Below are 107581 nucleotides of genomic sequence, written 5' to 3'. Positions count from 1 at the left end.
GGCGTGGGAGGGCAACGTCGCAGAAGGCCAGTGGTTCTGGTTTGAGGGCAACTTCGGCGACTACGAGAAGAACAAGGTCGAGCGCCTCGGCGAGGAGGCTGCACGCCCGTCCCGCGTTACCCACCGTAAGCTCAGCCGCTAGGGCCTTTTAGTCCCTAGCGTTAAAGCACGAACTCCGGAAGGAACCTGGAATGTCCGCTCAGAATGTTGTGTCGGAGAAGACCAAGGACAACGTCCACGCGCTTACTGTGGGCGTGCGCTGGTCGGACTTTGACATGTACGGCCACATGATGAACGCCAACTTCATTGAGCTGGCGCAGGAAGCGCGCTTGGCTTTTGCCATGCACCACTTCTACGCTCGCGGCGTCAACATGGTGGCTTTCGTTCGCCACATCGAAGCGGACTATGTCCGCCCCATCAAGTGGGATGGACGCCATGGAACGGTGACGGTGGAAACCACGGTGGTGCGTCTCGGCACCACGTCTTTCACGACTCGCCAGACGATCAAGGATGCGCGGGGCCAAGTGGCCTGCGTCATTGATTGCGTGCAGGTCACCATTGACCCGGCTACTCAGATGCCGCGAGAGGTCTCTGAGCAGGAGCGCAACATTATCTTGGAGCACGCCGTCGTCGAGCTTGAGCAGCAGTAATGGAGAGCGAAACTCTGACACTGCGCAGCGGTGGGGTAGGGCTTCGCGCCCTCCTCTCCCGCGCGACGGGGCTGGATGCATCCGCAGCGGTGCGCCTGCGTCAGTACGACACCAACCAGGCTGAGGTCTTCGTGACCACGCCGTTCGACGTTGTCGTGGCGCGGCGTTGCGAGGGGACCGTGGGCCGCGACGGCGCCGTGGTATCGGCGCAGGCGCTTCTCGACGCCCTCCACACCGCCCCCGACTCCCTCGGCCACGAAGGAGGCGTGGAACTTGATTTGGGCCCAGCGCGCGACCCGTCCTGGCCGGGGGCCTTGCCGCCGGAACAGGGCTTTCGGGAAATTGACTCGCTGCCGGTCGACGTTGTCCGTGAACTCGCGGACAAGGGGCGCCAGCTGGCCCGCCAATTCTCCGGGCCGATGGGGCCTCCGAAGAGCCTGTTGAATCAGACGGTGCTCACCGTGAATGATGCGGAGACTCAGGTGGAGATTCCCATGCGGATGATCTTTGCCTGCACGAGCTTGGGTCTCATCCCGGGCTTTGCCGCCTCACTCGAGATCCCCCGCCACCTTCGCGTGGCGGGCAAGGGGCGGTGGGTGCGCCTCGACGCGCCCTATGGCAGCGTCTATCACTCGACGCGGCTGTCCTTGTTCTAAAAGTTCTAAAGCAATACGTACCCCGCCAGTGCGGCGCCTACAGCGACCGTCCACGGCGAGGCTTTGCATAAATAGCGCTACGGCTGCCACAGAGCGCTATGCCTACCTTGGATCTGATTGGGCTGAGGCGGCACACAAAAGGGGTGATCTGCGTTACCCTAAAGGGGTCGAATTCTATTTCTTCAGCAAAAGGAGATTGCTCGAAGCATGCGTATTGGCGTACCCAAAGAAATAATGAACAACGAAAACCGCGTCGCGCTGACCCCGAGCGCGGCGGACACGCTGATTAAAGACGGCCATGAGGTTCTGGTTGAGACCATGGCGGGGGAAGGTGCCTCCTTCCCTGACTCCGAGTATCAGGCCGCCGGCGCGACCATCGTGCCCACTGCTGCGGAGGCCTGGGCCGCGGAAATGGTGGTCAAGGTCAAGGAACCGTTGGAGTCCGAGTATGGCTATTTGCGCGAGGATCTGCTGCTGTTTACCTACCTGCACCTAGCCGCGGACCGCCCGTTGACGGAAGCCCTGATGAAGTCGGGTACGACGGCCGTAGCCTATGAAACCGTGTCTGACTCTCGCGGCACCCTGCCACTGCTGACCCCGATGTCCCAGGTGGCTGGTCGTCTTGCAGTAATCGAGGGCACGCATCATTTGCTGTCCACCGAAGGCGGGCGCGGGTTGCTGGTCTCCGGCGTACCAGGTACGCGGCCGGCTCGCGTCGTCGTCATCGGCGGTGGCCAGGTGGGGGCGTCGGCAGTCGCGATGGCGCATGGCCTGCGCGGCGAAGTGACGGTGTTGGACCTGGACCCGCACGTGCTGCAGCGCTTTGATGAGCAGTATCAAGGCAGCGTGCGCACCATCGTGTCGGATCCATCGGCACTGGAGGAAGAGCTGCTGGAGGCGGACCTGGTCATCGGCGCGGTGCTTGTTCCAGGTGCTGCGGCCCCGAAGTTGGTGCGCGAGGATGTGGTCAAGCGGATGAAGAAGGGCGCCGTGCTTGTCGACGTCGCCATTGACCAAGGCGGCTGCTTCGAGAACTCCCACAAGACCTCGCACGACGAGCCCACCTTTAAGGTGCACGACACCATCTTCTACTGCGTGGCTAACATGCCGGGCGCGGTGGCGAATACGTCTGCCCGGGCGCTGGGCTCTGCCACTCTGCCCTATATGCGCGCGCTGGCTGCTGATGGTTTCGATGGTGCGGTTGAGCGCTTCCCGGGCCTAGCTGATGGACTCATGACGCGTGGGGGAGAGCTGGTGTCCCAGCCAGTAAAGGACGCCTTCGGGCTTTAAGGGGCGCGGTTGATGAGCATCGCCGCCACTCGCTCCATGTGGTCCCAAATCATGGCGCGATAGGCCGGTGGGATGGTCTCTTCGTCGATCCGTGCCAAGGAGTTGCTCATGAGCTCGAGCCAGCGATCGTGGGCTGCCATGTCGATGGGGTAGGGCGCATGGCGCATGCGCAGGCGCGGGTGGCCGCGCTGTTCGGAGAAGAGCTGCGGGCCTCCCCAATACTGCACGAGGAACCAGGTCAGGCGCTGCTGTGCGCCCTCCCAGTCCTGCTGTGGGTACATCGGTCCGATGAGATCGTCTTCGCGCACCTGGGCGTAGAAACCGCCGACGAGTTTCTCAAAGGTCTCCATTCCACCGACGGCTTCGTACACGCTTGTTGGTTGCACGCCTAATCTTCCTTTCGCGTCAGGCTGGGTTCTTCCAGATCAAAGATAGCCATCCCGCGTGGGTAGGGCGTAGTGATCCCCTCTGAATGCATAGCGGTGAGGATCCTTGCCTGCATCGCTCGCTGCACGTCCCACTGCTTGCCCGGTAGCGTCTTGACGGAAACGCGGTAGGACATGTGGTCAACTTCCAGGCCGGACATGCCATTGACCGTCGGCGTGGCCAGGATAAAGTCCTTGATCTCGGAGTCACGGGCGGCGTCCTCTGCCGCGGAGGTGATGACGTCGACTGCGCGGGTGGGGTCGTTGCTCAGCGCAATCGGGACCTGGACGCGGGCTACGGAGTAGCGGTCGGAATGGTTGGCCACCTGCAAGATTTCGCCGTTGCGGACGTACCACAGTGCGCCATCGATATCGCGGACCGTGGTGATGCGCAGGGAAATGGACTCTACGTCGCCGAAGACACCGTTGCCGAGGTCGATGGTGTCACCGATGCCGTACTGATCCTCCATGAGCATGAAGATGCCGGACAGGAAGTCTTTGACCAGCGCCTGGGCGCCGAAACCAAGCGCGACACCAACCACGCCGGCCGAGGCCACGAGCGGGGCGACGTTGACGCCGAGCTTGTCCAAGATGGCCAGCGCTGCCCACACCCAGACAAAAATAGCCACCGCGGAGCGGCCGACGCCGGCGAGGGTCTGGATGCGGGAGGTGCGCCGTGCCTCCTGCGTCTGTTCGAGCACCTTATCGGTTGTTCGGTGAGCTTTGCGCGGGGAGAGCGGCGAGCTGAGCTTGCCCTTCTTGATGCTGTTGTCGGCCAGCTTCGTGATGAGTCGGCGCAGCAGCCAACTGCCGATGATGGCGACGACGAGGATGAGCGCGATGCCGATGGGTTTGTCGATGAGCCAGGACTGCATGTTTTCTGTTTGCCACCAGCGGGTGACCGCGTCGACAGCCCCGTCGCTCTGCACGGCGGAAGCTCTGAGGTATGTGGTTGATCTGGTCACGTGTGTCCTTTCTGCTATCGCTCACGACTGACGCCTACCGATGGTAGGGAAGAGAGTTGAATATAAAAAGCTAGCCTTTCTCACAACTGAACAGCTTGGTCTAGACTTGTGCCTCATGACTGACAACCGCACTCTTGGCTTTTCCTCCCGTTCCATCCATGCCGGTTACCAGCCGGATCCTTACATGGGATCCATCAATGTACCGATCTATGCCTCCACCACGTACCAACAAGATGGCCTCGCGCAGCTGCGCGGCGGCTATGAGTACGGGCGCGTGGCCAATCCCACCGTTCACTCTCTGGAGAAAACTCTCGCCGCGCTAGAGAACGCTGAATACGCCCGCTGTTTCGCCACGGGCATGGCGGCGGTGGATACCCTCATCCGCATCCTCGTGCGCCCGGGTGACCACGTCATCCTCGGCAACGATGCCTATGGCGGCATGTACCGTCTCCTGCACCATGATTACGGTGAGTGGGGAATCGAGCTGTCCATCGTCAATACCGCCGATACCGCGGCGGTGGAGGCGGCGTTGAAGGAGAACACCAAGCTGATCTGGTTGGAGACCCCGACCAATCCGGCGACGACGATCACGGATATCGCTGCGGTCGCTAAGGTGGTCAAGGCGACTGGCGACGCCCAGATTGTCGTCGACAACACCTTTGCCACGCCCCACCTGCAGAATCCTTTGGAGCTGGGCGCGGATCATGTCCTGCACTCCACCACGAAGTACCTGGGCGGCCACTCGGATGTGCTGGGCGGCGCGGTCGTGACCAACTCCGCGGAGATGGATGAGCGCCTGCTGTACTTCCAAGGCAACGTCGGTGCGGTGTCCTCGCCTTTCGACGCCTACCTCACCGCCCGCGGCATCAAGACCTTGGAAGTCCGCATGGATCGCCACTGTTCCAATGCGCAGGCTGTGGCTGAGTTCTTGGAGTCCCGCCCAGAGGTCAAGCAGGTTCTCTACCCGGGCCTGCCCTCGCACCCGGGCCACGAGCTGGCGAAGAAGCAGATGCGCGGCTTCGGCGGCATGATGTCCGTGCGCTTCCACAGCGAGGAGCATGCCCGCCAGATTTGCCTCAATACCAAGCTCATCTCGCTGGCGGAGTCCCTCGGCGGCGTGGAGTCCCTCATCGAGCACCCGCAGAACATGACACACATCTCCGCTGAGGGCTCCGAGCTCGTCCCGCCAGCAGACCTTGTGCGCATTTCCGTGGGTATCGAGTCCATTGATGACCTGCTCGCGGACTTGGAGCAGGCCCTCGACGCGCTCCATTAATACCATCGCAGCGTCGAGGGCTGCTGTGCACGCTAAGCGCCAAGGCAGTGTGGGCCTCGGCGCTTGCGCTGTGTGTGATTAGAGGGAAGTGAGCAGGGATCCGGCCGTGCGGTCGGTCTCCTGCAGCATGAGCGGATCCGTGCCCGGCATGGGGGAGATGGTGGTATCCGGCCACTGCGAATAGGTGGGGATGCCCACGATGTGCAGGCGCGGGTCCTCGGTGCCACCGGGGTTGACCGCGCGGCGGTTCCACGTCGTCTCCGGCGAGCCGGTGGCCTGGCCATGATCGACGAAGGCGCGCACGCGCCCATTGAGGGACACCGCGAGTGGATCGCCGGCGCGGCGGACATCGGGGGAGTGCATCCAGGCGTCGATAAGCCAGGTGGAGGAAGCCTCACCGTGCGCGGTGCGCAGCGAGAACTTCTCGCTGATCTCCAGCTGGGGGCGCTGGCCCAGGAAGGTGACGAGGCCGGCGTCGACAAGCGCGAGCAGCTGGCGAGTGCGGAAGAGCGGCGGACCCGACCCCACCATCTGTCCGAAAGCCATGAACTCCTTGTACGTGCTGGTGCGGGACTCCCACGTCATTCGGCCTTCCGAACCGGCGATGGAGGAGGGCTTGCGCGCTGCGGAAATGGCCCACAGCGCGGACTTCAGCGGGGAATCGGCGGCGGCGACAGCTTCGACGATATCCCGCGCCAAGCCTTCGGCGATGTACTCGGTGATCTCAGTGCCCTCGAAGTCCGCCAGCGGGTGCGCCCAGTGCGCAAGGTCGAGCGGCTCAGTCGAAACGCCGTCGAGCGCGACGCGCAGCTGGTCCGCCATGTCTGCCAGGTCGTCGGCATCCACCGCGGTGGCATCAATCGTGGCGAGGATATCCTCGAGCGGGCGCTGCAGGGCATTAGGGGATACACGGGCCTGGTTCTCGTAGTACTCGGCGTAAGCATCGCGCAGAATGTGTGGCAGTAGCTGCGTGCCAAAGTCAAACTCCGCCTCCGGATCAATCGCGGCGACCGCGGCGCGGAAGCGGGTCAGCGCAGCCTTCGGCGGCAGCGCGTGGTACTCCGACTTCGGGATATAGGGATAGCCGCGGCCGGAGGAAACGATGAAGTGCGGCTCCTCACCGTTCGGCTCGTAGCGCAGGCCGGAGCGGGTGGAGGGATCCTCCACGAACTCGCCGCCACGGTCGATGGTGAGCAGCGCCATGACATCGAAGAAGCCCATGCCCAGGCCGCGGACCAGGACCTTCTCGCCCGCAGGGACCTCAGATACCGGCTGCTCCACGGGGTTATCCGGGCGCACCCAGTGCAGGCCGGAATCCGCAGCCTCCGCCAGTGAGCGCTCGGATTCGCTCAGCGCAGGCACCTGCCAGCCATAGGCCAGGACGGTGGCGTCGGCGGTGACGGTAGTGCCGTCCGAAAGCTTGATGGCGTCCTGCTCACCGTGCTCCTCCACGGACAGCGCGCGGGCGCGGTGCTGGACGACGTCCACGCTCTCCGGCAGCTGAGCCAGCGCAACCTCGAAGACCCACTCCAGGTAGGCGCCGTAGAGCGCGCGGGAGGGGTTGGATTCCGGGCGGGTCTGCGCGAGCTCTTCGGCAAAAGAGGCAGCAAGCCCTTCGCGTGGCGGGTGGGAATCATAAAGCTCTAGTTTGGCGGGGGAGATGGAGGGGCGCTCGCCGCGCAGAAGCTGAATCCACTCGTAGAGGATGGGGCCTTCGAGTACCGGCGCGGTGGTCGTGGAGCCGGGCTCAGTAAATAGCGTGACCGCGCCAGCCAACGTGTTCATACACAGCGTGCGGGTCTGCTCGGTATCCCAAATGCGGCCAGCGCCCAGCGGGGCATCGTCGATGATGTGGAGTCGCAGGGGTGAATGAAGGGGGGTCGCGCGCAGATGGGCCGCAAGGCGCTCGACCAGCGAGATACCGCGCGGGCCGGCCCCGACGATGGCGATGGCGGGCATATAAATCAACCTCAAACTTTTAGACTGTGCTGTCTAGTGGAATAATACCGCTCAGTATGCGTTGTGTTAAATCCAGAGACACAGCACAAACCGACTACCGACTTTCTGAAAGCATTACCGTGAAAACTCTACGCGCACTCGCCGCCACCCTGGCAGCAGCCCTCGCCTTAGCGGGCTGCTCTGCCGCGGATCGGCCGGACGGGGAGGATAACGTCCTCACCTACCTCGAGCCGCAATTCTTCCGCACGCTCTATCCGCCGGCCGCCGGCTTTTACCCCAACGGTGGCGTGGTCAACCAGCTGACCGACCGCCTCCTTTATCAGGATCCCGAGACCCTGGAACTCTCGCCATGGATCGCCACGGAGATGCCCAAGGTCAACGCCGATGCCACGGAATACACGTTTACTATCCGCACCGACGTCACCTACTCCGATGGTTCTCCTTTGACCGCCGAGAACGTCGTGGCCAACTTCGACCTCTTCGGCCGCGGCGATAAATCCCGCACGCTGACCAGCTCCGAGCAGATCGCCAACTATGACCGCGGCGAAGTCGTGGACGAGGACACCGTGAAGTTCTACTTCACTCAGCCCTCCCCGGGCTTCCTCCAGGCCACCTCTGCTTATAACGCCGGGTTGCTCTCCGATTCCACGTTGGCTTTAGACAACGAGGGCTTCGGCCCCGGCAACGCGGTCAACGTTATTGGCTCCGGCCCCTTCGTGGTGGAATCGGAAGAAATCGGCACCGACCTCAAGCTCAAGACCCGCGAGGACTATGACTGGGCTCCGCCAGCGGTCAAGCACCAGGGCCGCGCGGACATCGACGGCGTCCACTACATCCTCGCCGCCGAAGAGTCCGTGCGCACCGGCGCTATCCTCTCCGGCCAGGCCGATATCGCCCGCCAGATCTCCGCCCCGCAGGAGTCGCTGCTGAAAGAACAAGGCGTTGACATCGTCTCGAGCGGTACCAACTCCATGAACAACCAATTCGCCTTCCGCTTCGACCACCCGCTGCTGCAAGATAAGCGCGTGCGCGAGGCCATCATCCACGGCGTGGACCGCGAGGAGATTCTCCGCGTTCTCTTCTCCGAGTCTTACCCACTGGCCACCTCGACGGTGGCCAAGACCGGCCTGGCCTACAAGGACCAGTCCGCCGCCTACACCTTCGACCCCGAGGAGTCCAAGCGGCTTCTCGACGAGGCCGGCTGGGAGGCCGGTCCCGATGGCATCCGCGTCAAGGACGGCCAGCGCCTCGTCTTGCGCACCAATACCGCCTTGCCGCAGCCGCGCTCCAAAGAGGTCATGACCATGGTGCAGGACCAGCTGGGTGAGCTGGGCATCGGCATCCGAGTCAATGCCGGCGACCAGGCCACGCAGAACGCCGATGCCAAGGACGTCGACAAGGTGCAGATCTACCACTCGATGGTGGGCCGAGCCGACTATGACGTCATCACCTCGCTCTACGGCATCAACAACCGTGATGCCTTCCTCAACCAGGACGCGGAGGGCAATCCCATCGACGAGCACCTGCAGGGGCTTCTCGACGCCGTCCTCGACACCCCCGACAAAGAAGGCCGCATCAAGGCCACGGAAGAAGTCCAGGACTACATCACCGAGCAGGCCTACGTGCTTCCGCTCTTCGAGGAGCCCGTGGTCTATGCCGTGCGACCGGGCATCACTGGCTTTAGCCCGGAATCGGTAGCCCGCCCGTGGTTCTACGAGGTCAGCATCGACGCCGCGTCGAATGAGGAGGAGAAATAAATGACAACCCGCCAAATTCTCAGCCGCATTGGGCAGGCCCTCCTCGTGCTGCTCATTACTTATACCGTGGCCTTCCTGCTACTTTCGGCGCTGCCGTCGGATGCCGTCCAGTCGCGCTTCGGCGACCCAGCCCTGGGCCTGTCCCAGGCGGAGATTGAGGCTATTCGGGAGGAGATGGGCGTCGACAAGCCGCTCGTGGTGCAGTACTTCACCTCCCTGGGCGGCTTCCTCACCGGGCACTTTGGCAATTCCACGCAGTCGGGCGCCCCGGTAGCCACGCTGCTTGCCGACGCCCTTCCCCACACCCTCATCCTCGCCGCCAGCGCCATCGGTCTCGCGCTCATTGTGGCCGTGCTTGTTGCCTTCTTGGCGACGCTACCGGGCCTCGGTGCCATCGGTTCCTTCTTCCGGGGCCTGCCTTCCTTCATGGTCTCGCTGCCGGGATTCTGGATCGCCATCCTGCTCATCCAGTTCTTTTCCTTCCAGCTGGGCTGGGTGCGTGTTATCGAACCCGGCAGCGTGGAGGGCCTCATCCTGCCCACCCTGACGCTGTCGGTGCCCATGGCCGCGCCGTTGATTCAGGTGTTGATTCGCTCCATTGATGAGACGCAGTCGCGGCCCTTCGTCCAGGCGGTGCGCTCTCGTGGTGCCTCGGAGTCCTGGATCTTCTGGCGCACCGTCCTGCGTAATTCGTTGCTGCCCACCTTGACCATGGCGGGCCTGCTCTTCGGCGAGCTCGTCGGTGGTGCCGTGGTTACCGAAACCGTCTTCGGCCGCACCGGCTTGGGCTACATGGTGGCCCAGGCCGTGGCTAACCGTGATACCCCGGTTCTGCTGGCGGTGGTTCTCATCGCCGCAACTTCCTACATCATCATTAACCTCGTCGTGGATCTGCTCTACCCGGTGCTGGACCCGCGCCTGCGTGCCAGCGCCTCGGAGCGTGCCGCTCGCCGCAGCACAGATTCCGCCACCACGTCGGCCGCTACTTCGGAAAGGACGGTGCGCTCATGAGCATGACGCACACCAAACCGCTGCGTTCTACACGGGCGCCGCGCCGCCACACCGCGAACCCGTGGCTCGCGCCGGGTTCCCTCATCGCCATTGTGATCCTCGCGATTGCCTTCCTGGCTGCGTTCTTCCCGAGCTTGTTCACCTCGGCTGACCCCTATGCGGGCACCGATGTGGCCCTGTTGCCGCCGGGGGAGTCCGGCCACCTTATGGGAACGGACGCGGTGGGCCGCGATCTCTACGCGCGCATCGTTTATGGTGCCCGCCAGTCGCTGCTCGGCGCGCTGATCGCCGTGGCCGTCGGCCTCGTCGTCGGCACGCTGATCGGTCTTCTCGCCGGCTCCCTGCGAGGAGCGGTGGATAGCGTTCTCATGCGCGTCGTCGACGTGCTGCTGTCCATCCCCGGCATCTTGTTGTCGCTGTCGATCATCATCGTGCTGGGCTTCGGCTCCGTGCAGGCGGCGGTGGCCGTCGGCGCGACCTCGGTGGCGACCTTCGCGCGCCTGGCCCGCTCCCAGGTGATCACCGTGGCCAGCTCGGACTACATCGAGGCCGCCTACGGTGCCGGCGCCACCCACGCCACGGTGCTTTTCCGCCATATCCTTCCTAATTCACTCACCCCTGTTATCGCCCTGGCCACCCTGCAATTCGGCACCGCCATCCTGCAGCTGTCCATCCTCGGATTCCTGGGCTACGGCGCCCCGCCGCCGACCCCGGAGTGGGGGCTTATCATCGCCGAGGGCCGCGACTTCATGGCCACCGCCTGGTGGCTCATCATCCTGCCCGGCATTGCGCTGGTCGCAGTGGTGATGTCCGCCAACCGCCTGTCCCAAAACTTCCCCGTGGAGGCCTAACATGTTTGTTACAAAGAATGCAGCGCAGCCCCTGCTGCGCGTGCGGGACCTCAACGTGTCCTATTCCACCGCAGGTGGTGACGTTTCCGCCGTGCAAGGCGTTAACCTCGAGGTTCGTCCAGGACAGATGACCGCCATCGTGGGCGAGTCTGGCTCCGGCAAGACCACCTCCGCTATGGCAGCCATCGGTTTGCTGCCCTCGAATGCCACTATCGGTGCCGGAACCATCACCTTCGATGGCCGCGATATCACCTCGCTGCGCCGCCGCGAGTGGCGTGAGCTGCGGGGGCGGCGCATCGGGCTTATCCCGCAGGACCCCAATAACTCCCTCAACCCGGTGCAGACCATCGGCGCCTCGGTGGAGGAGGGGCTGCGCATCCACAAGGTCGGCACCGCGGCCGAGCGCAAAGCTAAGGCACTGGAACTCCTGGAGCGCGTCGGCATCGATGACCCTGAGCGCCGCTATCACCAGTACCCGCACGAGCTGTCCGGCGGCATGAAGCAGCGCGTGCTCATTGCTGCCGCCGTGGCGCTGGAGCCTGACCTCATCATCGCGGACGAGCCAACCTCTGCGCTGGATGTCACCGTGCAAAAGATCATCCTCGATCTTCTCGATGACATGCGCGCGGAGCTCGGCATGGGCATCCTCTTCATTACCCACGACCTCGCCGTGGCCGGTGACCGCGCCGACCGCGTCGTGGTCATGGAATCCGGCCAGCTGCGCGAGGAGGGCTTGGCCGCCACGGTGCTGACGAACCCGTGCCACGACTACACCAAACGCCTGCTTGCCGACGCCCCCTCCCTCACCGTCGCCGACGCCGGCACATCCGCTCCACGCAGTACCGCCAAGCCTGACCCCCGCACACTCACCGACGCCGGCGCCAGCACAGCAACCACCGGCGCCGCTGCGAAGGCTGGTGCAACCGCTGAACGCGCTTCTTCTGTTTCCCACGGCGCGGCGACTGGCGAACCCTTGGTGCGCGTTGAAGGCCTGACCCAGCGCTTCGGTGATTTCACTGCGGTCGATGGCATCTCCTTCACCGTGGCCAAGGGCTCGACCCACGCCATCGTGGGCGAGTCCGGCTCCGGCAAGACCACGACGGGGCGCAGCATCGCCATGTTCAACACCCCGACATCGGGCAACATCACCGTGGGCGGGCGCGACATTGTGGGCCTGCGCGGTAAGGCCTTGCGCGAAGAGCGAAACAACATCCAGCTGGTCTACCAGAACCCTTATGGCTCGCTGGACCCCAAGCAGACGATTGGCCAGACGGTGGCGGAGCCGCTGCGGAATTTGAAGGGGGCGCGTGCCAGCGCGGCCAAGGAAAAGGCCAAGGAGTTCTTGGACCTGGTAGCTCTCAACCCGGATTATTATGACCGGCGTCCGCGCGAGCTCTCCGGCGGTCAGCGCCAACGCGTGGCCATCGCGCGCGCCATGATCGTGGAACCGGAGCTGGTCATCCTCGACGAGGCCGTTTCCGCCCTCGACGTCACCGTGCAGGCCCAGATCCTGCGGCTGCTTTCCCGGCTCCAGGAGGAGCTTGGCCTGACCTACATTTTCATCTCGCACGACCTGGCGGTGGTCAACCAGATCTCCGATACTGTCTCGGTGCTCTCGAAGGGCCAGCAGGTGGAATGCGGCCCCACGGCCGAGGTCTTTAGCAACCCACAGTCACCGTTTACCCGGAAGCTCATCGAGGCCATCCCCGGCTCGCGTTACCGCGCCGGCGACCTCAACCTGGGCCTGTAGCCTGGGGCCGGAAAAGAAAGGATTAGATCATGGCAGACATCATTAACCTAGTAGCGGGGGTCGAAGGGGACGTCGCTCAGCTGCGCGAGCGTCGGCCCGAAGCCAAGGAGAACGCGCAGGCCTCCTTCGCCGCGCTCCTCGAGCCTGCGGAGCCCGGTACGTTCAGCTATGCGGAGCGCTACGCCATCGCTACCTTTGTGGCGGGCGTGTACCAGGCGGCGCCTGCCGTCGACTTTTACTCCGACCTGCTGGCGGAGGAATCGGAGGAGCTCGCCGCCGAGATAACCCGCGCGGTGGAGCGCGGCATCACCACCGGCCCTTATATCGATGGCGGCTTCACGCTTTTCGACGGCTCCCCGCGCCTTGCCGCCGCCCTCGACTTCGCCCACCTGCTGGCCTTCCACCCTAAGGACGCTTCCCCGGCCGCGATTGGTCACCTGCAGGCGGCAGGCTGGTCCGACGATGACATCGTGACGCTGGCACAGCTCATCAGCTTCCTGTCTTTCCAGCTGCGCGTGGCGCACGGCCTCTCCGTGCTTGCCGGTACCGCGCAGCCCGCGCCCGTGACTGAGGCGCCGCGTCCCACCCAGACCCCGGAATGGGTGCCGGGGGAGGGGACGTTGGTGCCGGACGTCGCCAAGCCGCAGGGCTTTGTGGCGCACTCGCTGGGCTGGAAGCCGTGGGTGCCGCCGCAGCCGAAGGAGGAGTTCACGGATGCGCAGCGTGACGCGCTGATTAAGCCCGAGCGCATCGACATGGAGTATTTCCGTCTGCTGGCCCGCGACCCGGCAGCGCTCAAGGCGCGCACGCTCACGGACCTGGACATCTTCTACAACACCGACGGTGGATTGGGGCGCGCCGAACGTGAGCTGGCCGCCACGGTGGTCTCGCGCCTTAATGGCTGCGAGTACTGCGCATCGGTGCACCAGCAGCGCGCCAAGGAAGAGGGCGGTGACGCGGCAGCGGTTGACCGCCTGCTTGAGGAAGGCGTGGACGCTGACCTGGGCTCGGCGCAGTGGTCCGCCATCCGCGATGCCGCCCTGGTCCTGACCAAGTCGCCTTTTGACTTCGACGCCTCCCACGTTGAGCGCCTCGAGGCCGTGGGATTCGATACGCTGGCAATCATCGACGTCATCAACTCCTCCGCGTTCTTCAACTGGGCAAACCGCCTGATGCTGACGCTGGGGGAGCCCGATGTGCCGAAGCGCTTCCGCTAAATGAAGGAGGAATAATCATGGTGAAGACTGCTGTTGTGACCGGCGCAACCGGTGGAATGGGCGTGGAGATCATCAAGGACCTTGCCCGAGACCACCGCGTGTATGCCCTGGGGCGGCGCGCCGGGGAGCTGCCGGAGGCAGAAAACATCGTGCCGGTAGAAATCGACTTGCTGTCGCTTCTCGACGGCGCCGCGCTTCCCGCCGAGCTGGCTTCGCTGGAGCGCGTCGACGTGCTTGTGCACGCGGCGGCCCGGGCGGATAAGCGCTCTGTGGAAAGCGCTAGGCCAGAGGATTGGCGCGCGCAGATGGACCTCAACGTGCACGTGCCAGCCGAGCTGACCCGACTGCTGCTGCCTGCGCTGCGTGCGGCGGAGGGGCTTGCGGTGTTCATCAACTCCGGTGCCGGCATCCACTCCTACGGCGACAACGTTATTTACGCTGCCACGAAGCACGCGCTCTACGCGCTTGCCGACGGCCTCCGCCTCGGCGAGCTCGGCATCCGCGTTTCCACCGTCGCGCCGGGCCCGACGGATACCCCGATGTTGCAGGGACTGCAGGACTATAACCCGGAGCACGTCATCGCCCCTGTGGAGGTGGCGAAGGCTATTCGCGCCACCGTCGACGCTGGGCCGACGACGCAGCTGACAGAGGTCCGCGTGCGCCCGCGTATTGAGCTGAACCAGCGCAAGTAGGTGGCGAGTTTTCGCTCAAGATGCGAGAAACCCAGCACACGGTACAGTTATGAGACGTGTCCACCTCTCAACGCCGCCGCCCCGCCTACTTGGTGATCGCGGATTCGCTTAGGAGCAAGATCGAGTCCGGCGAGTTGAAGCCGGGCGACCGCTTTCCCACCGAGCGGGAATTGGTTCAGGAATACAAGGTCGCGCGCATGACGGTGCGCCACGCGCTCGATATCGTCCAGATTGAGGGCCTTATCGACCGCAAGCGCGGACGCACCGGCGGCACCTTCGTGCGTGCCACCCCGCCGACGCTGAGCCTGACGAGTGGGCGCAGTGCCCTTGACCAGTTGCGTGAGCATGGCCTCGATGTGGAGGTGCGGGTGCTGTCGTTGGTGTTTATTGAAGCCCCGGGGCATGTTGCCTCCACCTTCGGGATTGAGGAGGGGGATTCCGTGTGGGAATGCCGCACGGTGCAGGTATCGGCGGGCTCGCCCATCATGGCCTCCACGCTCCTTATCCCGCAGGCCTTGGCGCCGAGCCTCGCGGAAGAAGATATACAGAAGCCCCTGACCGAGCTGTTGACGGAGCTTGACCTGGCACCAGTGTTTAAGCGTGATTCTCTCGTGGCCGCCACCGCTCGCACGGAGGAACAAAAAGCACTGGGCGTGGGACGCAACCAGCCGGTCTTGCGCATTACGCGAACCATCAAGGCGGAAAGCGGCGTCGTGGCCGCTCAGTTGGAAGAGACCCTGCGCCCCGATGCGGTCACGGTGGAAGTTGTCATCGGCGAGGATCCCACGCCGACCCTCGACTAGAAACCCAGCGAGGGAACCGCCATAAGCTCTTTCCTGCCGAAAATGCGAATGCGTACGCCGGGAAACCCGCCACCCACCATCCGGTTGGCGGGTCTCGTTCTTTAAGGGCTTAAGGGTCTCGCTCTCCCGCTGCATTTTGTGGTGCATCAACCGTGGTCTGGGATCTCCGAATTCCCGCGTACCTTGTTGCGGTCCGCGGGTGGTGCTGTCTGAAGGATCGCCGATGTACCCGCGAAGCTTCCCTCGGTTGGTGGGTGGCGGTGTTGTTGCTGGCGGTGAGCCCTGTCCTTTCTGTCGTTGCTGCGTTTGCTGGTTGTGGGTGTTAGCTGGTGTCGGGTGGTGGGTCTGGTGGTTGGGCTGGCGCTGTGATTGGGGTTTGGGCCGGTGGTCCTTGGGCTGGTGCTGGGGCCTGTGTCTTTGTGGCTGTTTCCCGCTCAGCGTTGAGTCTGGCTAGTGCTTCTTGGTATTCCGGCATCGCGGTAATTGGTGCACCCCAGGGTGGGATGAAGCTGACCCCGGTGTTCAGCCGGTACATGTAGCCGCGCCCGGTAGGTCTTAAAGGGTCATCATCATTAATGCCGTTGTGGTAGGCACACAAGAAGGTCAGGTTGTTGATGTTGGTGTAGCCACCTGCCTGCCAGGGGATAAGGTGATGGACTTGGCAGTAATCAGCTGGTTTATTACACCCAGGACGTGAGCAGGTGTGGGATTCGGCGTGCAGGCTAAGGCGTTGGTTGAGGTTTGCTCCACGTGATAGTCGCCAGGTGTTGATGGGCCCGTCGAGGGGGTGGACGAGGGTGGCGTAGCCTATTTCGGCGAACTTGTGGGTTAAGAATTCTGCGCCTGTCATGCGCGCGCCGTTGGTGAGGTTGAGTTCGATGTCATCCCCGTCGCCGTTAATAATCTGGTCTAGCTCGTTGAGGGTGACGATGACTTGGGTGCGCACCGCGGGTTTAGAACCGCCTGACTCTTTGAAGAAGACGTCGTTGGCGGCTTGGAGTAGGTCGGTGTTGTTGGTGGATTCGAGTACGCCGCGCATGTTGGCAATCGTGGTGGCGTCATCGGTTATGGAGAGGGTGTTGGGGCCTTGTTCGCGGTAGGTGATGCGTACGCCTGGTTTGTGGGGTTGCCCGCAAATCGTGGACACGTAGTGGAGCTACCTAGTGGTTAGGCAGCTATTTCTTTTCTGCTGTTGATTGCGCCGGCGTGGTTCTCGAAGTCGACGGGGCTGACCATTCCGAGTGCAGAGTGCCGGCGCCGACGGTTGTAGACGACTTCAATCCAGTAGGCAACAGCCTTGCGTGCAGCATCACGGCTCGCCCAGCGCTTACGGTCGTAGAATTCAGTCTTTAGCGTCGACCAGAACGACTCAGCCATCGCGTTATCGAAGCACACACCAGTACGCCCCACAGACTGAGCAATGCCCAGTCTGCTGCAGACCTCCCAGAGCTTCTCACTGGTAAATTGCGTTCCGCGGTCAGCGTGAAACACCAGCCCATCAGGAACATCACCGCGCAGTGTATGCGCCATCCGCAGGGCCCGTTCGACCAAACTTGTGTCTTGCACGCTATCCATAGCCCAGCCCAATACCCTGCGGGAATGACCATCGCGGACCGCGCACAAATACAGCCAGCCCTCACCGGTGCGAAGGTAGGTAATATCCGACATCCACACCCGGTTGAGCTCACCAGTATCAAACATGCGCTTGACCAGGTCAGGAAGACTCGACTTACGCTTGGCTTGGATTGTAGTCACCGGGACAAAGGCACGCGGTGAAATCCCTTCAATGCCCATCATGCGCATCCGCTTCGCCACAGTCTTACGGTTAAGCGAAATGCGGTAGCGCTCGGCGAGCTCTGCGGTGATCCGCGGAGCACCATAAACCTCATCAGAGTCTTTCCAAATCTGATGAATCTTACGGTCAACATCATCGTAAAATGCTGCCCGATCATCCTTTCCGGATAGTCGTTTCTGCTGCACATGGGCCCATTTGTAGTATCCAGACCGAGATACTTTTAATAGTCGTGCCATGCGCTTGATGCTGTAGTTCGCCTTCTCCTGCTGCATTAGTTCGAACTTTTCTGCTCGCGTTGCTTCGCGGCGAAGAAGGCTGTCGCTTTTGACAAAAACTCGTTATCCATCTTGGCTTCCGCCAACTCACGGCGCAGACGAGCATTCTCAGCACGAAGATCAGCCTCACTCATCCCATCCGAGGCTCCTCGGCGTTCACGCTCTAGTTTGACCCACCGGCCTAAAAGCCCGGCGGAAACACCAATCTCTTTAGCCACATGGGCAATCGGGCGCTCTGACTCGATTACCAGGTTCGCGGCTTCACGCCGGTACTCAGGCGTGTACTTCTTGCGCTGTTGACTCACAATGAACATCCTCTCTTACGGACACAAGATCCGTACAAATAGGGTGTCCACTAAACGAGGGTAACCTCATTTGGCGGTTCTTTTACGCTTGAGTTCTTTCAGTCGTGCGGTGGCGACCTGGCGGATGCGGTGTGCGGGGGTGGCGGCGAGTTTTGCTCGGAGGTTCCAGGCATCCAGGGTCTTTTTCACCTTGGATGTGTAGGTTTCAATCAGTGTCAGGGTGCCCAGGCTGTGGCGTTGTTGAAGGGCTGCGGTGCGGGCTTTGCGTTGTTTACCCGTAAAGCGGGTCGGCCCGAAATACACCTGATGTAGGTGTGAAAGCTCGGCGGCATCGGAGGCATCTGCGCCGAGCGCGCGGAGCTCGTCGGGTGTGCCAGGTATATGTTCCACCAGCGCGATCCCCGAGTTGCGTAGGTGGATGTAGGTTTCGATATCCCCCATGGGCACAGAGACTAAAACAGGTCTATGTACCCCGCAACCAGAGGAGGAAAATGCCTGTTCAGGTGGTGTGGTGAACGTGCAGCAAGGGATAAGATGCTGGAACGGTGCGGGGTGAACGCAGACCCCATCGGCGCGCGGGGGCTGGCATGGTGAGGAGTGCGGTTTGGTCCTAGGCGCGCGTGGCGGGCGTGGAGTTGGAACGAGAAAAGCCCCTCAAGTGAGGGGCTAGACGCGTGTGCTAACCGCGGTCGACGGCGCGGTTGCGCAGGGCGCGGGCGAGGCGGTCACGCTGCTCGGTCACGGCGCGGCGCAGGCCGCCGGCCAGGTCGCGGGAGAGGAACTCGTCGGCGCGGTCGAGGGTCTCCTGGTTGATATCCCAGCGCGGGAACAACCCGGTCACCGTGGTCAGAGCAATCTCGTTGGACTGCGCGGACCAGATCTTTTCCGCTACGTCGAAGAACTCAGCACTCGGCAGCAGCTCGTCGGAGCCTACGAATGTCAGGCCCGCCAGCTTGGACTCCAAGTCTCGGTTGCCCAGCTCACCGGCCACGATCTCGTCCCACACCGCGCGCTTGTTGTCCTCGGTGTTCACGGCAGCCAACGCCTTAAGCGAGGCCTGGTAGCCCGTCGCGGTGTTATCACGGTTGAGCTCCTCAGCCACAGCCGTCATGGCGGCACCGGCGGCCTCGGGGCCGGTGACGTCGGCAAGCGAGCCATCAGCGATGAGCGCGGTGAGCGCCTTCCAGCGCAGGCCCGCATCCGAGGAGGACTCAAGGAGGTCCTGGAAGAAGGTGCGGGAGGCGTCGTGAAGCTTAACGCCCGCCAGCGCTTGGGTGAAGACGATGGAGCGCTCGGCGCTATCGGAGCGGGCGCCGTCAAGGAGGGCGCGAGCAAGCTGCGTATCCTCCTTTGCCCACTCTGGGTCGGCGTAGGTTGATTGGGCCGTTGCGGCCTGGGTGAGGATGCGCTCCAATACGGCGAGCTCGGTCTCCGCTGCCGCACCGCGGGCCACGAGCGCCACGAAATCGCGGGCGCGCATCGAGCCCGCGCGGGTCATCTCCCACGCGGTGGACCAGCACAAAGTGCGGGCCATGGGGTCCTCGAACTTGTCGACATTCTCCAACAGGAACTGCAAGGAACCCGCATCTAACTCGATGAGGCAGTAGGTGAGGTCATCGTCGTTAGGCAGCACGAAGTCGATATCCGCCAGCTGGCGACCGACAAGCTCCGGAATCTCGGTGGAGGCACCATCGATATCCATCTCGATGCGCTCGGTGCGCACCACCTTCTCACCCTGCAAGGCGTAGACGCCGACAGCGATGCGGTGCGTGCGCAGGGTATCGCCACGCTGGGTGAGATAAGCCTGGGTGATGGTACCGGACTCGTCTGTCGCCAACGCCACGCCCAGCGTGTTGACCCCCGTGGTCTTCAACCACTGCTGTGCCCAGAAGGACAGGTCACGCCCCGAAGCCTCCTCCAAGTGGCGCAGCAGATCCCCGAAGGTGGCATTCGACCACTGGTGTTCCTGGAAGTGGCGGCGCACGCCGGCGAAGAAGTTTTCGCGGCCCACATAAGCTTGCAGTTGCTTGAGCACCGACGCTCCCTTGGCGTAGGTGATGCCGTCGAAGTTCTGCTCCACGGTCTCAATGTCAGAAGCATCCGTGGAAATCGGGTGCGTCGTGGGCAGCTGATCCTGCTGGTAGGCCCAGGCTTTCTCCACGTTGGCAAAGGTCACCCACGCGGTGTCGTACTCGGTTTCCTCTGCTTGGGAAATCGCCGCCGACCAGGTGGCGAAGGACTCGTTGAGCCACAGGTCATCCCACCATTGCATGGTCACGAGGTCACCGAACCACATGTGGGCCAGCTCGTGCAGGATGGTATCCGCGCGGCGCTCGTAGTTGTAGTGCGAGGCTTGCGACGTAAAGACGTACTCGTCACGAATGGTCACGCAGCCGGCGTTCTCCATCGCGCCCGCGTTGAACTCCGGTACGAAAATCTGATCATATTTGCCAAAGGGGTAGGCAAAGCCGAAGTTGCGGTGGTAGAAATCGAAGCCCTGCTTGGTCTCCGTGAACAGGCGCTCGGCGTCGAGCGATTCCAGCAGGGAGGGGCGGCAGTAAATCCCCAGCGGGACCTCAACGGACTTAGCCGGTGAGCCCTCCGGGTGCTCCGTCAGCGTGCCTGTCCACGTATCCGTCACGCCCACATACGGGCCCGCGCACAAGGCAACCAGGTAGGTCGACAGCGGGTAGTCCACCGTCGCGCGCACGGTATTGCCCGAACGCGTGGTGGGGGAGTTCGTAATCACCGTCCAGTGCTCCGGAACCTCAAAAGCCAGCGAGTACGTCGCCTTCAGATCCGGCTGGTCAAAGCAGGCGAAGACGCGCTTGGCGTCGGCAGTCTCGAACTGGGTGTAGAGGTAGGCCTCGCCGTCGACCGGGTCCACAAAGCGGTGCAGGCCCTCGCCCGTGCGTGAATAGCGGATTTTCGCCACGACCTTCAGCTCATACTCTGCCACCTGCAGGCCAGACAGTGGGATGCCGTAGGTCGGGTCATAAGCACTGGTGGGCAGGGGAGCGCCGTTGAGGCGGACCTCGAGAAGCTCGTCGCCGCGCAAATCAATAAACGTAGAACCGGCCTTCTTAACTCGGAACTTCACCACCGTGGTGGAGGTGAAAAACTCCTCCCCGGTGAGGTCGAGGGCGACGTCGTAGTGGCTTACCTCCAGCATGCCGGAACGCTGCTGGGCTTCCTCGCGGGTGAGGTTAATCGAGGTCATAAGGTGCATCTCCTCTTTCTCTGTACCTAAAGTCTCTGCACCAGCGTAGTCACACGCCTAGGGTGGGGTGCCAAAGACTACACAAGCAAAGGAGATTTACCGTGGCTCAACAAGTGACGTTCTGGTTCGACTGCTCCTGCCCCTTCGCGTGGCTGACCTCGCGCTGGATTAAGGAAGTGGAGAAGGTTCGCGATATCGAGGTGACCTTCGAACCGATGTCCCTGTCCGTGCTCAACAAGGGCCGCGACCTGGATCCGGAGTACATGAAGATGATGGAGGCCAACTGGGGCCCTGCCCGCGTGGCGGCCAAGATTGCCGTGGAGGCCCCGGAGAAGGTTGATGCCTTCTACACCGCCATGGGCACCCGCATCCACACGGAGGGCCAGGGCGGTAAGAAGGGTTACGGTGCCTACGATGACATCATTAAGCAGGCGCTTGACGACGCCTCCCTCCCCTCCACCTTCGCCTCCGTGGCCAACACCGAAGAGATGGATGAGAAGCTCACCGAGTTTCACAACCGGGGCATTTCTGAGGTCGGCGATGAGGTCGGCACCCCGGTGGTGAAGTTCGGCGATACCGCTTTCTTCGGCCCGGTCATTACGCGCGTTCCCACCGGCGAGGAAGCCGGCGAGCTTTTCGACGCCTCCGTGCGCCTCGCCCAGTTCCCGTACTTCTTCGAACTCAAGCGCTCCCGCACCGAATCCCCGCAGGTTTAGTACGTGGGATGGCCCACAGGCCGGTAGGATGTGGGCCATGCGCGTTTATTTAGGAGCAGACCACGCAGGGTTCGAGACGAAGAACGTCATCGCCGAACACCTGAAGAAGCAGGGCCACGACGTCATTGACTGCGGTGCCCATGAGTACGACGCCGAGGATGACTACCCGGCATTTTGCATTGAAGCCGCGCTGCGGACCGTCAACGATCCGGGCTCGCTCGGCATCGTGCTGGGCGGTTCCGGCAACGGTGAGCAGATCGCCGCTAACAAGGTGAAGGGCGCGCGCTGCGCCCTGGCGTGGTCCCCGGAGACTGCACGCCTGGCCCGCGAGCACAACAACGCCCAGCTCATCGGCATCGGCGGCCGCATGCACTCCGAGGAGGAGGCGCTCGCCATCGTGGACGCCTTCCTTGATCAGGAATGGTCCCGTGCTGAGCGCCACCAGCGCCGCATCGACATTCTTGCCGAGTACGAGCGCACCAACATTCCGCCGGAGCTTCCGGAGGCTTAGTTCATATCCTTGGGGTGGGTGCCGCCGCGGCCCTCTTCCCCGAGGTCAAGATCAGTAATCGCAGCCATCTCGGATTCATCAAGCTCGAAGCCGAATACATCGAAGTTCTGCGCGATGCGCTCCGGGTTTTCGGACTTCGGGAATACGATGACGCCATTTTGCAGATGCCAGCGGATAATCACCTGGGCGGGGGAAACGCCGTATTTCTCGGCAGGCTCGGTGATTTCCGGCTGCTCGAAGAGATCTGTCTTGCCCTGGCCTAGTGGGCCCCAGGCTTCGATGTGCACCTGGTGGGCGCGGAAGGCATCGAGCTCGCGCCAGCGCTGCAGGTAGGGGTGCAGCTCCACCTGGTTGACCACGGGGGTTTCATCAGTCTGCGTTTCCAGCTGGTCCAGGTGCTCGAGCTCGAAGTTGGAAACACCAATGGACTTGGCCTTGCCGGCCTTCTTCAGCTCGATGAGCTGTTTCCACGCTTCGACGTAGTGGCCGTTATCTGGGCAGGGCCAGTGGATGAGGTAGAGGTCCACGTAATCAAGGCCCAGCTTCTCTAGGGACTCGTCGAGAGCTGCGGCCGCATCAGTCTGGCGGTCATTCCACAGCTTCGTGGTGATGAACAGCTCCTCGCGCGGGATGCCAGACTTAGCAATCGCGCGGCCCACGCCCTCCTCGTTGCCGTAGATCGCAGCGGTATCGATGTGGCGGTAGCCCACCTTGAGGGCTTCGAGGACCAGTTCCTCGGTCTTGTCGGGGTCTACCTTGAAGACGCCGTAGCCGAGCTGGGGGATGGTGTTGCCATCGTTGAGTTCAATATTGGGTACAGTCATGCGGCCCACTCTACGTAGGGGCGGCGCCTTCTGACAGAAAAGATGCATGGCCAGGCATGATGCGGCGGCAATCCGAGCGGTCATCCCCAGCGGGTGCGAAAACGACTAAAGCTGCACCGGCTACCTAAAAGAGGTGCTCAGTGCAGCCTTTCTTGGAGGGAATGACGGGAATCGAACCCGCGTCTTCAGCTTGGAAGTCTGAGTGTCGGGTTTTTCCTGTACCAGTACAGGGTGGGTTTCTGACTTAGTTCCAGCTACATCGATCTACCGCACTTGTACTAGCGTGTACTAGCCTGTATCGGAGGATAGCTACAAAATTAGCTACCAAGACCAGCTACCAACCGACTCAGGATGTTCGAATGCGACCAGTACGAGACCTCACCATGGGCTCCATATACCAGACCAAGGACGGCCGGTATCGCGCCGCTATCACCGTTGGCTACGACGGCAAGGGGCGCCAGGTGCGCCGCACTGTCTCCGCCAAGACGCAAGCGGAATGCGTGAGGCGTAGGAACGAGCTATTTATCAAGCTCAAAAAAGGACGTTCCACGCCCGAGGAAATCACGGTTGAAACCCACGTCACCCGCTGGCTTGAAACTACGGCGGCTGAAACTTTCTCCCCGAACAATTTGCGGAATCATAAGTCCTACGCCACCAAGTACATCATCCCAACGCTCGGCGAATACAAGCTCAGTGACGTCGGGGCGGACGAGGTGCGCGAGCTTGATAAAGCGGTGCGAGATGCCCACGTATCCAGCCGGACGGTGCAGATGGTGAGGTCCTCGCTGTCTGTTTGTATGGAGGATGCGGTGAAGCGTGGGCTCATCGAGCGGAACCCGTGTTCTCAGGTGCCTCGGCCTAGGGCGGTGTCGAAGAAGAGGACGTCGCTGACGGCGGATGAGGCGCGTCATCTTATAGTTCACTCGGCTCAAGTGGGGGACCCGTTCGCAACGCTCTGGGCGGCGTTTCTATTCCTTGGTCCCCGTAAGGGCGAACTACTGGGTTTGCAGCGCAACAAGGTGAACTTCTCCCCGGCTGGCTGCACAGCCGAGCTTGATAGGGCGCTGGTCGAGGTGTCCTGGGCGCATGGCGAGGGCTGCCGGTGCATCGATGGTGTGAGGCCGAGCAAGTGCCCCACCCGTGGCCTTGCTTTACCTCCTGGGTATGACTTCGAGCCCCTGTGGGGGAATCTGATTTTGGCGCCACCGAAGACCTCATCCTCGGTTCGTCTCGTACATGTTCCGGCTCCGCTGGATGCGATGCTCTGGCAGTATGTGCAGGCCGCACCTCCGAACAAGTGGGGGCTCATGTGGGTGTCCGAGCGCGGGCTACCGCTGCGCCCGAAGGTGGCGTTGGCTAGGTGGAAGTCTGCCCTGAAGGCGGCGGGGCTGCCTGTCGTTGACCTCCACACGGCTAGGCATACGGCGGCGTCTCTGCTGGCTGAGTGCGGGGTACCGCCTCAGGTGATTGGGGTCATCCTTGGTCAGTCCACTGTGGATACGACGCTTGGGTATGTGCATGTGGGGCGGGCGCAGGCTCAGGCCGCGCTAGCCCAGTACGCGGAGAGGCTAGCCCTGCCGACTTCCTACGGTCAGTCCCCTCAGGTAGGCGACGGCTTCCCGCTGTAGTGGAATGGGTAGGGCCTTGAGTAGCTGCGCCGCCTCGTCCTGTAGGTCTTCCGGGTTCTCCCGTTCCGGGGCGAGACCCGCCGCCTCGAGTACCTGGTTCACGGGGAGGTTGACGGCCTGGGCGGCTTTCGCTAGCGCTTCCGGGGTGGGTGTGATGGGGATCTTTTTGCCGTCTCGGATGTTGATTCCGGTCTCGAGTCGGCGCCACCAGGATTCTGATAGGCGGGATCGTCGGGCGGCTTCGGCCTTGGATAGGCCCTCGCGTTCGCGGGCGTGTTGGAGGAGTTGGCCAGCAGGCCACTGCTGGGGTGTGGTCATGGCTATGAGGTTATCAGTGGGTGTGTATTTAATTTTGCGCGGTACCGGATAGTACATTATAATACTGGGTAAGGGTTCAAAACGAGCCCAACTAGTACCGGACGGTACAGCCCTGCAAGGCAGAAAGGAATCACTATATGGCCTACAAAAACGATGGGCTATACAACCAGAAGGAGGCCTGCCAATACCTGGGAGGCATCTCACGGAACACGCTTTATCTACTCCGGAGGGACGGGCTACTCGCGGAGACCAAACTAGGGTGGCGAGTCTTTTTCAAGAAAGCCGACCTAGACCGCTGCATTGAGATGCAGGAGCTACTGAACGCAGCCTAAAACGTAAAAAGACCCCTCGGAGCTGCAACTCCATAAGTGAGGGGCCGCATCGGCAGAAAGGAATCTAAACACGATGCACACACATGATAACACCCCGACACCGGCGCTCGAAACCGCAGAGCGCGACCCGTACGAGAAGGTCCTACTCCAGGCCGTCGTGCTAAGGAAGCTCAACGGCATCCATAAGGAGTTCAAGGACAGCATCACCCGCGACATGAACCCGGGCGACAAGCGCACCGTGAAGAACGCCCAGGGCCTTGAGCTGGGCAGCGTATCGAAGTCCGCGCCCGGAATGAAAGCGGTCTGTACCGACAGTGCTGTGCTTCTCGCTATGGCTGAGGAGCAGGGCCGTGAAATTGTTGACGGGCTACCGTCGCCGTCTGATCCCCGCCATGAGGAAATTATTCGCCTCCTCATGGAGCTTGGGCGCACTGACCTACTTGAGTCCGCTGTCGTGAAGGAGGATGCGGACGAAATCGCCGCGAAAGTTCTCGAAGACTGGCAAATCAGCGGACATCTTCCTACCGGTTGGGAAATCAAGGAAGCCTCATCGCCACGGGTCGCTATCAATTCCAAGCGTTCTAACGCGGCGCGTGCAGCAATTGATCATCTTGTAAAAGAGGCGGGCACTGTCCTCGCACTCGAAGCAGGAGAGAAGTAAATCATGGGTGAGGAAATCTGGAAACCAGTAATCGGATTTGAGGGACTTTATGAAGTCTCTAGCCACGGAAAAATAAAGAGTCTGCAGCGCAAAGTACCGCATAAGTCCAGCGGAACCATCACAGTACGCGAGCGCATTCTGAAGCCTGGCGTGCGTAAGAGTGGGCACCTTTATGTGAATCTGCTAAAAGACTCGCATCCCCGAACTAAGCGCGTTCACGTAATCGTTGCCGAGGCATTTATAGGACCACGTTCTGCAGGCATGGAGGTATGCCACAACGACGGCAACCCAGCGAATAACCGCGTAGAGAACCTACGCTATGACACCCACGCTGAAAACATCCGCGACATTATTCGTCATGGCACGCACTTCCAGAGCAAGAAAACAACGTGCAAAAGAGGGCATCTGCTTACCGCGCCAAACCTGGTTCCGTCAATAGCCAAGAAAGGCTACAGGGACTGCCTGGCGTGCTCTCGTACTCGCGCTTATCTGATTAATCATCCGGGACTTGCAGATACAGCGCAAGAACTTTCAGATAGCTACTTCAACACAATCATGGAAAGGAAATAATCATGGAGTTCACAACCCGCCGACCATCTTGCAAGGCTTCATTCCCGTTGGTGCTTCTCGCCGGTGTCGAGGGCGCCGGTAAGACGTGGGCAGCTGTCGAGTCCACATCAATGAGCGCAGTTGACAAGGCATTTTTTATTGAAGTTGGAGAGTCTCAGGCGGATGCTTATGGCGCAGTCCCTGGTGCTGATTTTCTGATAGTTGAGCACGACGGAACCGTTGGGCAGATTCGTGGGGCTATCCACTGGGCTTCCCAGCAGGCCCCGGCTGAGGGTAAGCACAACCTCCTCATCATCGACTCGATGACCGAAATCTGGCAGCTGCTTCAGGACAACGGCCAGGAGGAAGCGAACCGCCGTGCTCGTAGCAAGGGCCGCAAGGTGCCGGAGGACGGTGTGCGGCTCAGCATGGACCTGTGGAATCAGATTAAGTCTACATGGAACGGCATCTTGCAGCAGTGCCGTCAGTTCCCCGGCCCGGTACTCATGACCTCCCGGCTCGAACTTGTGACGGCGATGGATGAGAAGGGCAACCCGACGCGGGATAAATTCTGGAAGGTGCAGGCGGAGAAGAATCTGCCGTTCAACTGCCAGGTTGTGGTTCAGGCGAGGGCTCCGCGCCAGTGGACGATGACGAAGATCGCTACCACGGTTCCCGAGCTTCAGCTCCAACCCGGTGCCGAGATGACGTTCAACGACTTCTCAGTTGCGAAGCTGCTGGACGGTATGGGGATTGGTGCCGACGCCGCCCCGAGCACGTTTGTGGAGACCCGCCCCGATGGGGAGTTCAGTGAGGAGAAGCAGGCCGCTAAGGCCGCCGAGGAGCAGGCGGAGGAGCGGAAGGCATACGTCTCTAAGCAGACTCAGGGGCTACTCCAGGCGGAGTCCTCCGGGGACGTGGATACCCTTCGCCGGGCGCTGCGCTACTACGAATCGAGGTCGGATCGTGAGCTCGTTGGCATGGCCCGCGACACGCTAGACCGCCTAGAGAAGGCCCAACGCATGGAGAAGGCGCAGGAGACCGTCGGGAACGTGCTGGACGGTGAGGTGGTCGAGCCGACCGCCGACGCCGCCTAACTACATTCCTCACTGCCCTAGGCCGGTGGGATTGCAGACCCCCGGCGGGTGACTGCGCCACCGGCCTAGCTATCTTTTCGTGCCCTGCGGCCCGGGCCATACAAGGGCCGCCCTACAATAATCCATGTACCCCACCTGTACGCGGCTGCAACCGTGAGCGGTGTGGGGGAGTAGCAGAAAGGAATCTTTGGGATGAAACGATCCCCTAGTAAAACGCAATGCTCCGTTGAATGGTGCGATCGCCCGTCAAGGGCGCGTTCGATGTGCACCAAGCACTACCAACAGGTGAAGTCATGGGGCGAGGTTCGCCCCGATAAAGAAAAGTTTTCGGTCTGCCAAGCCGACGGGTGTGAGCGGAAGCCGCGCTCGGGAGGTGCAAGCTACTGCGAGATGCACTACTACCGCCTTCGCCGTAACGGAACACTTAGCATCGTTGCTCCTCGCGTGCCAGACTCCGAATGCGTTGTAGGAGGCTGCGATAAAAAGGCTTTCACTACCGAAGGGCTATGTAGAAACCACAGTCTGGGCATGAAGCGAAATGGAGACTTAAAGAATCACGCTCGTGGGGAGCTGGCGTACAACTGGGTCAGTGAGAGCGAACTGGGGTATAAGAACGCCCACCGAAGGGTAAAAACCGCACGCGGAAGTGCGTCTAAGTACTCATGCGTTGATTGCGGGAGGAAAGCAAGGCACTGGTCTTATAACCACTGCGCGGAGCATGAACTTTCAGAAACCCATGAGAAGGGTGGGGTGGTCTCTTATAGCGCCAACATCTGGGACTATTCGCCCCGCTGCGTCTCCTGTCATAAGAAGTTTGATCTCAACATTATTGAGGCAAAGGGCGGTAAGTAGAGGTGGGCTACATCAAGCGTAAACCGCGCCGTGGCGGCAGAATGCCCCAAGAGGTCTATGAGACTACGATGTTCAAGCGCGCTCGTGGGCTTTGTGAAGCCGGGCTGCCGGGGTGTGAAAAGAACGCTACTGACTTCCATCATCGGCAGCGTCGGCAGCGTGGCAATGACACGGTTGTGAACTCGGCTGCATTGTGCCGCGCCTGCCACCATCACATCACGCACGTGTCCCCGGCAGAGGGTCGTGAGCGCGGCCTCATTGTTCATTCACATCATCCCGACCCGGGCAGTGTGCCGATGTGCGTTCGTGGACGCTGGTTCATGTTGCTGCCCGATGGCGGCATGGAGGCCACGGAGGCAAGGCCGTGACAATTCATCCAGACGTCCACTATGAGGGTGTGCGGTTCGCTAGTGTCCCGCACCAGCTTCTCGATGAGGTGGCCGATCCGGTCGCTATTGCCCTGTATGCGCACCTGATGAAGTTTGCTGACTGGTCTACAGGTCTTGCCCATCCGAAGCGTGAGACTCTGGCGAAGCTCATGGGCTACAAGACAACGAAGTCGGTTGATGCCGCTGTGAAGGTCCTCGCTAAGGCTGGGTGGCTGGAGGTGTTTCCGCGTTGGTCTCGGTGGAATGAGGAGACGAACGCGCTGGAGGTCATCTACGAGTCCCGCAAGGGATTCAATCAGACGTCGAACGGGTACAGGCTGTTTGACCGGCCACGACGTAGTGGTGGGGTGGGTACCCCAGAGGGACCCCACCCCCTACCCACTAGTGACCCCTCCCCATGCCCCCAGGGGTACACAAACAAAAACCATAAGAACGAGAACCATAGAACTAAAGATATTGATCATCCTGCGGATGATCGCTTCGATGAGTTCTGGGGCACGGTTCCGCGAAAAGTTGGTAAGGGGGCGGCGCGTAAGGCGTGGGCGAAAGCGGTGAAGAAAGCGGACCCTCAGGTCATCATTGAGGGGATGCGCCGGTATCGGGATGACCCGAACCGCGAGGATGAGTTCACCGCTCATCCTTCGTCGTGGCTGAATGCGGAGAGGTGGGATGATGATCCGCTTCCGGCTAGGGGAGGTGGGCAGAAGGCCCCGAGCTTCCTTGACTTCGCCCCATCTAGCTCTACACCCCGTAATCCGTCCTTTAACGCCCCGTACGGCGGCGAACTGCCTAGTTCTACATATTCACCCCTGCCGCCCGGTATTGAGCCGCCTACGGGGCCGCAGGCACTATTTGAGGAGTATCCAGAATGAGCACACCACAGCAGCGCGAGTTAGCCGCCTACGTCCTCGAGTATGGGAAGCGCCTGGCCCCGGATCGGTTTCCGCAGCCGTCGGCTGAGGTGGTGGACGCGTGGGGAGATGTTCTAGCCACGGTGTCCCTGCCTCCGCAGGTGTGGCCGGATGCGGTGAAGCTGTGGGCGCTGGAGCTTGCCGGGCCACGTATGGTGACGCCGCGTGACCTTAAGCAGGCGGCGTTTGCGGTGCGTGACCGGTGGGAGTCCGATCCGGTTCGGAAGCGTCAGCTGGATGCTCACCGTGAGCGGTTGCGTAAGGAGCGTGACGCGCAGTTGGCGGCGGGGACTTTCGGTGAGCTTCGGGGCTATAAGCCGTTGGAGGTTGGTCACGCCGGGGAGGTTGATACGGCGGGTATTGTGGAGCGTATAAAGCGCGGTTTACGAGGGAGGACGGGCAATTCATAGCACTCAATTTTACTTTTTGTAAACTATGATCTATACTTAAACACGTAAGCAAGAACAGCCCCTGCAAGGGCAAGCAGAAAGGAAAAAATGAACTCCACCGACTACTACGTCGCCTACAACATCACCAACGAATCCGACCTCGACATGGTGACCGTGGGAGGCCAGCCCAAGTACCACCTTGGCGGAAACTCCTTCATGTGCCGCATCGCAATCATCGAGGGCTACACCAAGGCCGAGAAGGAAACCTTTGAGCGCATCATCAGCATCAGCGAGAACGGCGCGGAGGTCGAGGTTTACGACTGGACACCAGCTAACTGCGACATGTACGCGAAGGTGAACAGCTAACCACCAGTACGGGAGGGGCACGCATTCACCCTAGTCACGCGCACTACATGAACCCCTGCAAGGGTTACGAGAAAGGAATCACAATGGACCTCGTTGAAGTCACCCACGAATACATCGCCAGCGTTAAAGTCACTACCCAAACGTATGACCTGTACCGTGACGTCTTCATCTACGACAACGGCGAACAGCGACCCTGCTACACGCTTCGCAGCCCGAAGGATGAATCCAAGTACTGGGCGGGGCGTAACCTCACCAGCACCGATAACTCCGCCGCAGGAACCTACATGTTCGCCACCGTCATGGGACCCCCAATTAAGAGACAGGGCAACATCGTGAAGTTCTTCATCGCGGGCGACATGATCGAGCGAGTCAAATAACAGGCCTTGGAGGGGAGCGCATTCCACGAATCACGCTCACGCCAAGCCCCTGCAAGGGTACATAGAAAGGAATCACAATGAGCGTCACAACGAGCTCCGTATATAGCCATAACGGGCTTGCCTACGAAATGCGAGTCACTGAGACCGGAAAGCGCCCACAAGATAAAGACGTCGAGATCGAGTACCTCGGGGATGATAAGGCCTCCCCGTTCAGCCTATCCGCCTACTGGAACGGCGTTAAGGAAGTTTGGGATGTGAAGGTGGAGTTTCTTCCACGTATCGCCCGTGACTCTCTGAACCTCCGTTCATATGTTGAGGATGTTCAGCTCGGAGTGGAGATGGTTACTGAGTTCCGGGAAATCCTGAACGCTGGGTAAGGCCCGGGGCGTGAGCGTGATGGGGATGACGTTCACGCCACCGACCACCCCACCTAATCAGAAATAATGCCGCCTGCAAGCGGCTGACAGAAAGGAATCAGCGCATGTCATCGCGCACCCTAGATTTAATCTTCATTGACCTTGCTTTATTGATCACCATCGTGTGGGCCCCGGTAGTGGCCGGGGTTCAGGCCGGGCGGAGTTTTCACTGGTCTATCGGCATCGCCGTGGCCGTCCTTCTTTCGGCTATCTCTGTCGCATTCTGGTACCGCTTTGCCACCTCCCCGGCGTCTCTGCCGGGACAGGACTGGGAGGGGGAAGAATGAGCCTCCCATACCCGCGCTACGACGAGCCCCACGACGACTACACCGAAGTCGAAGCCGTCGCCACCCTCGCCCACCCCGACGGCACCACCACCCGCCACGGCCTCATCATGAACGCCCCCGTCTATGACGAGCGCCCTGACCTGCTGGAGGCCTGGGATAACGAGGACTACGAGCCGGTCAACTTTGACGAGTTTGCCCAAGCTATGCGCAGCGCGGAGGAGCTTGTAGACCTCGATATTTGGGACGGCGTCACACCCGAGTTTGACCAGCTCTACCGCCCCTCCGCGCTCACCCTGGCTATGAGAAAGGCAAGCTAATGGCCAACCCATTCTCCTGCATCGCCAACGACACCGCCCGCTATTTCACCCACCAGGGCATCAGCTGTATGACGCAGCTGGGGCCATTCACCATCAACGGATACATCGAACTACCCGAAAACCACCCGTGGCTTGATTTCCCTGACACGCTTGAGGTGCACCCCGACATCGAAGTTCACGGAGGAATCACCTACCACGAAGGCCGCGTAATCGGCTTCGACACCAACCACCTTGGGGATGGACAGCACCCCGACGCCCCAAACGCGTACCCCTCCCACTTCACCGGCCATACCTGGACATGGGAGGAAGTCGAGGCGGAAACCCGCCGCCTAGCAGAACAAGCAAAGGATACACACACCATGACCCAACCAACCCGCCAAGAAATCATCACCGCGCACGAAGCGCTAGAAACGCTAACCGATACTTGTATTCATAGCAGCGAGCAGGCGGAAGAATTGCAGGAATTGGTACTCCGCGCCCTGCCACCGAAGCCACAACCCACAATGGCCGAGGAGGAATGGGACGACGATAAGCACTACCTCGCAGAGGCGGAGCACGTGAGCTGGGGCAAAATGGTCATGATTTACCACGATAGATTTGGGTCTATCCGCTGCGCAGTCAAAGGCGAGGTATACATTGCAGCCCGCGAAGACCTCACCCCGACTGGCAAGCGCTACACCCTCACAGAGGTGCAGGATGACTGACCTGAGCACCGCTAATCTGAAGCGCCTACTCGCTGAGGCTACGCCCGGCCCGTGGCGCGCCGAAGTTGGCGCGGCAGGCGTTCCCGAGGGGTGGGACGAGCACTGGCTAGCACTCCACATGGGCCATAACAGCATGTATGACGTGGGGCGCGAGCCGCCAGCGGAAGAGGAATATGCGAACTTCAAGCTCGCCGCCCTCGCCCCACAACTCGCGCAGGAAGTCCTACGGATGCGTGAGGAATTGCGGGAACTCCGAGACCAGCTCAAAAAGAGAAGCGAGCACTACGGAAAAGTGGAACTATCAACAGACCCGCTCGACGGCATACAGCTTGAGGACAACTACGCGGAAGACGAAATTAGCCGCATCCTAGGAGACCACGATGGATAAAGACAAGCTTCACCGCTCCCTAGCGCACATCGCCGCTGGAGCCGACAAAATGGCCCAAGCCGCGCACATCATTACTCACGGCATGAAAAACGGGGACAGCCCCGCACGTATCGCAAGGCATCTGGCCGACTACGGGCTACTCACCCCAGGCCCGCCGGAGCCGTGCATCTACCCGGATACGGGGGAGCATGAATGGCACATGGACGACGGCTACGTCTCCGTGGAGGGCGGCATTATTCATGTCATCCATGATGAGACGAATGATGACAATGAGCCGGACGCATTGATGCCCGATTGGGCTGAACTCCGCTTCTCCACCACCACCAAGGGGCGTGAGACTGCCTACGCAATCCTCGCCGCCTGCAACCACAAGGACGCACAAGATGAGTAAGCACAGCAGAGCCGCCAAAGCAATCAAATTCGGCATCAAACGCGGCTACGCCCCAGACCAAATCGCCACCCTGCTAGACAAATTCGGGCTACTAGCTGAAGACCTACTCGAACCGTCATTCGTCGTCAAAGGGGTCGAGCATGAATACCCCGTATGGGATGCCACGCACAGATTCACGGTGGAGGCACAATCCGGCAGCAGCGACGTCAAAATACGGTGCTACTACGACCCTGGCGAGTCGCTCACCCTCGCGCAAGCCCGCACCATACGCCAAGCACTCCACGCCGCAGAAAACTACGCAGAGAATCAGGAATAAGCATGACCAATTTTGACCAAGCCCTCCATATACTCGAAGCCGCCCGACGGCCCGGAGACCTACGCATCCACCCCACAGATGCGGTAGAAGCACTCGCCAACGCGGGGCTACTCATGCCAGAAGAAAAACCGGCAGTGAACTGGTATAATGGCAACAATAAGCCAGCCCCCGCAGGTGCTACCAACACCACGCGAGGGCCTAACCCAAAATCACGATAGGAGCGTGAAAAGGGCTATGCTCCAGCATACCTATACCCAACCCGAAGAATGGCGACCGATCCCCGGATACGAGGGCCTGTATGAAGTTTCAGATACCGGGAAAGTCAAACGAATACCGGCAATTGTTGATACCGTTCGTGGCCCGCGCCCAATTCCTGGAAGAACACTAGTTCCTTACACTAACCGCGACGGCTACGAAAAGGTTTCACTTTCCAAAGACGGAAATAAAAAGAGCTTTTTTGTTCATCAGTTAGTTCTACGTGCTTTTGTTAGGAATGAAAAAGTAGGAGAGGTTTGCTGCCACAATGATGGCAACCCGTCTCACAATCATTTATCAAATCTTCGGTGGGACACATACGCCGGAAATATTGCAGATGAAATCAAGCACGGCACCCATGTTGAAGCCAGGAAAACAAGTTGCCCTGTGGGCCACCCACTTAGCGGACGAAATCTAGACCCTGGCCAATTAAACAGGCACGGCAAGCGTCGTTGCTTAGCCTGCCAGCGTGCGCATGGGGCCATTCAAGGACGTAAACAGTACAAGGTTATTTTCAAGCAACTGGCCGACTTGAAGTACCAAGACATCATTAACGGCACGAAAACGAAGATCTATCTTGCAGATCTACTCGCAGCAGCCCAATACGCAAAGGAGGAAGCATGACCATTAAAGGATTCAGGATTAACAACAAGGGGCACGCAGCCCTGATAGCGATGCGGGAAAACAATAAGCAGGATGAAGAAGTCCCCGCGCATTACCGCATAGCTAATGAACTCGCTGAGGCGGGGCTACTGGCAGAGGATTTGCCTAAGCCGTCTAGGGGCATGGGCTCAGGCGGCGCAGTCTGGTACCTACCCGGGCCGATAGGCGACATTCGCCGCATGAGGGAGCACATCGTCATCTTCGGCCACGACTGCCAAGAAAAGTCCTTCCGCCTAGTCCTCAACGAAGCAGAGGCAGACACCATTGGACGGACGATACTCGCAGCATCCAAGCACAAGGAGGGGGAGGAATGACACCGGAAGACGCACGCTACTGGCTAGGGGACGGTACACGCCCACCAATCATCCCGCCTTACATCGCGCAGCAGGCATTGGAGACCATCGCCGCGATGGACTACCAAGAAGTGGACTACCGGCCACCCCGCTTCTACACCGTGGACGAACCCACAGAAAAAGGCCCAGACCTAGGAGGCCACGCAACCCGCGCACGCAGACTCACAGGCCCATGGGAGAAAGCATGAGGCCCCACAAGATCCGTGTCAGCCCACGCGGCGTCACCCTCGACGGTATCCCACTTATACACAGTGACGAAGCCCCAAGAGTCGAAACCCTCAGCCCTAACCTCCACCGCGTGCACCTCGCTGTCTACGCGGACAGTGTTCAACTCGACGGCGACAGCCACCAACTCCCCGAAGCTACACCCATCTACGACCGCATCAAGGGACAAGCATGACTACTCTCGCAGACCTCACACCCGAAGAAAGAGCACAGTGCCGAGGAATGTGGTGTGACTTCCCGGACCCCGACGAGCGCACCAACCTCGCAATCTACGTAGGCGACAGCCCAAACCATAAAGGATTCTGTGAGCTAATCCACGAAGGCCAGCTAGGCACCCTCACCATCCCCGAGAACCTCACCCCACGCCTAGACCTCCCTAGAGCCTGGGCACCAGACGGACAGCCGGTTCCCGGCGAGTGGGAGGACGGTCATGTGTTTGTTTCCTACGATGATCCAGACCCCTGGATTCTCAAGGACGCGGTAAGCATCGAGGGACTGTCAGAGGGTGGCATGAGCTACTACGATGCTCCGCCTAACGGTATTGAGGTGAAGCTAGATAAGTTTGGTGAGGGTGAGGGCAAAGCCCGCCGCTGGGTAGGGGAATGGGAGCAAGCATGAGCCGGTGGAGAATCTTCAAAGCGTATTACGAATGGCACGTGTACGAATACGGGCGGGAGCGCTATGAATCCTTCCCCACCTGGCGCGAGGCCATGGACTACGCCGACCGTTATTCCCGGCTAGCCCCGGACATCACCATTGAAGACCCAAGCGGCGCATTCTGTGACCTCACCGCCACCAACAAGCGAGAGTATATTCACCTCAAATCAGGCGGCGACACCTTTAACCTCGCACCACACGAATGGAAACCACTAGCGGGCTTCCTGCTAGACGTGGCCAACCTAGTGGAGGAAGCATGAGCGCGGCGTAGCTACCCCTAGATACGATAGAGACATGATGACCGATGACGAACTCGCCGCACTTCAGGGGCGGTACCTAAAGGATGCGAAAAAGGCACACCGGGAGGTGGAGGACTTGAAGGACGCCATGCGCGCTGCTAAGACCAAGAGATCTAACGCTGTTCGTCGGGCAAGTGCCGCCGGTGTGCCAATGGGAAAAATGGCTGAGCAACTCGGTGTTTCTAAGCCCATGCTGTCCCTTATTGCTAAAGGTGAACGATGAGAGAAAAGGACAAATCAATGCGTAAAATTTTGACCGTGGCCTGCGCCGCCCCGCTACTCCTATCGGGATGCGGCGGTGGGGCTGAGGACACCCCAACGCCCACCAGTGAGCAGGTAACGGCCACCGAGGCAGCCCCGGGCAAGACGGCCCCGGAGACATTCGAATCGGCTATCCAGGTACTGAACTACCTACAGGGCCAGAATGTGACATGCGCGAATACCGACAGCATCGAGCAGGGGTTGACCTGTGAGACGTCTGGCGTCTCGTACATCGTGAACACCGACCCGACCGGCAAGCTTGTGCAGGCAATGGTTGGCGCCGCCGAGCAGGTTGATAATACGGCCCTAATCTACGGCGATCACTGGTACATCTCCTGCGCCGGAGTATCAGCGCCGACGGCTTGCGCCTCGGCGGGAGCATCCCTCACGGGCTACGAAAAAGCAGGATTCTAGAAACTTCCCCTAAAGCGGCGGCTGCAACCGTCGCGGGGCTGACCGCCCCAAAAAATCAGAAAGGATACACCCATGACCATTCAAGACGTCACGATCGTCGGAAATATCAGCACCGACGTAGAGCTCCGATACACCCCGCAGGGCACCCCGGTGGCCCAGTTCAGTGTCGCGGTAAATGAGCGCCGCCTCAACCGTGAGACGAACCAATGGGAGGACGGAGACACCACGTTCTACCGCGTGAGCGCATGGAAGCAGCTAGGGGAACATGCCGCCGAAACTCTCGCTAAGGGCATGGAGGTTATCGTGAAGGGCAAGTTCACAGCCCGTAATTACACGACCAGGGAGGGTGTCGAGCGTACCGCGCTGGAGGTGACCGTGAACCCGGGCAAGGGGGCGCTTGGCCCGTCGTTGATGTGGATGGTGGGCAGCATGTCGAAGGCTCAGCAGGGCGGTGGGCAGCAGGCGCCGCAGCAGGACCCGTGGAATAGCGCCCCACAGGGCGGCTTCAGCGGTGGGAGCTCGGAGCCACCGTTCTGATAGGTGGCCTGCGAATACGTCCACAGTGGGGGCGGGTGTCGCCCCTATGTTCTAATATGGCCTTCGTTAGCCGCCGAGAGTGAGGAGACGCCATGCCGCCTACCGTTATTGAGTCCGCTAGTGGCACTGTCCGTGTGGAGTCGTTTACTGACACGACGCCAGGTGACGAGTACGCCGCTGTATCGCTGGAAGTCGCGGGTGTTCAGGTTGATTTGAGTGCCGAGCAGGCGGAGGTACTGGCGCGAGGTTTGTGGGCTCATCGGGGGCATCTTTCCGCCGCCCCCATCTAGTCTTATGGTGTCTTATTGCGTCCCGCGAGATGCGGGGTATTGGCACACAAGATCGAACGGTGAACAATAGCCCACGACACAAGAATCCCACCAGCACCACTAGGGAACGTCGTGAAGCCAGCCTGCACCAACACCAAGAACCGAGCATTCATCAACCCCGCCAGAGCACCGCACAACAGCATCGAGGCAGCGCTCAAAATGTGCCACGCCTGCCCACTCCTCAAGCACTGCGCCTCCGATGCCCTCACCTCAGGCACAAGCCTAAGCGAGGACTTGAGGGCACCCGCCGCCGACGTCATACAGGCAGGCGTCGTCTGCCACGGCGACCTAGACACCGCCTACAAGCTCGCCGCCATCGCCCAGGTTGAAGTCCCCGCCTACCTTATCGAGACGACGCGCCGCGACAATATCGGCGCCCGACGCCCCGACAGGTGCCGAAACTGCAACCGCCCGATGATCAAGTGGAACCGGCATGAGGAGCAGCCGGAAGGCTACCAAATGCACTATGCCCGGGGCTTCTGTACCGCCTGCCGCTCCGCCTACGCCCAGTGGAAGAAAGAGAACCCCACAGAGCAGCGGGGGCTGAGGAAGCCGATAGACCGCAAGCGCCACTCCGCACCGCCCCGCAAGCGAGGGGCCGTAACTATCCAGCCAACCTTATTTGAGATTCCAGCATGACAACACCGTTCCTCATGTCCTACCCGGACGATCCAAAGCACCTCGCGACTATCGAGCTCCCGTGGGAGAAGCCGCCCCTGAGTCTGAATGATTCCGCCCCGGCATCGAGAGGTGCCGTGTGGGGCCGCGCCGCGAAGAAGCGAGAGATTCAGCAGGCCGTTCATCTCTTGGCCCGTAACGTGCGGATGCCGGAGGGCATGCACTATCTGATTGTCCAGCTGCACTATCGGCCCCGCGATAATAGGGGCCGGGATACGGATAATGTGGCGGCGTCTGGGAAGCCGATTTATGACGCGCTGTCGAGGGGGTCTAAGCAGATTCCCGGCTTGGGGCTGGTGCCGGATGACTTGCCGAAGTTTATGGGTAAGCCAGAGCCGGTCATTTGGTCCGCCGCGAAGGGGTTGCGCGGCCGTATGTGGATGGATTTGTGGGTGTGCGAGAGCGCCCCTGAGCCTTACGTTAGGGCAGGCTAGAAGTCTCAATTTTACATTCCGTAAACTGTCATATATACTTAAACACGTAAGCAAGAACAGCCCCTGCAAGGGCAAGCAGAAAGGAAAAGAAAATGACCACCTACGCCCGCCGCGACGACGCTATCACCCGCGAAATCATTGAGCCGCTCGGTGAGTACGCCGCAGAACACAACATCGACGCCATCGCCGACGAACTGATCATCTGCGACGGCACCGGCCTCGACCCGGTGTACTACATCAACCCGGACGCCGACTTCTGGAACATCGTCGCAAACAACGCCCTATAATCGCCGCCCCCTAACCGCGCCTGCAAGCGCGACACAATCACCACAAGAAAGGAATCGCAATGACGGACCCATACCTCGCTATAAAGGGCCTAACCGCACTCGCAGAATCGCTAGGATTCAGCATCACCCCATCGAGCACCGGCCCATACATCTACACCGGACTAGATACATTCCTCAAGCTGGACACCGAAATCAACGAGGGTTGGGGTTCCGATGAGGAATACAACACCTACTACTTCGATCTAGACAACCCACAGGAGATAGGAGACTGCGCGGCGCTCCTCACCCGCCTAGCTGAGCACCAGCCCGAAACCGTATAAGCGCCTGCAAGCGTCGCAGAAAGGAATCCACAATGTTCAAGCGCAAGGGCCGTCACTGGCCACACAACATCCCCAACTCACGTCACGCACGGATGCTCATTGCTGAGCACCAATCCGGGATGAAAGGTGGCGCGGGGAAGTGACCCACAAAATCACCTACAGGGTGCAGCGCTGGGGCCGAGAAGATGACACGTGGTCATGGTTCGGCACCAGCGAGCACGCCACCCCCAACGGGGCAGTAAAGGAAATGCGCCGGATGGAAACACTATTCCCCCGTGCCGTGTTCAGAGTCGTTGAGCGGCACGTACAGGAGGTGATTTACCGTGTTCCGGCAGAGAACGGGTAGGACCACGGTGTTCTGTGAAGTAGGCGGGGGCGTTCGGGAGGTTGGCACCTACAGGTCCAAATGGGCCGCGAACTTCCGTGTTCGCATCCTCTCCGAGGCCGGTATTGAGGCGTGGACGAAACCGGAAATGAGACTCCTATTTAACGAGGTGAGCTACTAATGCGGGGCGACGCCTACCACTGGGCTGAAGACGCTAAATGTAGATCCCTACACCCGGACATCTTCGACCTTCAGGGCGATAAAAGGCCCCTTGAGGCTAAACGATCAATGGCGCGCAGACTCTGCGAGGGCTGCCCTGTTATTGCGGAGTGCGCCGAGGATGTTCTACGGCATGATTCTTTTGGTCTTGTTCGCGCAGGGCTATGGACCACCGGCTGGATGTGTGGCGGCCCTGCGAACCCCGGGGGCAAGCGAGGGGCTTTAGTGAAAGAGCTCCAATTTATCGCCGCCACCGGTCGGCTTCCAGAGCTCGAGGAGGCGATCTGAACCGAGTGGGACGAGAGCCGAGTTTGAAAACTATTCCCCCTATCTAAGGAGATCTTGTGAGCAAAATCATTGATATTCTCTCCACCGCCTACACCCCGGATGGTGGTCTGGCTGACCCGAATCATCCTGTGTACGCCTTGCTGTGGCTATTGAAGGTGTTCGCATGACCGTGCTTTGTACCCGGACCACTACCATCATGCCACCGTACAAGCCCCTCGTGGGGGAGGTGCAGCGCGTCAAGGTGGACGGCACCGTAGAATCCTGCACCCAAGCACGCCGCGACCGGCCAGAACCCCCAGAACTTCAATTCGAGGAACCGGAACCGGGACTCTTCCGCCGCTGCCACCAGTTCTACAAGCGCGACCACTATGGCGAACCGATTCAGCCGAAACCTATGTGGGATGTCCTCGACCTCTGGTACGAGGAATCGTAAAGAACACCTTATAACCCTTATTAGACGCCAGTTTAGATAGATGCCCTACCAGCGGATGACAGCGGCAGACCTACCCCGATACAAGGTTTGCCGCATCGTCCTCAACCCAGATTCTTATGACCCGCGCCTTGTGCCTGACCGTCTGGTCTACGCCGCCCAAGAAGGTGACCACGTGTCCGGCGCAACCCGTGACGGGCGCTTCGCCCTCCCAGCCGCCGCACCAGTCCTTATTGACCCCGAATCCTAGGAACCAATGAACGTCAACTATTCACTCGATACTCATGCTTACCCGCCGCGCCGCGCCTACACCGACGACGCTGGTACAGACCTGGCGCTGAATCACCCGGCGGTAATCCCAGCAGGCCAGCACCGCCTCTGCCACACAGGAGTGCACGTAGCAATCCCCAAGGGGCATGTGGGCATGATGTTCGTGCGCAGCTCAACGGGGATTAAGAAACACCTCGTGTTGAGCAATGGCACCGGCATCATCGACGCGGGCTACACCGGGGAAATCGTGCTCTCGTTGCACAACACCGGCAGGCACATGCAAACCATCCCCGAAGGCCACTACATCGCACAGTTGGTCATCCTCCCCATCCCGGAGGTTCGACTCAACCAGGTCCCGCAGCTTTCTGCCACTGAGCGCGGTTCTGACGGTATTGGTTCCACTGATAGCACTGCGTAGATGCCTCAATTTTACAAACAGTAAACTCTCGTATATACTGGGGTATGTAAGCAAGAAAGGCTCCTGCAAGAGCCCGCAGAAAGGAATCACAATGAACCCCCAGACCACCACCCTCACCGTAAACGGCTGGACCATCACCGTCACCGGCAATAAGAACATGCACTTCGTGAACATCGAGCAGCGCGACGATATTGCCGCGAACATCACCTGGGAAGACGACCAGGCCAAGGTCACCCCTAGGATCCTCTCCTCCATGACCGTAGATGAAGCAAATGACTACGCCGTCCAAATCAGCATCGCGGCGGACGTAGCCCTGAAGATTACGGGGCAGGTCAAGGAGATCGTGCGGAAGTTCCCGGCGTAAGCCACAACGGCCCGACTGGCGGACATCAAGGTTCGAGTCCTTGACGGGCACTAGCGCCACCTGCAAGCGGCGCACACCACCACGCAGAAAGGAACCACCATGAGCATCGAGCAACGCCTCAACGAAGAGGTACAGGTGTACCGCCTCGGCGACGGACTCAGCTTCACCCCCACCGGCAAGCACCCGACCGGCGTACTAATCGGCGTCTTCTACCACGAGGGGGACCAAATCGGTAGGGGATGCCTAAAGGTTAACGGCGACCAGTACGACGCACTGCTTGGGGGCTGCTAATGGCTATCAAAAAATCACCCCTCTGGCACTCACGTGAAGAGTTCAGGGGACTACTCGCGGACCATGAGACGCTCAATTATCTGCGTTCGGCTGAGCACATGAAGCTGGAAATCTGTACGCTTCACCTGCCGCCGCACTTGAAGCGTCGGGTGTGCGACGCGGCCGATCAGTGGGGGATAGCGCGAAACGGGATGCTCATTGAAATCATCCTGGGCTATCTCTCCTCCGACACTCAGTACACGCCGGAGAACCGTGTCGTGGCGAACACCCGGACCGCTGAGCAAACAAGCTTCCGGCTACCGTCACCGGCGATTGATCACATGCGCTGGCTTGCCGACGCCCGGGGGATAACGATCTCTCAGCTCACGGCGGACATGATTGTCGAGTACTTCAACAACGCCGAGACCGAGGACGACGCGGCATGAGGTACGACGTCTGGTTCAACTTCAACCACCCGCAGGTCGCCGAAATCAGGGCGCTAGACGGCGACACGCTGAAGACAGTGGACTGGTTCTATATCCCCGCTGGTTGTCTCGTAGATAGCCCGTCTAGCCCGGGGGATTGGCATACCCTACGCACGTGGGAGCTGAGGTGGCTGTTTAAGAGTTACGGCTGGCGGCTTATATCCGAGGGGGATTCTGTGTGGGCCGAGAAACTTTAGCGGGTTTCCGCTGACCGCCGGGGGAGCCTCCCTAGCCTGCGTAGGCATGACGGAAAAGGACACAGCGAACATCGGCACCCCACAACGCGTGCCACTAACAGACCTCAACCTATATCACAAGAATCCAAGGGTGGGCGACACCCAGGCAATCAAAGGAAGCATCGTAGCTAACGGCATCTTCCGGCCCGTAGTCGTCAACAAGGGAACCTACACCGACAAGCCGAACGAAATTCTAGCCGGTAATCACACGGCGAAAGCAATTCGTGAGCTTGCCGAGGAACACCCCGACGATGCGCGTTGGCAGCATGTAGATGTGTGGATGGTGGACGTTGATAGTGAACGCGCCGCCCGCATCGTTCTGGCGGACAACCGCACCGCAGACCTCGGCTCATACGACAACGAGGAGCTACTCGGTCTTCTCGAAACCGTGGACTACGACCTCGACGGTACGGGCTACGATTACGGAGACGTAGACGACCTCCGATCCCTTGTGGAGGAAAACGGTGAGGCGCCCGGCAGCGCGGGGCTACTCGACGAGCCGGACACCGACACCTACCGGGAAACATACGCCGTCACCGTCGTGTGCTCCGACGCCGAGGAACAAGAGAAGGTGTTTAACCGCCTAACCGGGGAGGGCTACGACTGCAAGGTGGTGACCGTCTAAGTGCCTATCGAAATCACCGTGAACAATAGGTGCGCCGACTCAAACACATACCGAGCAAACCGCGTTAAGTCGATGTTTAACGCTACAAGTGAGCAGGCTACACACTTCTCCCTTGACGCCACCCTCGGCGTCGAGGAGGACGGGGACTGGCAAATCGGCGTCGTCGTCGGGCCGTCCGGCTCCGGGAAAACCTCAATCGGAAGGCAGCTCTTCGGCGGCGGCCACATCTACGAGCCCAGCGGGTGGGAGCACGATAAGCCCATCGTCGACTGTATCGCCCCCGGCGGGGACTTCGACGCGGTAACCGGGGCGCTCTCCCAGGCCGGGCTTGGCGACGTGCCCGCGTGGCTACGCCCCTATCACGTCCTCTCAAACGGGCAGAAGTTCCGGGCCGACCTCGCGAAGATACTGGCCGAGCGTCCGGACCGGGTGATTATCGACGAGTTCTCCTCCGTCGTTGACCGGCAGATCGCCAGGGTCGGGGCGGGGGCGTTCGCCAAGGGCTGGCGGCGTGGGCCGGGTAAGGCCGTACTACTTTCCTGCCACTACGACGTCCTGGATTGGCTGGAGCCCGACTGGGTATTTGATACGGCAACGGGCGAGTTCCGTGGACGGGAGGGGGTTCAACACTTTAAAAGGCCAAGGATCGACGTGGAGATCCGGATGGGCGGGTGGGAGCTATGGCCGCTTTTTAAGCCGCATCACTACCTAGACTCCGGCCCTATGCCAATGGCGAAGTGCTACGCCGGTTTCGTAGATGGCGAGCCGGTAGTACACCTCGGCGTGGGAACACGGAACGTACCCGTGAGGCGTAACGGCAGACGCCTACAGGCGGTTGAGGCCCGCGCCTGCCGCATGGTCACGATGCCCGAGTGGCAGGGGGCCGGGGTGGGTACACGGTTCCTCAACACGGTTTGCCAGATTCAGCTCGACGGTAACGGGGTACTCCCGGGCCGCAAAATGACAACGGTGTTCCACACCTCCCACCCGGCGCTCTGCGGGTACCTCCGGCACTCCGGGAAGTGGCGACAGGTGTCCAGCATGACCTCCGGCGTAAACAAGGGAAGGTCGGAGACCTCAATGGCCGCAACCTCCAGCCGGGGTAGAAAACTTGGATACGGCGGCCACCTCCGCGCCGTCCAAGGCTTCCGCTACTACGGCGACAACTACAAGAAAGGCACCCCATAAATGGCAAAAATCTACCTCGCCGGTTCAGGCGCATTCGGCGCGGCCTGCGCCCAGGCCCTCACCAACGCCGGGCACACACTCCTCGGCATCGCCGCCCCCGAAGAAGGACGCGGCGGGCGGGGCGAAGCCCTCACCAACTGGGCCATGAGCCGCCACCTACCCCGCACCTCCAACGCCCTACTACGGGCCGACGACATCCCCGACGGCACGGACCTCATCCTCACCGCCCACTCCCACGCCTTCGTAGGCAGAAAAACCCGCGCCCGCGCCCCCTACGCCCTCGGCTACCACCCCAGCCTCCTACCCCTCCACAGGGGCCGCGCCGCCGTCGAGTGGACCGCCCGCATGAACGAGCGCGTCACCGGGGGCACTATCTACCACCTCACCGACAACGTAGACGGCGGCCCAATCGCCGCCCAGCGCCATGTAATCCTCCCGCCCCACCTCACCGCCTCCGAAATCTGGCGCGAATACCTATTCCCCCTCGGGGTAGAGATGGTGGTCGACACCGCCGACGCCGTAGACGCCGGGAACGTCCCCTACCAACCACAGGACGAAAGGAAGGCAACATGGGAGCCGTCCCTAGACTCAAAGCCCCTCTACCGGCCCGAGCTACTGGAGCTACCGTGACCGCCGAGGCTAACGACCCCTGGGACCCGCAACCGGCGATAGCCGCCATGCAGGAGGCGTTTGACGGAGCCGCCACAAACCTGAGCCTACCCCGCTCAACCGTAGCCCCCGGCTGACCGCCCCCCATAGTGTCCGACACTCAGCATCATGGAAGCAAAGGACACCACGGGGCACCTCGAACACCTCCCCATCGAGCAGCTCCGCAACTACAGCCGGAACCCACGCAAGGGCAGTATCCCGGCGATTAAAAACAGTCTCAAGAGCCACGGGCAGTTTAAGCCACTCCTTGTGAACACCGGCACGCAAACCGGGGAGGAGTGGGCCGTGCTCGCTGGGAATCACACGCTCGCCGCGATGCGCGAGCTGAACGCGGAGGCCCAGGAAGAGGGCCTAGACCAGCCACACCTCATGGTGCCCTGCTACATCATCGACGTTGACGCCACCCAAGCCGCTGAGATCGTCCTCGTGGACAACAAAACATCCGACGAGGCCACCTACAACGACGAGGCCCTACTCGACCTCCTTGACTGGCTCCCAGACCTCGACGCCACCGGCTACACGCAGGAAGACCTCACCGCCCTAGAGGACGCCCTCAACCCCGCAGAGGAACCGCCCCAGGAGGACGTGACGAACCCCTACGAGGACTTCATCACCGTACGGCTACAACTTCCCCCGCACCTTGCACGGCAATGGCTCACGCACACCACCGCTTTCGACAGCGATGAGGAAGCTCTCGAGTACCTCCTCGACCACAACGGGCAGGAGGCGGGCTAGTGAACATCATCGTCACCTACGTCCAGACTGGGGTCGTAACCGTCTGGGAGGAGGAACGCTGGGACGCCCTCACCGCAACAATCGGGGAGGCGGGAGAGCTCAACATCATAGACAAGAACGGCGACACCACCCGCACCTACGCCCCCGGCGTGTGGAAAACCATCGACTACCGAGACGCCCCATGAGCCACACCGACACCACATGGCTATGCGTGAGCAAGCAAGGGGACCGCTTCAACCACAGGAAGATGGTGATCCTCTCCGAACACGCAACCCTCGGCCAGGCAAGAGGAACCGCACCAATCCACACCATGAGTGGCATCCCGGACGTCCGCATCGTCCGCCGCCAAACCACCTACACCGCCATGCACTACGCCGAGGAGAAAGAAGGCTAAACCGACCGCGACACCCCGCCCGGCACACTCAGCCATGATGGAACAGCTGCAACTCATACAAGCCCCATACATGCGGGAATGCCACGCCCTCGGAGACTGGGCACACCACGCCGACAAAGCAATCAAACAACTAGCCGCCACCGGCCAGCCCTTCACCGCCGACGATGTACGCGCCCTCATACCCGACGGACTCACCCCAGCACACAACAACGCCTGGGGCGGCCTCTTCTCCGCCTGGAGAACCAACGGGACCATCACCCCCATCGGATACAGGCAATCAACCCACGGGCCACGACACGGCGGGATACAACGCATCTGGAAAGGAACCCACAAGAACCAGTAGCACCCAAGCATCATCTGACCCCATGAACTACTGATAATAAGCTAAATAGGAGACACCAATGGCTAAACGAGGCATGACCCCTAAACGCGCCGAACGCGCCGCCAAAGTCGTCACACTGCACGACGGCGGAGCCACCTTCGAGGTCATCGCAAAGCAGCTCGGAATTAGCTACACGCAGGCTAGGAACGACTACGAGCGAGCCATGGAGGATGCCCGGCCAGACCAGGCTCGGCACGTCTTCGCTAAACTCACCAGGCGTCTCAACCGCCTACACGCCGCCTACTGGAAACGAGCACTGGATGGGGACATTAAGGCCGCCCGCCTTATCCTCGACATTAATAAGCAACTCGCCCAACTATGGGGGCTGGAGGGCGCCGTGAAGCTCGACATTGAGGTTACAGGCGGTGATGAGTTCGCCTCGGCTATCACAAGCTTCCGGGCAAGTATCGAGGCTATGGGTGCGACGCTAGACGATGAGTAACGAGGGTTTCCGTTTCTCGCGGGGGCAGGTCACCGCTATCGCACACTCAACCCACGCCCTCAATATCTGGTACGGCTCCGTGTCATCCGGTAAGACACTCGCCTGGCTATTCATGATGCTCGGAGAGATAAAGCAGGCCGGTAAGTCCGGCAGTATCGTCATCTGCGGAAAATCACTTGACGCGATCTACCAGAACGTGTTCATGCCCCTGCAGACGGAGCCTATCTTTGCGACCGCCGCCCCCTTCATCCACTACGTGAGGCGCAACCCGACGGCTACCATCTTCGGCCGCGAGGTTCAGGTCATCGGGGTGAACGACCAGGGGGCTGAGGGCAGGATTCGAGGCGGCACCTACCAGCTCCTCTTTTATGACGAGTTGACTCTTTGCCCGGAAAACGTGTGGGAAATGCTCTGGTCACGCATGCGCGCCACGGGCAACCCAAACCCCCCTCGAGTGTTCGCCACCACCAACCCGGCAACACCGGCCCACTACCTCAAGACGAACTTTATCGACAAGCCGGGCGAGACCGACACCTACGCCCGCCTGTTCACAATGGACGATAACCCAGGCCTCACCGAGGAGTACAAGGAGCGCATGAAGGCGTCCTATACGGGTATCTTCTACCGCCGCATGATTCGGGGCGAGTGGGCCGCTGCCGAGGGCGCGGTGTATGAATCATGGGACCCGGACACCATGGTGAAAGGCCGGGCCGTGGGGACTGTGCTGGCTGTCGGAATTGACTACGGAACCAATCACCCTTCGGCTGGGTACGCGCTCACCGTGACCGAGGACGGGCTACAGGTAACACACGAGTGGTCGCCTCAAACAACGGGCCTAGGGGGCCGTACACGCCTCACAGACGGAGAACTAGCGGACTCCCTACAAGAGTGGCTGAGCACCCTACCGAACCAGCCTAAGGGTCTATATATCGACCCTGCCGCCGCCTCATTCCATGAGGAGCTCCGCCGCCGAAAAGTCAGGACTACTAAGGCTGATAACAGCGTTGTTGATGGTATCCGGCAGGTTGACTCGCTACTCACCAGCGGGGCACTCACCATCGCCCAGGACTGCAAGAGACTCATTGAGGAGATACCCGGCTACAGGTGGGACGCCTCAGCGGCAGAACGCGGCAAGGACGCCCCGGTAAAGGAACTAGACGACCACTGCCTGGTCGGCAGCACAATGATCGCCACCCCAACCGGCCCACAACGCTTAGACACCCTCAACGTCGGTGACCTCGTGGCCACGCCCCTGGGCGTGTTCCCAATTGCTGCGCACGAGATGACCAACCCGGCTGCACACACCATCACGCTTCATCTATCAGACGGCAGAAGCATCACCGGCACCCCGAACCACCCCATGCTCGTTAACGGCCAGTGGGTGCAACTTGGGGACATTCAGAAAGGACAAGCACTAACCTCATGGCACGCTCCGAAACCATCACCTACAAAGGAATCCGATTCCGCCGCTACCCAGATTCGCCAGTGCCCGCACACCGCAAATACTTCGTGCCCGGCGTTGGGGACAAACAACGCGGAGTCGATTACCTTCACCGCGAAATCTGGCGCGACCACCACAACCGAGAAGAAATCCCGGAAGGCTATCACGTCCACCACATCAACCATGACACCTTGGACAACCGGCCTGAGAATCTTCAACTCGTTAGCGCTTCGGAGCACTCTCGCTACCATGCGGGCATCAACCAGTCTGATCCGGAGTGGGCAGGCAGCAACCAGCAGCATCTTGCCCGTATCCGTGAACTTACAAAGGAATGGCACGCCAGCAGCGAAGGGCACGAGTGGCACTCCCGGCACTGGGCTAACTCACTCGGCAAGTGTCTCGTTGAGCGTCAATACACGTGTGAACACTGCGGTACCTGCTTCACGGTCGCAGCAACTAATAGAATCGCCCGATTCTGTAGCAACTCTTGCAAGTCCGCTTGGCGACGCGCATCCGGTGTCGATAATGAGCAACGAACCTGCGCCTACTGCGGTGAAGAGTTCACAACCAGTAAGTATTCCCGAGCTGCGTGCTGTTCCCGTGCGTGTGCTGGAGGTTACCGAAGAAGAAAGAACCGAGCCGGTGTATAACCTCACCGTTGCCGGGGCACACACTTACCTCGCCGAGGGCTTGGTCACCCACAACTGCGACGCCATGCGGTACGCCGTGTACTCGTCCCGCCACTTGTGGGGGCGTCACGTTGAGAAGCTGAGGGCCCAGCTGACCGCACCCCAGACGGCCGCATAGTCATAGCCGTGCAAGGGCGTTGTGTCGTTCGCATTCTCGGGCACGTAAGCCACCCCGCGCCAGCCAATCGTCGGCCGCCATAGGGTCGGATAGGCCACTATCCGCGCTCGTTCCCCAACGGCTAGGCTGCGCGCTCCGTCGCCAACTTCGGCGGTTGACGGGGGCTGCGCCCTTGCACCACCCCGGCAGACGTAGCCAAGGAGGAACACCCATGCCAATGCCCGCCCCAAACACGCCGTGGCCACCCGAGGAATACGCCCCGGCACTTGAGGCAATCCGCCGTGACGATGCGCTAATCTCCGGCGATACAGACGTCATTAATGAGCGTCGGGCTAGGCAGAATGGCAGGCCATACACCCACCGCACCCAGTTCAACGGCGGTGTGGTCGGTGCAGCATCCCGCGCTTTCCTTGGCAAACCACAGCGCAGCACCCCCGAAGCGTCTCACCTTGTGACGCATCATTTGCCCATTGCTGACGAGCTCACCACCGCCCTAGCTGACTACATGGCAGGCAAACCACCGCAGGCAAAACTCTCCGCCGAGGATGAGGGCAACATGGAGGCAGCCGAGGCCCTAGACCGTCTCGTATCCTCAGACCGCTTCGCCTCCGACTGGTGGGGCGCGGTCTACAGAGCCGGGTCACACGGCTGGGTATATGGCCGCGTGGTATGGAATCAATCAGTGGACCCGCACCCATGGATTGAGTGGGTTGACGCGGATAACGGCATGGCCGAGTTTGAGAACGGGCGCCAGATAGCGATCCTATTCTGGGACACCTACCAGCACGACGATGACTATTTCCGCCTCCTCCAGCGGCACACGCCGGGCCAGATTGAATACCAGTTGTTCAAGGGGTCAGACAGTAGTCTCGGCCACCCGGTGCCCTATGACGAGATACCGGAAGCCGCGTATCTCATGGAGCTTGAGGGCCTACGGGAGGGGACTATTCTCCCAACCGGCTCGGGGCTCATTACCGCCGACATGCTGGACAACTACAGGCCACGCCACGCCTGGCGGCAGAAGAAACTACTGCGCTACTACCACACGTCGGATGTGGCGCGTGCAGCGGGAATCTTCGAGAACATCGACCATAATTGGTCACAACTTCAACACGAGGTTGAGGCAGCACGCGGGCGTCTCTTTGTCTCCGAGGAACTCCTAGAGAGTGACGGGCCGGGGCAGGGCTCGTACCTCGATTGGTTCCGCGACGTGTACAAGGCGTCAATGTCCGCCAGCGTTGAAGCGAAGCCAACCTTCGAGCAGATCCAATTCGACATGCGTGTGGAGCAATACCTCACTCTCATCGACTCCGGTATCCGTAAGGCTGTATCCGCGCTGGGCCTATCTCCCTTCACCGTAGACATGGACGCTCAGGCAACTGGTGAGATGACGGCAACGGAGACACGGGCCCGCACCCGACGCACCCGCGCCACCGCCGACACGAAGGGCCGCCACGAGCGCGCCCACCTCTCTCACATCCTCACCGCCTATCTCCACATGGACGCGTTGCTGAACGGCTACACGCCACCAACCAAACCCGTGGTCGTGTCCCTCCCGGACCAGATAGAGGTCTCCGAGCAAGAGCTGACCGGCAGTGTCACCACCGTGTACACGAGCGGGCTCATGTCTATCCGCGCCGCCCTCACAAAGCTGCACCCCGAGTGGACGCCGGAGGAGGTCGAGGCTGAGGAGCTCAGAATCAAGCAGGACCAGGCCGCCGCCATGCCGCAGGACCCGCTTCTTGGGCTGGGTGAGGATATGGCCCCACTATCCGATAGTGAGTAGCCCATGGCGGACAGTAAAGACAGGCAGGCTGCCCGCCTTGTGCGCCTCTATGAGGACGCGGAAATACTGATCCTTCGTGAGCTCTCGGCAGCTATTAAGCACGGCACCTATGAGGATGTTAACCGGCTCCTCTACCGCGACGCTGAGGTTCGGAAGCTCTTAGAGCGGGCCCGTCGTATCCTTACCGCCGCTGGGGCTAAGACCACCAGCATGGTCGAGGAGTTGGCCGTGGCGGAGTTTAAGGCCGCGATGCTCGGAGTCCTAGAAGATGTGGGGCGCAGTGCTGAGGCGATACCCACCGTGGCCGCCCTGTCAGCCGTACAGGTAGCGGCCACCGGCGCCTCGCAGGCGATAGCGTCCACACATCTCAGGGTCGTCCGTGAAGTCTCCGACGTGTACCGCAGTATCACCGCCCAGACGGTACAGTCCTCGATTATTGCCGGGGCTGACCATAGGGCAGCAATGAGGCACGCCCTCAACCAATACGCCGACAGGGGCATCACCGCATTTGTGGATAGGGCCGGGCGTAAATGGGCGCTTGACTCCTACGTGGACATGTCCGTAAGGACGATGAGGAATCAGGCCACCCAGGAGGGGCACCTATCCGGTTATGAGCAGGCCGGTGTGGAGCTGGTGCGCGCTTCGTGGCACACGGCCTCGGCGCCGCAGTGCTACCCGTTCCAGAATCAACTTTTGGCGATCTCGGGCGGGGCAGGGGTACGTGAGATGGTAGACCCGGCGACGGGGGAGCAGGTGACGGTGCATGTCAAGGACACGCTGAGGGGTGCAATCAGCAAGGGATATCACCACCCCAACGCAATCCTCGGAGGAGAGCAGACTATCGACACCTTCGCCGGAACCGTAGGCGCATCAAAGGGCACCTACTTCGGCCCAGCGTTCACGATTCGCACCGCGAAGGGACACAAGGCGACCGTCTCCCCTGAACACCCGATACTTACCAGCAGAGGGTGGCGTACTGCCGAGAGCATCCGCGTAGGCGATCATCTTTTCAACACCGTCGAGAGTGACCGGACGGTACCCGTTATCGGAGGTGAGCCGAAGCTCGAAGAGATGCCAGCCACTGTTGAGGATGAATTTGCTTCGCTCAAACGCTATGGCACGAGCACTAGCGCTACTACCTCCGGATACCACTTCAATGACGACAGGCAGTTTCTCAAGGGTGAAGTCGACGTTGTAATGGCCGATGACTGTTTGCTGCCTGTACCCGACACCAAGATCGTTAAGGAAACCGGCGAAGTGCGTTTCGTTTGGCCCGATATGGGTAGGGGCGAAGCAGTTGGTCATAGCGGTCTTCATTCGCTGCTCCATGGAGTTGCTACTCCGGTAGGAGGGGCCTTGCCTCAAGGTGATGCCTTCCTTCTTGAGGCGTCGCCTAATGGTGGTGCCGCTAACCCCAAGCTGGGAGCCAATCTGCTCGCAGCTGAGGCCGGTTTCGTACAGGTCGATAACTTCGGGGATGTTGATGTTGCGCCGGGCCTTGATGGGCGGGAGACCGGCAGCCTTGAGGCGCTTTCCTACCGTCGACCTGGAGACTCCGAACATCCGTCCGATGTCTGTGCAGCTGTGCCCGGCGTTGTGGAGTCGGACGAGGTGGTTAGTGTCGAGAAATTCATATTTAGGGGCCATGCGTACGACTTCCAAACCGAACTAGGTTTCTATGCTTTGAATGGAATTGTAGTACACAACTGTCGGCACCGCGATACCGCCTACACCCCGGGCGACCCAACACCACAGGTCCCGATGGATAGCCCCGCTGAGAACAAACGTAAGTACAAGGCGACACAACAGCAGCGGTACATGGAGCGGCAACTCCGCCGCTGGAAACGCCGCGAGGCCGTAGCTCTCTCCCCACTTGACCGGGACACTGCCCGCGCCAAAACGAAAGGGTGGAACCGGCGCATCCGGGAGCACGTCAATAACCACGAGCACCTCACCCGATGGTCGCACCGCGAACGACCGAGAAGCTGACCGCACACACAACACCCGCATCATCTGGGGCAGTGGCAGACCAGGAGTTACCACAAACCAAGACAATGAAGGGACACCCATATGTCAGACACCACCGCCTCCGTCGCCGACGAGCAGAACACTGAGAACACCACCCAGCAGCCGGGGCAGGAGGAAGGCCAGGAGCCCACCAGCCCGCAGCACAACGAGGAGGGCGATGACCGTATCTCCCAACTCAACGCTGAGGCCGCGAAGTGGCGCACGAAGTTCCGCGAGCAGGAAAAGGCGACCGCCGAGTTCGAGAAACGCCAGCAGGAGATCGAGCAGCAGTTCGAGTCCTACAAGCAGAACCTGGCTAAGGTCATGGGCCTCGCGGAGGAGGAAGACGTCGAGGACCTCGGCAAGAAGTACCAGGAGCAGGCTAAGGCCGCCGATGAGCGGTACAACCAGCTGCGTCAGCGGGTAGCGCTCAGCGAAGCGGTACAGAAGGCTAAGGCCGACCCGGATCTGACTGTCCCCTTCATTAAGGGCGGTGAAGCATTCGCAGCCCTTGACCCGTCCGCCGATGACTACGAAGCCCAGGTGGCTGAGCTCGTCTCGGAGACGGTGGCAGCAACCCCGAAGCTGCGCGCCCAGGTGGCGCCCGCATCTTCCGGTAACGCTCCGACACCATCCGAAAACAGTGGCTCCCGCAAGCTCACCGTAGAGGACCTGGACAACATGTCCCCTGAGGAAATCTACGAGGCGCGTAAGGCCGGGAAGCTAAACCACCTATTCTAAGGAGATACGCGTATGTCTGTCGCATCCTTTATCCCTAAGCTCTGGGCACCGGAACTCATCGTTCCGTTCCAGAAGTCCAGCATCTACACCCAGCCGGGCATCGCTGACACCAAGTACCAGCCAATGCTCCAGAACAGTGGCGACACCGTGGAGATTAACTCCATCGGCAACGCCACCATCAAGAACCACGACCGTACCAAGGACCTTGAGTACGACGACCTGACCACGACCTCTGTGAAGCTGGTCATGGACCAGGAGAAGTACTACGGTTTCCGCGTCTCCGACGTTGACCGTGTGCAGGCGGCCGGTGACTTCGCCTCCGCCGCTACCAACCAGCACGGCTCCGAAATGGCCGACGAGATTGATAAGGCTGTCGCAAAGGCATTGAAGGAGGGTGCTAGCAACAAGCTGCCGAACCAGACGGTGTTTGACGGCTCCGACTTCTACCGCCCCGGAAAGGGCCAGATCACCGCGTGGGACGTTGTTCGCAAGCTCGCCACCGAGCTGAACAAGGTGTCCGCACCCACCGCCCAGCGCTGGATCGTGGTCGGTCCTAACTTCGGCTCCGCCCTTCTTGCGGACCGTCGCGTCACCCAGGCGCATGCAGCGGGTACTGACATTGTGGCCCGTAATGGCCTCATCTCGTCTATCCCGCAGCTTGGTCTGAACGTGTACCAGTCCAACAACGCCCCGGTCACCGCAGGCCGCGAGGGCATTGTGGCGGGTGTTCCTGGTGCCCTGGCGTTCGCTACCCAGCTCCGTGAGCTGGAGGCGTTCCGTGACCCGGATCGCTTCGGCGATATTATCCGTGGCCTTCAGGTCTTCGGCGCGAAGGTAGTCAACCCGAAGGGTCTGGTCTACGTCGAGACCGACGTGGCTCAGGGCGCCCTCGGCTCCGCTGCACCCGCCGACGCGGCCTAGCAGCTAGTGCCCTACCTACGGTTGCCACCGGCACGGCGACCTAGGGCGGGCGCTACATAGGGCGGTCTACCCATCCTCTAGATAGGTGCTAGAGGGGTGTTGGGTAGCCCGCCCTTTTCCATACCTACAACACAATGATGTTTCCCCTTTTGGAGGTGGGGAGCGGTGAACATTGAAATGAACTACATTGACCGGACGGAGCTTATTGCTGACGCTATTCCCGGCACCTATGACGGTTTAGACGATGCTCAGCTAGACAGTCTCATTACCCGGGCATCGATGCTGATGCGCCGCTACACTAAATCCGCTGTCTACGCGGTAGACGAGTACGGGATGCCGACAAGTGACCGTATTCGGTCGGCATTCCGTGACGCCACGAGTGCCCAGGTACTTGCTTGGGTTGAGGCCGGGGTTGTGGGGGAGTTGTCGACCGGCGGCGCCAATGTGGAGGCATCCGTGGCCTCCTCATCTAACAACGGCTCGTCGGTGTCTTTCGATAACAGCGTATCTACCGCAGCCCGTACCCGTCTTCTCGCCGGGGAGCCGTCCGAGGGCGCGCTCCTCATCCTGGAGGACGCCGGTCTTATTGGTGTCCAGCCATGGATTCGGGTGTAGAGGCGATGCGTAGCAACACGAGCGAGACCCTGGCGCGCCTCTGGTTTAGGCATGAGGTGAAGCTCCAGGGTGAGGAGATACGAACCGCTAGGGGCGTCACATACGGGCCGGAGCGCACCGTCATGGCGTCTATCAACATGCAGTCCCGCGTGGTGCAGTCCGGCGTAGGGCGTGGGGAGGAGGTCACCGTGGCCGGTACCCTCAACTGGGATGTGGAGGGGCCACTCCCAGCTATCGGCTCCACGGTGACGATACCGTCAGAGTTCGGGGCGAAACCGCAGCGGAAAGTCGTCACAGCCCGCAGAGCCTACACCGGAACCGGGTTAACACCGGACCATGTGGAGGTGACTATCCTATGAGCCTTCGACTCAACACCGAGCAGGTCAAGCAGCGGGTGAAACAGGGCGCGGTACAAGGCGTGTCGGAGGCGGCGCGTGTCGTTGAGGCCACCTCCGTCGACCTCACCCCGCTGGGCGAGACAGGAAACCTACGCCAGTCCGCACAAGCAGTGCCCGGCACGGATACAGGCGGCAAGGTTGAGGGCGTTGTTCGCTACGACGGCCTGCCCTACATCCGCCGCCAGCATGAGGAGACCACCTGGAACCACCCGCGTGCGGGCCAGGCCAAGTACCTGGAGACGGCGCGGGCCCAGAACGCCGAGAGAGTGGCCCAAATTATTCGGAATCATGTTAAGGGGATGATCTAGGTGCCCGAGTACAACACGCAGAGCGAACCACGCCCCGCCACCCATGAGGACTTCGCCGACCACCTCGCCGCCTACCTCCACGCCCAGGGTGTGTGCGCGGACCCTACAGGAAACCAGGAAGACGGGGACACCCCGGCCGTGTTCATCGGGAGGATGCTAGACCAACCGGACCGCGCCCTCTGCATCTTCAACGTGAGCATCGGGAACGACTGGTCCGACAGCAACCCGACAGCCCGGTTCAGTCTCGCATTCCGTGGCGCATCCGAGGACCAGCTGACCCCAGCTAGGGACGCAGCCCGCGCCATGAATGCCCTGCATGACCTCACCGATATTCAGCTGACCGCGCAGCAGGGCGTCCTAGTCTGCCGACGGGTCTTAAATGATCCACCAGTGCCGGATTCAAACATTCGCTGGCATAGCATCGACACCTACGAGGCAGTGCTGGCAGTCCCATCAACTCCCTAGGAGACCATCATGGCAATTGCTAAGTACGCGACGGCCCCGAACTCGTGCGAGCTGAATAAGCAGCTCAACCGTGGCTGGGCATTGCAGGTTAAGCCGGTAGGCGCCGACCCGGCAGAATACAAGTTCGTGCGAGGCGTCACCAGCCTCGGCGTCAACATCGAGACCAACACCGTCGACGCTTCCGATATTGACTCTAACGGCTGGGCGTCCGAGGAAAAGACCTCTCGTTCCCTCACTATTTCGGTTGAGGGCCAGTTTGCCCGCAAGGGTGACCTTGACCTCCTCACCGAGGACCAGCAGCTGCTGAAGGTGACCGGTGAGGAGCTCGGCTCGGACGGCAAGGTTGACTTCCGCACCTGGCGCACCGACATTGACGAGGGCTGGGAGGGTACGGCGACTAACTCGTTCACCTCCGGTTCCGGTGGCGCGAACGACCTCCGCACCTTCACCTCCGATCTCAAGTCTTCCTGTGAGCCGACCCGTATTCACTCCGTGAAGAAGGGCGAGGAGAAGAAGGAATCTACCCCGATTGATGAAGACGAGCTGCTGAAGATTATTCGCCCGAAGGGTGCAGCAGCAGCCGAGTCTGGAAACCCGGGCGGTGTGCCTGGCGCTTCTGACCAGTAGCCAGAGCGGCAGCCTAAACCCCAATTCTCCCCGCCCCAGTGGCGGGTGAGCGAACCCCCGCGTTGCTTTGTCCTTTCCTGCGCGGGGGTTTCGTCATGCCGTAACTGACCGCGTATGCGGACCGTTCATAATCCAGGGTGTTGAAACACAAGCGCATAGGAAAGGACATGCGATGACCGACTTCGGGCAACTACAGGAGCACCTCGACTCCAACGACGTAAAGTTCACGCTGAACGGCAAGGAGTACACGGTGGACCCCACCGCGCAGGACGTACTCAAGTTTCACGTACACCTGAACTCGAGCACCGAGAAAACGGCGGCGGGGCAGGGCCTCGCCACCTTCGAGCGCGTCGCACACCTCGTCGGGTCGAAGTTCGATACCGAGACCGGCAAGATTACCGGGGGCCTCCTCGGCCAGCTAATGAAGGACGGCGCCACCTTCCCACAGCTCAACCACATCGTGGAAACCATTCACATCAAGTACACGAGCGGCGACGACCTGGCTAAGGCGTACTTTGAAACCGGGTCGGTAAAAAAAGCACTCGAGAAGTTGAACAACGACTCCCAGGAGAACCAGGAGACGGGCCAGACGAGTGGCGAGACCAGTGGGGACGACTAAGACGTGACCCCGATGGGTGGGCCTACGCCCCGGACAGTGACCTCTGGTACGACCCCTACGCGGGGGCATACTCGGAGAACGATCCGGGAGGCGGGCCGCCAGACCTCTTCATCCTTGAGACATACGGCGAGTACGTACGTGAGTGGTGGGCGGAGAAGATTCAAGAACGGCCCGACGTGGATATGTCTAAACTGACATGGCCCTCCATGCTCTCCCGCTGGGACGACATAGAAACCGACTTTCATCACTTCTACCAGATAGACCTTGGTGACGGTGTGCTAGCTGACCGCCGCTGGCGGTGGTTCAGAATACGGCTAATCAGGCTACTGGGCGAGGATACAGCCATCGCCCGTGGCCTTGGATTACGCAAAACACCCAGCTTGAAGGAGTAGCGTATGGCCGCCCTGGACCTTGGCGATCTTGGTTTCAAAATCACGGTTGAGACCGGCGAGTTTGACCGTGCTATGGGCCGTGTTGAGCAGGCCGCCAGGAAGGTAGACAAGCAGCTCGACAATACCGGCAAGAAGAAGCTTTCCGTCAAGGCCGACGGCGGGCAGCTCGATAAACTCCAGTCCTCGGCTAGGGACGCGGCTGGTGCGCTTGACCAGGTAGGCAGCAAGCGTGTGGCCCCCAGTGTGGAGACCGGGGGCTTGGGGCAGGTGAAGACAGCGGCGGCTGAGGCTGCCGGGAGCATGGGGGAGCTGAACTCCCACGCCGGTGAAACCGGCTCCGTGTTCTCCGGTGCGGCTGGCGGTATCGCCAAGTTTGTTGGCGCGGCTGTAAGCCTTGGTTCTATTGCCACGGCGGCTAAGGCTGTGGCGTCTGCCGGTATGGACTTCCAGTCCCAGATGAACACCCTATCCGCTGTTTCTGGGGCGACTGGCGCGCAGCTGGCGGCGGTTGGCACCAAGGCCCGAGAGTTGGGCACCGATGCCTCCCTGACAGCCACCTCGGCCTCTGACGCGGCGGCAGCCATGACTGAGCTGGCTAAGGGTGGCTTCACCGTTGAGCAGTCGATGACGGCGGCGAAGGGCACCCTTCAGCTGGCGGCTGCGGCGCAGGTTGAGGCGGCAGACGCGGCGACTATCCAATCCCAAGCGCTGCAGGCGTTCAACCTTGGGGCTGACGAGGCGGCTCGGGTGTCCGACATTCTGGCCGGTGCGGCTAATGCTTCCTCGGCTGAGATGACTGGTATCGCGCAAGGCCTTCAGCAGGCCGGTACCGTGGCCAACCAGTTTGGCCTGACTATTGACGACACCGCCACGTCCCTAGCGATGCTGGCTAACGCCGGTATTCAAGGCTCCGACGCCGGTACTCTGCTGAAGTCTGCGATGCTGGCGCTGACGGACCAGGGTAAACCGGCACAGGCGGCGATTGAGGAGCTGGGCCTTACGGTGTACGACGCCAACGGCAAGTTTGTTGGCATGTCTGACCTCCTGGGGCAACTCAAATCTGCCTCGGAGTCGATGACGGAGGAGCAGTACCAGGCGGCCACCGCCGTGCTGTTCGGCTCGGATGCTATGCGCCTTGCCGGTGTCGCTGCGGTGCAAGGCTCTGAGGGCTTCGACACGCTCAAGGAAGCCGTCACCAGGCAGGGGCAGGCCGCTGAGGTCGCCGCAGCACAGACACAGGGCTTGCCGGGCGTGTGGGAGCGCGTGCAGAACACCATGGAGGACCTCTCCCTCGGCGTGTTCGACCAGGTGGATGACCAGCTGGTGCGCATGGGCAACGGCGCGGTAGACGCCCTTGACGCCGCCGCCCCCAAGATTGAGGCGTTCGCCTCCAGTATGGCGGGCCTGGCCGGTACCTCGATGGACGGCTTGGGCAAGACGGTGGAGCTGTGGGGCAAGCTGCCCGGCCCGGTGAAGGACACCGCCGTCGCCCTTGGTGCGGTGAATATGGCGATGAAGCTTCTTCGCACCGAGCGGGGCGCAAACGCGGTAACCAAGCTGGCTGAGTCCTTCGCTAACACCAAGTCAAGCCTTAAAATCTTTGGCTCCTCCATGTCGGAGGCCTACGGCTACATGCGGCAAGCCAACCCCGAGATGAGCCGCGCCGGTGCCGCCATGCGCGTCCTCGGCGGGCAGGGCGGCGTAGCTGCCGCTGGCATGTCTAAGCTCAAGGCTGCCGGTATGGGCGTGATGGACATGTTCGGCGGGCCGTGGGGCATTGCCCTGGCAGCCGCGACGGCTGTCATAACTGACGTTATCGCCTTCAACCGGAGGGCCTCGCAGGCGCAGGAAGACTACAAGGACGCCACACGGTCGGCGGCTGAAGCGCAGGAACGGCTCAATAGTGCCCTCGCAGGCACCCACGCCCCATTCACCAAGGAACAGTTCGAAGACGCCAAGCTGGTGGCTGAGGGCTACACCGCCAGCATCCGCATGAACGGTGAAACCATGGCAGGCTGGCGCGGTGAAGCCATTAAGGCCGTTGATGTGGCCGGGTTACTCGGCTCAAGCCAGAGCAAGGCGTGGCAGGAGACCATTAAGCAGGCCGAGATTATGGGTGAGGCCAGCCTCCTCACCGGCGACGCTCTGAAGGCCCAGGGTAAGGATTGGGAAGACCTGGGCGAGATTGTGGCCCGGGGCGGCCAGGAATACAAAGACGTTATCGCGCAGCTCAATAGTGTCGAGGGGCACTGGTGGAATGACCAGGGTGAAGCCGCCCAGAAGGCTGTGGCAGACCTTGAGTCTGCACGCCACGAGTACGAAATGGCTATTGATGCGGCGCGTAGTGCCGACCCCGCCTTCCAGGCCATTGGCGAGTCCATTGGTGTGCTGGCGGACGAGGCGGCCTCGGCTGAGGATAAGCTTTCCGCTCTGAAGCGCATCATGGATGAAATGTCTGGTGGCGCGTTGAGTAAGGACCAGGCGCAGGCCGCCCTTGTGGGGGATATTGAGCAGCAGGCTGAGCAGGTTGAGGCCCTTGCCAAGGCTGTGGCCGAGGTTGGGCCGATTGAGCTTGACCCCGACGGCACGATTGACGCCACTACCAGCTCCGGCGCGAAGGCTGTATCCATGATTACTGAGCTTGGTGACAGTATGGCGGAGGCCGCTGTGGCTGGGGTTGATGTGGATGAAATCTTTGCCTTGCAGGCCGACAACATGGAGGGGCTACGCAACGCCCTAGGCCTGACCGAGGAGCAGTTCCAGAACCTGATGCAGTCCTACGGCATCACCCGTGAAGTCCTCGCCCTCCCGCTTGAAATGAAGGGCGCGGACACGGTTGAGCAGCAGATAGCCAAGCTGGAGACCGGGCTGGCCGGATTGAAGGAAGGCAACTCCGTTGAGATTGCCCCGCCAGACCCCGCTGTGGTGCTTGCCCTCGAGGACATGGGCTACAAGATTGAGCACCTACCCAACGGCAACATCGAGATCACTTCTACCGCTGATGTGAACATCGAGGAGCTGGACGATCTTCACTCCAAGGTGGACGAGATTGACGGGCTGCACGCCAAGGCCACAGCCGAGCTGGATACGACCGAGTTCGGACTGAATGCCGAGCAGGCCCGCGCCATTGGTGAGGAGCTGGACGGGCTGGACGTATCCCCCGAAGCCGACCTGATTATTGAGAAGCTCCTCCAGGGCAAGGATGTATCCGTTGGTGAGCTGAACATGCTGAGCCAGGAGAAGGCTGTGCCCACCGCCGACCTTGAGAAGTCCCTGCTTGATGCTGGTGTGTCGGATGCTTTGGTGAAGACCGCGAACCTTGGGGAGCAGCGCCCCACCCCGAAGTCGGATATGGATAATTCGTCGTTCATGGCGAAGGCCCGCGCCATGATGGACATGATTGGTATGCTCACCCGCCCGATGACCACCACGGTAACCTTCGTGGGTAGGAAGGTTGGCCAGTGGCTGAGCCGTGAGCACGGCGGGCAGATACCAGCCCTAGCGATTGGTGGAAACACTGGCTACAGGCTGCCCGGCACCGGTCCTGGCACCAACATTGTGGACGGCTTCATGGGCGTCACAGATGACGGATTCCCCATTGCCCGCGTCAACCGCAACGAGTGGGTGATTAACGACAAGTCCAGCGAGAAGTTCAACGGCACCCTCGCGGCGATTAACGCCAACGACCCCCGTGGCATTATGGCCAACCTGGCGCATGAACTCCCCGCCCTTGAGACGGGCGGGCGCACCAAGTCGGAAGAAGTCAAAAGCATCCTTGCCCCGTACAACAACGGGCCCTATGTGATGGGCGGATTCAGCCCTTCGTCGTTTGACTGCTCGGGTGCAGTGTCCGCAGGCGTGAACACCTACCTTGGGCTTGACCCGTTCGACTCCCGCATGTCCACCGTCAATGAGGGCGCATGGCTGGCTGCCAAGGGCTTCAAGTCCGGTCGCGGCAACGGCAACGAGCTTGTGGTGGGCTGGTATGACTACGGCGGCGGCGCCAATGGCCACACCGCCATGATGCTGCCGGATGGAACGTTTATTGAGTCGGGTGGCAACACCGGGCAGGGTATGACGATTGGCGGTGCTGCCGGGCCTTTGGATGGGCGCGGCTTCACCAACTTCATGTACCTGCCCGGCTCCGATAAGGACAGCGGCAATGGGATGACTGGCGACCTTGGGGAGACTGACGGCTACGGCACCGACATTGGGGACATTGCCGATGTTGCCGGTGGTGGTGCCCGCGCTCGGGCCTCCTGGAAGAACGTTTCGGCACCCGAGGCGGGTAAAACTTTCCACGCTCCAGGCCTTGCCTCCAACCGTGTTACAGCCACCGTTGGCGGCTCCTTGGGGGCTGCTAATAGGGCGCAAGCCCGCCAGTACGCCGACCAGTACGGCGTGCCGCAGTCAATGGTGGATCAAGCGTTCGGCTTTGCTAACCCGTTCGTTGGACAGAATAGCTACAGGCAGACCCTTGGCGAGCCTGCAACCAAGCAGATTCTCGGCATCGCCAAGCAGCTGGAAGGTGCTTTGGGTAAGGGCGGTATCGCCGCGCAGGTTGAGGCCGCCCTGAACGCCAAGACACCCAACTGGGATGTGTGGCTGAGGGTCAACGAAGACACCTTGGCCGCCTTCAACGAGCTTGGGGAGGCGCAGACCAACCGCAAGAACGCCTCCATGGAAATCACCGAGGCGGAGGAGAAGCTGGCGGAGCTTCGTAAGAACGCCTCCAAGTCGGATAAGGATGCGACCGAGAAGCTTGCAGAGGCCTACAAGAACCTGGAGAAGGCCAAGAGTAAGGAACTCACTAAGTCCTACACGGCGGCGAAGCGTGCCGACGATATTGAGAAGGCGGAGAAGAAGATCCGCGACCTCAAGGAGAAGGCCGACGAGAATGATGTGAAGTCGGCGCAGCGTATCGCTGAGGCGGAGCAGGATCTTGTTGAGGCGCGCCAGGCCGAGAAGGAAGCCATCGCTGAGGTCAATGACGCCCAGATTCGGTACAACGCTGCCCTGACTGTAGCGCCGATTAAGGCCGCCGCCTCCCTTGCGGATACCTTGGCTGAGGGTATGGGTCGTGTGGCGGACACCATGGGCCTCATGGCGGAGAACATGGACCGGGCTAACAAGGTGGCAGATGAGCGCCTTGAGGCTGAGCTGGCGGATGTTCAGGCCAAGCGTGGCGCTGTGGACGCGGCGCAGGCGTTGCGTGAGCTGGAGCGGCAGAATCAGCAGGCCCGCCATGATGATGTGCTAGCGCAGCAGCAGGCCGAGTATGACCTTGCTATGGCCCGCCACGAGCACGCCCAGAACGCCGGGAGTGCTGAGATTGACCTTGCGGGGCTTAGGCAGAAGGGCATTCTCGACGTGGCGCAGAGGGCTACCGATGCTGACCGTGTAGCTATGCTCTCTGCTTCTAGTGTGGCGGTGGCGGAGATGAATCTTGACGCTAGCCGCGCCGCTTCGGCTGAGGCGGAGTTCAACCGCAAGGTTGCGGTGGAGGAAGCTACCGCAGACCTGAACTATTCGCAGGAGATAGCCAAGCTCACCTCGGAGCGGCTTTCCGTCGCCACGATGAAGCTCGCCCAATCAGCGGCTGAGGCCGCCGGTGTGCTGGGTAACTCTGCTAGCGCTTTGGCTAAGGAGCAGGAAGGCAAGCAAAAGCAGGCCAAGGGCGCGGCTGGCATTCTTGGCGGTATTGCCCAGCTTGGTGCAGCGTTGGCGATGACCGTTGCCACGGGCGGCGCAGCACTCCCGGCAGCGTTGGCGTTGGGTGTTAGGGGTCTTGGTAGCTTGACGAAGGGTGCCACCAGTGTGGCTGAGGGCCGCGCCCAGGAGAAGGCTTACAAGGAGCAGGCAAAGAAGGAATACGACTCCCTATCGAAGGACGATAAACGACGGGTTGATACCGCTCGTGGCGGCCTTGCCGCTGGTGTGGTCGCTGGTGCCCTTGTGGGTGCTGCCGGTGGCTCCGGTGATGATGTGGCGGGAATGTTTGACGCCACCAGCGGACTGTTCAACTTGCCCCTGTACAAGAAGCAGATGACAGCCAAGTATGGGGCCGAGGCTGCCGAACTGTTGGCGGCGAAGGCGGAGGCTGACATTAACCGCCGCCGGAAGAAGCTGGAGCTTGACAAGGCCCGCCGCGACCTTAACCGGGTGAACACGATTAACCCGCGCAAGAATGAGCTGGCGGAAATGGCCCAGACCCTGAAGCAGCAGCTGGCGGAGCTTCAACAGGAGAACTCCCAGCTGGCCGGTGTTAACAACAGGCTGGACACCAACAACAGCCTGCTGGATGACAAGAAACGCTCTGTGCTTATGACGCTCGGCGGCTCCGGCTGGGGCCAAGACCTTGAGGCCGGTATGCGCGCCGCCGCCTCAGCAGGCGGGTTTGGTGGCGTGACCCGCGACGAGGTGGGGGAGTGGTCATCCCTCAATGTTGAGCAGGGCTGGCGCAACCTGGATAAGATGCGCGCCTTGGTGGAGCCAACCCTGGCACCGAAGGACACCGCCGCTGATGCTGCCGCCGCCAACGGCCTCATAGAGGGGCTGCCGGAGACTGCGGTGGGAGGGCGGTACGCCCGCCAGCTTGCAGACAGTGTTGTGGAGGGCGCGCAGCAGGCCGCCCAGCGCTCAGCCCAGGCCGGGATGGAGGCCAACCGCCGCCGCGCCTACGAGGACGCGGCCCAGGCCGTCCTCACCCAGATTGGCGGCGCCGGGGATACGACCCGTATTGATACGCAGTTCACGGGCGCGGTGACCGTGAACGCCAAGCTGGAGGACAAGGTGCTTAGTGGCCTGTCCTCGATGGTGAAGAATAGATAGGGAGACAGGCTGTGAGTATTGCTTGGGATAAAAAGTTTCGTATCACCCTGTGGGGTGTAGACGGGGAGCCTTTGGCGCTTAGCCGTCCGCGTAGGAAGCGCGAAGGCGTCTTCCTGGACGATGTACCGGACGGGCTTTCTGGCATGGCGAAGAAGCACCTTTGGGATGGGGCGTCGGGGGTGTGGCGGGGTACAAGCGTTACGCAGAATACTCTCCGTCTGGGCCTTGTTGTGCGCGGCCGTAATGTGCGTGGCGATGTTAACCGTCTCCTGTCCTCCCTAGGGGATGGGAGTGAGGCTGTTGGGTTGTCTATTACCTCGGCGGAGTGGGGGCATAGGTGGTACCGGGCGCGGACTCAGGATGTTTCAAAAATTGAGTGGTTCCAGTCTCCGGGCGGGGCGAAGGTCGCGAAGCTTAGCGTAATCCTGGAGTTCTCCGGAGATACGACACGCAGGTTTAGGGAGCGTCTGGAGCTTGGGCCGGGGGACCTGTACGGTCTTATCCCTATACTTATAGACGGGGATACGGACATTTGGCCTTCATTCCGTATCTCGGGGAGATATAAAAGCGCCAGGCTGAGGCTGACCGCTAAAGATACTTGGCAAGAATTACCCTATCGTGCTGCTGGGTGGGCTATTGACTCCCACCCCGAGCGGCGGTACGTCACTAACCTTTCTGGTGAGCCGGACTTTAGCGCTGTTGTCCCGTTCTGGCCTAACCCGGTTCATCCGGTGGATGGTATCGGCCAGGTGGAGGTTGACGTGGTAAGCCCGGGTAGTGACTTTAAATGTGTTATCGAGTGGATACCGGAGTTTAGCCGAGCATGGTAGTCAAGCACACCCCCCGCCATGAAGTCATCGACGCCCGCGTCTGGGATGTGTCAATGTCCCAGTGGTGGAGCCTCGCCCCTTGGGAGGAGATTAACCTCCAGTGGCGTGAGGATTGGGGCGTGGACACAGGTGAGATTCGCCTTGCGGAAGACCACCCGAGGGCTTCCCGGCTACGCGCCGCCCGCCATGTGCCAGTACCAGTCACCTTCGAGGTGAATGGTGTGCGCTGGGACGGCTACGTGGAGTCCACCGAGACGGGGCAGGAGGCAGATGGCACCCGATACCTGCGGGTGACGGTTCAGTCAGAGACGAAGCACTTTCACCGCATGTTGGGGCGCGGCCCTGTGGCGTCGGCGGCGGATGGTTCCTCAGATGTGGAGGAGGGACCGTTGGGGGAGGTAACCCATAAGCTTATTGCGCGTGGCGCGGTGCGCACCGGGCTTCCAACCTATGTGCTGATTGACCACGCGGGGGACCCGGTGCAGGTGGAGGTGCGCACCGAGGATTACGTGGCCGGTCTTTTGGAGGAGCCGCTGGCCGGGTCTGATTCTTTTGTGCAGGTGCGTAAGCTGCTGCCCGGTGAGGCTATTCCCGGGGTCGGTACGGCCCTCCACTATGAGGGGCCGATGGAACGCGATTGGGCTAAGGCCCAACTTGGGAAGGGGGTGTGGCCGATGGCGTCAATAAACCCCCGCGTATACGGTGCCGCCGTGCCGCTGGATGTTCCCCCTATGCCGGATAACTCTTGGGCCGGTAGGGGCCAGGTGGGGGATGGCGCCCTACTAGCCGAGCCGATGGACGGTATCTGCTGGGTGCCGTTCGAGACGGTAGTGGAGCGCCCTGTCGGCTACTACGCCGAGGTTGACCCGGCCGGCGTGCACGTGATTAGCCGCGACCGGATTAGTGTTGCCCCTGGGGCGCAGGCCGGACGCCCGCATTTCGTGACCCACTGGGCGGCGGGAACTTTCAAGGAAACCCCCGCCCTTAAGGCATCTATTTCCGACGGCCTGGTGAGAACTACCCAGGGTGAGGCTATAGGTAGTGTCGCGGAGGCACTAGGGAAGATAGGTAAGGGTGAGGCCTACGCCTGGAAAGATGGAGCGGGCTGGGTGCTGGCCACCCCGGAGGAGTTCCGGGCCGATAATAAGCGCTACGCGCCAACGGAGTACGGGCAGCCCCAAACGCCGGGCGTTTTGGTGTGGCAGCACGCAGGCCGGGATAGGCGTGGAGTCGTGTTTTCCTCCGCGCCCGGTGGTGGGCTGAAGCGGTGGGCCACTACGGAAACCGCACCCGATGGGGCGATGCTCATTGGTGGCGGCCAGTTGGACGCGCAAACTATTGCCGCCCTAGAGTCGGGTGTGCTTAAACCGCAGGGGACTGTGACCTCGGCGGAGGGCGATAAGGCTAAGGCGTTGCTGCCTTCCTCGGCTACGATGCCGGGGGCGGTGGAGCGCCTGGACGTGGACGTTCAGCCCCACGCCACGATTGACGGGACCGATGTGTCCTTCAGTAGGGCCGGGGGGCGGGTGAATATTGAGGCGGCCGGGCCTTTCTTCCTGCGGGAGAAATACATGAGTCTTTCCTCCACAGGGGGTACGAACCCTACCGCTGATATTGCCCGCGAGTGGGCGGCTTCCCAGGGTACAACTAGCATGAGCCTCACCCCAGGGCACCACCAAAGTGTAGTGTTCGGGGATGATATGCGCCGCCCCGATGGGCGTGTAGTACCGGGCTGGAAGCCGGGCGACCGTATCAGCTTTGTGGACGGTAACACCCGCGTCTCCGAGGTGATTATGGGCTATACGCTGAAAGCGTCCTCCACAGAGGAGCTGACTGTGGAGCCTATTCTTGGCAGGCGCGATAATGGCATTATGAGCCGGTTTAAGTCGTTGGTGTCCGACTCTGAGAGGTCTAGCCGTAAGGCTTTACTTGCCCCCGCTAGGAAGGTCCCCAAGCAGGCTGTGCAGGACATTGTGGATAAGTCGACGGGGGAGCTAACCCGCAGCTTCGAGGCATCCTATAGGGCTTACAGTGCCTCGCTAATGGAGCTGGGAGATACGTGGCGTCAAGAGCTTAAAAACGGATTGAGCGCGGAGCAGCAGGCCCGTGTGGAGGCACTACGTAACGAGCAACAGGCCCGTGAAAGGGCGGGCACAGACCTACGCGGACAGCTGGAGGCTAAGCTCAACTCGGCTAGCGCACAACTGTCTGGCCAGATAGCCTCTGAGCGGCAGTCCCGGCAGTCTGGTATTAGTGCCGAGGCTGAGGCGCGTAAGAATGCCCTGTCTTCGGAGGAAGCGGCGCGTAAGGCTGCTATTGCGGCTGAGGCACAGGCCCGCGCTTTGGGCGATTCTAACGAGGCTCGGGCACGCCAAAAGGCAATCAGCGACCTGTCCACCTCGTTCACGACGGAGCTGGAAACCTACGGGCGTCTCGTGAAGGAGGCCAAGGAGTACGTCGACCCGGCGACCGCCGCCGTGGTTGCTTTCTGGTCTGAGGAGAATCAGAACAACTTCAACAAGGCTGTGCAGCTCACCCTGGCCGCCCAATCTGCCTACAACGACGTAAACAACATCAAATGGGTATCGCAGGATGCGTGGAATGAGCAGCAGCAGAAAATCAACGACGCCGCCGCTAAATTCCAAGCGCAGCAGCTGGAAATCAATGATCAGAATGAGGCGTTCCGCAAGCTTACAGAGGAGCTTGACGCCCAGCAGACTGAGCAAATCGTTCAGCTTATTGCGGTGCAGAAGCAAATCGCGGATGAGTCTCGGGGCCGTATTCGGGAGATCATGGCGACCCCGGCAGGCACGTCAGACCCACGTATCCCCGTGGAGAAACGAAACGATGGGGAACCGGGGTGGCAAATCACGCTCACCGATATGGTGGGCGGGAGCGTATTTAACGTGCAGTGGCATGCTAGCACCGGCACGGCTCCGTCTGGCGCTACTGAAATCAAGCAGACTTATAGTATCGTCCGCACGCTTGATTCAAACTTAAGCTCGTACAACCTTACGTCAACTCCTAACCATGCTTTTGTTTTCGCCCGGTGGGCTTCCGTCTCGAAACGGCAGGTCACGGTTGATAAATCTGCTGACAGCAGCGCCATACCGCGTAGAACCTGGCAGAGCATAATGACTTACCCCGCCCCGACCAAGGTTGCCCGCCAAGCTACCTTGAGGCTGAAAGTCACATGGGCGGCATCTACCTATGACGACATGTACGGCATCCGTATTCGTGCAGGCGATAGGACGCTCCGCCAGTACATGATGACGAAGTTGGGGCCGCTGACTTTCCTCGGCAATGGCGAGAAGTGGATGTCCACGACGGTGTCTAACCAGGTGTTGCAGCCTGGGGAGACTATCAGCGCCGAGGTTTACACGTCGGCTCTTACGGATGGTGCTCGGCGTATGAAGAGCGCGGAGCTTACCGGTACCTGGATTGAGGAGGTCTAGGCGCTCCGCCTTCCTAATTCCGACCGCATTCACCCCTCCCTCACACTGCCCTCATGAGCACAATTAAAGCGGCGGAGGTGACGGGGTGCAGGAAGAATTCAGCGCTAAGGTAACCGCGAGGTTTGTTGACGATGACGATATCGTCCGCACCGGTAGGGCGATGATTGAGCTGGATGGGGTAAATATGCTCCACCTGCCAATCCCTACCGGGTACGACGGGGATATTGAGGGGTTGTTTAACTCCGCGGCGGATAAGCTTTCGGTGGCTAAGCGGGCTGAGGAGGCGGCTATTAGGTCGGCGTCGGCTGCTAGGGCTGATGCGGATAGGGTCGCGAAGGTGGCGGAGTCTACCTCGTGGGAGGGAGACCGGCTGACGGTTGGGGGTAAGACGTCGCCCTCGTTGAGGGGTCCTAAGGGTAATCCGGGGCCTAAGGGTGACACGGGGCCTAAGGGTGACTCCGGCCCTGCCGGTCCTGCTGGTATTACGGTGGTGGCTAGCTCCGCTGAGGCGGCTAGGCTACCTATCGGCACTTTGTACGCTATACGTGCCGCTGGTGTGCCCGGCGGGGTTCCGCCGAATCCGTCGCCTAACCCCGGCGGGGGTATACCATCGGCGCCTGAGCCGCTCCCGACCGATATTACGATTGTGGGCGTTGCTTCTGGTAACTCTTCCGGCGTGTCGTCTATTGTGCCGAAGATTTCCGGTGCGAAGCCGGGCGACAAGATCATTATTGCGATTAACTCGCAGGGTAAGTCTGGTATGTCTATGACACCCCCGGCTGGGTTTACGCAGCCCGTTAACGGCTACTGGGTAGGTACACAGCAATCCTGGATTATTGAGGGTGACTACACGACTGATTTGACTGTGAAGTCTGCTCTTCCTGCTGATGTTGGCTGGGCTGCTATTGCGGTTCGTGGGGCGTCTACGGTGACTGCTGGTGCGGTGGCTGACCGTACGCAGGGTGGCACACCTACTACGGTTACTGCCCCGGCTGCGCCCGCTGTGGCCGGTGACCTCATTTTGGGCTTTGCTTTTGAGCGTACAACTGCGCAGGAAACCGCTGGTCAGATTAGTATTTCCCCCGGCTGGGAGAAGATTCACGTCACCGAGCAGGATGCGAACCCGCAGACCGTTGTGGTGGCGAAGGGCGGGCCTGGCGACATGCTAGTCACCTACCCGAACCCCCAGGCGTCGAACGGGTCTGGCGTACAGGTGGTGTGCCGTGCTTAAGGTCATGATGCGTACCCCGGGCGGGGACCGTGAGATGCAATTATGGCGGCGTACCCAGGGCGGGGATATTCCCATGGTGTTGGGTCAGGTAGGCGACGACTCGCAGGGCGATACACCTAACCCTAACCCTGTGGCGGAGCCTGGTGTTAAGGGCTTCCTAAAGACCCGCCCGTTTTACATGGCGCACCGCTTCGGCGGCACCGAATACCCAGAGATGACCAAGGTAGGCCTACAAGCGTCGATTGATGCCGGGTTCCGCTGCTACGAGTTCTCCACCTACCGCACCAAGGACGGCGTGTACATCGGCTCGCATGACTGGACTACGAAGCGCACTACCGGCGTAAAGCACGAAATCTGGAACACCGACTGGGCCACTATCAAAACCTTAAAGCAGGAGACCGGGCCGTTTATGCGGCTAGAAGAGGTCGTAGAGATGATGCCGGAGGGGACGGTGCTGGCCCTGGACCACAAGACCACCTCGGCGGGCATTAACACGAACCCGGACGACCTAGCCTCGGAGGAAGCGCTCTTTAAGAAGCTAGAGGAGCTTTTCGACGACCCTACTGAGCGTGTCATCTGGAAGCTTTTCTCTGGCTCTGATAGCGCCGAGCGCGCCAAAGCTAGGGGCTACACCGTCATGTGCATGGTGTACGAGAACGAGCTAGACGCAGCGGACCTGTCACGCTGGGACATCCTCGGCCTGGAATGGAACGCCACACAGGCAGGCTGGGACCGGCTGAAAGCGGCAGGTAAGCCGACGATTGCGCACATCATCACCTCCGCGTCGCAGGCCCGGGTGGCCCTTGATAAAGGGGCGGATGGGTTGATGTCATCAGTGCCGAGCACCGTACACCCATAAAGAAACCGACCGCGCCCCACGGGGCGCTAAATTTTTGCCCAAAGGAGGGATCCATGGATTGGATGAACGTCGAGCCGGATAAATACAACCTGCTCAGAAAGCACTACACACCAGGCAGGGGCGGGGCGAAAATCGAGTTCGTTACTCTGCACCACATGGCCATGATTGGCGACATTGACGACTGCGTAAGAGTCTGGCAAGACCGGGCCGCTAGTGCCCACTACGCCATCTCCCCAACCGGGATGATTGGCCAAGCCGTCAACGATTCCGACACCGCATGGTCGAACGCGAACTTGTACTCAAACCAGCGCTCCATCAGTATCGAGCACTCTAATAGTGGTGGACCTGACCAGGATTGGCCTATCAGTGAAGCCACCCGCGAGGCAGGCGCGCACCTAGTAGCCGCTCTGTGTCGCTACTACAAACTAGGCAGGCCCGTGTCCGGTAAGAACGTCAGGTTCCACAGTGCGGAGTCTGGTGGTTCCACCGCGTGCCCGTATCACCTACGCCCCGGCCATAAGTACCACGATGCGTATATTCGTCGCGCTCAGCACTGGTACGACCAAATGACCGGCAAGACTACACCAAAGCAACCGGCCAAGAACACTGGAGGGAGTAGCGTCACCATGAACGCTGTAGAACAAGTAAACGCGCACACCCGCGCATTCATTAGTGGGTTTTTCACCCCACAGTTTGATGCGATTCAGGAAATCTGGCGGCAATTGCGTGGCCCGTCGGGTAAGGGTTGGCCTCAATTAGGGCAGGATAGCCAAGGCCGCAACCTCACCCCGGTTGATGCACTTGCAGCAATCCGCTGCCAGCTCGCGCAGATTCAGGCAGACCTAGACGAATTGAAGCGGAGGAAGAAGTAAATGGGAAAGCATTACAAGAACCCAATCTTCACGACGGTGGGGGAGCAGGTTGCGGAGGCCGTTGCCGCTGAGCTGGTGGCGCAGCCGTGGTGGCTACGCTACAAAGGCACCATCATGCTCGTGCTGCAAGCACTGGCGTGGGTGGCGGGTGTTGCCCCCGTGTACTTGGCGGACGCCCCGGAATGGACGGCACTTCTCGTAGGTGGTATCGGTTTCTTCGTCACCACACTCGTCAACCGCCTCACCGTCGATGGTGTCACCCCGTCCATGGCGCCGCGATTGGCGGAGCAGGCGGAGGCCACCCAAGCGGAGCAGGCACCGCCCACCCTGCCGGTGTACACAGGGCCGACCACAGCGGCGGAGTAGCCGTGACCCGCACCCTACGGCTTATTATCGCCGCGCTCGCCTTCCAAGAGGCGTCACGCGGCCTCGACTACCTCTTCGGTGACAGCAGGCCCGGCACCGGTGTCTTCGAGATAGACAGTATTGGCCCCGCCTTCGCCTGGGGGCTGGCGTGTGTCGTCGCCGCCCTGGTCATCACGGCGGGGCTGGTCACCAAGCGGGATAACGTCGTGCGCTCGGGCGCAATGCTGTCGGCGGCTATCTACATCGCCTTCGCCCTCATGGTCGTGGACAACGTCTACGCGGACGACACGATAGACGACTGGCGCTATCTCACCCTGTACCTCAGTGCCGCGTTCATCTGGGGAGTCATCGCCTGGGCCTTAACCGTCCGCATGGCAGTCGCTAAAAACCGGAAGGAGCATAGTGCAGATTGACGAAATACTCACATTCCTATCCGGCTCCAAGAACCCGTTGGGTTTCTTCCTCTCCATCGCGATTATCCTCGCCTTCGTGAGTGGCCTATTCTCCAAGGCAGCAGAGAATTACGGCGGCATCATAGGCGCAGCCTCCAAGGCGCTCACCAGGCACAAGCAGGCCGCAATCGCCGCCGATGAGGCCAGTGATGCGCGCCGTCTTGACCGTATGGAGGAGACGATTCAGCGCCTCGACGAGGAGGTGGGGGAGCTACGCGCCAAGGACAAGTCGCACCACGAGTACCAGCTTTATGTTGCTGGGTACTGGCGCAAGCTCCAATTCTGGGCCGTGGAGCGTGACATTACCCTCCCGCCGCCGCCGATGATGACGTACCCAGAGTGGAAGCTTTCGACGTATCCCGGCGCTGACTAGGCTTGTGAAAGCCTTTGAATTTTGACCCTCACCCCACGCGGGTGGGGTCATTTTCTGCGTTTTAGGCATTAAAAAATCCCCGCTAACGCGGGGAATAAGAGCAATCTGCATGACGTGTTGAGCATCAGCAACGGCTCACCCCTGCTAACACAGGGAAATAGAGCTACAGTGCGATGTATTGAACATCGACAACGGCTCACCCCCGCAAATGCGGGGAGCACACATGAGCCTACTTCATGCGCTTCCGCCGCGCAACGGCAGACTGCCTGTGGCCCGCGCTACCCCCGTTTTATACCCCCTATTTTAGTACGTCTTGCGTATTAGTACGCGGTGCGTCATAATGGGTATGTAAGCAAGGAACAGCAAAGCAAAGGAACCCACCATGGCACGCCAGATGCGCACCCACGAAACCCACTACACCACCGAGGACTACCAGGTGGTCACCCAAACCGGATTCGTCAACGGTAAGCGCGTCTACGAAACCGCAGTGGTCAGCCGCAACACCGGGCGTGAAGAATTCCGCAACGTTGAATCCGTCGAGAAAGCCATCACGCTCTGCGACAAGCGACAGGCTGAACTTGAAAAGCTGCGCGCCGAACTCGCCGCCAAGCGCGAAGCCGAAGCGCAAGCAGAAGTTAAGACCACCAATGAAGAGGTAGCAGAAAAAGAAGAGACACGCGGCCCACTCGCCACCGACCGCCAGGTGGACTACATCATGAGCCTGCTCGCACAGCACGGCGGCCAGAACACCACCTGGTTCAGCGCTGGCCCCACCACCCTCAAAGAAGTCGCCAACATGACCCGCCGCGACGCATCCACCTACATCTCCGCCCTCAAAGGCGACAACTAGAAAGGAACCCCACCCATGCAAATCATTAGCCCCGACACACTCAACCGCATCGGCACGAAAATCACACTCATTGGCATGGCCACCAAGACGGTCAGAGCCGAGCGCACGACCGGCAACCGGGTCGCCCTCGAATCCGCCCGTAAGGGCCTGGCCGCGTCGGAAGACGATTACGAAAAGGCCACGGGAGAGCTTGCCCCCGGCCAGCGTGCCTGGGTGGAAACCCTGTTTGCGAAGCCGCTAGAGATGGCGCGTGCTGGGAAAGATGGGTACAACGAGGCCGTGTACATGGCGCAAATCAAATGGGCAGATGACCAAATCCGCGAGCTAGAGACGATTACCGCAGAGCTGAAAGATGCCCGCTCTGAGTGGGTGCAGGATGCCATGTCCTACGATGTGAGCGCCTATCAAGTTGCGAAAATGTGCGGGCGCACCCCATCGACGGTGCAGCGCTGGGTAAGGTGAGCGGCTAGCTACCTTGTCAGCTACCACGGCTACCGGTACAGGCCGGTACAAAAATAGCCCCACCCTCTATTTGTGCAGGTGGTGGGGCTATTTTGCGTGGAGGGAATGACGGGAATCGAACCCGCGTCTTCAGCTTGGAAGGCTGAGTAAAAATGTTGTATCATGCAACATTTGTAGCTATTTACGCAGGTCGCTGGAAAGCCCAAAATGTTACCCTGTACCACAGTTTAACACCATCAAACATGGTCATGGTTCTACTTTTGGTTCTACTAGAACCAGCGGACAGAGTGAAAGGGAAACACACTCATGCCCCAAGTCAGAAACATCGGAGACCTCAACTTCGATAAGAAGAAAGAGGTCTACTACCGCATCATCGACCTAGGCCATAGGCCTAACGGCAACCGCTGGCGGGTGCGTGTCACCGCGAAGACTAAGCAGCGTCTAGCCGCCAAGGTCAAAGCCAAGCTCAAAGAGCTAGAGGATGGCACATACCAGGCCGGAACTACACCCACCCTTAATGAGTGGTGGGCCTATTGGTGTGACAATATCGCCTATCACAGGGTGCGGCCCCGCGTCCTAGATAACTATCGCTCCTATGGGAGAAACCACATCCCTCACATCGGGCGCAATCGCATCGACCAGCTCACCCCAGAGCACGTGCGCCACCTACACAAGAAGATGCGGCAAGGTGGTGCCAGCGACCGCACGATACAGGCTGTCCACGCCACGCTGTCTAAGTGCCTGAAAGACGCGGTACATGAGGGTAAAATCACCGTAAACCCGTGTGACCGCATGGACAGGCCCAAAGCCAACAGCGTGCCGCGTGAGGCCTACTCAAAGGCGGAGGCTAAGGCCATTCTCACCACCATGGCGGGGGACAGCCCCATGATGCGCGCCAGGTGGGCACTAGCGCTGACAATGGCTGTACGTCAAGGCGAATGCTTGGGGCTGGAGTGGGACAGGGTAGACCTCGACCGTGGCCTAGTCGATTTGTCATGGCAGGTGCAGCGCATCCCATGGGTACATGGCGAGGGCTGCGAATGCGGCAGTAAGGTCACGGCGGCGAGGTGCCCTAAGCGCCGCCCGGATGTAGCACCAGGGTATGAGCATCGCCCGTGTCACAAGGGACTGTGGTTTGTTCGTCCGAAGACGGCGCGGTCATCACGTGTGCTGCCTATGTCGAACGTGTTTCATGCCGCGATGGTGGAGCTGCACCAGGGGCAGGAATCAGGATTGGTTTTCCACGATGAGGGTAAGCCCATTCTGAACAAGGTGGATGATGCGGCATGGTATGAGCTGTGTGAGCGTGCTGGGGTGCGCAGGATGGTGCTTCATACGGCGCGCCATACGGTGATTTCGCATCTGCTGGATGCGGGTGTGGATGCGGAGTTGATTAGGCAGTTTGCTGGGCACTCAACGCTTTTGTCTACGCGGCATTATCTGCATTCGTCTGAGGATGCGATGCGCGACGCGCTAGAGAAGTTGGACTAAGCGGGGATTAGCATTGTGGTGGTGATTTTTAGGTCACCATCTATGATGTGGGCTACGGCGACTGTCCATGTATGTTCGAACGATAGGTTAGTTTCGGTGCCGTAGTCGCGCCATGCCTTTGTGGCATGTTGGGCTTGGGTGGGGGTTAGGTGTGGTGCTGGTTGGGTAATGCCAGCTTGGGGGATTACTAGGAGGTCATAGGTGTCTACCAGGCTGTTTACCACTTTCATTCTGCTTGTTCCCGTCTTTGAATTCTTTGACTAACTGTTCGACTAACTTAGCCTGCGAGTTGGACAGGGTGGTTATATCGACGGTTCGAACATTAGCACTCTTCGAACGTATATGCGATAAATCGGGCCATTCTGATTTATCAATCCCAGAGGCCACCAGCGCCTCCACAGGGTCAATATTGAGCACCGCCGCGAGCTTTAGCACCATTTCCGGCTCCGTCTCAAAACGGTTGCCGTTATAGCGGCGGCCCCGCTCCAATTGCACTACCCAACTACGGTCGCGGCCCATCGCTTCGGCAAGCTCCGCCTGGTTCATTCCGGCCCGCTGTCGCTCTAGGCGTACTAATTCCGAGAGGTTAAAAATGCTGTTTATCATGACAACAAATGTAACCCAATGTGACATTTGCGCGTAATGACATGCGCGTAACTACAGTACGACGCAACAAAAGTTGCGCCCGATTGTCACCTCATGTAACATTAACGGTGTTGCACCAAGTTGCACCAAGTTGCACTATGTAACACCACCCAACCAACTGCCAAAGGATACAAAATGCCAGAAAAGCGCTATATGAGTGTCACCTCAATGGCCCAAATGTACGACCTCAGCCCCAACTTCATCCGTGGCCATATCAACGCCGGAAACCTCACAGCCGTCAACATTTCCACCAACGCAGTCAAACCAGCATGGCGAATCAGTATCGAAGACGCTGACGACTTCATGCACTTCCTAGCCCAACAAGCAGAAATGCAGGAACGCAAACTACTCACCGCATAAAAGAACCCGCCACACAAAGCACGGGAACTGCCATTCCCAAAAGTGTGCCGGGGCAGGTTCAATACGAATCCCAACCAATAGGAAACGCACATGAATAATACCACATACGTGCCGCTACCAGCGACAAACAATCGCGCAGAATGGCTAGCGCAACGCAACGAGGGTATCGGAAGCAGCGACGCATCCGCCATCGCGGGCCTATCCACCTTCGAATCCCCCTACAGCCTATGGGAGATTAAGACCGGGCGCGCACCCATCGACCCACCCGTAGACAAGACCACAGAGCGCCTACGTGAATGGGGAAACCGCCTAGAGCCGGTCATCCTTGACGCAACCGCCGAAGAGTTAGGCGTAGGGATTGTAAAGCCAGAAGTAGGCTACAAGTCCACTAAACACGACTGGATGCGCTGCAACCTCGACGGGTGGACAGAAGACGGACGCATCTTTGAAGCCAAGACCGTGCACCTATCGCAGCGCCACAAGTGGGACGGCCAGATAGCAGACCACGCTGAAATCCAGGTCACGCACTCCGCAATGGTCACAGGGGCAGATAGGGCAGTGGTAGCCGCCCTCATTGCTGGGTCAGACCTGCGAGTCTACGAGTATGAAATCAACCCCCGTATTCAGGAAATCCTGTTCGACATGGAACAAAAGTTCTGGCGCTGCGTAGAAACCGACACACCACCAGGCGTAGACGGACACGCCCGCACCATTGAAGCCCTCACAAGCGAGTGGGCGCACACCCCACAGCCGCGTGAGGTAAGCGAAGACGAAGTGCAAGACATTTGGGACGCATGGATGGATGCCGATACCCGAAAGAAGCAGGCAGAGCACGACCTCAACCAGGCTAAGGCCCAGCTCGCGCAGCTCATGGACGGCCACGACAGCCTTACCAGCGGTGATCGAGTATGGGCACGCACCCGGCGCGGAAGGCTCAACTTGAAGCGCCTACAGGCAGACCAGCCTGAACTAGTCACCCAGTACACCCGTCCCCGGCCCGTGTTCGACATGGACAAATTCAAGGCTGAAAAACCCGGTGTTTACACCGAATACCAGTACACCAGCATCAACCCTGTAAAGGAGAACTAACAATGGGAAACAATCTAGAGCAGCGTATGGCCGCTAACAACGCCCCGGCTAAGCAGAATCGCCCCGTCACCCTGGCAGACCAAATCCGAAGCATGGAATCACAATTCCAGCTCGCAATGCCAAAGGGCATGGAGGCACAGCAGCTAGTACGTGATGCGCTTACCTGCCTGCGCCAAACCCCGAAGCTTGCAGAATGCACCCCACAGTCCGTACTGGGTGGACTCATGACGTGCTCCCAGCTTGGTTTGCGTCCCGGCGTACTAGGCCATGCTTACCTGCTGCCATTCTGGGATAGGAAGCAGGGCGGCATGGTGGCTCAACTTGTGGTTGGTTACCGTGGCTTAGTTGAGCTGGCTCACCGCTCTGGGCAGATTCAGTCGCTTATCGCCCGCACCGTGTACGCCAACGACCACTTTGACGTTGACTATGGGCTGGATGACAAGCTTGTCCACAAGCCATGCATGAACGGTCCGAAGGGCAACCCAATCGCCTACTACGCGGTAGCTAAGTTCACCACCGGGGGACACAGCTTCATCGTCATGAGTAAGGACGAAATGCTGGCCTACCGTGATGAATTCGCCAAGGCTAAGAACAAGCAAGGTGAAGTGTTTGGCCCGTGGGCTGACAATTTTGACGCTATGGCCCACAAGACCTGTGTACGCCAGCTCGCGAAGTGGATGCCGTCATCTACCGACCTAGATCGGGGTATCGCAGCGGACGAAACAGTGCGTGTAGACCTATCCGAATCCGCCCTTGACTATCCGCAGCACGTGGATGGGGAAGTGGTGGATAGTAAGCCCGCTGAGGGCGAAGCCGCCTAGCGCGGCGGACGGCGGGGAGGGGCATCCGCTAACCACACCCCCACAAGCCATATTCATCGGGCCTGCCAGCCCCAAACACACACCCAACCAATGAGCAAAGCACCATCCTGCAACCGACCCAACTGCCAAAACAAGACCTACCGCAAAGACGGACTATGCGCCAAACACGCCTACCAGAAAGGCAAATTGCACCCCAAGCACACGGTAGAAGAAGCCCAACAAATTATCCAGCATCTCACCGATAACGGGTGGAGCATGAGGGCCATCGCCAAGGCCTCCGGCCTCAACTACGTATGTCTCAGCCACATCACCAGAGGCGCTAACAAAGCCACCCATCACGCCACAATCCGCAGCCTCAAAAAGCTACCTACCACACCACCATCCCACATTGGATACACCCCCGCATGGCCCTATGAGCGCCGCCTCCAATCCCTACAAGCAGCCGGATACAGTGCTGCGAAGCTTGCGGAAATCAGCGGACTAAGCCGCGCCCTCATCTGCAAAATCACCCTCAACCGGGCAGATTGGGTAAGCCCCGAAACCGCGAAAAAGGTCACCGCCATGTGGGAAAACCTCGCAACAAAGCCCGTTATTGGCCCGCCTACCAAGACAGCAACGCGCCGCCTCTGGGAAACACCCATGATGTGGGATGACATAGATGACCCAAATGAGCAGCATCCAGAACCGCGCACACTGATACAGCTCACCAAACGCGAATTGGGCTTTGCTGAAAGCATCCTCGACTACTACGAAAACAAGCCCTGGCCACTCAAAAGACAGCGAAGAACATTCAGACGTCTCGTGGAAAGCGGTCACACCACTAGCCCAACGCTGCGCCTCATTTACCGCGAATACACCCGCGTAATGACGGAGCGCTCCCGCGAAGCCCGTAAACGCAAGACCATTGGACAAGCAGCCTAGGAGGCCACGATGCAGCTCATGATTGATATTGACCCGCGTGATGCGGCCTACATGGCGGAAATCGCTATCCACCGGGGATGGAATGTGGCCGCGCAAAAAGCTATGGCGCAGCTCGCTAGCACGGGGGAGCCATTCACCGCGCACGACTTTCGGGAATTGCTAGGGGATGCAAAGCCACATCACCCGAACACGATTGGCAGCTTCTTCCGTCATGCACGCGCTGATGGGCTAATCAAGCCGACAGGCCGATTCGTTGAGTCCCAAACCCCGTCCCGTCACGCGGCAGCAGTCCGCGAATGGGTAGGCACGAATCCCCGCATCACAAACTTGTAATTACAGGGACCGGTTACGCAAGTGACGGACAACGAATAACCACACACACCATCACACGAAACAGCCCGCCCGGTGCCACCACAACACCAGACGGGCAAACCACCGCACACAACCAGGGAGGATGTGCCATGGCTGAGACACAAACTAACCCCAACGCCAACGTTGTCGAAGAGCAACGCATCATCAACGAAGCTCTAACCGTGCTCATTGAGAGCCACCGAAACGACGCCGGGGAAGGATACCCCATGGACTTTGGGGTTAATTTCCTGTGCCAGTACACCATCCTCAACCACCATGAGCCGGTAGTGCGCAAGGCATGGGGTGAATTCTATGAAGCCTACAGCTTAGGAGGGGATGAATCTTAATGAGCCTGAGAGCCATGAACTGGGTCATGGAATCTGCCCCCACCCGAGATGCAACAGCTTTGCTTGTGCTTTACGCGCTCGCAGACCGCGCCAACGATGACGGAACAGCAGCTTTCCCATCACAGGACTGGATAGCTCAGCGTGCCCGATGCTCAGTGCGTACCGTGCGCCGCAAACTTAAGGACTTAGAAACCGGTGGCTTGATCCAAAAAGGCGATCCGCGCTTTGTGGAGCACATCCGTCAAGACCGGCGACCCACAGTGTGGAACTTGTGTTTATGGAACCGAACGACCGGACATAGTTATGACCACCCGCACCCCGAACGACCGGACATAGATGACCGGGCGGACAAAATGACCGGGCGGACATCTGAGGCACTACGACCGGACACCACGGGTCGAACGACCGGACACCCAGGGTCAAACGACCGGACACAGCTGTGTCCTACAAACCGTCCTGAACCATCCTTAACCATCCCAGAACCACCCTTAGGGCAAACACCACCCAAGCGACCCGCCAAACGCGCACACCTACTCCCAGACGGATGGACACCAGACCAAAAAGTCATCACCCAAATGAAAACCGAATGCCCAACCATCAACCTCGAATTTGAACACCGCAAATTCACCGACTACTGGAACTCACAACCAGACTCCAAAGCCCGGAAAAAAGACTGGAACGCCACCTGGCGCAACTGGATACGCAACGCACGCCCCCAACACCAACCACGACCACACACCCCAACCAGCACCGCCCAAGACTGGCTAGGCACCACCCAACCACCCATCATCGACGCAGACCCCATAAAGGAACTCACATGGTAAGCCCACGCATCGCCGCTGAAATCCTCAACCTAGGCAAAAAACTAGCCCCCGACCGCTTCCCCAAACCAGACCCCACCATCACCCAAGCCTGGGCCACCGCACTCAACCGCGAATACCCCCCACGCCTCTGGGCCGAAGCCGTCTACCTCTGGGCAACCCACCGCGTAGCAGACAAAATGTGCACACCCCGCGACATGCTCCAAGCAGCCCACGACACCGTAAATCGCTGGGAAACCAACCCCACCGACAAGCAAGAGCTAGAAGAATTCCGCACCCAACGACTCCACGCCAAATACAAGCAAATGCTAGGCGACCGCTACACCCCAGATGCCGTGCCCGGCGCGCCACCCCAACCGCACGAAATCACCACCGAAGGCCCAGACTTTCAGGCCCTGAAAACCCGTCTCGCACAAACCCGAAAGGCAATCCACTAATGGCAGGCCGTCAACTCCGCACCGCACGAAACACCGTGAATCTCCACCCCAACATCTGGGACGAAACCCGCTTTCGCAACCTCCCCGCCACCGCCCAATGGCTCTACCTCGCCCTGCACACACACCAAGACCTCAACCAGGCAGGTGTCATTGACTGGCACCCCGCACGCCTCGCCGGAATGAGTAGTGACCTCATCTCCGAAGACATAGAAATCGCAGGCTCACAACTCGAAGAAGCTGGCCATCTCACCATCGACTACGGCACCCAAGAGGCCTACATCAACGGCTACAACGCCAAAAACCGCTGGCTCAAATCCCCCACAGTAGGAATCGCCGTAGGAACCGCAGCCCAAAAAACCCACAGCCGCAAAATCCGCCAAGTACTCAAAGAAGAACTGAGTTACCTCACGCAACAAAACCCCAACAACAGCGCCCTCCAAACACAACCAATCCTCGACCTACTGACAGAATGACATCAATACGCCTCAAAAACCAGGGCCAACGGGCACGCAGAGCGAACAATACCGGCCCTCTGACATCACCATGCGGAGAGCATATTCCAACCGCTTAAACGGGCGTACAGCGCACCGTGAAAATGACCGCACAACAAAAGTTGCTTTAAACAACACCTTTGGGGTAACATTTGTTACGTACCAAGGAAAAGGGAGCTGCCACTCCCACAACCAACCAAGGAGAAACCAATGACCACCTACACCACCCGCAACGAAGCAATCCAGCGCGAAATCATTGAACCGCTCGGTGAGTACGCCAACGAGCACGACATCGACGCCATTGCCGATGAACTCATCGTCTGCGATGCCACCGGCCCGAACGCTGTGTACAGCGTGGGCGAGGATGCCGACTTCTGGGCCGTCGTCGCCGCAAACACCATCTAGGGCACCGTCATGGGAATCGCACTATCAATCACGCTCATTGCCATATTCACCGCTGTTAACAGCCTCGCCCGCGAACACCAGCGCCTCAACCCGGAGAACCACTAATGCCTAACTTTGCAATGCCCAACGTCCAACTACTCGCACACACCAAGATTGACGAAAAAGCGGTAGGGGAGTGGATGGGGATTCAAGACGCATCAACCGATGCGGAAACCCTACTCACCATGGCGGGCAGGAATTGCTACCGCAGCTTTCACCGTCCGAACGCCAACACCTATGACGATGCGGACTACCTACGCCGAACCCTGTTTACTCAGGGTCACTGGTCGATTGCTGAGCACGCCACCGCAACCCTCTACTTCACCGGCGTGAGCCGTGCTTTCCTCGCTGAACTCACCCGCCACCGCCACCTGAGCTTTAGTGTGGAATCACAGCGTTTCATTGACGCGGACAACATCAACATCGTCTTACCCCCAGCAATCCGCGCCAGCGCAGACCCATCCGTACGCGCCAGCACAGACCCATACGTGCTACGCAACTTCACCAACGCGGCAGACGAAGCAATCACCGCATACATGATTGCCCGTGACGATCTAGAAGGCCTACCGAAGAAGCAGCGGAATGAGGCGGCACGTGGCCTACTCCCGAACTGTGTCGAAACCCGCATGGTAGTCACCGGCAACCTCCGCGCCTGGCGTGAAGTCATCGACCGCCGCACCCAGCCGGATGCGGATGCCGAAATGCAACAAGTCATGCGCCTCGCCCGCGAAGCGCTACACGCCGTCTCACCCATCATCTTCCCAAAGGAGAAGTAAGTGAACATTACGCCATTGAATAACGAAAAGTACGCCAACCTCACCGCTGAAGCGTGGGGCGCGTGGCTACTCGCCAGTGCGCACTGCGACACCCACAACACCCGCGTCATGAACTCCAGCCAGTTCTTAGAGATTACCCGCATGACCAGCCTCGAAACCTACAACCAACTAGAAGACGCAGGCCTAATCGAAAAAACCGAAACCGGCCAAACCCAAATCAACCACCTGGAGGAAACCAACTAGTGGCATTCGACACCATCACCATCAACCGCGCCCGCGTCACTGATAAGGGCGTGGAGATGCGCACCAGCAAGAACGGAAACGAATACGCCTCGCTGACCGTCATGTGGTCATCCAGCCGCAAAGACAAAGCCGGGGGAACCGAGTACGGCCCAACCAAGTTCATCAAGGTCACCGTCACCGGATTTGAAGCGAAAGACGTATTCGCCAACATTCGCCCCGGCGACCGCGTAAACGTGACCGGGCGCATCCAGCATTTTGAATGGCAATCCGACAAAGGCCCACAGGATGACTGGTCAATCCTAGGTACTGTGAGCCTGCCCGTGCCGTATGCGGACAACCAGCAGCAGGGCAGTGCGTGGCCTGAACCCAATACGGGTAACGCCTGGTCTTCACAGCCCACAGCCCAGCAAGCCCAGCAGAACGTTCAGCAAGGCCTAGGCGCGCAGGAAGGAAACCCGCCGTTCTAATGAGTAACTACAAGTACGACCTATTCAAGAAGAACCTCATCAACCGGCAAGACACAGACCCTAACGCCGGGTGGTTACCCTTCCCCAAACAACGCGAACTCAAAGCCGGAACCCTCAGCATGTACCGCACCCGCATCAACAAGGGTGTGATGTTTGGCAACGGTTTCAAAGCACAAATGCGCAACGGTCACCTATATGCAAAGTACGTAGGAACCGACAATTAGGAGCACAACATGGCATCACTTTCTAACGTGGAATCCATCGTCAACAGCATCGCCAAAGGCATTAGCACCAGCGTGAAAACCAAATTCACCAACACTGACAGCGGCTACGCATCCGCAAACGGCAGCTTTGCGAACGGCACCCGCTTCAACGTCATCGACATCGACGAAACCAAAACCACCGTCTGCAACCTCGCCAAGAACAATGATGAGTACGTAGAACTCTCCATGCGTCAAAGCCGCACCAATTCGTATATCGCGAGCAATGCTGTGAAGGCGTACGCCGCCATCTAACCTTTCGAGTTGCGCGACACAACAATATGGGGTAACATTTGTTGTGTAAGGCGGGGCTGCCACCCCGCACCACCCAACCAAAAGGAAACAACATGAGCCTCCCATACCCCTACTACACCCAGCACCAGGATGACTACACCGAAGTAGAGGCCATCCTCACCATCATCCACGAAGAAGGCCCGGACACCACCCACCCCGTCATCGTGCAGCTCGACCCGAATGACGCGGACGATGACCTTGTATCCGCTGTGGTGGATGACCGCTACTGGGCCAATGCCCCCGAAGCGTTGGAAGCCGCCCTCAAGACCAAGGTGGACTTCGAAATCGCCTACTGGGAAGACGTAGAAACCAGCTGGACTGGAGTCTGCCCCTTCGCCGCCTAACACCCAGCCCCGCCTGATAGTGGGGCACACAACCGACCAAGGACAATCAATGACCAACCCTTTCGCCTGTATCGCCAACGGCACTGACCGGCACTTCACCCATCGGGGCATCAACTGCATGACACAACTGGGGCCATTCAGCATCAACGGATACATCGAACTGCCAGAAAATCACCCGTGGCTTGATTACCCCGACACGCTTGAGGTGCACCCCGACATCGAAGTTCACGGCGGAATCACATACGAGGCAGACCTAGTGATCGGCTTCGACACCAGTCATTTCGGCGACGGACACCACCCCGGTGCTGAGCGCGCCTGCCTAACAGGGGACTCTCTGAACATCCTCGGCCACGCCCCGCATATCTGGACGTGGGAGGAAGTCGAAGCAGAAACCCGCAAACTAGCAGACCAAGCAAAGGATACACACACCATGACCCAACCAACCCGCCAAGAAATCATCACCGCGTACGAAGCGCTAGAAACGCTAACCGATACCTGTATTCATAGCAGCGAGCAGGCGGAAGAATTGCAGGAATTGGTACTTCGCGCCCTGCCACCGAAGCCACAACCCACAATGGCCGAGGAGGAATGGGACGACGATAAGCACTACCTCGCAGAGGCGGAGCACGTGAGCTGGGGCAAAATGGTCATGATTTACCACGATAGATTTGGGTCTATCCGCTGCGCAGTCTAAGGCGAGGTATACATTGCAGCCCGCGAAGACCTCACCCCGACTGGCAAGCGCTACACCCTCACAGAGGTGCAGGATGACTGACCTGAGCACCGCTAATCTGAAGCGCCTACTCGCTGAGGCTACGCCCGGCCCGTGGCGCGCCGAAGTTGGCGCGGCAGGCGTTCCCGAGGGGTGGGACGAGCACTGGCTAGCACTCCACATGGGCCATAACAGCATGTATGACGTGGGGCGCGAGCCGCCAGCGGAAGAGGAATATGCGAACTTCAAGCTCGCCGCCCTCGCCCCACAACTCGCGCAGGAAGTCCTACGGATGCGTGAGGAATTGCGGGAACTCCGAGACCAGCTCAAAAAGAGAAGCGAGCACTACGGAAAAGTGGAACTATCAACAGACCCGCTCGACGGCATACAGCTTGAGGACAACTACGCGGAAGACGAAATTAGCCGCATCCTAGGAGACCACGATGGATAAAGACAAGCTTCACCGCTCCCTAGCGCACATCGCCGCTGGAGCCGACAAAATGGCCCAAGCCGCGCACATCATTACTCACGGCATGAAAAACGGGGACAGCCCCGCACGTATCGCAAGGCATCTGGCCGACTACGGGCTACTCACCCCAGGCCCGCCGGAGCCGTGCATCTACCCGGATACGGGGGAGCATGAATGGCACATGGACGACGGCTACGTCTCCGTGGAGGGCGGCATTATTCATGTCATCCATGATGAGACGAATGATGACAATGAGCCGGACGCATTGATGCCCGATTGGGCTGAACTCCGCTTCTCCACCACCACCAAGGGGCGTGAGACTGCCTACGCAATCCTCGCCGCCTGCAACCACAAGGACGCACAAGATGAGTAAGCACAGCAGAGCCGCCAAAGCAATCAAATTCGGCATCAAACGCGGCTACGCCCCAGACCAAATCGCCACCCTGCTAGACAAATTCGGGCTACTAGCTGAAGACCTACTCGAACCGTCATTCGTCGTCAAAGGGGTCGAGCATGAATACCCCGTATGGGATGCCACGCACAGATTCACGGTGGAGGCACAATCCGGCAGCAGCGACGTCAAAATACGGTGCTACTACGACCCTGGCGAGTCGCTCACCCTCGCGCAAGCCCGCACCATACGCCAAGCACTCCACGCCGCAGAAAACTACGCAGAGAATCAGGAATAAGCATGACCAATTTTGACCAAGCCCTCCATATACTCGAAGCCGCCCGACGGCCCGGAGACCTACGCATCCACCCCACAGATGCGGTAGAAGCACTCGCCAACGCGGGGCTACTCATGCCAGAAGAAAAACCGGCAGTGAACTGGTATAATGGCAACAATAAGCCAGCCCCCGCAGGTGCTACCAACACCACGCGAGGGCCTAACCCAAAATCACGATAGGAGCGTGAAAAGGGCTATGCTCCAGCATACCTATACCCAACCCGAAGAATGGCGACCGATCCCCGGATACGAGGGCCTGTATGAAGTTTCAGATACCGGGAAAGTCAAACGAATACCGGCAATTGTTGATACCGTTCGTGGCCCGCGCCCAATTCCTGGAAGAACACTAGTTCCTTACACTAACCGCGACGGCTACGAAAAGGTTTCACTTTCCAAAGACGGAAATAAAAAGAGCTTTTTTGTTCATCAGTTAGTTCTACGTGCTTTTGTTAGGAATGAAAAAGTAGGAGAGGTTTGCTGCCACAATGATGGCAACCCGTCTCACAATCATTTATCAAATCTTCGGTGGGACACATACGCCGGAAATATTGCAGATGAAATCAAGCACGGCACCCATGTTGAAGCCAGGAAAACAAGTTGCCCTGTGGGCCACCCACTTAGCGGACGAAATCTAGACCCTGGCCAATTAAACAGGCACGGCAAGCGTCGTTGCTTAGCCTGCCAGCGTGCGCATGGGGCCATTCAAGGACGTAAACAGTACAAGGTTATTTTCAAGCAACTGGCCGACTTGAAGTACCAAGACATCATTAACGGCACGAAAACGAAGATCTATCTTGCAGATCTACTCGCAGCAGCCCAATACGCAAAGGAGGAAGCATGACCATTAAAGGATTCAGGATTAACAACAAGGGGCACGCAGCCCTGATAGCGATGCGGGAAAACAATAAGCAGGATGAAGAAGTCCCCGCGCATTACCGCATAGCTAATGAACTCGCTGAGGCGGGGCTACTGGCAGAGGATTTGCATAAGCCGTCTAGGGGCATGGGCTCAGGCGGCGCAGTCTGGTACCTACCCGGGCCGATAGGCGACATTCGCCGCATGAGGGAGCACATCGTCATCTTCGGCCACGACTGCCAAGAAAAGTCCTTCCGCCTAGTCCTCAACGAAGCAGAGGCAGACACCATTGGACGGACGATACTCGCAGCATCCAAGCACAAGGAGGGGGAGGAATGACACCGGAAGACGCACGCTACTGGCTAGGGGACGGTACACGCCCACCAATCATCCCGCCTTACATCGCGCAGCAGGCATTGGAGACCATCGCCGCGATGGACTACCAAGAAGTGGACTACCGGCCACCCCGCTTCTACACCGTGGACGAACCCACAGAAAAAGGCCCAGACCTAGGAGGCCACGCAACCCGCGCACGCAGACTCACAGGCCCATGGGAGAAAGCATGAGGCCCCACAAGATCCGTGTCAGCCCACGCGGCGTCACCCTCGACGGTATCCCACTTATACACAGTGACGAAGCCCCAAGAGTCGAAACCCTCAGCCCTAACCTCCACCGCGTGCACCTCGCTGTCTACGCGGACAGTGTTCAACTCGACGGCGACAGCCACCAACTCCCCGAAGCTACACCCATCTACGACCGCATCAAGGGACAAGCATGACTACTCTCGCAGACCTCACACCCGAAGAAAGAGCACAGTGCCGAGGAATGTGGTGTGACTTCCCGGACCCCGACGAGCGCACCAACCTCGCAATCTACGTAGGCGACAGCCCAAACCATAAAGGATTCTGTGAGCTAATCCACGAAGGCCAGCTAGGCACCCTCACCATCCCCGAGAACCTCACCCCACGCCTAGACCTCCCTAGAGCCTGGGCACCAGACGGACAGCCGGTTCCCGGCGAGTGGGAGGACGGTCATGTGTTTGTTTCCTACGATGATCCAGACCCCTGGATTCTCAAGGACGCGGTAAGCATCGAGGGACTGTCAGAGGGTGGCATGAGCTACTACGATGCTCCGCCTAACGGTATTGAGGTGAAGCTAGATAAGTTTGGTGAGGGTGAGGGCAAAGCCCGCCGCTGGGTAGGCAGCTGGGAGCAAGCATGAGCGCCACCTTTCTCAAAACGATGAACTCCGCATGGGCACGCGGCAGAGTCCAACAATCCGACCTCGACGTGTTCAAAACCCACGGTGCCAGCACCCCAGAACCGCTTTACACAATGGCTGGAAACGGCACCCTCAACATGGATTGGTTAATCGGATACTGGCGAAAAGTCGCAATCCGAGGGGAGGAATAAACACGGCCCTACCACTAGTTACTGGTGGTGGGTCTTTTTGTTGTGTAATGAAGTTGCGTGATGCAACATCATGGGGTAACATTTGTTATGCAAGCAAGAAGTTCACAAGGAAGGCAACATCATGAACTACGAAATCCACCCCAGCTACAAGGTGACCAATGAGGGCACCGTCCCGGCCGATGATGCACGCACCATCACGGCGGACGGAAAAGTAGCAGGAACCGTCATCTATAACGACTGGAATAACACAGCAGTCATCACACGATTCGTAAACGGCGATGCAGAAATCACCTACACGCCCTGCGAATCCAAAGACCAGCTAGACGAAGTAATCCGCAACGTCTTCTAAGCCCAAAAGGGGAGGGGCGCGCATTCCCCCAATCACGCGCACCGACTGCCATCGGAAACACCCACCCAACCAGGAAGGAAACCCATGAAACTGCACGGTCGCACCGTCATGCGTGAAACCGCTGACCTCGACGCTCAACAGCTACGATTCATCCTCTGCTACCTCATGCCCTACATCGAACAGGGGCGCAGCTACGAGGAAGCACAGGAAATCCTCATGACCGCCATCGAGAACGAAAAGCGCATGGCAGGGGACGCAGCATGACAACGGCAATCCTCACCCACAATCCCACCATGCTGAACATGAACCGCTGGTGGGAGAAAGCCCAATGCGCAGGCCAACCCCTCAACAACTACGTACTCACTGGGCAGCGCGATAAGCAAGCCACAGCCCGCCAACTCTGCCAACACTGCCCCGTCAAACCACAATGCGCCTACGACGCACTACAACACGAAGACAGTGGAGTAGTACGCGCCGGAGTATGGATACCAGAAGACACCGCCGCCATGCGATACGAACGTGAAACCGTCTACAGCCAACTGTATGACGCAGTAGCGGAAGGGGCGTAACCATGGAACTGATTAACGACCACTTCCAGAATTTTAAACGGTATAACTTTCCTAAAGCTCAGTTGCTTGTCGCTGATATTCCGTATTCGCTAGGCACTAATGCTTACGGCTCTAGCCCCGCCTGGTACATCGGTGGCGACAACAAGAACGGCGAATCTGAACTAGCAGGCAAGCAATTCTTCGACACAGACAAAGACTTCCGCGTCCCCGAATTCATGCACTTCGCCAGTAAGATGCTCCGCCCGGAACCGAAAGCCAAAGGGCAAGCACCTTGCATGATCGTGTTCTGTAGCTTCGAACAGCAAATACCACTGATTGAGGAAGCCAAGCGCTACGGCTTCAAGAACTACATCAACTTAGTGTTCCGTAAACCCACCTCGCCGCAGGTGCTTAAAGCCAACATGCGGGTAGTGGGCAATGCTGAATATGCCCTCATCCTCTACCGCGACAAGCTGCCGAAGTTCAACAATCACGGCCACATGATCATGAACGTTCAGGACTGGGCAAAAGACGGCAAGCACATTCCGAAAGTGCACCCGACGCAAAAGCCTGTAGCGCTCATCGAACGCCTCATTGAACTGTTCACAGACCCCGGTGATGTAGTCATTGACCCGTGTGCGGGTAGTGGTTCCACATTGGTGGCGGCGGAAAACCTAGGGCGGCGCGGCTACGGATTCGAAATCAAGAAAGATTTTTGCCGCGCATTCGAACGGCAGATGCGCCCGGCTGTCACACCATCACTCAACCTTTGGGAATCTTCTATGGAGGAAGAATGCTTAACACTCTAATCAACCTGCTATCCGCCGCTGCTTACACCCCGGATGGTGGCATCGCAGACCCGAATCACCCCATCTACATCCTGCTGTGGGTATTGAAGGCGCTGTCATGACCATCCTCTGCACCCGAACCACCACCATCATGGTGCCGTATAAGCCCCGCGCTGGGGAGGTGCAGCGCGTCAAGGTGGACGGCACCGTAGAATCCTGCACCCAAGCACGCCGTGACCGGCCCGAACCCGAACACCTCCAATTCGAGGAACCGGAACCGGGACTCTTCCGCCGCTGCCGACAGGCCTACCAGCACGACAACTGGGGCGAACCGACTCACCCGCTACCTATGTGGGTCGTCTTTGAACTTTGGTACGAGGAATCGTGAGGATAGGCGGCATGTTTGCGGGCTACAGCGGCCTAGGAATGGGTGCGCCCCAAGCCGCCGCCACAGCACTCACCCACCTATTCCAACGCGCATGAAGAAGCCCCACCATTGGGAAGGCAATCAATGATGGGGCTGAGCCACAGAAAAAGGTGGAGAGTGTAAGAGCCAAGTTGGGGAAACAGCACTTACAAGGCACAACACTACTCAACACTGTCACACCATGCAACAAATGATGTTCACGATCCCACTCACATTCACCAAACCACCCCTCAACATGAACCAGCGCCTCCACTGGGCCAAGAAAGCAAAAATCACGAAAGCAATCCGAACCGAAGCCTTCATCCGCTGCCGCGCCGCACGCATCCCCCGTGCCAAACACCTCACCGTACAACTCCACTACCAGCCTCGTGACAACCGGCGCAGAGATGCGGATAATCTAGTCCCCACACTCAAAGCGCTATGTGACGGCATCGTAGACGCAGGGGTAGTGCCCGACGACACGCCGGACTACATGATCAAAATGATGCCCACCATCCACCCCGCAGTGAAGGGCGAGCCGGGCCGCATGTGGCTCACCGTCGATGTTGCCTAATACAACAAATGTTGTGTAAGGTAACAACATGTGAAGCAAACTAAACCACCCTGCCATGGTCACCCAGTCTTCACCAACCCGCAGCCAGTAGACCCCAGCACTATTGACGCTATGGAAGCCTGCACCTACTGCCCAATCCGCAAACAGTGCGCCCTCGATGCACTCACAGCAGGTGACAGTCTCGACAAAGCACACCACCAACCAGCAACAGGGGTCATCCAAGCCGGGGTGTGGTGCACAGGTGACCAAAACACCGCCAATCAACTCGCCGCCATCGCGGGTGTCACCCCACCACACACGGGTGCCCAAAAACGCTTCACACCACCCACAACCTGCAAAGGGTGCGGCAAACCCATGGCCCCACGAATAAAGGACAAGCCACTCGAAGACCAACCACTAACCCACGCGGCACACGGCTACTGCCGAATCTGCGACGCACGCCGCCGCCGACAAAAAGACTGGCAATCCACCCAGCCAAAAAACACCACCGTATTCACATGGAAAGAAAAACGACATGCACGCACTAGAAGCAATGGGCCTGGCCGTCATCATCCTGCTGGCCCTGGGCCTCGCAACCGCCCTGGTCATCATCGTGAGCAAGCAGCACCAGGACGCAAAACACAACAATCCCTCTTCTAACCGGCCCCTACGCATCGAAGTAGAAGGCGAAGCAGCGTACCGCCCGGCCCGTGCACACACAGATGACGCAGGATGGGACGTTCGCGCCGCCGAAGACGTACACCTAAAACCAGGGGAGCGCGCCCTAGTATCCACCGGAATCAAACTAGGAATCCCCACCGGCTACTGCGTCCTAGTCCTACCCCGTTCAGGGAATGCCCACAAGCTAGGCGTCACCGTAAACAACGCGCCGGGCCTCATTGACGCGGGCTACCAAGGCACCCTCTACGTCAATCTCATCAATCACGGGGATAAAGCTATCCGCTTAAACCAGGGTGCGCGCATCGCACAGCTACTAATCCAGCCCGTCACCTCGACCTGCTTCAACCCCGTCAAGAACCTCACCGGCACCACACAGCGCGGCACTAAAGGCCACGGCTCCACCGGCACCAAATAAAGAAAGACACCATGAACCTCGCAACACCCAACCATGCCACACCACAAGACACCATCGACCCCATCAACTGGAACGAAATCACCGACCAAGTAGACAAAGACGTATGGGACAGGCTCACCAGTAACTTCTGGTTGCCTGAGAAGGTGCCCGTATCCAACGATATTCCCACCTGGAAAATCATGGACGAGGCGGAGCAATGGGCCACCATGCAAGTCTTCACCGGCCTAACCATGCTTGACACCATGCAAGGCACCGTAGGCGCACTAAGCATCCTGCCAGACGCAGCGACCCCACACGAAGAAGCCGTGTACACAAACATCGCCTTCATGGAATCCGTACACGCTAAGTCCTACTCCAATATCTTCATGACGCTGGCGGACACCCCCACCATCAACCACGCATTCAACTGGGGAAGGCAGAGCGAACGCCTACAGTACAAGGCCCACCGCGTCCTCGACTTCTACAAGCGCGGCAACTCGCCCATGCGGAAAGCCGCATCCACCCTGCTAGAATCCTTCCTCTTTTACAGTGGCTTCTACCTGCCGTTGCGTATGGCGGCGCACTCTAAGCTAACCAACACCGCCGACATCATCCGCCTAATCATCCGCGATGAGGCTGTCCACGGCTACTACATCGGATACAAGTACCAGCAGCAGGTCAAACACCTAGACCAAGCACAACAGGCAGAACTCCAGTCCAAGGTTATCGACCTGCTCCTAGACCTCATGGATAACGAGGAACACTACACCCGCGACCTGTATGACCCGCTGGGCTGGACAGAGGATGTACTCGCATTCCTGCGCTACAACGCAAACAAGGCGCTCAATAACCTGGGATATGACGGTATCTACCCGCAGGACATGTGCCGATTCAACCCTGGGGTGATGACCTCACTTAACCCTGGAGCGGATGAGAACCATGATTTCTTTTCTGGTTCTGGTTCGTCTTATGTGATTGGTACGGCGGAGGATACTACCGATGAAGATTGGGCGTGGTAGCCGTGGATGCTATCAACCCAACCCACTACCAGGGGTTTAGTAATGGTGCACAGCCAGTCGATATTGCAGAACACCTGAGCGGCAACGGAGCGCAAGCTCTGAAATACATTGCGCGTTCCACTCGAATTGATGGAGGAAACAAAGGAGAAGTCCTGCAAGACCTCCAAAAAGCAAAATACTTCATCGAACGTGAGATAAAGAGGGTAAGCAAAGATGTCTAGAGTCTGCTCTATTGATGGATGCGAGTCCCCTCATGAAGCGAAAGGCTTTTGTCAGCGCCATTACCAGCGGAACTATCGCACTGGGTCTCCCATCAAGAAGCCACGTAGGGCAAATCCATTGAGAGACCGTACTTGTGCGTATTGCGGTTCGTCTTATCAATCCCGTTCTAATCACACCAAGTTTTGTAGTACGAAATGCCTGGACAGAAATAACTATCTGCGCCACAGGGAACAAAAGCTTACTTCGGCTAGGGAGTATCGCAAGAATAATCAGGAAAAAATCAAAGCGAGCCGTAAGGAAAAGTACCAGGCCAATCGGGATGAAATGAGAATTAGGAATAGGGAAAACTACTTGTTGAACCGAGAGGAACGGGTAAAGGCTGCTATCAAATATCAGGCAGAGCATCCTGAAATTGTGGCTTTGACACGTTCCCGTAGGCGTGCAGCTGTCAACTTCAGGATTTCCACCAAAGACCACAGAAAGCTACTCCACCTATATAGAGGGTGCTGTGCGTATTGCAGCGTGAAACTAGGGAAGTGGGGACGGAAAGAGGGCAACTCACTTCAGTGGGATCATGTGGTTCCTCTGGCACGTGGAGGCGCTAATGGTGTTGGCAATCTTGTCCCTAGCTGCCGTAACTGCAATCTTTCTAAGAATTCTTCAACGGTGATGGAATGGAAGATTCGTAAGGCCCGCTGGTACATCGACAGGGAAATCACCCGGCTAGGTGGTGGGGAATGCTAACCGCCATCCGCATCATTTGGGCGGACTTCAATCTGCTAATCAAGCTCAGCATCGTCGGCTTATTCCTGCTCGCCCTAGTGGACTGTGTTGAGGCCGCGTTACACCCATCATGGGAGTCGCTGGGGGATGCGCTGGACACAGTATTTTTCGCCGTTGCTATCACCACGATTAACGGGATGCTCACTGTGTCGAAAGCCTTGTTTGCGAACAACCGAGTACTAAGACCACTGGCCCACATGGGCTACCAGGTCACCACCTCACTGCAAGAAACCGGCAGCATCAACGTCCACACAGCCGGGGACAACTACATCATCGAAACCATTGGGGAGGAATCATGAACGATTTTGAGCGCTCGAAGTGGAACCACCCATCCATGAAGAATCGTATCGACGCTGAAATAGCCATGATGGAGGCCTCGCTACAGGATGATGCCCAAGAGGAACCACCGGCGCACAAGCGGGCTAAGCGTGGTGGTAGGCGTAAGCCCCGTGGCTTCGGCATGACATGGCGGTACTAATGACCACCTGTCCAACACCAAGAAAGAAAGCCTACCCGTGCAAATCCCACGCCAAGAACGCACTCTGGAGGGAATGGCGCGAAGGCCGTGGAAAGCACATGCCCATCCGTATCTACCACTGCGAATGCGGATGCTGGCACACCACATCGAAGCCCTACAGGTGGTGGGAGAATGCCTGAACTGTATGTGAGTGAGACGTGGCGGGGGCGGTGGGTTGTGTCCCCGAAACAGTGGGTTGAGCATGAGAATGACCCGACGGTTGTTGCGAACTTTGGGGATGAGGAACATGCGCGCCAGTGGCTAGAGAAGCAACAAAAGTGGCTCAAAAAGTTGCGCGGCACAACATTATGAGGTAACGTTTGTTATGCCAGTGAGGGGATGCGATCCAGATTCCACACACCCCCACTAGGCCAGGACGGCCACCTGATACAAAGCCACATAGCCTACCCGAGAGGACACATCATGAACGACGGCATACTGCTGATTGTCAGCTTGCTACTCGTGATTCTTTCCCAACTCATCGGATAGGCAACACCCCGCGCCTGTAGCTCATTGGTAGAGCATTTCCTATAAGCCGCGTCATTAAGGGGGCTGGTACTAGCCCCGGCCACACTGGCATGTTGTGGCTACGCGCAATGGCCGTGAGCTGGTTCGATTCCAGCCAGGCGCACGCAGCTGCCGTCTGGGTTCCCAAAAGGGGAGTAAGCGCCCTGTGGTACGGGTGCCGAGAATTCCTTTGTCGGTAGCAGCATAGCCGCCCAACATGTCTAACCAGCATGAAGGGCGCGCACAATCCCCCATCGTCTAATGGCAGGACGCCGGAGTTTGGTTCCGGTAATCGAGGTTCGAATCCTTGTGGGGGAGCGCTTCGCTGGCGGAATTGGTATACGCGCCGCACTTAGGATGCGGTACCAGAAATGGTCTCCGGGTTCGACTCCCGGGCGAAGCACTCAGGCCAGAAAGGATATGAATTCATCACTTATTGCCTACAAAGCGGGTGGCTGAATTCTTGCAAGCACACTGGGGTTCGATTCCCCGGCTGGCCACTAGGGGTGTCAAGCGCATCTGTCCTGACCATTAGGCGAAATGGAGCGCCAAGGCTGCACCCGAAGGGTTGAACACTGGCCCTCCGGCACTGCACACCTGCACCCCGCCAATCTTCTCACCCAACCACAGAAAGAGAACCACCATGATTATCGCCACCACTATTCTGGCTGTCAGTATCGTCGTTATCGTTGCCTACCCCACGATTGAGGACTACTTCTACACCGGTCAGCACCGCGCAACGCCCCATGAGAGTTAGCATTCGATGATTGGGACGATTGATGTCCAACTCATTTCCTAAGCTGTGGGCATGAATCATATTGACCCAGAGCACCAAGCAGAAGTAGACCGCCTTTGGGCTTCAATGCCTGAGGAATGGCGCAACCTCCCCGATGATGAAGTCACCGCCTGTGGAATGCCACTTGGCCTAGTTCACCCGGACATCTACGACGAAAACAACAAACCACGCGAATGAACTCACACGTGTAGCAGCGTTAGAGTGTCAAGTTGAGCCAATCAAATTACACAGCAGTAACTCATGTCCACACGAGTTGCTACTGTGGCTGTCAGCAGTGGCAATCGCCGCTGCGTGAAACGACATCTCAAGAGGGAGAATTACATGAAAATTAGGGTTCATGGCGTTGAGCGTGGCCGTGTAAACGTCTACAGCGGCAAATCGCTGAGCTGGAAAGTTTCCAGCGGCTTTCTCTACATCTTCGACGGCGAGAAAGAGATTGGACTCCACAATCAGGGCATGTGGGCAAGCGTTGAGTTCGATGACGAATCCGACGATGGAAGCGGCGTGGTTGGAATCCTGTAACGCCTGCTAGACAATGCCCCTCGCCTTTTAGGTTGTGGGGCATGACTCTTGTAAATATTGCTGAGCTACGTTTCTACCCGGGCAACGCCCGCCGGGGTGACATTGACCTGATTGCCGAATCATTGGAGAAGCTAGGGCAATACAAGCCCATTGTCGTGAATGCGGATGGCACAATTTTGGCCGGTAATCACACGGTTATGGCGGCGCAGCGCCTTGGCTGGGAAACCATCGACGTGCATCGCGTGGATGTGGACGATGACACCGCCAAGCGCATAGTAATCGTCGATAATAAGGCCAACGACCAATCCACCTACGATGTGGAAGACCTCGTTAACCTGCTCACTGAGCTTCCTACTTTGGAGGCCACGGGCTTCACCCGCGATGAGGTGGATCAGCTCCTAGAGTCGCTAGACGATATTGATGCTGACATTCCAGAGCGCCCCGCTGAACCAACCCCGGAGGGCTTTAACCTGCTGGTAGAGTGCGAGAACGCGGAAGAGCAAGCCCGAATTAAGGCACGCCTGCTTGCCGAAGGTGTGACCGTTGGTGAGGTCTAAGTTGCGTGGCTTTGGGCGTAAATCGTCGTATCAGTGCCCGTGCTGTGGCTGGAATAAGCAGGTTGGCAGGCGTGAGGCTGAGAAACGCGAAATCTGGCTAGATGTGCTGCGCGGGGATGGTATCGACATGCGGGACAACGCCCCAAGGGGGATAGCGTAAAGGGTTGTTGATTAGACCCAGGAGGTTTAACTAATGCCCAGCCTGCACAAAGACCGCACCAAAGCCATCATCGCGGAACGACGACGCAAAGCCTACGAAATGCGCATACAAGGCGCGTCCTACCACCAAATCGCAGACACCCTGAAAGTCTCCACTGACACTGTGCGTAATGATGTGAAAGCCCACATGGATTACATTCCGCGTGAGAATGCGATTGAGTTGCGCGATATGGAGTTAGACAAGCTGAACCAAATGGAACTGGCACTACAGAAGAAGCTACGTTCCGGCTCCCCGCAGGCTATCAACGCGGCTGTGCGCATCATGCAGCACCGGGCGCAGCTCATGGGCCTGGACTCCATCGAGAACAACGATGGTTTGGATGCGGCTAAGGAGGCCATGACCCAGATTATTAGCGCGTTGCAGAATGGGCCTACCGCCAAGCCTGTGGAGGATGACCAGCAGGGTGATTGATACAGCGGAGGTCATGGGCTTTAGCCAGAAGCAAAAGGATGCTTTCGCAGGTTCGACGGGGCGTGTGAACATCTGGGATGGGTCTGTGCGCTCTGGTAAGACGTACACGTGGACGTTGCTCATGCTGGCTTTGGTGGCGGCGTATAAGGGCACTGCGGCTATTGTCATCACGGGTAAGAACCGTGACAGTATCTACCGTAACGTGTTTGAGCCAATCGAAACATTGGCAATCTTCATCCCTGTCAAGAAGTATGTGGTGTACCGGCAGGGTGCAGCAAAGGCCACTATCTTCGGTAGGCACGTGCACATCATTGGTGCGAACGATGCGGGCGCAGAATCAAAGATTCGCGGTATGACCATCGGCCTAGCATTCGCGGATGAGATTACCTTGCTGCACCCCGCCTTTTTTAAACAGCTGTTGTCCCGCCTGTCTAAGTCCTACTCCAAGCTATTCTGCACCACTAACCCTGATAGTCAGAATCACTGGCTGCGCAAAGACTATTTGGTACGTGTGCCGGGCTGTATGCACTACGACACCAAGACCCAGCCGGAAGACCAACTCGCGGACTGGACTTATTGGCACTTCACCATGGATGACAACCCCTCACTAACCGAGGGATACAAATCCAATCTGCGCAAGGAATACACAGGCATGTGGTACCTCCGATTCATCCAAGGCTTATGGGTAGCCGCAGAAGGCGCAATCTACCAGATGTGGGATGAAGCTAAACACGTAGTACATCCCGAGGATATGCCCATCATGCGACAGATCATCGCCCTAGGTATCGACTACGGCACCACCCACCCCACAACCGGCATCCTCCTAGGAATAGGGGACGATAACCGACTCTATGCGGTAGATGAATGGGCACCAGGGCGGCTAACCAACAATGCTTTAACCGCTGACCTGAAAGAATGGCTAACCCGCCACGACTATCCCACGTGGATTTACTATGACCCCGCTGCCGCATCCTTTGGCCTACAACTCCATGAAGATGGCATCCGCCGTATCGACAAAGCCAACAACGATGTGCTCGACGGTATCCGCACCGTGGCATCCTTGCTAGACAACGGCAACCTACTCATATCTTCCCAGTGTAAGAACCTGATAGATGAAATCCCCGGCTACAGGTGGGACGAAAAAGCAGCAGAGCGCGGCATAGACAAGCCCATTAAAGAGGGAGACGATTTCTGCGACGCTCTACGCTATAGCGTGTATTCGTCTCGCTACCTGTGGTCTAGGAGCATCACCGCATAGGAGACGTACATGAGCATGCCCGCCGCTAACACCCCGTGGCCCCCAGAAAAGTGGGCACCAGTAACCCGCATGGTGGGGGATGCTTCCCTGTGGTGGGAGGGGGACACTAAGCAGCTGGACTCGCACTATGGCGGCATGAACATGGTGTACCGCCCATCCCAGTTTGCTGGTGGGGTAGTGGGGGCGGTGTCTCGATTCTTCTGGGGCCAGCCCACTCCAAAGGGTCAATCAAACCGGAAGATGCACCTGCCTATCGCAGCGGACATTGCCGCCACGTCCGCATCCCTGCTGTTTGATACGCCGCCCACGTTCACCGTGGACGATGAGCAAGCCCAAGCCAACCTGGATGACATGCTCAACGATGATCGTTTCCCTGCAGACCTGCTAGTGATGGCGGAATCCTGCGCCGCCCTAGGTGGCGTATACGGGCGCATCATGTGGGATACCGACGTATCCGATGACCCGTGGATTGATTTCGTGGATGCTGACAGCGCCTACCCCGAATTTAGCTACGGCAAACTGACTGCCATCACATTCCATGAAGAGCTACCCAAGCAGGACGAAAAGCACGTCTGGCGCTTGCTATCCCGCTACACCAAGGGCCGTATTGAGTACGCCCTCTACAAGGGCAGGGAGCAGAATCTAGGTGAGCAGCACCCCCTTAATGACCACCCATCTACCGCGCCACTCGCGGACATTGTAGATAGCCAGGGTGGGGTGGACTCCCACACCATGGGCATCGCAGCAACCTACATTCCGAATGCCCGCCCGGTTGTGGGCTTCCGTAACGACGGCCAATTACGTAATATCGGACGCCCTGATATTAGCCCCGACCTGTTCCCATTGTTTGACATGCTGGATGAAGTGTGGACCGACCTAAAGCGCGAGATGCGGCTAGGTAAGCAACGTGCTGTAGTTCCCGAATACTGGCTAGAACAGCAGGGCTTCGGTAAGGGGCAGGTGTTTGACCTTGACCGCGAATTCTACGACGCGGTAGCATCCACCCCAACCGAAGGGCAGGGCGTTCAGTTTTACTCACCGGAACTCCGCTTCGAGTACTACCTGAACCTGGCGGACAAAATCGTGTTGGAAATTCTACGCCGCGCCAATTACTCTCCATCCACGTTCGGGCTGGCTGAAACCACCTCCACGGGGCAGAAGACGGCCCGTGAGATTGAATCCGAATACCAAGCCTCCATCCAAACCTGGAAAGCAAAGTCACGCTACATGCGCGCCGGGCTATCCGAGCTATCCAACGCGCTACTAGAAGTCCATGCTTGGCTGCACAACATCACCCCACCCAAGGCACGGGTCAAGGTGGATATGACGGCACCTGTACAGGAAACCATGTTGGATAAGGCATCCACCATCCAGGCCCTGGACGCGGCACGCGCTATCTCCACCCAGCAAAAGATTGACATGCTACACACTGAGTGGGACGAAGAGGATAAGCTAGCAGAGGTAGACCGCATCATCGCAGAGCAAGCGGGCACATTTGACCCACTGGGTAACATTAGGCCAGATGAAGACCCACTAGGTGAGGATTAATGGTCTTTGACCCGGCACGCACAGAGGGGCTAAACGATGATGTTGTAGCCCTGTATCGGCGTGCCGAAATGTATTTGATTGAGGTGATCCGCCGCGCCTTAATCAGGACGGGGGAGTCACCCACGTGGGCTGAGGCCCAACTGCTTGCGATTCGGCAAGAGCGCGGAAACATCGAGGGCATGGCAGACGCGCTGCACAAGCGTTTGGGTACCACGTGGCGCAGCACGATTGACGCGGCGTATCTGCGTGGGCAGATTGAGGCAGAAAAGGAACTCGCTGCACTTCCAGAGCATTTGCGCCCAACACCAGCCGCCCCAGTGTTTGAGAGTAGCGCGGCTGTGTATGCCCTTGTGTCTGAGGCAATTACCACGATGGAACCAGTGCACCGCAACCTTGTGCGCCGCGTGGATGACATTTGGCGACGTATCGGGGTGGAGGCCACCGGTTATAGCGTGACGGGGGTGATGACTACGCAGCAAGCGGCGCAGCGCGCTTTTACCCGCATGGCCCGGGAGGGATTACCGTTCTATGTGGACAAGGCAGGCCGCAAGTGGGGACTAGACACGTATGCGGAAATGGCTGTACGGACTATGACGAATAAGGCTTTGCGGGCTGGCCACACCAACACCATGATTGAGCACGGTATTGACCTAGTAGTGGTGTCATCACACAAGAACCCTGCCCCACAGTGCGCCCCGTATGAGCGTAAAGTACTGTCACTCACCGGTAAGTTCGCGCTGGGCACACATCGTATTGGTGACAACATCGTGAACGTGAAGGCAACTATGCGGGACGCTGAATCTAGCGGACTGCACCATCCTAATTGCCGCCATACACATTCTGCCTACATCCCCGGCTACACGAGGATTAGTGACGCCCCCTACGATGGCGACGATACCGGCTACAAAGCCACCCAAAAGCAGCGCTACTATGAGCGGCAGATTCGCGCCTCCAAACGCATGGAGCAAGCCGCGATAGACGAAACCGATGTGAGGGCAGCACGCCAGCGCACAAGGGCGTATCAGGCGAAACTGCGCGACCATGTGGCTGAGCATGACTTACCGCGCCGCCGCCACCGAGAGCAAGTCCGACAGCCAGCGAGTGGGGCAGTGGGATTGTCATTCGATGACTAATCCAGTAACATTTAGGACATTCCCCGCATTAGCGGGGGTGAGCCGTTTCTAATGCTCAAGCATTCAGGAAAGCTCGATTCTTCCCTGCCTTGGCAGGGATGAGCCGTTGCTGATGCTCAACACATCATGCAAATTGCTCTTATTCCCCGCGTCAGCGGGGATTTTCTTATTTCACCCAGCGCTGCACCGTCGATGGGGTACGACCGCACATTTTCGCTACTTGGTAGGCGCTCACATCGTAGGACATGGCAACCTGCACCCACTCAGAGCGAGCATCTTTCAGCTCTGCGGTAATAGTCTCTAGCTCGCGGATTTGGTCATCTGCCCATTTGATTTGCGCCATGTACACGGCTTCGTTGTAGCCGTCGCGCCCGGCACGCGCCATTTCGAGTGGCTTTGCAAACAGGGTTTCCACCCAGGCTAGCTGGTCGGGGGACAGCTCACCCATGACCTTTTCGTAGTCGTCTTCCGACGCGGCCAGGCCCTTACGGGCGGATTCGAGAGCAACCCGGTTACCGGTCGTGCGCACTGCGCTGACTGTCTTGGTGGCCATGCCGATGAGGATGATTTTTTCGCCAATACGGTTGAGAGTGTCGGGGCTAATGATTTGCATGAATCGGGTTCCTTTCTAGTTGTCGCCTTTGAGGGCGGAAATGTAGGTGGATGCGTCGCGGCGGGTCATGTTGGCGACTTCTTCGAGTGTGGTGGGGCCAGCGCTGAACCAGGTGGTGTTCTGTCCACCGTGCTGTGCAAGCAGGGCCATGATGTAGTCCACTTGGCGGTCGGTGGCGAGGGGGCCGATTGCTTTGGTTGCTGCGTCTTCTGCGCGCTCTTCTTCGCCCTTGGCCTCGACCTCGCGCTTGGTGGCGAGTTCTGCGCGTTGCTTGTCTAGGTAGTCCTGGCTGTTGTTGCAGAGTCGGATTGCGTTCTCGACGGAGTCCACGTCGCGGTGTTCTTCGCGTCCGGTGTTGCGGTTGATTACTGCGATTTGGTAGACGCGCTCATCGTTAATGAATCCGGTTTGGGTGACTACTTGGTAGTCCTCGGTGGTGTGGTGCTTTTCGGTGGTGCGCATTTGACGTGCCATGGTGGGTTCCTTTGTTTTGTGTTCCTTGCTTACACCTCCATTATAACGCGCTGCGTACTAATATGCAATGCGTACTATTAACGGGGGTAGGGGGCAGGGGTGGGCATGGCGAGATGAAGGAACCTCCACTTTTCAGACATGACGCAACCCACCATGGGGGGGATTGGGGGTTGCGGGTTGGAGCTGAGCTCAACAACCAAAAAGATAGTAACCCACGACTAGAAGGTGTGCATCTTGAAAAATAGAGAAAATCGCCCATGTAAACACATAGGCGATTAAAGTCACTGTGACAATTTAGGCGGCGTTGCCCACTGCTGAAAAACCTACTTTGATGGCTCGCATTCACCAGCCAGCTCACCATTAATGGCAGCACTCGCGCTATTCAAAGCCCCCAACTTATCGGAGTGCTCTACGGGTACTTCAAAATAGGCAGTTAGATAGTTAGAACCAAGGTCTACCAAAGTCGTTTCCTCCTCGGTAGACGGGTAGACCTGCACGAAAGAATGGAAATCTCCAGAGGCGTCATCCTCCATAACCATGATGCCATTCTCAAACTCTAACCGATAGCTGTATGAGTTGAATCCACTGCTCGACTTAGGCGCGAAGTAGAAAGTCGCCTCACCATCCTCCAGTTCAAAGTTCTTAAGCGTCTCTGGCCCGTTAGACGTGTTGACAACATGGGAATCGCAGCCCCAAGCGGAATCTGACGGGAGCTGGCTTGAAACATCCGCACCGGCCCCGGTGACTGTCTGAAACTCTGGGATGTCTTGTGCTTGGGGGCTATCCTGTTGCCCGTTTTCTTCTGTGGCACCGCACCCAGTAAGCAGTAGCGCGGCGATAGTAAGAGAGATTGCCTTCTTCATAACCTCACCATACAACAAATGTTGCCTCATCGTGTAATGGACAACGACAAAAATCACGCACACTGCCACCGTTCAAACATCCACCCAACACGTAGGAGAGAACGGTGCCCGAAAACACCACCCCGGAAAACACCAGCCAGGCGCAGGAAACCCCGGCAGGCCAGGAGCCAAACACCCAAGCAGAAACCAACCAGCCACAACAGGAAACTAATCAACCTGCTGGTGGTATCGATGACCTCCCCGAATGGGCACAAAAGGAAATCCGCAGCCTCCGCAACGAAGCAGCCAACTACCGCACCCGCAGCAAGGATGCGGAAGCCGCTAAGGCAGATGAACTGAAGGCCGCACAGGAAAAGGCAGAGCAAGAGCGTAACCAGCTCATCCAGGACATCGGCAAGAAACTAGGCCTAGTCGAAGACGAAACCAATGACCCGCAAAAGCTCATTGAGGCAGCGGTAGAGCGTGAGCAAGCCGCCGCCAAGGAACGCGACCAGATGCGCGACACCCTGAACCAGTATCGCCGCAACGATGCTATGCGAAGTGCTGTCGAAAAGGTAGACGGCACGGTTGATACCACACTCCTAAACGCGCTGCTCAATTCGGACAACGCATACACCCAACTAGATGTAGACGCAGATGATTTCGAATCCCAGGTGGAAACAATCGTCACCCAAAAACTTGAATCCCACCCGTCCCTAATCCAGGCGATTCACAAGGCATCCGGTGTGGATACGTCCAACACAAACCGAGGCAACCGAGCAATCACCATGGCCGACCTCCAACAGATGACCAGCAAGGAAATCTATGAGGCCCAAAAAGCCGGAAAGCTCGACCACCTCTACACCAACTAGGAGACCCTATGTCTGTCGAATCCTTTAAGCCCATCCTCTGGGCCGCAGCCCTTGACGCCCCCTTCCAGGACGCACTGGTCTACTCCCAGACCGGCGTGGCAAACGCCCGCTTCCAGCCGGTACTTCAAAACTCCGGCAAGAGTGTCAAGATTAACCGCCTTGGTGCTGTCAAGACCCGCACCTACACCCAAGGTGAGTCAATCACCTACGACACCCTGTCTACCGAGTCCACCGAGCTGGTCATGGACCAGCAAGAGTACTACGCATTCCTCATTGAGGATATTGACCGTGCTCAGGCCGCTGGCGACTTCCAGAATGAGTCCACCCGCCAGCACGCCTACGCCATGGCGGCAAAGGTCGATGCTCACACTGCCGGTGTGCTCAAGGACGGGGCTAAGACCAAGCTGGGTAACAAGGCCGTGTTTGACGGTGCGGACTTCTACCGACCTGCTGAGGGCCAGATGACCGCGTGGGATGTACTACGTGAGTTCTCTAAGCAGCTGAATAAGCACTCTGCCCCGTCCCTTGACCGTTGGGTTGTTGTCGGCCCGAACATGGCTGCTGCGCTGCTGGCTGACCGTCGCTTTACTGAGGCTGACAAGGCCGGTACTGACACCATTCTGCGCAATGGTCAGATTGGTGCCATCAAGACGCTTGGTTTCACCGTGTACACCTCTAATCAGGCTCCGGTGACTGCTGGCCGCGAGACCATTATTGGTGGCGCGCCGAACGCTCTGGACTTTGCTTCTCAGCTTCAGACTGCTGAGGCTTTCCGTCACCAGGATCACTTTGCGGATGCTTTCCGTGGTCTTCAGGTGTGGGGTTCTGGACTGGCTTACCCGGAGTCTGTGGTGACTCTGGAGGCTGATGTGAAGCCGGGCACGCTTGGTTCCGCTCCGGCTGCTGCCTAGTCGGTAACGCCTGATAGCGGGGTAGGGGATTATCACCCCGCCCCGCTTTTCGCATACTTAGGAGAAAATAGAATGCTTGTATTTGCCCAGCCGGATGATGTGGTTAAGTGGGCTGGCTACGAATTTGACGATGACGTGAAACTAGAGCCGCTTATTCGGCGTGCGTCGTCAATGGTGCAGCGTGCCGTACGCGCTGCACGGTTTGAGGTGACCCCTGCGGGGATGCCGGAAGACCCCGACGTGATGGATGCTCTGCGCGGTGCTGTGTGTGAGCAGGTCACAGTGTGGGTGGAGAATGACATTAACCCGACGGTGATTGAGGCTTCTTCGGGTGGGGTGACCTCATCGTCTATCGGTGATGCGAATGTGTCTTACTCCACGGTTGAGGCGGCATCGGTGAAAGACCAAGCTGCTAATGAACTGTGTGACGCGTCGTTGGACATTCTGTTTAACGCCGGTCTGATTGGGGGTTGGCCGTGGGTAAGGTAGCAGATGACATTGCAGCACAATGGTTCCGCCATGATTGCGTGCTCCTACGTGGGGCGGGCGCATCACCCTACGGCTGGCAAGAAGGGGAGCCAGTCCCCTTTAAGGGCTTTGTGCGCCAAGCCACCCGCCGTGTCGTAGGGCCAGAGGGGGAGCAAACGGTCACTGACACGATGGTGTATGTACCGCTTGGGTTAGTCGTGGAGCGCGGCGACCATGTGGAACTACCAGACCCGTTTGAGACCGGCCCGTGGGAGGTCACGGAACGCGCCGCCTTCGACGGGGCAGGGAACCAAACCCCAGACCACCAGAAACTAACCCTGACGATACCCAGCGAATCTTCGGGTGGCGGGGTGGTGAACCCTTATGGCTGAGTTGGATTGGCGCGGTCATGAGGTAGCCCGCGACATTAAACAGGCCACCACGAATGCTTTGCGCGCCGGGGCACACCTACTACGCGATGAAGCTGTACAGCGAACCCCGATTGAGACCGGCACGCTGCGCAATAGTGCCCGCGCCAGCGTGGAGGGCAACGAAGCCATGGTGTCCTACAACACCCCGTACGCGGCCCGGCAGCACGAAGAGGTTGGGTGGCAGC

General features: G+C 59.3%; 141 protein-coding genes, 3 tRNA genes and 3 pseudogenes (2 of these 147 cut by a window edge). 133 read left to right on the top strand and 14 right to left on the bottom strand.

Translation table 11 applies throughout. The features are described 5' to 3' along the window. From ettA to ald, 4 genes are all read left to right on the top strand, one after another. Window positions 1-142 carry the 3' end of an energy-dependent translational throttle protein EttA gene (gene ettA / locus CAURI_RS10750; protein ID WP_010191172.1) on the top strand. Its footprint begins 1529 nt before the window's first position, so only the last 142 of its 1671 coding nucleotides appear in the window; the start codon falls outside the window, past its left edge; the stop codon is at window positions 140-142. Between the two features lie 49 nt (window positions 143-191). Continuing rightward, window positions 192-650 carry an acyl-CoA thioesterase gene (locus CAURI_RS10745; protein WP_010191171.1) on the top strand — a complete coding sequence of 153 codons (459 nt, stop codon included), beginning with the start codon at window positions 192-194 and terminating at the stop codon, window positions 648-650. Beyond that, on the top strand, window positions 650-1306 hold the full coding sequence (locus tag CAURI_RS10740) for a DUF8185 domain-containing protein (RefSeq protein WP_010191169.1): 657 nt from the start codon (window positions 650-652) through the stop codon (window positions 1304-1306). The genes CAURI_RS10745 and CAURI_RS10740 overlap by 1 nt, the downstream gene beginning before the upstream one ends. Window positions 1307-1513: 207 nt before the next feature. After that, entirely contained in the window at window positions 1514-2596 is a 1083-nt protein-coding gene (ald, locus tag CAURI_RS10735; protein ID WP_012715259.1) for an alanine dehydrogenase, read from the top strand. On the opposite strand, the gene CAURI_RS10730 is transcribed toward ald, so the two are convergent. Both CAURI_RS10730 and CAURI_RS10725 read right to left on the bottom strand, forming a co-directional pair. Then, window positions 2593-2982, bottom strand: a complete 390-nt coding sequence (locus CAURI_RS10730) for a globin (RefSeq protein ID WP_010191167.1) — start codon at window positions 2980-2982, stop codon at window positions 2593-2595. The genes ald and CAURI_RS10730 overlap by 4 nt on opposite strands. A gap of 2 nt (window positions 2983-2984) precedes the next feature. Then, a complete protein-coding gene (locus CAURI_RS10725; protein ID WP_012715258.1) occupies window positions 2985-3986 on the bottom strand; it encodes a mechanosensitive ion channel family protein in 1002 nt (333 codons plus the stop codon). Window positions 3987-4101: 115 nt separating this feature from the next. On the opposite strand from CAURI_RS10725, the gene CAURI_RS10720 reads away from it, so the two are divergent. Next, the gene (locus CAURI_RS10720; protein WP_010191165.1) at window positions 4102-5262 is read left to right on the top strand and encodes a cystathionine gamma-synthase; all 1161 of its coding nucleotides are present in this window, start codon (window positions 4102-4104) and stop codon (window positions 5260-5262) included. A 78-nt stretch (window positions 5263-5340) separates the two neighbouring features. On the opposite strand, the gene CAURI_RS10715 is transcribed toward CAURI_RS10720, so the two are convergent. Then, on the bottom strand, window positions 5341-7221 hold the full coding sequence (locus tag CAURI_RS10715) for an FAD/NAD(P)-binding protein (protein ID WP_010191164.1): 1881 nt from the start codon (window positions 7219-7221) through the stop codon (window positions 5341-5343). Window positions 7222-7277: 56 nt separating this feature from the next. On the opposite strand from CAURI_RS10715, the gene CAURI_RS10710 reads away from it, so the two are divergent. Genes CAURI_RS10710 through CAURI_RS10680 form a run of 7 tightly spaced genes read left to right on the top strand, consistent with a single transcriptional unit; the run spans window position 7278 to window position 15302 of the window. Continuing rightward, window positions 7278-8978, top strand: coding sequence for a TIGR04028 family ABC transporter substrate-binding protein (locus tag CAURI_RS10710; RefSeq protein WP_012715257.1), 1701 nt, complete (start codon window positions 7278-7280; stop codon window positions 8976-8978). After that, window positions 8979-9989: an ABC transporter permease gene (locus tag CAURI_RS10705; protein ID WP_010191162.1), complete on the top strand. Its 1011-nt coding sequence runs from the start codon at window positions 8979-8981 to the stop codon at window positions 9987-9989. Then, complete coding sequence (locus CAURI_RS10700) at window positions 9986-10840, top strand: ABC transporter permease (RefSeq protein WP_010191161.1); 855 nt, start codon at window positions 9986-9988, stop codon at window positions 10838-10840. Before CAURI_RS10705 ends, CAURI_RS10700 begins: the two co-directional genes overlap by 4 nt. Window position 10841: 1 nt before the next feature. After that, on the top strand, window positions 10842-12590 hold the full coding sequence (locus CAURI_RS10695; protein ID WP_010191160.1) for a dipeptide ABC transporter ATP-binding protein: 1749 nt from the start codon (window positions 10842-10844) through the stop codon (window positions 12588-12590). A gap of 29 nt (window positions 12591-12619) precedes the next feature. Beyond that, window positions 12620-13807: an alkylhydroperoxidase domain protein gene (locus CAURI_RS10690; protein ID WP_010191158.1), complete on the top strand. Its 1188-nt coding sequence runs from the start codon at window positions 12620-12622 to the stop codon at window positions 13805-13807. 17 nt (window positions 13808-13824) lie between these two features. Next, window positions 13825-14499, top strand: a complete 675-nt coding sequence (locus CAURI_RS10685) for an SDR family oxidoreductase (RefSeq protein WP_010191155.1) — start codon at window positions 13825-13827, stop codon at window positions 14497-14499. A 56-nt stretch (window positions 14500-14555) separates the two neighbouring features. Continuing rightward, entirely contained in the window at window positions 14556-15302 is a 747-nt protein-coding gene (locus CAURI_RS10680) for a GntR family transcriptional regulator (protein WP_010191153.1), read from the top strand. Window positions 15303-15624: 322 nt separating this feature from the next. Here CAURI_RS10680 and CAURI_RS10675 read toward each other — a convergent pair. From CAURI_RS10675 to pepN, 4 genes and pseudogenes are all read right to left on the bottom strand, one after another. Further along, window positions 15625-16422, bottom strand: a pseudogene (locus CAURI_RS10675) (HNH endonuclease signature motif containing protein); the annotation flags it as partial. A 47-nt stretch (window positions 16423-16469) separates the two neighbouring features. Further along, window positions 16470-17686, bottom strand: a protein-coding gene (locus tag CAURI_RS10670) for an IS3 family transposase (protein WP_157860598.1) whose coding sequence is annotated in 2 segments (ribosomal slippage) — window positions 16470-17425 and window positions 17425-17686 — 1218 coding nt in all. Because the reading frame shifts where the segments join, the coding sequence is not laid out codon by codon here. 60 nt (window positions 17687-17746) lie between these two features. Further along, window positions 17747-18118 (bottom strand): annotated as a pseudogene (locus tag CAURI_RS10660) (HNH endonuclease signature motif containing protein); the annotation flags it as partial. Between the two features lie 238 nt (window positions 18119-18356). Continuing rightward, complete coding sequence (gene pepN, locus CAURI_RS10655; RefSeq protein WP_010191146.1) at window positions 18357-20897, bottom strand: aminopeptidase N; 2541 nt, start codon at window positions 20895-20897, stop codon at window positions 18357-18359. A 101-nt stretch (window positions 20898-20998) separates the two neighbouring features. Here pepN and CAURI_RS10650 point away from each other — a divergent pair, with 101 nt between their 5' ends. Together CAURI_RS10650 and CAURI_RS10645 are read left to right on the top strand one after the other, a co-directional pair. Beyond that, window positions 20999-21613, top strand: a complete 615-nt coding sequence (locus tag CAURI_RS10650) for a mycothiol-dependent nitroreductase Rv2466c family protein (RefSeq protein WP_010191144.1) — start codon at window positions 20999-21001, stop codon at window positions 21611-21613. A 37-nt stretch (window positions 21614-21650) separates the two neighbouring features. Continuing rightward, complete coding sequence (locus CAURI_RS10645; protein ID WP_010191143.1) at window positions 21651-22124, top strand: ribose-5-phosphate isomerase; 474 nt, start codon at window positions 21651-21653, stop codon at window positions 22122-22124. Here CAURI_RS10645 and CAURI_RS10640 read toward each other — a convergent pair. Beyond that, window positions 22121-22948 (bottom strand): aldo/keto reductase, encoded by an 828-nt coding sequence (locus tag CAURI_RS10640; RefSeq protein ID WP_035117630.1) that lies wholly within the window; start codon window positions 22946-22948, stop codon window positions 22121-22123. The two genes, CAURI_RS10645 and CAURI_RS10640, sit on opposite strands and share 4 nt — an antisense overlap. A gap of 359 nt (window positions 22949-23307) precedes the next feature. On the opposite strand from CAURI_RS10640, the gene CAURI_RS10635 reads away from it, so the two are divergent. Next, a complete protein-coding gene (locus CAURI_RS10635; protein ID WP_012715253.1) occupies window positions 23308-24576 on the top strand; it encodes a tyrosine-type recombinase/integrase in 1269 nt (422 codons plus the stop codon). Here the strand turns inward: CAURI_RS10635 and CAURI_RS10630 are convergent. After that, window positions 24517-24894, bottom strand: a complete 378-nt coding sequence (locus CAURI_RS10630) for a helix-turn-helix domain-containing protein (RefSeq protein ID WP_010191032.1) — start codon at window positions 24892-24894, stop codon at window positions 24517-24519. The genes CAURI_RS10635 and CAURI_RS10630 overlap by 60 nt on opposite strands. Before the next feature lie 137 nt (window positions 24895-25031). On the opposite strand from CAURI_RS10630, the gene CAURI_RS14335 reads away from it, so the two are divergent. The 47 genes and pseudogenes from CAURI_RS14335 to CAURI_RS14325 form a co-directional block, all read left to right on the top strand. Then, the gene (locus CAURI_RS14335; RefSeq protein ID WP_010191031.1) at window positions 25032-25226 is read left to right on the top strand and encodes a helix-turn-helix domain-containing protein; all 195 of its coding nucleotides are present in this window, start codon (window positions 25032-25034) and stop codon (window positions 25224-25226) included. A gap of 73 nt (window positions 25227-25299) precedes the next feature. Beyond that, window positions 25300-25887: a hypothetical protein gene (locus CAURI_RS10620; protein WP_010191030.1), complete on the top strand. Its 588-nt coding sequence runs from the start codon at window positions 25300-25302 to the stop codon at window positions 25885-25887. 3 nt (window positions 25888-25890) lie between these two features. Continuing rightward, complete coding sequence (locus tag CAURI_RS13670) at window positions 25891-26457, top strand: NUMOD4 motif-containing HNH endonuclease (protein WP_010191029.1); 567 nt, start codon at window positions 25891-25893, stop codon at window positions 26455-26457. A gap of 2 nt (window positions 26458-26459) precedes the next feature. Continuing rightward, a complete protein-coding gene (locus CAURI_RS10610; RefSeq protein ID WP_010191028.1) occupies window positions 26460-27533 on the top strand; it encodes a hypothetical protein in 1074 nt (357 codons plus the stop codon). A gap of 1216 nt (window positions 27534-28749) precedes the next feature. Then, window positions 28750-29646: a helix-turn-helix domain-containing protein gene (locus CAURI_RS10600; protein ID WP_010191027.1), complete on the top strand. Its 897-nt coding sequence runs from the start codon at window positions 28750-28752 to the stop codon at window positions 29644-29646. Next, a complete protein-coding gene (locus CAURI_RS10595) occupies window positions 29643-30095 on the top strand; it encodes a hypothetical protein (RefSeq protein WP_010191025.1) in 453 nt (150 codons plus the stop codon). Before CAURI_RS10600 ends, CAURI_RS10595 begins: the two co-directional genes overlap by 4 nt. Before the next feature lie 87 nt (window positions 30096-30182). After that, window positions 30183-30440, top strand: a complete 258-nt coding sequence (locus CAURI_RS10590; protein WP_010191023.1) for a hypothetical protein — start codon at window positions 30183-30185, stop codon at window positions 30438-30440. An 83-nt stretch (window positions 30441-30523) separates the two neighbouring features. Next, complete coding sequence (locus CAURI_RS10585; RefSeq protein ID WP_010191022.1) at window positions 30524-30817, top strand: hypothetical protein; 294 nt, start codon at window positions 30524-30526, stop codon at window positions 30815-30817. A gap of 77 nt (window positions 30818-30894) precedes the next feature. Beyond that, complete coding sequence (locus CAURI_RS10580) at window positions 30895-31194, top strand: hypothetical protein (RefSeq protein ID WP_010191021.1); 300 nt, start codon at window positions 30895-30897, stop codon at window positions 31192-31194. A 104-nt stretch (window positions 31195-31298) separates the two neighbouring features. Beyond that, a complete protein-coding gene (locus CAURI_RS10575) occupies window positions 31299-31520 on the top strand; it encodes a hypothetical protein (RefSeq protein WP_012715251.1) in 222 nt (73 codons plus the stop codon). Further along, on the top strand, window positions 31517-31837 hold the full coding sequence (locus CAURI_RS10570; RefSeq protein WP_012715250.1) for a hypothetical protein: 321 nt from the start codon (window positions 31517-31519) through the stop codon (window positions 31835-31837). The genes CAURI_RS10575 and CAURI_RS10570 overlap by 4 nt, the downstream gene beginning before the upstream one ends. Further along, window positions 31837-32541: a hypothetical protein gene (locus tag CAURI_RS10565; RefSeq protein ID WP_012715249.1), complete on the top strand. Its 705-nt coding sequence runs from the start codon at window positions 31837-31839 to the stop codon at window positions 32539-32541. The genes CAURI_RS10570 and CAURI_RS10565 overlap by 1 nt, the downstream gene beginning before the upstream one ends. Next, window positions 32534-32929, top strand: a complete 396-nt coding sequence (locus CAURI_RS10560) for a hypothetical protein (protein WP_010189063.1) — start codon at window positions 32534-32536, stop codon at window positions 32927-32929. The genes CAURI_RS10565 and CAURI_RS10560 overlap by 8 nt, the downstream gene beginning before the upstream one ends. Continuing rightward, window positions 32922-33320 carry a hypothetical protein gene (locus CAURI_RS10555; RefSeq protein ID WP_010189061.1) on the top strand — a complete coding sequence of 133 codons (399 nt, stop codon included), beginning with the start codon at window positions 32922-32924 and terminating at the stop codon, window positions 33318-33320. The genes CAURI_RS10560 and CAURI_RS10555 overlap by 8 nt, the downstream gene beginning before the upstream one ends. Continuing rightward, window positions 33313-33636, top strand: a complete 324-nt coding sequence (locus CAURI_RS10550) for a hypothetical protein (RefSeq protein WP_010189059.1) — start codon at window positions 33313-33315, stop codon at window positions 33634-33636. The genes CAURI_RS10555 and CAURI_RS10550 overlap by 8 nt, the downstream gene beginning before the upstream one ends. A 234-nt stretch (window positions 33637-33870) precedes the next feature. Beyond that, window positions 33871-34515 (top strand): NUMOD4 domain-containing protein, encoded by a 645-nt coding sequence (locus CAURI_RS13665; protein WP_010189057.1) that lies wholly within the window; start codon window positions 33871-33873, stop codon window positions 34513-34515. Continuing rightward, entirely contained in the window at window positions 34512-34868 is a 357-nt protein-coding gene (locus CAURI_RS10545) for a hypothetical protein (protein ID WP_010189055.1), read from the top strand. The genes CAURI_RS13665 and CAURI_RS10545 overlap by 4 nt, the downstream gene beginning before the upstream one ends. Then, the gene (locus CAURI_RS10540; protein WP_010189053.1) at window positions 34865-35095 is read left to right on the top strand and encodes a hypothetical protein; all 231 of its coding nucleotides are present in this window, start codon (window positions 34865-34867) and stop codon (window positions 35093-35095) included. Before CAURI_RS10545 ends, CAURI_RS10540 begins: the two co-directional genes overlap by 4 nt. Before the next feature lie 208 nt (window positions 35096-35303). Continuing rightward, complete coding sequence (locus tag CAURI_RS10530) at window positions 35304-35750, top strand: hypothetical protein (RefSeq protein ID WP_012715247.1); 447 nt, start codon at window positions 35304-35306, stop codon at window positions 35748-35750. Further along, window positions 35747-36049: a hypothetical protein gene (locus CAURI_RS10525; protein WP_012715246.1), complete on the top strand. Its 303-nt coding sequence runs from the start codon at window positions 35747-35749 to the stop codon at window positions 36047-36049. Before CAURI_RS10530 ends, CAURI_RS10525 begins: the two co-directional genes overlap by 4 nt. A gap of 34 nt (window positions 36050-36083) precedes the next feature. Further along, window positions 36084-36311: a hypothetical protein gene (locus CAURI_RS10520; RefSeq protein WP_010191011.1), complete on the top strand. Its 228-nt coding sequence runs from the start codon at window positions 36084-36086 to the stop codon at window positions 36309-36311. 17 nt (window positions 36312-36328) lie between these two features. Then, window positions 36329-36763: a hypothetical protein gene (locus CAURI_RS10515; RefSeq protein WP_012715245.1), complete on the top strand. Its 435-nt coding sequence runs from the start codon at window positions 36329-36331 to the stop codon at window positions 36761-36763. Between the two features lie 72 nt (window positions 36764-36835). Next, window positions 36836-37300 carry a single-stranded DNA-binding protein gene (gene ssb / locus CAURI_RS10510; RefSeq protein WP_010191005.1) on the top strand — a complete coding sequence of 155 codons (465 nt, stop codon included), beginning with the start codon at window positions 36836-36838 and terminating at the stop codon, window positions 37298-37300. Between the two features lie 92 nt (window positions 37301-37392). Beyond that, window positions 37393-37590, top strand: a complete 198-nt coding sequence (locus CAURI_RS10505) for a hypothetical protein (protein WP_010191002.1) — start codon at window positions 37393-37395, stop codon at window positions 37588-37590. 111 nt (window positions 37591-37701) lie between these two features. Next, window positions 37702-38268 carry a WhiB family transcriptional regulator gene (locus tag CAURI_RS10500; protein ID WP_010190999.1) on the top strand — a complete coding sequence of 189 codons (567 nt, stop codon included), beginning with the start codon at window positions 37702-37704 and terminating at the stop codon, window positions 38266-38268. After that, the gene (locus CAURI_RS10495) at window positions 38265-38741 is read left to right on the top strand and encodes a RusA family crossover junction endodeoxyribonuclease (protein WP_010190997.1); all 477 of its coding nucleotides are present in this window, start codon (window positions 38265-38267) and stop codon (window positions 38739-38741) included. Before CAURI_RS10500 ends, CAURI_RS10495 begins: the two co-directional genes overlap by 4 nt. A 92-nt stretch (window positions 38742-38833) precedes the next feature. Continuing rightward, the gene (locus tag CAURI_RS10490) at window positions 38834-39028 is read left to right on the top strand and encodes a hypothetical protein (protein ID WP_010190995.1); all 195 of its coding nucleotides are present in this window, start codon (window positions 38834-38836) and stop codon (window positions 39026-39028) included. 59 nt (window positions 39029-39087) lie between these two features. Then, window positions 39088-39348 (top strand): hypothetical protein, encoded by a 261-nt coding sequence (locus CAURI_RS10485; RefSeq protein ID WP_010190993.1) that lies wholly within the window; start codon window positions 39088-39090, stop codon window positions 39346-39348. 505 nt (window positions 39349-39853) lie between these two features. After that, a complete protein-coding gene (locus CAURI_RS14330; RefSeq protein ID WP_010190985.1) occupies window positions 39854-40180 on the top strand; it encodes a WhiB family transcriptional regulator in 327 nt (108 codons plus the stop codon). Window positions 40181-40343: 163 nt separating this feature from the next. Next, window positions 40344-40613 carry a hypothetical protein gene (locus CAURI_RS10470; protein ID WP_010190981.1) on the top strand — a complete coding sequence of 90 codons (270 nt, stop codon included), beginning with the start codon at window positions 40344-40346 and terminating at the stop codon, window positions 40611-40613. 55 nt (window positions 40614-40668) lie between these two features. Then, complete coding sequence (locus CAURI_RS10465; RefSeq protein ID WP_010190979.1) at window positions 40669-40860, top strand: hypothetical protein; 192 nt, start codon at window positions 40669-40671, stop codon at window positions 40858-40860. 6 nt (window positions 40861-40866) lie between these two features. Next, window positions 40867-41298 carry a dUTP diphosphatase gene (dut, locus tag CAURI_RS10460; RefSeq protein WP_010190977.1) on the top strand — a complete coding sequence of 144 codons (432 nt, stop codon included), beginning with the start codon at window positions 40867-40869 and terminating at the stop codon, window positions 41296-41298. Between the two features lie 91 nt (window positions 41299-41389). Next, complete coding sequence (locus CAURI_RS10455; RefSeq protein ID WP_010190976.1) at window positions 41390-41662, top strand: hypothetical protein; 273 nt, start codon at window positions 41390-41392, stop codon at window positions 41660-41662. A 99-nt stretch (window positions 41663-41761) separates the two neighbouring features. Continuing rightward, window positions 41762-41953, top strand: a complete 192-nt coding sequence (locus CAURI_RS10450) for a hypothetical protein (protein WP_010190975.1) — start codon at window positions 41762-41764, stop codon at window positions 41951-41953. Continuing rightward, entirely contained in the window at window positions 41953-42378 is a 426-nt protein-coding gene (locus tag CAURI_RS10445; protein ID WP_010190974.1) for a hypothetical protein, read from the top strand. The genes CAURI_RS10450 and CAURI_RS10445 overlap by 1 nt, the downstream gene beginning before the upstream one ends. Continuing rightward, window positions 42375-42614 (top strand): hypothetical protein, encoded by a 240-nt coding sequence (locus CAURI_RS10440; protein WP_010190973.1) that lies wholly within the window; start codon window positions 42375-42377, stop codon window positions 42612-42614. The genes CAURI_RS10445 and CAURI_RS10440 overlap by 4 nt, the downstream gene beginning before the upstream one ends. Window positions 42615-42660: 46 nt before the next feature. Next, window positions 42661-43278, top strand: coding sequence for a ParB N-terminal domain-containing protein (locus tag CAURI_RS10435; RefSeq protein WP_012715243.1), 618 nt, complete (start codon window positions 42661-42663; stop codon window positions 43276-43278). Next, a complete protein-coding gene (locus tag CAURI_RS10430) occupies window positions 43279-44466 on the top strand; it encodes an ABC transporter ATP-binding protein (RefSeq protein WP_010190969.1) in 1188 nt (395 codons plus the stop codon). Next, window positions 44467-45096 carry a formyltransferase family protein gene (locus CAURI_RS10425; protein ID WP_010190967.1) on the top strand — a complete coding sequence of 210 codons (630 nt, stop codon included), beginning with the start codon at window positions 44467-44469 and terminating at the stop codon, window positions 45094-45096. It abuts the gene before it with no gap. Between the two features lie 147 nt (window positions 45097-45243). After that, window positions 45244-45870, top strand: a complete 627-nt coding sequence (locus tag CAURI_RS10420) for a ParB/RepB/Spo0J family partition protein (protein ID WP_010190966.1) — start codon at window positions 45244-45246, stop codon at window positions 45868-45870. Further along, complete coding sequence (locus CAURI_RS10415; RefSeq protein WP_010190965.1) at window positions 45870-46055, top strand: hypothetical protein; 186 nt, start codon at window positions 45870-45872, stop codon at window positions 46053-46055. The genes CAURI_RS10420 and CAURI_RS10415 overlap by 1 nt, the downstream gene beginning before the upstream one ends. Beyond that, on the top strand, window positions 46052-46264 hold the full coding sequence (locus tag CAURI_RS13835) for a hypothetical protein (protein WP_157753277.1): 213 nt from the start codon (window positions 46052-46054) through the stop codon (window positions 46262-46264). Before CAURI_RS10415 ends, CAURI_RS13835 begins: the two co-directional genes overlap by 4 nt. 34 nt (window positions 46265-46298) lie before the next feature. Beyond that, complete coding sequence (locus CAURI_RS10410; protein WP_010190963.1) at window positions 46299-46607, top strand: hypothetical protein; 309 nt, start codon at window positions 46299-46301, stop codon at window positions 46605-46607. Window positions 46608-46665: 58 nt separating this feature from the next. After that, window positions 46666-47088, top strand: coding sequence for a hypothetical protein (locus CAURI_RS10405; RefSeq protein ID WP_010190962.1), 423 nt, complete (start codon window positions 46666-46668; stop codon window positions 47086-47088). After that, a complete protein-coding gene (locus CAURI_RS10400) occupies window positions 47081-49336 on the top strand; it encodes a PBSX family phage terminase large subunit (protein ID WP_010190961.1) in 2256 nt (751 codons plus the stop codon). The genes CAURI_RS10405 and CAURI_RS10400 overlap by 8 nt, the downstream gene beginning before the upstream one ends. A 211-nt stretch (window positions 49337-49547) precedes the next feature. After that, a complete protein-coding gene (locus tag CAURI_RS10395) occupies window positions 49548-51122 on the top strand; it encodes a hypothetical protein (protein ID WP_010190959.1) in 1575 nt (524 codons plus the stop codon). A 3-nt stretch (window positions 51123-51125) separates the two neighbouring features. Then, a pseudogene (locus tag CAURI_RS14325) lies at window positions 51126-51926 on the top strand (phage minor capsid protein); the annotation flags it as partial. 66 nt (window positions 51927-51992) lie between these two features. On the opposite strand, the gene CAURI_RS14320 reads toward CAURI_RS14325, so the two are convergent. Beyond that, on the bottom strand, window positions 51993-52427 hold the full coding sequence (locus CAURI_RS14320; protein WP_420805240.1) for a DUF559 domain-containing protein: 435 nt from the start codon (window positions 52425-52427) through the stop codon (window positions 51993-51995). On the opposite strand from CAURI_RS14320, the gene CAURI_RS14315 reads away from it, so the two are divergent. From CAURI_RS14315 to CAURI_RS10285, 20 genes are all read left to right on the top strand, one after another. Then, complete coding sequence (locus CAURI_RS14315) at window positions 52320-53111, top strand: phage minor capsid protein (protein ID WP_420805239.1); 792 nt, start codon at window positions 52320-52322, stop codon at window positions 53109-53111. The genes CAURI_RS14320 and CAURI_RS14315 overlap by 108 nt on opposite strands. Before the next feature lie 81 nt (window positions 53112-53192). Continuing rightward, on the top strand, window positions 53193-53870 hold the full coding sequence (locus tag CAURI_RS10385; protein ID WP_010190955.1) for a hypothetical protein: 678 nt from the start codon (window positions 53193-53195) through the stop codon (window positions 53868-53870). 12 nt (window positions 53871-53882) lie between these two features. Next, window positions 53883-54791 (top strand): phage major capsid protein, encoded by a 909-nt coding sequence (locus tag CAURI_RS10380; protein ID WP_010190953.1) that lies wholly within the window; start codon window positions 53883-53885, stop codon window positions 54789-54791. A 165-nt stretch (window positions 54792-54956) separates the two neighbouring features. After that, window positions 54957-55406, top strand: a complete 450-nt coding sequence (locus CAURI_RS10375) for a hypothetical protein (RefSeq protein WP_010190951.1) — start codon at window positions 54957-54959, stop codon at window positions 55404-55406. Window positions 55407-55411: 5 nt separating this feature from the next. Next, window positions 55412-55765: a hypothetical protein gene (locus CAURI_RS10370; protein WP_012715241.1), complete on the top strand. Its 354-nt coding sequence runs from the start codon at window positions 55412-55414 to the stop codon at window positions 55763-55765. Continuing rightward, a complete protein-coding gene (locus tag CAURI_RS10365) occupies window positions 55762-56112 on the top strand; it encodes a hypothetical protein (protein ID WP_010190948.1) in 351 nt (116 codons plus the stop codon). Before CAURI_RS10370 ends, CAURI_RS10365 begins: the two co-directional genes overlap by 4 nt. After that, window positions 56113-56577, top strand: coding sequence for a phage tail terminator protein (locus tag CAURI_RS10360; protein WP_010190947.1), 465 nt, complete (start codon window positions 56113-56115; stop codon window positions 56575-56577). It abuts the gene before it with no gap. Between the two features lie 9 nt (window positions 56578-56586). Then, the gene (locus CAURI_RS10355) at window positions 56587-57204 is read left to right on the top strand and encodes a phage tail tube protein (protein WP_010190946.1); all 618 of its coding nucleotides are present in this window, start codon (window positions 56587-56589) and stop codon (window positions 57202-57204) included. 172 nt (window positions 57205-57376) lie between these two features. After that, window positions 57377-57823 carry a DUF7426 family protein gene (locus CAURI_RS10350; protein ID WP_010190945.1) on the top strand — a complete coding sequence of 149 codons (447 nt, stop codon included), beginning with the start codon at window positions 57377-57379 and terminating at the stop codon, window positions 57821-57823. A 395-nt stretch (window positions 57824-58218) separates the two neighbouring features. Further along, window positions 58219-65046, top strand: coding sequence for a phage tail tape measure protein (locus tag CAURI_RS10340; protein WP_010190943.1), 6828 nt, complete (start codon window positions 58219-58221; stop codon window positions 65044-65046). A gap of 823 nt (window positions 65047-65869) precedes the next feature. Beyond that, window positions 65870-69331 carry a hypothetical protein gene (locus CAURI_RS10330; RefSeq protein ID WP_010190939.1) on the top strand — a complete coding sequence of 1154 codons (3462 nt, stop codon included), beginning with the start codon at window positions 65870-65872 and terminating at the stop codon, window positions 69329-69331. A gap of 85 nt (window positions 69332-69416) precedes the next feature. Then, complete coding sequence (locus CAURI_RS10325; RefSeq protein WP_010190938.1) at window positions 69417-70562, top strand: collagen-like triple helix repeat-containing protein; 1146 nt, start codon at window positions 69417-69419, stop codon at window positions 70560-70562. Then, window positions 70555-71421: a glycerophosphodiester phosphodiesterase gene (locus CAURI_RS10320; protein WP_010190935.1), complete on the top strand. Its 867-nt coding sequence runs from the start codon at window positions 70555-70557 to the stop codon at window positions 71419-71421. Before CAURI_RS10325 ends, CAURI_RS10320 begins: the two co-directional genes overlap by 8 nt. Before the next feature lie 53 nt (window positions 71422-71474). Beyond that, the gene (locus CAURI_RS10315; RefSeq protein WP_010190934.1) at window positions 71475-72293 is read left to right on the top strand and encodes a peptidoglycan recognition protein family protein; all 819 of its coding nucleotides are present in this window, start codon (window positions 71475-71477) and stop codon (window positions 72291-72293) included. Continuing rightward, window positions 72294-72659, top strand: a complete 366-nt coding sequence (locus CAURI_RS10310; RefSeq protein ID WP_010190933.1) for a hypothetical protein — start codon at window positions 72294-72296, stop codon at window positions 72657-72659. It abuts the gene before it with no gap. A gap of 2 nt (window positions 72660-72661) precedes the next feature. Then, window positions 72662-73072, top strand: coding sequence for a hypothetical protein (locus CAURI_RS10305; RefSeq protein WP_010190932.1), 411 nt, complete (start codon window positions 72662-72664; stop codon window positions 73070-73072). Next, window positions 73062-73484: a hypothetical protein gene (locus CAURI_RS10300; RefSeq protein ID WP_010190931.1), complete on the top strand. Its 423-nt coding sequence runs from the start codon at window positions 73062-73064 to the stop codon at window positions 73482-73484. The genes CAURI_RS10305 and CAURI_RS10300 overlap by 11 nt, the downstream gene beginning before the upstream one ends. Before the next feature lie 382 nt (window positions 73485-73866). Then, entirely contained in the window at window positions 73867-74334 is a 468-nt protein-coding gene (locus CAURI_RS10295; RefSeq protein WP_010190930.1) for a hypothetical protein, read from the top strand. A 15-nt stretch (window positions 74335-74349) separates the two neighbouring features. Continuing rightward, window positions 74350-74796, top strand: coding sequence for a hypothetical protein (locus CAURI_RS10290; protein WP_010190929.1), 447 nt, complete (start codon window positions 74350-74352; stop codon window positions 74794-74796). Between the two features lie 306 nt (window positions 74797-75102). Next, window positions 75103-76287: a site-specific integrase gene (locus CAURI_RS10285; protein ID WP_010191139.1), complete on the top strand. Its 1185-nt coding sequence runs from the start codon at window positions 75103-75105 to the stop codon at window positions 76285-76287. A 195-nt stretch (window positions 76288-76482) separates the two neighbouring features. On the opposite strand, the gene CAURI_RS10280 is transcribed toward CAURI_RS10285, so the two are convergent. Continuing rightward, window positions 76483-76893, bottom strand: coding sequence for a helix-turn-helix domain-containing protein (locus CAURI_RS10280; protein WP_010191137.1), 411 nt, complete (start codon window positions 76891-76893; stop codon window positions 76483-76485). A gap of 174 nt (window positions 76894-77067) precedes the next feature. Here CAURI_RS10280 and CAURI_RS10275 point away from each other — a divergent pair, with 174 nt between their 5' ends. From CAURI_RS10275 to CAURI_RS10040, 46 genes are all read left to right on the top strand, one after another. Beyond that, window positions 77068-77292 carry a helix-turn-helix domain-containing protein gene (locus tag CAURI_RS10275; protein ID WP_010191135.1) on the top strand — a complete coding sequence of 75 codons (225 nt, stop codon included), beginning with the start codon at window positions 77068-77070 and terminating at the stop codon, window positions 77290-77292. 90 nt (window positions 77293-77382) lie between these two features. Continuing rightward, entirely contained in the window at window positions 77383-78381 is a 999-nt protein-coding gene (locus tag CAURI_RS10270) for a YqaJ viral recombinase family nuclease (protein WP_010191134.1), read from the top strand. A gap of 2 nt (window positions 78382-78383) precedes the next feature. Beyond that, window positions 78384-79202 (top strand): recombination protein RecT, encoded by an 819-nt coding sequence (gene recT, locus CAURI_RS10265; protein ID WP_010191133.1) that lies wholly within the window; start codon window positions 78384-78386, stop codon window positions 79200-79202. A 186-nt stretch (window positions 79203-79388) separates the two neighbouring features. Continuing rightward, a complete protein-coding gene (locus tag CAURI_RS13830) occupies window positions 79389-80123 on the top strand; it encodes a hypothetical protein (RefSeq protein ID WP_050771085.1) in 735 nt (244 codons plus the stop codon). A gap of 18 nt (window positions 80124-80141) precedes the next feature. Further along, a complete protein-coding gene (locus CAURI_RS10250) occupies window positions 80142-80456 on the top strand; it encodes a hypothetical protein (protein WP_236660807.1) in 315 nt (104 codons plus the stop codon). A gap of 128 nt (window positions 80457-80584) precedes the next feature. Further along, window positions 80585-80821, top strand: a complete 237-nt coding sequence (locus tag CAURI_RS10245; RefSeq protein ID WP_010191129.1) for a hypothetical protein — start codon at window positions 80585-80587, stop codon at window positions 80819-80821. Continuing rightward, the gene (locus tag CAURI_RS14310; RefSeq protein ID WP_012715236.1) at window positions 80821-81645 is read left to right on the top strand and encodes a helix-turn-helix domain-containing protein; all 825 of its coding nucleotides are present in this window, start codon (window positions 80821-80823) and stop codon (window positions 81643-81645) included. Before CAURI_RS10245 ends, CAURI_RS14310 begins: the two co-directional genes overlap by 1 nt. Then, window positions 81639-82079: a hypothetical protein gene (locus CAURI_RS10240; protein ID WP_010191128.1), complete on the top strand. Its 441-nt coding sequence runs from the start codon at window positions 81639-81641 to the stop codon at window positions 82077-82079. Before CAURI_RS14310 ends, CAURI_RS10240 begins: the two co-directional genes overlap by 7 nt. Continuing rightward, complete coding sequence (locus CAURI_RS10235) at window positions 82079-82552, top strand: hypothetical protein (protein ID WP_010191127.1); 474 nt, start codon at window positions 82079-82081, stop codon at window positions 82550-82552. Before CAURI_RS10240 ends, CAURI_RS10235 begins: the two co-directional genes overlap by 1 nt. Window positions 82553-82780: 228 nt before the next feature. Then, on the top strand, window positions 82781-82975 hold the full coding sequence (locus CAURI_RS10230) for a hypothetical protein (protein WP_010191125.1): 195 nt from the start codon (window positions 82781-82783) through the stop codon (window positions 82973-82975). Window positions 82976-83079: 104 nt separating this feature from the next. Next, entirely contained in the window at window positions 83080-83790 is a 711-nt protein-coding gene (thyX, locus tag CAURI_RS10225; RefSeq protein WP_010191122.1) for an FAD-dependent thymidylate synthase, read from the top strand. After that, entirely contained in the window at window positions 83791-84033 is a 243-nt protein-coding gene (locus tag CAURI_RS10220; RefSeq protein WP_010191119.1) for a hypothetical protein, read from the top strand. It begins immediately after the preceding gene. After that, a complete protein-coding gene (locus CAURI_RS10215; protein ID WP_010191118.1) occupies window positions 84033-84500 on the top strand; it encodes a single-stranded DNA-binding protein in 468 nt (155 codons plus the stop codon). Before CAURI_RS10220 ends, CAURI_RS10215 begins: the two co-directional genes overlap by 1 nt. Then, window positions 84500-84724 (top strand): hypothetical protein, encoded by a 225-nt coding sequence (locus CAURI_RS10210; protein ID WP_010191115.1) that lies wholly within the window; start codon window positions 84500-84502, stop codon window positions 84722-84724. Before CAURI_RS10215 ends, CAURI_RS10210 begins: the two co-directional genes overlap by 1 nt. A gap of 9 nt (window positions 84725-84733) precedes the next feature. Further along, the gene (locus CAURI_RS10205) at window positions 84734-85015 is read left to right on the top strand and encodes a hypothetical protein (protein WP_010191113.1); all 282 of its coding nucleotides are present in this window, start codon (window positions 84734-84736) and stop codon (window positions 85013-85015) included. A 92-nt stretch (window positions 85016-85107) separates the two neighbouring features. Then, window positions 85108-85398 (top strand): hypothetical protein, encoded by a 291-nt coding sequence (locus tag CAURI_RS10200; RefSeq protein WP_010191112.1) that lies wholly within the window; start codon window positions 85108-85110, stop codon window positions 85396-85398. Window positions 85399-85447: 49 nt separating this feature from the next. Beyond that, window positions 85448-86092 carry a hypothetical protein gene (locus CAURI_RS10195; RefSeq protein ID WP_012715235.1) on the top strand — a complete coding sequence of 215 codons (645 nt, stop codon included), beginning with the start codon at window positions 85448-85450 and terminating at the stop codon, window positions 86090-86092. A gap of 73 nt (window positions 86093-86165) precedes the next feature. Continuing rightward, a complete protein-coding gene (locus CAURI_RS10190) occupies window positions 86166-86561 on the top strand; it encodes a hypothetical protein (RefSeq protein ID WP_010189063.1) in 396 nt (131 codons plus the stop codon). After that, window positions 86554-86952 carry a hypothetical protein gene (locus CAURI_RS10185; protein WP_010189061.1) on the top strand — a complete coding sequence of 133 codons (399 nt, stop codon included), beginning with the start codon at window positions 86554-86556 and terminating at the stop codon, window positions 86950-86952. The genes CAURI_RS10190 and CAURI_RS10185 overlap by 8 nt, the downstream gene beginning before the upstream one ends. Next, entirely contained in the window at window positions 86945-87268 is a 324-nt protein-coding gene (locus tag CAURI_RS10180; protein WP_010189059.1) for a hypothetical protein, read from the top strand. Before CAURI_RS10185 ends, CAURI_RS10180 begins: the two co-directional genes overlap by 8 nt. A 234-nt stretch (window positions 87269-87502) precedes the next feature. After that, window positions 87503-88147: an NUMOD4 domain-containing protein gene (locus CAURI_RS13655; RefSeq protein WP_010189057.1), complete on the top strand. Its 645-nt coding sequence runs from the start codon at window positions 87503-87505 to the stop codon at window positions 88145-88147. Continuing rightward, window positions 88144-88500 carry a hypothetical protein gene (locus CAURI_RS10170; RefSeq protein WP_012715233.1) on the top strand — a complete coding sequence of 119 codons (357 nt, stop codon included), beginning with the start codon at window positions 88144-88146 and terminating at the stop codon, window positions 88498-88500. Before CAURI_RS13655 ends, CAURI_RS10170 begins: the two co-directional genes overlap by 4 nt. Then, the gene (locus tag CAURI_RS10165) at window positions 88497-88727 is read left to right on the top strand and encodes a hypothetical protein (RefSeq protein ID WP_010189053.1); all 231 of its coding nucleotides are present in this window, start codon (window positions 88497-88499) and stop codon (window positions 88725-88727) included. The genes CAURI_RS10170 and CAURI_RS10165 overlap by 4 nt, the downstream gene beginning before the upstream one ends. A 208-nt stretch (window positions 88728-88935) precedes the next feature. After that, a complete protein-coding gene (locus tag CAURI_RS10155; RefSeq protein ID WP_012715232.1) occupies window positions 88936-89382 on the top strand; it encodes a hypothetical protein in 447 nt (148 codons plus the stop codon). Window positions 89383-89694: 312 nt separating this feature from the next. After that, on the top strand, window positions 89695-89922 hold the full coding sequence (locus tag CAURI_RS10145) for a hypothetical protein (RefSeq protein ID WP_010191108.1): 228 nt from the start codon (window positions 89695-89697) through the stop codon (window positions 89920-89922). An 84-nt stretch (window positions 89923-90006) separates the two neighbouring features. After that, entirely contained in the window at window positions 90007-90186 is a 180-nt protein-coding gene (locus tag CAURI_RS10140; RefSeq protein ID WP_010191107.1) for a hypothetical protein, read from the top strand. Next, window positions 90183-90491 carry a WhiB family transcriptional regulator gene (locus CAURI_RS14305; RefSeq protein WP_010191106.1) on the top strand — a complete coding sequence of 103 codons (309 nt, stop codon included), beginning with the start codon at window positions 90183-90185 and terminating at the stop codon, window positions 90489-90491. Before CAURI_RS10140 ends, CAURI_RS14305 begins: the two co-directional genes overlap by 4 nt. A 2-nt stretch (window positions 90492-90493) precedes the next feature. Then, window positions 90494-91279: a DNA-methyltransferase gene (locus CAURI_RS10130; protein WP_010191104.1), complete on the top strand. Its 786-nt coding sequence runs from the start codon at window positions 90494-90496 to the stop codon at window positions 91277-91279. Window positions 91280-91376: 97 nt separating this feature from the next. Then, window positions 91377-91646 carry a hypothetical protein gene (locus CAURI_RS10125; protein WP_010191101.1) on the top strand — a complete coding sequence of 90 codons (270 nt, stop codon included), beginning with the start codon at window positions 91377-91379 and terminating at the stop codon, window positions 91644-91646. A 229-nt stretch (window positions 91647-91875) separates the two neighbouring features. Continuing rightward, window positions 91876-92238 (top strand): RusA family crossover junction endodeoxyribonuclease, encoded by a 363-nt coding sequence (locus CAURI_RS10120; protein WP_100067451.1) that lies wholly within the window; start codon window positions 91876-91878, stop codon window positions 92236-92238. A 514-nt stretch (window positions 92239-92752) separates the two neighbouring features. Beyond that, window positions 92753-93313: a dUTP diphosphatase gene (gene dut, locus CAURI_RS10115; protein WP_010191098.1), complete on the top strand. Its 561-nt coding sequence runs from the start codon at window positions 92753-92755 to the stop codon at window positions 93311-93313. A gap of 11 nt (window positions 93314-93324) precedes the next feature. Beyond that, window positions 93325-94311: a class 1b ribonucleoside-diphosphate reductase subunit beta gene (nrdF, locus tag CAURI_RS10110; RefSeq protein ID WP_010191097.1), complete on the top strand. Its 987-nt coding sequence runs from the start codon at window positions 93325-93327 to the stop codon at window positions 94309-94311. Window positions 94312-94313: 2 nt separating this feature from the next. Beyond that, window positions 94314-94532 carry a hypothetical protein gene (locus CAURI_RS10105; RefSeq protein WP_012715229.1) on the top strand — a complete coding sequence of 73 codons (219 nt, stop codon included), beginning with the start codon at window positions 94314-94316 and terminating at the stop codon, window positions 94530-94532. Next, a complete protein-coding gene (locus tag CAURI_RS14300; RefSeq protein WP_080550393.1) occupies window positions 94525-95277 on the top strand; it encodes an HNH endonuclease in 753 nt (250 codons plus the stop codon). The genes CAURI_RS10105 and CAURI_RS14300 overlap by 8 nt, the downstream gene beginning before the upstream one ends. Beyond that, entirely contained in the window at window positions 95271-95615 is a 345-nt protein-coding gene (locus CAURI_RS10095; RefSeq protein WP_010191095.1) for a hypothetical protein, read from the top strand. Before CAURI_RS14300 ends, CAURI_RS10095 begins: the two co-directional genes overlap by 7 nt. Beyond that, the gene (locus CAURI_RS10090) at window positions 95612-95794 is read left to right on the top strand and encodes a hypothetical protein (protein WP_010191094.1); all 183 of its coding nucleotides are present in this window, start codon (window positions 95612-95614) and stop codon (window positions 95792-95794) included. Before CAURI_RS10095 ends, CAURI_RS10090 begins: the two co-directional genes overlap by 4 nt. A 538-nt stretch (window positions 95795-96332) precedes the next feature. Further along, a tRNA-OTHER gene (locus tag CAURI_RS13825) sits at window positions 96333-96464 on the top strand. Window positions 96465-96587: 123 nt separating this feature from the next. Continuing rightward, a tRNA-Gln gene (locus CAURI_RS10075) sits at window positions 96588-96658 on the top strand. 1 nt (window position 96659) lies between these two features. Continuing rightward, window positions 96660-96743, top strand: a tRNA-Leu gene (locus CAURI_RS10070). A 405-nt stretch (window positions 96744-97148) separates the two neighbouring features. Further along, window positions 97149-97313 (top strand): hypothetical protein, encoded by a 165-nt coding sequence (locus CAURI_RS13820; protein WP_010191090.1) that lies wholly within the window; start codon window positions 97149-97151, stop codon window positions 97311-97313. Between the two features lie 114 nt (window positions 97314-97427). Continuing rightward, window positions 97428-97658, top strand: coding sequence for a hypothetical protein (locus CAURI_RS10065; protein ID WP_157753283.1), 231 nt, complete (start codon window positions 97428-97430; stop codon window positions 97656-97658). A gap of 41 nt (window positions 97659-97699) precedes the next feature. Continuing rightward, window positions 97700-98215: a ParB/RepB/Spo0J family partition protein gene (locus tag CAURI_RS10060; protein ID WP_010191086.1), complete on the top strand. Its 516-nt coding sequence runs from the start codon at window positions 97700-97702 to the stop codon at window positions 98213-98215. A gap of 193 nt (window positions 98216-98408) precedes the next feature. Continuing rightward, window positions 98409-98846, top strand: a complete 438-nt coding sequence (locus CAURI_RS10055) for a sigma factor-like helix-turn-helix DNA-binding protein (protein WP_010191083.1) — start codon at window positions 98409-98411, stop codon at window positions 98844-98846. Beyond that, entirely contained in the window at window positions 98839-100104 is a 1266-nt protein-coding gene (locus CAURI_RS10050; protein ID WP_010191081.1) for a PBSX family phage terminase large subunit, read from the top strand. Before CAURI_RS10055 ends, CAURI_RS10050 begins: the two co-directional genes overlap by 8 nt. A 9-nt stretch (window positions 100105-100113) precedes the next feature. Continuing rightward, complete coding sequence (locus CAURI_RS10045; RefSeq protein ID WP_010191080.1) at window positions 100114-101652, top strand: phage portal protein; 1539 nt, start codon at window positions 100114-100116, stop codon at window positions 101650-101652. After that, entirely contained in the window at window positions 101652-102785 is a 1134-nt protein-coding gene (locus tag CAURI_RS10040; protein ID WP_010191078.1) for a phage minor capsid protein, read from the top strand. Before CAURI_RS10045 ends, CAURI_RS10040 begins: the two co-directional genes overlap by 1 nt. A 166-nt stretch (window positions 102786-102951) precedes the next feature. Here CAURI_RS10040 and CAURI_RS10035 read toward each other — a convergent pair whose 3' ends face one another. The 3 genes from CAURI_RS10035 to CAURI_RS10025 form a co-directional block, all read right to left on the bottom strand. Beyond that, the gene (locus CAURI_RS10035) at window positions 102952-103398 is read right to left on the bottom strand and encodes a hypothetical protein (protein WP_010191076.1); all 447 of its coding nucleotides are present in this window, start codon (window positions 103396-103398) and stop codon (window positions 102952-102954) included. Between the two features lie 15 nt (window positions 103399-103413). Further along, window positions 103414-103872 (bottom strand): hypothetical protein, encoded by a 459-nt coding sequence (locus CAURI_RS10030; RefSeq protein ID WP_012715225.1) that lies wholly within the window; start codon window positions 103870-103872, stop codon window positions 103414-103416. Window positions 103873-104195: 323 nt separating this feature from the next. Further along, complete coding sequence (locus CAURI_RS10025) at window positions 104196-104735, bottom strand: putative periplasmic lipoprotein (RefSeq protein ID WP_157753281.1); 540 nt, start codon at window positions 104733-104735, stop codon at window positions 104196-104198. A gap of 104 nt (window positions 104736-104839) precedes the next feature. Here CAURI_RS10025 and CAURI_RS10020 point away from each other — a divergent pair, with 104 nt between their 5' ends. The 5 genes from CAURI_RS10020 to CAURI_RS10000 all read left to right on the top strand — a co-directional run. Next, window positions 104840-105586 carry a hypothetical protein gene (locus CAURI_RS10020; RefSeq protein ID WP_010191070.1) on the top strand — a complete coding sequence of 249 codons (747 nt, stop codon included), beginning with the start codon at window positions 104840-104842 and terminating at the stop codon, window positions 105584-105586. 8 nt (window positions 105587-105594) lie between these two features. Continuing rightward, complete coding sequence (locus tag CAURI_RS10015) at window positions 105595-106497, top strand: phage capsid protein (RefSeq protein WP_010191069.1); 903 nt, start codon at window positions 105595-105597, stop codon at window positions 106495-106497. A gap of 72 nt (window positions 106498-106569) precedes the next feature. Next, on the top strand, window positions 106570-106986 hold the full coding sequence (locus CAURI_RS10010) for a head-tail connector protein (RefSeq protein ID WP_010191067.1): 417 nt from the start codon (window positions 106570-106572) through the stop codon (window positions 106984-106986). After that, on the top strand, window positions 106974-107357 hold the full coding sequence (locus CAURI_RS10005; protein WP_012715223.1) for a hypothetical protein: 384 nt from the start codon (window positions 106974-106976) through the stop codon (window positions 107355-107357). The genes CAURI_RS10010 and CAURI_RS10005 overlap by 13 nt, the downstream gene beginning before the upstream one ends. Further along, window positions 107350-107581: the 5' portion of an HK97 gp10 family phage protein gene (locus tag CAURI_RS10000; RefSeq protein ID WP_010191063.1), read on the top strand. It continues 101 nt past the right edge of the window; 232 of the gene's 333 nt are visible here — the first part of the coding sequence; the start codon lies at window positions 107350-107352; the stop codon falls past the right edge of the window. Before CAURI_RS10005 ends, CAURI_RS10000 begins: the two co-directional genes overlap by 8 nt.

This window comes from Corynebacterium aurimucosum ATCC 700975 (assembly GCF_000022905.1).
Lineage (GTDB): Bacteria > Actinomycetota > Actinomycetes > Mycobacteriales > Mycobacteriaceae > Corynebacterium > Corynebacterium aurimucosum_F.
This window is presented reverse-complemented; position numbering and strand designations above follow the sequence as displayed.

Excerpts from the sequence above, each read along its gene's own strand:
- CAURI_RS10290 (WP_010190929.1), top strand. The coding sequence starts at position 74,350 with ATGCAAATCATTAGCCCCGACACACTCAACCGCATCGGCACGAAAATC.
- CAURI_RS10205 (WP_010191113.1), top strand. The coding sequence starts at position 84,734 with ATGGCATCACTTTCTAACGTGGAATCCATCGTCAACAGCATCGCCAAA.
- CAURI_RS14310 (WP_012715236.1), top strand. The coding sequence starts at position 80,821 with ATGAGCCTGAGAGCCATGAACTGGGTCATGGAATCTGCCCCCACCCGA.
- CAURI_RS10055 (WP_010191083.1), top strand. The coding sequence starts at position 98,409 with ATGCCCAGCCTGCACAAAGACCGCACCAAAGCCATCATCGCGGAACGA.
- CAURI_RS10620 (WP_010191030.1), top strand. The coding sequence starts at position 25,300 with ATGCACACACATGATAACACCCCGACACCGGCGCTCGAAACCGCAGAG.
- CAURI_RS10575 (WP_012715251.1), top strand. The coding sequence starts at position 31,299 with ATGTCATCGCGCACCCTAGATTTAATCTTCATTGACCTTGCTTTATTG.
- CAURI_RS10385 (WP_010190955.1), top strand. The coding sequence starts at position 53,193 with ATGTCAGACACCACCGCCTCCGTCGCCGACGAGCAGAACACTGAGAAC.
- CAURI_RS10465 (WP_010190979.1), top strand. The coding sequence starts at position 40,669 with ATGACAGCGGCAGACCTACCCCGATACAAGGTTTGCCGCATCGTCCTC.
- CAURI_RS10520 (WP_010191011.1), top strand. The coding sequence starts at position 36,084 with ATGATGACCGATGACGAACTCGCCGCACTTCAGGGGCGGTACCTAAAG.
- CAURI_RS14320 (WP_420805240.1), bottom strand. The coding sequence starts at position 52,427 with ATGACCAACTGCTTCGCCCCTACCCATATCGGGCCAAACGAAACGCAC.
- CAURI_RS10040 (WP_010191078.1), top strand. The coding sequence starts at position 101,652 with ATGGTCTTTGACCCGGCACGCACAGAGGGGCTAAACGATGATGTTGTA.
- CAURI_RS10395 (WP_010190959.1), top strand. The coding sequence starts at position 49,548 with ATGCCAATGCCCGCCCCAAACACGCCGTGGCCACCCGAGGAATACGCC.
- CAURI_RS10195 (WP_012715235.1), top strand. The coding sequence starts at position 85,448 with ATGACCAACCCTTTCGCCTGTATCGCCAACGGCACTGACCGGCACTTC.
- CAURI_RS10640 (WP_035117630.1), bottom strand. The coding sequence starts at position 22,948 with ATGACTGTACCCAATATTGAACTCAACGATGGCAACACCATCCCCCAG.
- CAURI_RS10015 (WP_010191069.1), top strand. The coding sequence starts at position 105,595 with ATGTCTGTCGAATCCTTTAAGCCCATCCTCTGGGCCGCAGCCCTTGAC.
- CAURI_RS10140 (WP_010191107.1), top strand. The coding sequence starts at position 90,007 with ATGAAACTGCACGGTCGCACCGTCATGCGTGAAACCGCTGACCTCGAC.
- CAURI_RS10340 (WP_010190943.1), top strand. The coding sequence starts at position 58,219 with ATGGCCGCCCTGGACCTTGGCGATCTTGGTTTCAAAATCACGGTTGAG.
- CAURI_RS10540 (WP_010189053.1), top strand. The coding sequence starts at position 34,865 with ATGACACCGGAAGACGCACGCTACTGGCTAGGGGACGGTACACGCCCA.
- CAURI_RS10690 (WP_010191158.1), top strand. The coding sequence starts at position 12,620 with ATGGCAGACATCATTAACCTAGTAGCGGGGGTCGAAGGGGACGTCGCT.
- CAURI_RS10515 (WP_012715245.1), top strand. The coding sequence starts at position 36,329 with ATGCGTAAAATTTTGACCGTGGCCTGCGCCGCCCCGCTACTCCTATCG.
- CAURI_RS10490 (WP_010190995.1), top strand. The coding sequence starts at position 38,834 with ATGACCACCTACGCCCGCCGCGACGACGCTATCACCCGCGAAATCATT.
- CAURI_RS10560 (WP_010189063.1), top strand. The coding sequence starts at position 32,534 with ATGACTGACCTGAGCACCGCTAATCTGAAGCGCCTACTCGCTGAGGCT.
- CAURI_RS10230 (WP_010191125.1), top strand. The coding sequence starts at position 82,781 with ATGACCACCTACACCACCCGCAACGAAGCAATCCAGCGCGAAATCATT.
- CAURI_RS10530 (WP_012715247.1), top strand. The coding sequence starts at position 35,304 with ATGACTACTCTCGCAGACCTCACACCCGAAGAAAGAGCACAGTGCCGA.
- CAURI_RS13670 (WP_010191029.1), top strand. The coding sequence starts at position 25,891 with ATGGGTGAGGAAATCTGGAAACCAGTAATCGGATTTGAGGGACTTTAT.
- CAURI_RS10410 (WP_010190963.1), top strand. The coding sequence starts at position 46,299 with ATGATGGAACAGCTGCAACTCATACAAGCCCCATACATGCGGGAATGC.
- CAURI_RS10555 (WP_010189061.1), top strand. The coding sequence starts at position 32,922 with ATGGATAAAGACAAGCTTCACCGCTCCCTAGCGCACATCGCCGCTGGA.
- CAURI_RS10470 (WP_010190981.1), top strand. The coding sequence starts at position 40,344 with ATGACCGTGCTTTGTACCCGGACCACTACCATCATGCCACCGTACAAG.
- CAURI_RS10180 (WP_010189059.1), top strand. The coding sequence starts at position 86,945 with ATGAGTAAGCACAGCAGAGCCGCCAAAGCAATCAAATTCGGCATCAAA.
- ssb (WP_010191005.1), top strand. The coding sequence starts at position 36,836 with ATGACCATTCAAGACGTCACGATCGTCGGAAATATCAGCACCGACGTA.
- CAURI_RS10165 (WP_010189053.1), top strand. The coding sequence starts at position 88,497 with ATGACACCGGAAGACGCACGCTACTGGCTAGGGGACGGTACACGCCCA.
- CAURI_RS10695 (WP_010191160.1), top strand. The coding sequence starts at position 10,842 with ATGTTTGTTACAAAGAATGCAGCGCAGCCCCTGCTGCGCGTGCGGGAC.
- CAURI_RS10145 (WP_010191108.1), top strand. The coding sequence starts at position 89,695 with ATGAACTACGAAATCCACCCCAGCTACAAGGTGACCAATGAGGGCACC.
- CAURI_RS10355 (WP_010190946.1), top strand. The coding sequence starts at position 56,587 with ATGGCAATTGCTAAGTACGCGACGGCCCCGAACTCGTGCGAGCTGAAT.
- CAURI_RS14300 (WP_080550393.1), top strand. The coding sequence starts at position 94,525 with ATGTCTAGAGTCTGCTCTATTGATGGATGCGAGTCCCCTCATGAAGCG.
- CAURI_RS10210 (WP_010191115.1), top strand. The coding sequence starts at position 84,500 with ATGAGTAACTACAAGTACGACCTATTCAAGAAGAACCTCATCAACCGG.
- CAURI_RS10245 (WP_010191129.1), top strand. The coding sequence starts at position 80,585 with ATGGCTGAGACACAAACTAACCCCAACGCCAACGTTGTCGAAGAGCAA.
- CAURI_RS10090 (WP_010191094.1), top strand. The coding sequence starts at position 95,612 with ATGAACGATTTTGAGCGCTCGAAGTGGAACCACCCATCCATGAAGAAT.
- CAURI_RS10095 (WP_010191095.1), top strand. The coding sequence starts at position 95,271 with ATGCTAACCGCCATCCGCATCATTTGGGCGGACTTCAATCTGCTAATC.
- CAURI_RS10060 (WP_010191086.1), top strand. The coding sequence starts at position 97,700 with ATGACTCTTGTAAATATTGCTGAGCTACGTTTCTACCCGGGCAACGCC.
- CAURI_RS10585 (WP_010191022.1), top strand. The coding sequence starts at position 30,524 with ATGGACCTCGTTGAAGTCACCCACGAATACATCGCCAGCGTTAAAGTC.
- CAURI_RS10610 (WP_010191028.1), top strand. The coding sequence starts at position 26,460 with ATGGAGTTCACAACCCGCCGACCATCTTGCAAGGCTTCATTCCCGTTG.
- CAURI_RS10545 (WP_010189055.1), top strand. The coding sequence starts at position 34,512 with ATGACCATTAAAGGATTCAGGATTAACAACAAGGGGCACGCAGCCCTG.
- CAURI_RS13655 (WP_010189057.1), top strand. The coding sequence starts at position 87,503 with ATGCTCCAGCATACCTATACCCAACCCGAAGAATGGCGACCGATCCCC.
- CAURI_RS10565 (WP_012715249.1), top strand. The coding sequence starts at position 31,837 with ATGGCCAACCCATTCTCCTGCATCGCCAACGACACCGCCCGCTATTTC.
- CAURI_RS10580 (WP_010191021.1), top strand. The coding sequence starts at position 30,895 with ATGAGCGTCACAACGAGCTCCGTATATAGCCATAACGGGCTTGCCTAC.
- CAURI_RS10350 (WP_010190945.1), top strand. The coding sequence starts at position 57,377 with ATGACCGACTTCGGGCAACTACAGGAGCACCTCGACTCCAACGACGTA.
- CAURI_RS10420 (WP_010190966.1), top strand. The coding sequence starts at position 45,244 with ATGGAAGCAAAGGACACCACGGGGCACCTCGAACACCTCCCCATCGAG.
- CAURI_RS10010 (WP_010191067.1), top strand. The coding sequence starts at position 106,570 with ATGCTTGTATTTGCCCAGCCGGATGATGTGGTTAAGTGGGCTGGCTAC.
- CAURI_RS10435 (WP_012715243.1), top strand. The coding sequence starts at position 42,661 with ATGACGGAAAAGGACACAGCGAACATCGGCACCCCACAACGCGTGCCA.
- CAURI_RS10275 (WP_010191135.1), top strand. The coding sequence starts at position 77,068 with ATGCCAGAAAAGCGCTATATGAGTGTCACCTCAATGGCCCAAATGTAC.
- CAURI_RS10570 (WP_012715250.1), top strand. The coding sequence starts at position 31,517 with ATGAGCCTCCCATACCCGCGCTACGACGAGCCCCACGACGACTACACC.
- CAURI_RS10130 (WP_010191104.1), top strand. The coding sequence starts at position 90,494 with ATGGAACTGATTAACGACCACTTCCAGAATTTTAAACGGTATAACTTT.
- CAURI_RS10235 (WP_010191127.1), top strand. The coding sequence starts at position 82,079 with ATGGCAGGCCGTCAACTCCGCACCGCACGAAACACCGTGAATCTCCAC.
- CAURI_RS10715 (WP_010191164.1), bottom strand. The coding sequence starts at position 7,221 with ATGCCCGCCATCGCCATCGTCGGGGCCGGCCCGCGCGGTATCTCGCTG.
- CAURI_RS14315 (WP_420805239.1), top strand. The coding sequence starts at position 52,320 with ATGGCCGATGACTGTTTGCTGCCTGTACCCGACACCAAGATCGTTAAG.
- CAURI_RS10330 (WP_010190939.1), top strand. The coding sequence starts at position 65,870 with ATGGTAGTCAAGCACACCCCCCGCCATGAAGTCATCGACGCCCGCGTC.
- CAURI_RS10590 (WP_010191023.1), top strand. The coding sequence starts at position 30,183 with ATGAACTCCACCGACTACTACGTCGCCTACAACATCACCAACGAATCC.
- CAURI_RS10045 (WP_010191080.1), top strand. The coding sequence starts at position 100,114 with ATGAGCATGCCCGCCGCTAACACCCCGTGGCCCCCAGAAAAGTGGGCA.
- CAURI_RS10200 (WP_010191112.1), top strand. The coding sequence starts at position 85,108 with ATGAGCCTCCCATACCCCTACTACACCCAGCACCAGGATGACTACACC.
- CAURI_RS10185 (WP_010189061.1), top strand. The coding sequence starts at position 86,554 with ATGGATAAAGACAAGCTTCACCGCTCCCTAGCGCACATCGCCGCTGGA.
- CAURI_RS10630 (WP_010191032.1), bottom strand. The coding sequence starts at position 24,894 with ATGACCACACCCCAGCAGTGGCCTGCTGGCCAACTCCTCCAACACGCC.
- CAURI_RS10450 (WP_010190975.1), top strand. The coding sequence starts at position 41,762 with ATGAGCATCGAGCAACGCCTCAACGAAGAGGTACAGGTGTACCGCCTC.
- CAURI_RS10720 (WP_010191165.1), top strand. The coding sequence starts at position 4,102 with ATGACTGACAACCGCACTCTTGGCTTTTCCTCCCGTTCCATCCATGCC.
- CAURI_RS10250 (WP_236660807.1), top strand. The coding sequence starts at position 80,142 with ATGATTGATATTGACCCGCGTGATGCGGCCTACATGGCGGAAATCGCT.
- CAURI_RS10685 (WP_010191155.1), top strand. The coding sequence starts at position 13,825 with ATGGTGAAGACTGCTGTTGTGACCGGCGCAACCGGTGGAATGGGCGTG.
- CAURI_RS14335 (WP_010191031.1), top strand. The coding sequence starts at position 25,032 with ATGGCCTACAAAAACGATGGGCTATACAACCAGAAGGAGGCCTGCCAA.
- CAURI_RS10745 (WP_010191171.1), top strand. The coding sequence starts at position 192 with ATGTCCGCTCAGAATGTTGTGTCGGAGAAGACCAAGGACAACGTCCAC.
- CAURI_RS10595 (WP_010191025.1), top strand. The coding sequence starts at position 29,643 with ATGAGCACACCACAGCAGCGCGAGTTAGCCGCCTACGTCCTCGAGTAT.
- CAURI_RS10030 (WP_012715225.1), bottom strand. The coding sequence starts at position 103,872 with ATGGCACGTCAAATGCGCACCACCGAAAAGCACCACACCACCGAGGAC.
- CAURI_RS10310 (WP_010190933.1), top strand. The coding sequence starts at position 72,294 with ATGGGAAAGCATTACAAGAACCCAATCTTCACGACGGTGGGGGAGCAG.
- CAURI_RS10120 (WP_100067451.1), top strand. The coding sequence starts at position 91,876 with ATGATGTTCACGATCCCACTCACATTCACCAAACCACCCCTCAACATG.
- CAURI_RS10550 (WP_010189059.1), top strand. The coding sequence starts at position 33,313 with ATGAGTAAGCACAGCAGAGCCGCCAAAGCAATCAAATTCGGCATCAAA.
- thyX (WP_010191122.1), top strand. The coding sequence starts at position 83,080 with ATGCCTAACTTTGCAATGCCCAACGTCCAACTACTCGCACACACCAAG.
- CAURI_RS10035 (WP_010191076.1), bottom strand. The coding sequence starts at position 103,398 with ATGCAAATCATTAGCCCCGACACTCTCAACCGTATTGGCGAAAAAATC.
- CAURI_RS10170 (WP_012715233.1), top strand. The coding sequence starts at position 88,144 with ATGACCATTAAAGGATTCAGGATTAACAACAAGGGGCACGCAGCCCTG.
- pepN (WP_010191146.1), bottom strand. The coding sequence starts at position 20,897 with ATGACCTCGATTAACCTCACCCGCGAGGAAGCCCAGCAGCGTTCCGGC.
- ald (WP_012715259.1), top strand. The coding sequence starts at position 1,514 with ATGCGTATTGGCGTACCCAAAGAAATAATGAACAACGAAAACCGCGTC.
- CAURI_RS10155 (WP_012715232.1), top strand. The coding sequence starts at position 88,936 with ATGACTACTCTCGCAGACCTCACACCCGAAGAAAGAGCACAGTGCCGA.
- CAURI_RS10295 (WP_010190930.1), top strand. The coding sequence starts at position 73,867 with ATGGCACGCCAGATGCGCACCCACGAAACCCACTACACCACCGAGGAC.
- CAURI_RS14330 (WP_010190985.1), top strand. The coding sequence starts at position 39,854 with ATGCGGGGCGACGCCTACCACTGGGCTGAAGACGCTAAATGTAGATCC.
- CAURI_RS10400 (WP_010190961.1), top strand. The coding sequence starts at position 47,081 with ATGAGTAACGAGGGTTTCCGTTTCTCGCGGGGGCAGGTCACCGCTATC.
- CAURI_RS10240 (WP_010191128.1), top strand. The coding sequence starts at position 81,639 with ATGGTAAGCCCACGCATCGCCGCTGAAATCCTCAACCTAGGCAAAAAA.
- CAURI_RS10405 (WP_010190962.1), top strand. The coding sequence starts at position 46,666 with ATGGCTAAACGAGGCATGACCCCTAAACGCGCCGAACGCGCCGCCAAA.
- CAURI_RS10455 (WP_010190976.1), top strand. The coding sequence starts at position 41,390 with ATGAACCCCCAGACCACCACCCTCACCGTAAACGGCTGGACCATCACC.
- dut (WP_010190977.1), top strand. The coding sequence starts at position 40,867 with ATGAACGTCAACTATTCACTCGATACTCATGCTTACCCGCCGCGCCGC.
- CAURI_RS10125 (WP_010191101.1), top strand. The coding sequence starts at position 91,377 with ATGACCATCCTCTGCACCCGAACCACCACCATCATGGTGCCGTATAAG.
- CAURI_RS10705 (WP_010191162.1), top strand. The coding sequence starts at position 8,979 with ATGACAACCCGCCAAATTCTCAGCCGCATTGGGCAGGCCCTCCTCGTG.
- CAURI_RS10505 (WP_010191002.1), top strand. The coding sequence starts at position 37,393 with ATGCCGCCTACCGTTATTGAGTCCGCTAGTGGCACTGTCCGTGTGGAG.
- CAURI_RS10485 (WP_010190993.1), top strand. The coding sequence starts at position 39,088 with ATGACGGACCCATACCTCGCTATAAAGGGCCTAACCGCACTCGCAGAA.
- CAURI_RS10280 (WP_010191137.1), bottom strand. The coding sequence starts at position 76,893 with ATGATAAACAGCATTTTTAACCTCTCGGAATTAGTACGCCTAGAGCGA.
- CAURI_RS10440 (WP_010190973.1), top strand. The coding sequence starts at position 42,375 with ATGAGGTACGACGTCTGGTTCAACTTCAACCACCCGCAGGTCGCCGAA.
- CAURI_RS10380 (WP_010190953.1), top strand. The coding sequence starts at position 53,883 with ATGTCTGTCGCATCCTTTATCCCTAAGCTCTGGGCACCGGAACTCATC.
- nrdF (WP_010191097.1), top strand. The coding sequence starts at position 93,325 with ATGAACCTCGCAACACCCAACCATGCCACACCACAAGACACCATCGAC.
- CAURI_RS10425 (WP_010190967.1), top strand. The coding sequence starts at position 44,467 with ATGGCAAAAATCTACCTCGCCGGTTCAGGCGCATTCGGCGCGGCCTGC.
- CAURI_RS10635 (WP_012715253.1), top strand. The coding sequence starts at position 23,308 with ATGCGACCAGTACGAGACCTCACCATGGGCTCCATATACCAGACCAAG.
- CAURI_RS10700 (WP_010191161.1), top strand. The coding sequence starts at position 9,986 with ATGAGCATGACGCACACCAAACCGCTGCGTTCTACACGGGCGCCGCGC.
- CAURI_RS14305 (WP_010191106.1), top strand. The coding sequence starts at position 90,183 with ATGACAACGGCAATCCTCACCCACAATCCCACCATGCTGAACATGAAC.
- CAURI_RS10025 (WP_157753281.1), bottom strand. The coding sequence starts at position 104,735 with ATGAAGAAGGCAATCTCTCTTACTATCGCCGCGCTACTGCTTACTGGG.
- CAURI_RS10445 (WP_010190974.1), top strand. The coding sequence starts at position 41,953 with ATGGCTATCAAAAAATCACCCCTCTGGCACTCACGTGAAGAGTTCAGG.
- CAURI_RS13665 (WP_010189057.1), top strand. The coding sequence starts at position 33,871 with ATGCTCCAGCATACCTATACCCAACCCGAAGAATGGCGACCGATCCCC.
- CAURI_RS10525 (WP_012715246.1), top strand. The coding sequence starts at position 35,747 with ATGAGCCGGTGGAGAATCTTCAAAGCGTATTACGAATGGCACGTGTAC.
- CAURI_RS10740 (WP_010191169.1), top strand. The coding sequence starts at position 650 with ATGGAGAGCGAAACTCTGACACTGCGCAGCGGTGGGGTAGGGCTTCGC.
- CAURI_RS10190 (WP_010189063.1), top strand. The coding sequence starts at position 86,166 with ATGACTGACCTGAGCACCGCTAATCTGAAGCGCCTACTCGCTGAGGCT.
- CAURI_RS13820 (WP_010191090.1), top strand. The coding sequence starts at position 97,149 with ATGAATCATATTGACCCAGAGCACCAAGCAGAAGTAGACCGCCTTTGG.
- CAURI_RS13835 (WP_157753277.1), top strand. The coding sequence starts at position 46,052 with ATGAGCCACACCGACACCACATGGCTATGCGTGAGCAAGCAAGGGGAC.
- CAURI_RS10270 (WP_010191134.1), top strand. The coding sequence starts at position 77,383 with ATGAATAATACCACATACGTGCCGCTACCAGCGACAAACAATCGCGCA.
- CAURI_RS10645 (WP_010191143.1), top strand. The coding sequence starts at position 21,651 with ATGCGCGTTTATTTAGGAGCAGACCACGCAGGGTTCGAGACGAAGAAC.
- CAURI_RS10315 (WP_010190934.1), top strand. The coding sequence starts at position 71,475 with ATGGATTGGATGAACGTCGAGCCGGATAAATACAACCTGCTCAGAAAG.
- recT (WP_010191133.1), top strand. The coding sequence starts at position 78,384 with ATGGGAAACAATCTAGAGCAGCGTATGGCCGCTAACAACGCCCCGGCT.
- CAURI_RS10285 (WP_010191139.1), top strand. The coding sequence starts at position 75,103 with ATGCCCCAAGTCAGAAACATCGGAGACCTCAACTTCGATAAGAAGAAA.
- CAURI_RS10710 (WP_012715257.1), top strand. The coding sequence starts at position 7,278 with ATGCGTTGTGTTAAATCCAGAGACACAGCACAAACCGACTACCGACTT.
- dut (WP_010191098.1), top strand. The coding sequence starts at position 92,753 with ATGCACGCACTAGAAGCAATGGGCCTGGCCGTCATCATCCTGCTGGCC.
- CAURI_RS10365 (WP_010190948.1), top strand. The coding sequence starts at position 55,762 with ATGAGCCTTCGACTCAACACCGAGCAGGTCAAGCAGCGGGTGAAACAG.
- CAURI_RS10370 (WP_012715241.1), top strand. The coding sequence starts at position 55,412 with ATGCGTAGCAACACGAGCGAGACCCTGGCGCGCCTCTGGTTTAGGCAT.
- CAURI_RS10495 (WP_010190997.1), top strand. The coding sequence starts at position 38,265 with ATGACAACACCGTTCCTCATGTCCTACCCGGACGATCCAAAGCACCTC.